Below are 81,223 nucleotides of genomic sequence, written 5' to 3'. Positions count from 1 at the left end.
AAAAATGCAATCGTAGGACAGTCCGGCGGACCAACCGCCGTGATCAATGCAAGCCTTTACGGCGTCATTAAAGAAGGAATGGCTCACGAAGAAATCGGCCGGGTTTACGGCATGATTCATGGCATAGAAGGCTTCATGTCCAGCAATTATATGGATTTAACGGGTGATTTGACGGAAGATGAACTGGAACTTCTGAAATTAACACCTGCCGCCTATTTAGGCTCCTGCCGCTACAAACTTCCCGACGATCTATCTTCTCCTTTTTACCCGGCTCTGTTTGAAAAATTCCGGGCCATGGAGATTGGATATTTCTTTTACATTGGCGGTAATGATTCCATGGATACGGTAAGCAAGCTTTCCCGCTACGCCGCCCATCACGAAAGCAGCATCCGTTTCATTGGAGTTCCCAAAACCATTGACAATGACTTGATTCTTACGGATCATACCCCCGGATACGGCAGTGCTGCAAAATACGTCGCTGATACTGTCCGTGAAATCGTTCTGGACTCTTCTGTCTACCAGCAAAAGTCCGTCACCATCGTGGAACTGATGGGCCGTCATGCAGGCTGGCTCACCGCTGCCAGTGCGCTGGCCAGAAAGTTTGAGGGCGATAATCCCGTGCTTATCTACCTTCCTGAAACAGATTTTGATTTTGAACAATTCGCATTGGATGTAAAGGCTGCCCTTAACAAAAATAATTCTGTTATTATCTGTATTTCAGAAGGACTCTCTGATGCCCGGGGCAAATTCATATGCGAATACGCGGATGAAGTCCGTTTGGACACCTTTGGTCATAAAATGCTGACCGGAAGCGGAAAAATGCTGGAGAACTTTGTGCGCAGCCGCTTCGGCGTAAAGGTCCGTTCCATTGAGCTGAATGTAAACCAGCGCTGCAGCGGCATGCTGGCTTCTGCAACCGACATAGAAGAATCCGTACAGGCAGGTCAGGAAGGGGTAAAGGCCGCTCTGAATGGCATCAGCGGAATGATGATCGCCTTTCACCGCACAGGAAATTCCCCTTATGCCATGGAGTGTATCACTGTTGATGTCAACAAAGTATGCAATCAGGAAAAGCTGTTCCCGCCCGAATGGATCTGCAGCAATGGCACTGATGTAACCGCAGATTTCCTGGAATATGCCCTGCCACTGATCCATGGCGAGCTTCAAAGAAAGATGGAAAGCGGCAGACCTGTGTATCTGTACCGGAAATGATCCTGTTCCGCCAAACCTGCCAAAGCGGCGCAGCCCAGTTTCTTATCTTGCTGTGCCGCTTTTATTTACGCTAAAATCTCTGAACCTCTCTTCCCCCTCAATGCTTCAATCAAATATCCGCATCCGCTAATATCCATCTATTTTACAAATGTTTACTATATTTATTTCTTTTTACGCATTTTTTGACAGCATGCTTCATATATTCATAATAAGGCCTATTTCTATTTTCATAAGCACTTATGGGAGAAAGTGAACAATGAACCAAGAATCTTTTTTAGATCGCATTCCCTGCGGCATACTGAAGCTTAAAATCGATGAAAGCTTTACCATTCTTTATTCCAATCAGGCTATAAAAACACGGTTCCAGGTGCCTGCTTCTCTTAAGGACATGGTATATGGACCAGAATATCCGGGGCTGTCAACAGAAATACGCAGCCATCTGGCAGACCGGGCGGACAGCTTTGAATTGGAATTCAAAGCAAATATGCAAAAAAATTGCATCTGGTGCTCCATACAACTGAATTATATCCCTGAGGAGGAAACATTGTACTGTGCGGTCTCCGATATCACATGTATGAAAAACTGTCAGGAAAACTTACGGATCCGGGAAGAACAATACCGGCTGGCCAGCCAGCATTCCGGCTGCCTTGTAAGCATCTACGACATCCCTTCCAGAACCCTTTCCCCCTCGCCTGAATTTTCCAGAACCTTCCCCTTCCCCTATACTCTGCCGCTCTCCCCCGAATTTCTCATTGAAAACGGCATCGTACACAGGGAAAGCGTTGTCGATTTTCTGAATTTTTACCAGGCCATGGAGCAGGGTGTCCCTGAGGGAAAATGCATCACACGCCTAAAAACAGGCTCAGGAGATTACTGCTGGTTCTCCACTCATTACTCTCTGGTGTGTACTGAAGATCAGAAGCCTCTCAGGGGGATCATATCCTACCAGGATATTACGGACCAGTATGAAAAAGAGCTGGCCTATCAAAGGTGGATGGAGTACATGCGCGAACAGAAAAAAGACTGCATCGGCTATTATGAATATAATTTGAAATTTGACTTGTTTGAAGAAATCATCGGGGAAATGACCCAGACCATGCCGGAATATGCGGTGAATTCCTTTTCCGACATCATGAGCTACATTGCAGAACACCACATTTTTGAAGAAGACCGGGAGATGTATCTAAAATTTTTCAATAAAAACCAATTGCTCTACCACTACTATCGGGGAAACCGCTCCTTACGGCTGGAGCACCGGCGTTTAAGGCCGGACGGCAGCGTCTACTGGGGACTCGGCCTGGTGCAGATTGTTTCCGATCCCTATACCGATACCATCAAGGCCTTTATCCTCATTAAGGATATTGATGAATCCAAGCGGGAGGCTTTGAATCTTCAGGAACTTTCCGAACAGGATTCCCTGACCGGACTGCTAAACAGAGCAACTGCCATACGTGCAATACGCCACACATTAAAAAACAGCCAGGGCCATCATATTCTCATTATGCTGGATATTGACCGATTCAAACAGCTGAATGATAATTACGGTCATCAGTTCGGAGATAAGGCACTCCACCGTGCCGCCTCAAGGCTTAAATCCGCTTTAAGGCGTGATGACATCTTCGGGCGGCTGGGAGGTGACGAATTTATCATATTATTAAAAGACGTGGCTTACAGCATGGATTTATACGCACGTCTGGAAAATTTATGCAGCCTCATAGGCAGTGCTCTGGAACCGGAAGCCCATATCTCCGGCAGCCTGGGAACGGCAGCTTACCCGGAGGATGGAACTGCTTTTGAGGAATTATATGAAAAAGCCGATATTGCACTTTATCAGGCAAAGAAACACGGCCGCAACCAATATGCGGTTTATGAACCTGGTATGAGCATGACGGATTCATGACAGTTATGTAAAAATGTCCTGCAGTGTTATCCGCAGGACATTTCCAATCATCATCATGCAGAAGAAGGGACTTGAACCCTCAAGGTATTGCTACCACACGGACCTGAACCGTGCGCGTCTGCCAATTCCGCCACTTCTGCTTTTTTAATTGTATAAATTGACGAATCAATTCGTACAATTATAATACTATACTTTAGACAAATAATCAAGTACTTTTTTTCTTTTTTTAAACTTTCTTAAAACCTGCCAATTAACATCAGAAGAAAGAGTCTGACTTGTCAGACTCTGGCGCTGACGCGCGGTCACATCAGTGACATCTTCCTCTTAAGCGTCATGTGCATCCTGCAGGTCGCGCTTTTTATTTTCCAGGGGAGTCCGGAGAACTTTCCTGGAAAATAAAAAAATCCCCATCTTCATCGAGGATTCTAAAAAATAATGCGGGAGATGGGACTTGAACCCACACGAGCATACACCCACAAGATCCTTAGTCTTGCCTGTCTGCCAATTCCAGCACTCCCGCAGTCATATGAATTAAAACCATACAGCCATGACTGCTTGTATAGCTTCATGCAGAAGAAGGGACTTGAACCCTCAAGGTATTGCTACCACACGGACCTGAACCGTGCGCGTCTGCCAATTCCGCCACTTCTGCATTTTGTCATTGTCTCTCGCAACGACAATAGCTATTATAGTATACAAGCTCCTATCTGTCAACAACATTTCTCTAAATTTTTCAAATTATTTTTTTGTGTATATTTTTCAAAAAATATTGACAATTTCATCCAAAGGTGCTAAGATAACATTCGTTGTGCGGGAGTGCTGGAATTGGCAGACAGGCAAGACTAAGGATCTTGTAGGTGCAGACCTGTGTGGGTTCAAGTCCCATCTCCCGCACTTTTCTTTTTTTAATTATTTCATTTTACTATTGACATATTTTACTTTTCGGGTATAATAAGTCATGTATTCCTCGATAGCTCAGTCGGTAGAGCAAACGGCTGTTAACCGTTGGGTCGTAGGTTCAAGTCCTACTCGGGGAGTTTTTTGTTGCCTGAAATCATACATGCTTGCAAATGTTTAAAATACCCGGTTTATCATTAAAATTTTTTTTGCACTTTTATCATATTTTCCTGTCTGAAGTCATATTATGAAATGTACATACCTGTCAAGGTGGTACTTTGGCGCCTGTTACGGCACCCACATTCCAGGGCGGAAACCTCCATCTCCTGTAGGTTTTCCGCCCGTTTTGTCTTAATCACATCCGCAGTTATCATCATTACCATTTCATCCGCAATTATTATTCCAATTGCATCTGAAATCATTGCAGCGAAATCCCAAAAAGCAGCTCATATCTTACACCACTTTTATCCAAATATACTTTATTATATGGGGCATATAGACAAGAGGTGAATAAAGCTGTCCTCCCCCTCATAATATGAAATCCACCGCATAAGATTTATCATATACTCTACCATAAAACAGGCAGGGAAGCTAAAATGAAAAAAATACTGGACAATAACTATTATGATTTAATCATCAGCAATACCCTGGCTCCGTCGTATGACACAGGAGATAATATCACCTATTTAAACAGAAGGCACTCTTTGCTCCATGTCCCCATCGTCAGCGACAGTATCAATCCCTGTGATTTAGGCCGGTTTTCATATAACAGTTTTCCTACCTTATATACGCTCACCTCTTCCGTCAGCCTGGAAAAATCCGGTATCAGCACGGCTCAGCGAAATCCTTATTTAGCTTTGTTTGGGCAAGGCGTTCTGGTGGCTGTCATTGACACCGGCATTGATTATCAGCATCCGGCATTTAAGAATCGTGATGGGACATCCCATATTCTTTCCATATGGGATCAGACAGAACAGGGCGGCGAGCCTCCCGGGGATTTTACATTCGGCTCCGAATACAGCAGAGAACAGATCAACGCCGCATTAAACGCAGACTACGCTCCGGCAAAGCTTACCGTTGATATTTCTTCTCCAAACCGGGAATCTGGTATCTGAGGGTTGAAAATCCCGAAAAGGAGCCCTTTTCTTTTCATTCCTGGCTGCCTTCGGGAAACCTTATTTCCAACGAGACCTTTTTCATTCATTCAACTCCGGATACCACTATAACCTCTCCCGGTAATGCCAGACATCAATTAACCGTTACCGCTTACGATCATTTGAACAGCAGCATCCTGGCCGAATCAGGCAGAGGCTACACGCCTTAATCTATAACCAAACTACATAAATATGAGTATTGGCACTCAATATCTCTTTTAACTTAAAAAGGCGGGCCCTGAATATCAAATGCCCGCCTGTAAAGTATCCTATTACCTTTTCTGCATTCCTTAATTACAACCACGATCATCATTACGCCTGCGGCAGCGGGGATTTCTACACCCATCTCTGAAACCAGCCCGGTAAGCTTTTCTTCTTTCCTCTTCGCAGTCATTATTATTGCAATTTCTGCTATTGTTACGATTATTGTTACAATTATTATTTCGATTATTATTGCAGTTATTATTCCAATTGCATCTGCAATTATTACTGCAACCCCAAAAACAACTCATATTCAGCACCTCTTTTTCCGAATTATATTTTATTATATGGGACGGATAGACGAGGGGTGAATAATGGGAATGCCGATGTACACTGCCATTTGGGAAGTCCCGTATTTGAACCGCTCTCTGTCAAGTAAACAGGTAAAAAAACAAAAAGTTAAATATGTAAATTTACAATTGAACCTGCCTTATTTGAGCATCAATATGGGGCTTTATTTTATTTATTAATTTTAAGCATTCTATTCTGTTCGCATACTTATCTCTTAAAATAATTGCTGATAATCCACCATAAGTACTTTCATAAGATATGATTGCATAGCATGATGCAGTCCTGCCGGTCTTAGCGACCAATTGTCCGTTTCTATTTGTTAAATATTGATCTTCATCTAAATCAACTTGATGTTCTGCATTCGTGATTTGATTTAATCTAATTAAAAATTCTTGACCTCCACAAGTAATTGACAAGTGTTCCGGACTTAAATAAACCATGCTATTACAATTTACAGGAGCATTCAATCCCCTAATATGAACGATAGAATAAAATCTAACTATTCCTGCACGCTTATCATTTCTTCTCTGTGTACTTGTAATGATTATCATTCTAATACAAAAAACTGCTGCCACTCCACCAAGAAGAAAAATTATTGCTGTAATAATAATTGTACCAATCATATCTGATTACGCCCTTCCTTTTTATTATTTCATAATTATTATAACCCGATATGGAAATTATTTCTAGCTGTAGATCTGTATGTTATTTTTTTAAGAAAGCTCCATCTGACTTTGGTATTTTTACTCTTCTTACGGAAATTAATAAAATTCCTGCCAAGTTATAAATATGCTTGTATATCGTGAGTATATTATACGTATATTGTTCGTATATTACGAATCAAAATCTACTCATTTTTCCGTATCTGCGGACATCAAAAAACCCCGTAGACACGAGGTTCTCGGGGTTCGAATATACGATTATGCCACTTTGGATTTAGCCAGTTCTGCTAACTTTGCAAAGCCTTCTGCATCATTTACTGCCATATCAGCCAGAACTTTTCTGTTTAAATCAACTCCGGCTAACTTTAAGCCATGCATAAATACGCTGTAGGATATGCCATTGATACGGGCTGCAGCATTGATACGGGCGATCCATAACTGTCTGAACTGTCTCTTTCTTTCTTTTCTGCCTGCATAGGAGCTTGTTAATGCTCTCATGACTGACTGCTTTGCTACTCTATACTGTTTGGAACGAGCGCCTCTGTAGCCTTTAGCCATCTTTAACACTCTGTTATGTTTTTTCTTAGCGTTCATACCGCCTTTAATTCTTGCCATCGGTTTTTCCTCCTTCTTAACTTAAGATCCTATAAATATGGTAAAATCTTCTTCATTACTTTTGCGTTGGTTGCATCCGTAACGATATCTTTTCTAAGATTTCTTTTTCTCTTAGTTGATTTCTTAGTTAAGATGTGAGATTTGTAAGCTTTATTTCTTACAAGCTTTCCTGTTCCTGTAACTTTGAAACGTTTTGCAGCTGCTTTGCTTGTTTTTAATTTAGGCATTGTATTTTCCTCCTTGATAATGTTCTATTAGCGTTTTGCAGTTAAAAACATAACCATGCTTCTTCCTTCCACCTTGGACGGCTTGTCAATGGCTGCGATATCGGCTAACTTCTCAGCGAAATCATCCAGAATATACTTTGACTTTGACATATGCGCCATCTCACGACCTCTGAAACGTAAGGTTACCTTTACTTTATCTCCTTTTTCGAGGAACTTCCTTGCGGCGCTCATCTTTGTATTTAAATCATTTGTGTCAATGTTAGGAGATAAGCGAACTTCCTTCACTTCGATTACCTTCTGTTTCTTTTTAGCTTCTTTTTCTTTTCTCGCCAGTTCATAACGATATTTACCGTAATCGATAATCTTACAAACCGGTGGTTTTGCAGTCGGAGCAATTTTTACCAGGTCGAGTTCTGCTTCCTTTGCAAGCTGCAAAGCATCTCTGGTAGACATAATTCCCAATTTTTCTCCGTTTTCACCAATCAACAGAACTTCCTTATCTCTGATCTGTTCATTAATCATTAAATCGCTAATTGTCGTGCACCTCCATCATATAGTGTGTGTTGGCCGGAATCCACATTGCTGCCCATAGGCATAAAAAAAGTAGATAGACAAACGCTATCCACCACCAAAGTCTCTACACAGTACACCTATGTACCAAAGGCTATGAACCAGGGTCACTTGCTCGTGCCATGGTGAGGCGGATACCTACTTTCCTGTCTGTTGTTTTCACAACTCTGATTATAATACTATATATTTTTCCATCTGTCAACATATTTTTTAGGGCAGCATTATTTATCCGCATTCTCTTGCAACCTGCCGATAACAGCGCTACAATTATATCAGGAAATTATAAAATAAAGATAGGAGACATTTTTATGTGGTTTGTTTTCGCACTTCTTTCCTCCATTTTTGCCGCACTCACCTCCATTTTGGCCAAAATGGGGATTGAAGGAGTTAATTCCAATCTGGCCACTGCTATCCGAACGGTTGTCGTAGTATTAATGGCCTGGCTGATCGTCTTTCTTACAGGCGCTCAAAACGGAATTTCTGAAATCAGCAAAAAGAGCTGGCTTTTTCTTATTCTGTCCGGTATTGCTACCGGCGCCTCCTGGATCTGCTATTATAAAGCGCTGCAAATGGGAGAAGCTTCCAAGGTAGTCCCTGTGGACAAATTGAGCATTGTCCTGACCGTTCTTCTCGCTTTTCTTATCCTCCATGAACAGGTGACCATTAAAAAACTCATAGGAATATTTCTGATCACAGCAGGAACCTTTGTCATGATCTTATAACGATAGCTCCACAATTAAAAAACGCGTCAGGAGATTTTTTCCTGACGCATCTTATACTTACAGCAATTTTATCTGTTTTTAAATGTTGCGCACTCCGTATGTTCTGCTTCTCTGGCGCCGTCTCCTGCAATCCCGATATGTTCTGCCGAACAGTGGCGTTCTTCATTGTAAACACAATTCACTGCTTCGCAATCCACTTCCAGCCGGTTTTCCGGAGTTTTGAACAGGTTATGGAAAGAACCGTCCTTATTCTCGTCAAAGCTTCCGCAGCAGGTCTCATAGCTATCCTTTGCCTGCGGTCCCTCTACAATGATGGCGGCTTTACAGCAGTAATTATCAGAATTATGGAGACAACTTGTAACATTACAGTCTAATTTCGTCATGGCCTGTTTCCTCCTGGCACTCTTTTTAAGATGATCTTTCAGGAGGTAGTATGCGCAAAACGGAAGGAAAATATTCTCACGAATACTCCCTTCCGCATTTCTCTGTCGGATGATATTTATTTTGCTTCTTCCGCCACATTTACTTTTTTGATTTCTTTTGCGCGGATCTCACGGCAGATATCATCAATGAAATCTGCAAGCGCCCGCTGGCCTTCATCGCCGTTAAAACGGCTGCGGACAGATACTACTCCATCCTCTTCTTCCTTCTGGCCCACAACCAGCATATAAGGAAGCTTTGAAAGACGTGCCTCACGGATCTTATAGCCAATCTTTTCCGCACGTTCATCAACCGTTGCCTGAATGCCGTTTTCCTTTAATTGAGCCGCAACTTTTCCGGCATACTCATGGTATTTCTCAGAAATCGGAAGCACGCGTACCTGCTCCGGACATAACCAGGTCGGGAAAGCGCCCTCGTATTTTTCAATCAGCCATGCCAGCGTTCTCTCATAGCAGCCCATGGAGGTTCTGTGAATGATGTAAGGGCGTTTCTTTGTTCCATCCTTATCCACGAAGCTCATGTCAAAACGTTCGGCTAAGAACATATCCAGCTGAATGGTGATCATCGTATCTTCCTTGCCATATACGTTCTTCGCCTGGATATCCAGCTTTGGTCCGTAGAATGCCGCTTCTCCGGCAGCTTCCGTATATTGGATGCCGATGTGATCAAGGATCTTACGCATCATGTCTTCTACTTCATCCCACATTTCCGGTGTTCCCAAATAGTGATCGGCATTGTTGGGATCCCATTTGGACATCCGGTAGGTCACATCCCCTTCCAGGCCAAGCGTAGTCAGACAGTATTTAGCCAGATCCACGCAGCCCTTAAACTCTTCTTCAATCTGGTCCGGGCGAACGATTAAATGGCCCTCAGAAATGGTGAACTGACGCACACGGGTCAAGCCGTGCATCTCGCCGGAATCCTCATTTCGAAACAGCGTAGAAGTCTCGCCGTATCTGCATGGCAGGTCACGATAGGATTTCTGGCTCTGCTTATAAACATAGTACTGGAATGGACAGGTCATTGGGCGGAGGGCAAATACCTCATCATCCTTCTCTTCATCTCCCAGCACAAACATTCCCTCTTTGTAATGATCCCAGTGATCGGAAATGATATAAAGCTCTTTTTTTGCCATGAGAGGAGTTTTCGTTCTCATATATCCGCGCTTCTCTTCCTCATCCTCAATCCATCTCTGCAAGGTCTGGACGATCTTGGCACCCTTTGGCATCAGCAGAGGAAGTCCCTGTCCTATGACATCAACCGTTGCAAAAAGCTCCAAATCACGGCCCAGCTTGTTATGGTCACGGTTCTTGATGTTTGCCAGATATTCCAGATATTCATTTAATTCTTCCTTCTTGGCAAAAGCGGTTCCATAAACCCTGGTCAGCATGGCATTTTTCTCGCTGCCTCTCCAATAAGCACCTGAGGAAGAAATAAGCTTAAATGCCTTGACCGGCTTTGTGCTCATAAGGTGAGGCCCTGCGCAGAGATCCGTAAAATCTCCCTGACGGTAGAAGGAAATCTCCTCTCCTTCCGGAAGGTCCCGGATGAGCTCTACCTTATATGGTTCTCCTTTTTCTTCCATGAACTTAACCGCTTCTTCTCTTGGAAGTGTAAAGCGTTCGATCTTTTCGCCTTCCTTAATGATTTTCTTCATCTCGGCTTCGATTTTATCCAAATCTTCTCTTGAAAAGGAAGGAATATCGAAATCATAGTAAAAGCCATTTTCAATGGATGGCCCGATGGCAAGCTTTGCTTCCGGGTACAGTCTTTTTACAGCCTGTGCCAGGATGTGGCTGGCCGTATGGCGGTAAGCGGAAAGTCCTGCCGGATCACTGACGGTCAGAATGCTTAAATTACAGTCCGTATCTATGACGGTTCTCAAATCTGTGACCTTTCCATTTACTTCGCCTGCACAGGCATTTCTTGCCAGGCCTTCGCTTATATCGGAAGCGATATCAATCACTGAAATTGCATTTTCATACTCTTTGACTGAGCCGTCTTTTAACGTAATCTTCATTTTGCTTCAATCTCCTTTACAAATTATTGTGATATATTCTATTTCTTTGAATAAAAAAAGCCCCTTTCCGTATGTTTCCATACAGAAAGGGACGATTCAACTATATTAATCGCGGTTCCACCCTTGCTTGAGTGAACAAAAAACGTTCAAACCACTTATTCTGATGATAACGGAATCACCGTTCCCCATTAAGGGACGCTCCAAGCTGGTTTTCTCATAACATTCCGGTAAAGCACTTTCACCAAATGTGCCTCTCTCTGAACTTTCCTGATATGATACTGGTCTTGTCAATGCTTTTTCTATATTGCTTTACATTTTTAAATTATAGCATGGTTATACTGTTTGTCAAGTGCCGTGAAAAAAAATCTTATAAGAGAAAGATAAGAGCAGCCGTGATCGCTGCGATGCTGATGACAATGGAAAGGGAATTAATGGCGCTGGCCATCTCGATATCGCCGTTTAAGGCTCCCGTAAAGGCCGGTGCCACCGATGCCACAGGACCCAGGGAAACGATAGCCAGTGTCCGGCGTACCTCCAGCTCAAAGGGAGCCAGAAAGTAAAATCCCACAGCCATGATCAAGGCGATCCCATACCGCGTCCCTAATATTTTAAGAATCCGGTTCATTTTTTCCTTTTCCATACGGAACTCAAAGCCGATCCCAAGCATAAGAAGGGCAAGGAACGCATTGGCTCCTCCTGCCGTATCCGCGAAACTGATTAAAATGGCCGGCAGCTTCCAGTTTAATATGCTCAAAACGGTCATGATGACATAGGTATCAAAGGGGACCGAAGAAAACAGCTTCCGTGCCATTTTCTTTAAGGAGGGCTTTTCTTCCCCTCCGATCACCATACTGGCCAGGGTATAGGTCATTCCGGTACACATAACCGAATTCCCGGCATCAAACAGGCTGGTTGCAGCAAATCCAACCGGACTTAAAAAGCTCTGTACAAAGGGCATGGTAAAGTTTCCGACGTTATACCCGGACATGTTGAGCATTGCAAATGCCTTCGCTTCTCTTGATCCGGAAGCATTCATCAGATAACCGGCTACGATCGTCACAAAGTTGCACAAAAGGCCGACCGCACACATGGCAAGCAGGGAATAATCCATGGTAATCTTGCTGAAATTAGATACAATGGCCGCCGGAAGGGTAATCTTGATTACGATCCTGGAAACCAGATAAAAATCCTTTGCTTGAAAAAAACCTGCCCGTTTAAGCAGGTATCCCATAATTATCATTGCTACAAATGCAACTGCTTTCGTAAGAACCGCTGCCATACCTGACTCCCTTTTTTCTGTCTGTCTTTTCTAAAAAGCTTCCGGCGGCGCTTTTCTCAGCTCCGCCGGATAAATTCATACGGTATTATTTTACTTCTACGCTCCAGCCCTTTGGCCCCTCTGTCCGGCCAAGCTGAATGCCGGTAATGGTATCATAAAATTTCTGAGTCAATTCGCCGATCCTGCCGCCGCCAATGGACATTCTCTCTTCTTCAAAACGAAGTTCCCCAACCGGAGAGACAACAGCCGCCGTTCCGGTACCGAAGCACTCCTCCATGGCTCCGGATGCCGCTGCCGCAACGATTTCGTCTACTGAAATTTTCCGTTCCTCCACCGGAATGCCCCATTCCCTGCACAATGAAATCACAGAATCTCTGGTAACGCCCGGGAGAATGCTGCCGTTTAACGCAGGAGTGATGACCACGCCGTTTATCTTAAAGAAGATGTTCATGGCACCTACTTCTTCAATGTATTTACGGTGAACGCCGTCAAGCCATAACACCTGGGAATAGCCCTCCTCATGAGCCTTTACCTGGGAGGCCAGGGAAGCAACATAATTTCCTCCGGTCTTCGCTTCCCCGATGCCGCCCTTTACGGCTCTCACATATTCATCTTCGATCCAGATTTTAACCGGATCAAGGCCGCTGGCATAATAAGCCCCTACCGGAGATAAAATAATCATGAATTTATAGGTATGGGATGGCCTGACACCCAAAAACGGATCCGTAGCAATAACAAAAGGCCTGATATAAAGGGAGGTTCCCGGTTTTGTCGGAATCCAGTCCTGATCCACGCTTACAACTGTTTTTAATGCCTCTAAAAATAAGTCTTCCGGAATTTCCGGGATGCAAAGCCGGCTGTTGCTCCTGTTGGCACGCTCAATATTCTTATCCGGGCGGAATAGCAGGATCCTGCCATCCTCTGTCTTATATGCCTTTAAGCCCTCGAACATCTCCTGACCGTAATGGAAAACCATGGAAGACGGCTCCAGCTCCAGCTTGTGGTAAGGCACGATTCTTGGGTCGTACCAGCCCTTTCCCTCTTCATAGTCCACCTCAAACATATGATCCGTGAATATGGTTCCAAATGTCAATGGGTTGTCTTTGCCTGGTTTTTCCTTCGGACAAGTTGTTTTCTCAATTCTGATCGTCTGCATTTTACTCTCCCTTTCCCATACCGGCATATCTGTCAGTTTTTATAATTGCTTATCATTATGTTCCAAAAACCGCCGGCTGTCAAGAAATTTTGGCCTGTTTTACTCTACCGATATGGAATTAAAACCATAACTCTGGGTTATATGGCGCGGTAGTTCCATTCTCACTGTTTTCATGGGGTTCACTGTCTGACAGATGACAAGATCTCCGGTCATGGTCAAAAGCATACCGGCATCCTCATAATCCATGCCGATCTTCCCCTTCATGAAATCATACATCTGTCTGGCAGCCGCCCGCCACGCCTCTTCTACATGTTCCCGGGACGCAATGGTGATAAGCTTGTCCTCTGTCTCAATCATGGGATAAGGAACGCAGTTTTTATTCCGAACTACATTGACCCGGATGGTGGCCCGTCCTTCTATTTCCAGACCGCAGTCCTCCACCTCGCCATCGCCCATGACCGCATGAAAATCTCCCATGGACAGGAGTGCTCCTTCCACAAATACAGGCAGATAGAGGGTTGCTCCTTTTTTAATCTGGGTGCAGTCCATATTTCCGCCATGATCCATGGGGGTGATGGTAGATACCCCCTCCCCCGCCGGAGCAACTCCGATGACGCCGATCATTGGCTTTACCGGTATTGGAACCTTTTCATTGTAGAAGGCAAACCCTCCCTTTACCGGCACCCTCTTTAAGACTTTTTTCGGAAATTCCTCCTTTTCGCTCCCGCTGTCCGGCCCAAGCATAACAATGCCTGCCGGCCCCATTTCGATATCCAGAATATCGATCTTTAACATGTCTCCCGGCATCGCATCTTCAATATAGAGAGGACCTGTAGCCGGATTTCCCGGCTTTCTCACCACATTTTCAAACGTTGCATCCTCAGGCAGAAACTGATTGGTGAAGCAGTCATAAGTCTCAAAGGCTACCGTTTCTCCAGCCTTAATCCTGTCACAGGGCCTGTTGTCCCTTGACAGGATATTTGTAATATAATTCCTGGTTATGATTTTCATACTTCTGCACCTCTGGTTTTTTTCTTTTTGCCGCTAAGCTCCGGCCATACGGTAACCAGCATGGTGAGAAAGCAGGCTCCGCCTCCAAGCAGGTTGGATACGGGCTCCGCCATCAGGACTCCGGCTGTTCCGTTTCCGAAAATGCGGGGAAGGATAAGGATTAACGGTATTACGATTACCACCTTCCGGAATATGGAAAAGAACACCGCTCTCCTGGCTTTTCCCAAGGCTACGAACACCGACTGGCCTGCGAACTGCAGCGACATGAAAAAGAAGCCGAAATAATAAATCCGCATGGCCGGAACCCCTGCTTTTAAAAGCTCTGCATCCTGATTGAAAATCCGGATAAAAAACTCCGGAAAACCGTGGACCAGCCCCCACATGACAGTGGTATATATAATGGAAACGGCCGAGGTAAAAACAATCGCCCGTTTTACCCGGCCATATTCCCCTGCCCCGTAGTTAAAACCCATAACCGGCTGAGAGCCGTTTGTAATGCCGCTTACAGGCATGGAAATCACTTCCCTGACCGAATTAATGACGGTCATAATGCCAACATACAAATCGCCTCCATAATTCTGAAGGGAAGCATTATACATAACCTGAACCGAACTGTTGGTGATTGACATGGTGAAGCCTGACATTCCCAGGGCAGTAATATCCTTTGCCCTTTGCTTCGTTAAAGGAAAGCAGGAGGTCCTGAGCTTTAAAATGGTTTTCTTACCGGTCAGGAACTTAACAATCCACAGAGCGGAGAGGAACTGGGACAATATGGTTGCAAATGCCGCCCCTTTCACACCCATGTCAAAAACGAAAATGAATACGGGATCTAATATAATATTGGCAACCGCTCCTAAAAGAACCGTCATCATACCAATGGTACCAAAGCCCTGGGAATTGATAAAACTGTTCATCCCCAGACCGACCATGACAAAGATACTGCCCAGCAGGTAAATGCTGATGTACTGCTCTGCAAAAGGATAGGTCTTATCACTGGCACCGAACAGATACAGCATGGGTTTCTTAAAAATAAGCCCTAAGGCTGTGAGCACCAGGCCGAATATCACCAAAAGGACAAAGGAGTTGCCCATGATCTTTTCGGCTTCCTTCAAATTTCCGCGCCCCCTCTCAATGGAGCATAAGGGCGCACCGCCCATGCCAAATAAATTGGCAAAAGCAATGACTATGGAAATAATGGGAAGACACAGCCCCAGACCTGTTAAGGCCAGTGTGGCGTGCTCCGGTATTCTGCCTATGTAAATCCTGTCTATGATATTATAAAGTACATTGATGAGCTGGGCCAGTGTCATGGGAACGGCCAGCTTCAATATGTTTTCCACTACATTTCCCTTTGAAAAATCATTTTTTGTATCTGCCATATCTTTGCTGCCTCCTTACCTGTCTTATCATAACACCATCTTTCTGATTTTGCATCCAGTTTTTCCCTCATGGACTCCGTCTGCGGCAGTTTTTCCATATAAATCAGGGCATAAAAAATCCTCCGGACCGAGCATCCGAAGGATTTTTTTATGTTTACATGAGTGATTTATAAAGTCTGATGATATCTTCCAGGCTAGCTTCCTTGGGATTCCCCGGAGCGCAGGCATCTGCTGCTGCGGATTCAGCCAGAAACTGAATATCCTCTTCTTTTACAATCTGTTTTAAATCGGCCGGTATGCCAACATCGGAAGAAAGCTTTTTAACGGCATCAACGGCTGCTTTGCGGTATTCTTCCCGGGTCATCTTCTCAGTATGGTCCACGCCCATGGCCTTTGCAATATCGCGGTACTTTTCCCCTGTGGCATCGGCATTGAATTCCATGACCGTGGGAAGCAGAATGGCATTTCCCACGCCGTGAGGTGTATCATAAACAGCGCCCAGCGCATGAGCCATGGAATGCACGATTCCAAGACCGCAGTTAGAAAATCCCATGCCGGTGATATATTGGCCCAAAGCCATTCCTTCGCGGCCTTCGGCTGTATTTTCGACTGCACCTCTTAAACTCCCGGCAATTAATTCAACTGCCTTTAAGTTAAACATATCCGTAATGGTATTTGCACCTTTCGTAATATAGCCTTCGATGGCATGGGTCAACGCATCCATACCGGTAGCAGCAGTCAGGCCTTTTGGCATGCTGGACATCATATCCGGATCTACGATTGCAACCACTGGAATATCGTGAGGATCTACGCAGACAAATTTGCGTTTTTTCTCTACATCGGTGATTACGTAGTTAATGGTAACTTCTGCCGCCGTACCGGCAGTGGTGGGAACGGCGATGATGGGGACGCTCGGTTTTCCGGTAGGCGCAACTCCCTCCAGGCTCCTCACATCTGCAAATTCCGGATTCGTAACGATGATGCCAATGGCCTTGGCGGTATCTATGGAAGAACCTCCGCCTATGGCAATGATATAATCAGCACCGGATTTCTTAAATGCTTCCACTCCGGTCCGGACGTTTTCTATGGTTGGGTTCGGTTTAATATCAGAATAGATCTCGTAATCCATTCCGTTCTCTTCCAGGATCTTTGTCACTTTGGAAGTCACATTGAATTGAATCAAATCGGGATCGGATGCTACAAATGCTTTCTGAAACCCTCTCTTTTTTACCTCGCCTGGAATCTCATTTACCGCACCTGCGCCATGATAAGAGGTTTCATTTAAAACGATTCTGTTTGCCATGGGAATCTCTCCTTTTCTTTTTCTTCTCAGGGAAGACATGTTCTATCTGTTATTATTTTAACGACATGTGCACAAAAAATAAAGTTACAATCTCCGTATTTTGTAACAAATGTTACAACAAACGTAAACTGTAACTTTCATTATGTGCATTTCTGCCGTATTTTAAACCAGTCTTGCCTCTGAAAATACGGCTGCCAGCTTGGGAGGCATGGCTTCCACAAGGCTGACGGCCATCTCCCCCGGCGTCTGCCTCATGCCGGAAAGGACCCATTTCACGGTCATATAAACAGATCCCCGGCAATACATTTCCAAAAGGAACCGGATCTCCTCAGAAAGCGGCTCCTGCCGCTTCCGGATGATCAGCTCCGTGTAGAATCCCATGATCAGTTCAAAATCATGCTCTTTTAAAGAATTATAATCGTCGGAACGGAAAGCCTCTGTAAAAAAGACCTTTTCCTTTTTGATGAATTCAAACTTTTCACTCAGGCTCTGGCATACGGTCTTGTCCACCCCGATCTGGGCAAAGGATTCCAGCACCAGCTTGTCAAAATACCAGTTGATCAAATCATATTTATCCTTAAAATTCCGGTAAAAGGTCTGTCTGGTCATTCCACATCCGTCCACGATGTTCTGTACCGTAATCTTATCTACGGGCTTCGTTTTCATACAGTCTTTTACGGAGTCAGCCAGACGGTATTTTGTTTTTTCGCTTTTGTTTGGATATGCAGCCATGTTCCGCCCCTGTCCTTTCATATTTATAACCTATTTTACCATAAGGCGGTGCTTTTGTGAACATGTCATAGCCAAAGGAATTGTATAAAAACTCTTTTATCAGGTGATTGGAGCAGGATTAAAAATACATAAGTCGTTGTGTAATTTATATTTTTCCGCATAAGTCTGCTTGCGGCCGCTTGCAACATCAATGATTTCCCTAAATAACAGGGTACCGATCTGTTCTATGGTTGCCTCACCGGTTGCAATGGGGCCTGCGTCTACATCAATCAGATCCATCCATTGGGCTTTCATATCACTTCTGGAACATACTTTGATCACCGGGGCGATCGCCAGTCCATACGGAGTTCCCCGGCCGGTCATAAATACCTGCAGGCCGATTCCGCTTGCCAGCTGACATGGGCCGCAGACTATATCACTTGCCGGGGTAGCTGCATAAATAAGCCCTTTTTGGGTCGGTTTCTCAGCCGGGGACAACACTTCCACAATCGGGGAGGTACCGGATTTGGCAATCGAACCCATGGCCTTCTCCACAATATTTGCAAGTCCGCCTTTTTTGTTTCCCGGAGTCGGATTGGCACTCCGGTCCACCTCACCTTCTTTTAAATAGTGATCGTACCACTTCATCTCCTCTGCCAGCTTCTTTCCTACCTCTTCGTTCACGCAGCGCTGAGCCAGTAAGTATACGCCGTCCCGCACTTCTGTAACCTCGGAAAACAGGACCGTCGCACCTCCTTTTACCAGCATATCGGCGGCATAACCGGCAGATGGATTTGCAGTCACACCGGAAAGGGCGTCGCTGCCTCCGCATTGCATGCCGATCAATAAATCCGACAGGGGAAGGGTCTCCCGTTTTCTCTCATTTAAGATTTTCAGCTTTTTTTCGGCCATTTCCATTAAGGAGTCAATCATATCGTCAAAGCCCTTTTTCTCCTGTAGGATGATGACATTTTCTTCCGTGATGTCTGCTGCGTCGCAGAGCATGTCAACGGTAAATTTCTCGCATCCGAGCCCGACTACCATCATCTGTCCTCCGAAGTTTGGATGCTTGGATAAATTGCGCAGTGCGCGGATGGGCACCTTCGCCTCGGGTGCGTTTATGGCAACGCCGCAGCCATACGCATGGTTAATGGGTACGATATCGTCAACGTTAGGATATTTGGAAAGCAGCTCCCGCTTCATTTTTTCAACTGCTACATTTAACACGCCGGTTACACATTGAACCGTGGTGCTGATTCCCAAAAGGTTGCGGGTCCCTGCCGGACCGCCGTTTGGATTTACGTACCCCTCCCAGGTCGTGATGGGAGGTTCCGGCAGATCTGTTACCAGATTGGTGGCAAACTCCATATTGTCAACATCCGGCGGTGCAGGCAGCTCCAGCATATGCTCATTGATCCAGTCACCTTTGGCAATTGGATTTATGGCATAGCCGAGAATTACCCCATAACGGACGATTTCTCCGCCTTCCGGAATGTCACAGAGGGCAATTTTATGGGCCTGCGGAATATTCTGATGCACGGTCACTCCATCCATGACCTCTGTACCAGCCTTTATTTCATTGACTGCGATCGCTACATTATCCTGTTCTTTCATTTTTACATACAATGGTGTATTCATGATTATCATTCACTCCCTATATTCTGACAGGCGTCAATACATTCCCTGCCTCGTCAAATTCCAGTTCCCGGGGTTCGTCCACGGCCTCCAGCCCTTCATATCTGCCGGCCTTTACATCTGCATAATAGGCTTCTGACAGTAAAATGGCATCAATATGAAGACTATTTGAGATCCTGACGATCCGGATACGCTCCGGCTCGATTTTATTACAGGTACGGATGCATATCTGTATGGCCTCCTTATCGGTAGCAACCACGCAGGGGATTCTGGCAGATGCCAGTACTGTGCTTGTAATGCAGTTGGGATACATTTTTTCCACATCCATCTCATCGAATATTTTTTTTGTGATGGCGCTCGCCAGACCGCAGCCCAGCGCATTGCCATGGGAGGCTTCGCTTAAATTCAAAAAGCAGGTTCTCTGCACTTTGATCCCACCCGTTGCATAGGGTGTGGAAAATGTTCCTGTAATATTGGGATCCACTCCGGTACCGCTGTAATTCTTTCCGATTTCATCGACTACCAGCACATCGGTCTCTCCGACAATCAGCTTAGGCATGTTGGAGAATGCGTATTTTAAAAGCTCCGGTTCTCTGGAAAGGATATCCTTTGCCAGTATGGCTTCTATTTTACAGGTTTCATCGTATGCATTTTCTATGCATGGAATCGCAAACAGGATGTTTGCTTTCTCCAGCACGACTTTTGCCATGGAAGGGATGTTCTGTGCAATCACATCCATGCCGTCGCTGTGCACGGCCGATGCACCAACCTGTTTTCCCAGCCCTACCGTCATCATTTTACAGGGTCCGCTTTCGTAAGAACCACGGAATGCGTTGTGGGGTTTTAAGCGGCATGAGATAATGATGCCGTCTGCTTCATAGGCATTCCGGTCCAGAACCACCCTCCTTCCCCGTTCGGAATAGCCAAGCTCTGCCACATCCATGGAAGAACGTATGGGGCAGCCCATGGTTTCCGGAGTGATGTGATAGCTTGCCAGCACTTCCAGCTGGCCTTCGGCCGTTGCACCGCCATGGCTTCCCATGGCAGGAACGATAAAAGGCCTTGCACCTCTGGATTTAACAAAATCCACGATCGCCCTGGTGATGATATCCACATTTCGGATTCCCCGGCTTCCTGCGGTTATGGCAATCCTCATATCCGGCTTAATCAGAGAAGAAAAACAGGGTTTCTCCAGCTCTTTCCTAACAGCCGCCGGAATATCCTCCGGCTTAATTACTTCTCTCGGAAACTGCTGCCTCGCATGAAACATCCTTGGAATCGCGATGTCCTTTAACAACCCTGAAACAGTTCCTCCATTTATGACATTCATTCGAATTCTTTCCTTTCTTTACTATTTCCTTTTGATTGCTTTCATTATATAGGCAAGTTTACTATTTGTAAAATTAATAGATTTTAGATATCTATAAATTTTTGTTAGAATCATTATTGTATTTTTGTAGAAACAGTCTTATACTATATGGGACGTTTTGAAAAGAGAGGTACAAGAGTTGGATACGAAACAGATTGAATATATCTTAAAAATTGCGGAAGAAAATAACATTACACGGGCCGCGGAAAAGCTCTTTATTACTCAGCCTGCTTTAAACCAGCAGCTTCTGCGCCTGGAAAAGGAGCTGGGCACTCAGCTTTTTCACCGGTCCCGCACGGACTGGCGTCCTACCGAAGCCGGAAAGGTCTATCTGGAAAACGCCCGGAAAATGCTGCAGACAAAACAAGAGACCTATCGTATCATTAACGATATGGTCTCCGATAAAAAGGGCCGCCTTTCCGTTGGCTTCACCACAGGAAGGGGAATTGCTATGTTTTCTGCCGTTTATCCGGAATTTCACAGGGAATTTCCGGAAATCATCGTGACTCCCAATGAGCTGAGTGTAAAAAAACAGCAGGCTATGATTGCCCGGGGCGACTTGGATATCGGCTTTCTGACGCTTTGTGACAACCAGCGAACTTCGGATGAATACATTCCTATCGCTACAGAAGAAATCTACCTTGCCATACCGAAAAAGCACCCTCTCAGCGAATTTTCAACTGCAATGGAATCCGGTCCGTTTCCAATACTGGATATTGCCTCCTTTGCCTATGAACCGTTTGTCCTCATGTATAAGGAATCTACCATTCGGCAGCTGGTGGATGGGATCTTTGAGGAGGCGGGATTTGAACCAAATGTTTTGTTCGAGACCGCCAGCACCAGTACCATTTTAACGATGATCCAGGCAAACCTGTGCTGCGGCCTGATTCCTTATTATTATTTACGGAAAGGATACGAAGGAATTGCATGTTTTTCCATACAATCCCATCCGTCCTGGGATGTGGTTGCCACCTACCGGAAAGGCAGTTATCTGACCCATGCGGCCCAGTATTTTATAGAACTTGCCAGGAAATACTGGAAGGCTTAAGCTTCCGCATCAAACTGAAACAGATTTAATCCGATTGCTTCATCTTCCCTGCGCCCGACCGCTCCCGGAATTTCCGTCAGCACCAGTTCTCCCGTAGCGCTGATGACGGCCCGGCCCAAATGTCCGCCGTGGCATTCTCCTGTTTGGGGATTTCCAATTACCATATGAAGATGGAGGTATGGATCCCCTTCCTTTTTTGTGATGCTGCCCATTAAAGAGGCAATCTCATAAAGTCCCTTATATTCCCGGCTGTAATACTGCTTTTTTTCCGTATCAAAGACACCCAGCTGGACCGTTCCTACGGCGCCAAGTCCTGTAACGGAAGCAAGTCCGATCTTTTCATCCCTGCATAGCTTTATCAGACTGGTAAGGATCTCATCTCCCGGATCCAGCCGTACTACAAATGTATGCTCAAATTTTCGATATTCCATATTGAAGTGCCTCCTTTTTTTTAATCTCATTTCCCGGTTACAGCTTGCATTATAAATGAACAGATGCCGATTTCCTATGGGCACAATCCACGAAAGAGAGCAATCTTTTTATACAGAAAATACAATCTTTCAGCCTGTGTAACATTTTCTTTCAATTTCGTTCAGATTCCGACTCCTCCCGGATAAACATCATACAGAAGGCGGCAATCAAAAGTGCACAGGAAAACCAGATGGTCTTTTCTGCGAAATACGGGATCAGAAAGCTTCCCGCACCGGCTCCAATGGCAAATATGGCAATGACTCCATAGTAACGGAGGCATTTTTCCAGACTGCCTCTCTCCTTTGTGTGCCGGTGACGGTACAGCATCTCCGTGGCAGACCTTAAATTCCCGATGCACATGGTGCTGGCAAAAGCGCTTCCCTTCATCTTGCGGAATGCTTCCACCTGCATGGCACAGACAAAGGATACCAGGGCATTTGCCGCCATATTGAAGGACTGCGGAAGAAAACCCACCAATAAAAGCAGCAGAATCTCAATCATCACCACAATCTGTCTCCAATGCAGCAGATTAAGTTCTTTAAAAATTCCGCGTATTATTTCAGATACGTAAATTCCCGATGCAAAAGCCAGAATTGGAAGGATGTAATGAAATGCCCCCTGCCAGTTACCGTCCATTACATTGCTGCTTAAGATAATAATATTACCGGTCTGTGCGTTAGCGAAGACTTTGCCCCGGAAATAATAGGTATATGCATCCTGTAACCCCCCGGAGAGTGTCAGAATGATTCCGGTCGATACCGCTTCTGACATCTGTCCATGTTTTTTTTTCTGAATCATTTGGTATCACCAGCCTTTCAAAGGGTTACTATATCACAATTTCACACTACGTCAAGCGGATATTCGCAATCCGCATCGCTACTTACTTGATTCGGTTAAAACCTGAAATTTAAAAATAGAGAGCAAATTTTCTGTAATAAGGGTGAAATCCAACATATTATTCGTAGATTTTATTTCTTCTTTGCTTTATGCTTATTTATGCACAAGATTCCATTGTACAAAAGGAGAAAAAACATGTCACTCAAAGCAAATCTGTCCGCCAAGGATGAAAAATTCCGCAATTTTGCCTTAAATGACAATATGTGGAAGGTCGTACTCTACGTCGGAACGCCTCTGGCCCTGTACCAGAGCCTGAACCAGCTTTTTAAGATATTCGATTCCATGATGGCAGCCCACATCAGCGCCAGCTCCGTCTCAGCGGTCGCTTATCTTTCCCAGATCAATTTAATGCTTTCCGCTCTGGGAGGAGGTCTTGCCATCGGTTCCAGTTTGAAAATCAGCGAGGCCTACGGTGCCGGTGATTATGAGCTGGTAAAGAAACGGGTAAGCAGCTTATTTGCCATGTGCGGGATCCTGGGAACCGCCATCCTGCTTCTGCTCATACCGGCAGCACCCCAGTTTCTCCGTTTTGCCAGGACTCCGGAAAGCTTTATCGCAGAAGGAACCCAGTATTTCCGTCTGGAGCTCATTGGAATGGTCATCAGCTTTTTTAACAACGTATACATAGCGATTGAACGGGCACGGGGTAACTCCAGGAGAATCCTTCATTTAAATATGGGCGTCATTGCCATCAAGCTGTCCTTAACGGCTCTTTTCGTATATGTACTGGGAGCCGGAATCAACATGATTTCTGCAGCAACCATTGTTTCCCAATCCTTCTTACTGGCCGCTGCCGTGGTGAATTTAAACCAGAAGGATAATGCATTTGGATTCTCGTTCCATAGCATCAGTTTAAAACCAGCCGTCACAAAGCCCATGATTTTTCTATCCATACCGGTGATCATTGAAAAAATAGCTTTTTCTTTCGGCAAGGTTATCATCAACTCCATGAGTACCATTTACAGTGCTCTGACCGTGGGTGCTTTGGGCATATCCAATAACATTGGCGGAATCACCACCATGCCCCAGAACGGATTCCAGGAAGGCGGGTCCGCGATCATCAGCCAGAGCGTAGGAGCCGGCAAACCAAAGCGGGCCTTAAAGGCATTTGGCTGTATTCTGCTCATCAACATCATACTGGGAGCCACGCTTATGTCCTTCTCCCTGTTTTTCTTAGACCAGGTCAGCGCCCTGTTCGCCGGAAATGACGGGGAATTCGGCAGGATGATCGCCTCTATCTACCGTTATGAAGCCTATGGGGCTATTCCCCTGGGCATCAATGCAGCGGTTCTGGCGCTGCTTTACGGGTTTGGCAGAACAAAAATCACGCTGACCATTAACTTTTGCAGGGTTTTTGTGTTCCGGGTGCCTGTGCTGTGGTATTTACAGAATTTCACAGATTTAGGGAGCACCAGCGTGGGGATAGTCATGGCAGTCAGCAACATTGCTACCGGGATTTTCGCCCTTATCATCGGACTTGTGGAAATCCACAGGATATGCAGACAATATGACATCACCTTTTCTTTCATGCAGAAATACCTTGAGACTGTCCAGCATTCCTGATAGCCAATATGAATTTAAGAAGGATATGAGTAAGGAAACCGATGGCATATCATTCCCCTTCTCATATCCTTCTTTATCTTGATTTCTGAATCAAGTTTATTCCCACAATACGATCTTCCCCAAAGCCAGAGACTCCGGCACCCTGATGATTCTCTGGTTGGAGGAGCCCTTAAACCGCAGCTTCAAGTCTTTTTTTTCAATTTCAAACTTTCCGTCTACCAGAACATCCAGACACGCTAAAATCCTCATCGTCTCCGCAAGACTCCCTGCCATATCCCCCATAATATCCTTCTCAAAATCATAACCGGTGTAACACCAGATTGTCTTTTCCGGGAAACGTTCCTTTACCAATTCCACCAGGGGCAGGATTCCCTTCTGGTTTTCCGGGTGCATGGGTTCTCCGCCTAAAAGACTTAAGCCGGCAATGTAGGTATGATCCAGATACTCCAGTATCTTTTTTGTGGTTTCCGGCCTGTATTCCTGCCCATAATGAAAATCCCAGGCCTCCGAATTAAAGCAGCCCTTACAATAATGGGTGCACCCGCTGACAAACAGTGACACGCGGACACCGGGACCGTTGGCAACATCCGTAGGCTTTATGGCAGCATAATTCATGTTACAGCCTCCTACAGGTGAAGAACCCTGGATTTGATCTCTTTTGTCTTTCCGGTGTTCCAGAAATTCTCTCCCAGATAGCCGCAGGTTCTTCTGGTTACATTCATCTTGCTCTTGTCTTTGTTGTGGCACTGAGGACATTCCCATTCCATGTCGTCGTTGATGATGATCTCGCCGTCAAAGCCGCATGCCTGGCAATAGTCCGATTTTGTGTTAAACTCTGCATACTGGATGTTGTCGTAAATGAATTTCACCACTTCCTCCATCGCCTCCAGATTGTTCTTCATATTAGGCACTTCCACATAGGAAATAGCCCCGCCGGAAGATATCTTCTGGAACTGGCTCTCAAAGGTGAACTTGCTGAATGCATCGATATGCTCCCGCACATCTACATGGTAGGAGTTGGTGTAATACCCCTTATCCGTCACATCCGGGATTATTCCGAAACGCTCCCGGTCAATTTTGGCAAAACGGTAGCAAAGGGATTCTGCCGGTGTTCCGTATAAGCCAAAGCCAAGGCCGGTCTGCTCTTTCCACTTATCAACGGCCTCCCGCATACGGTTCATCACGCGAAGGGCGAATTCTTCTCCTTCCGGAGCCGTGTGGCTCATTCCCTTCATAAGCTTTGTGGTCTCATAAAGGCCAATGTATCCCAGTGAAATGGTAGAATAGCCATTGTGGAGCAGCGGATCGATCTTCTCCCCCTTCTTAAGCCTTGCAATGGCTCCGTACTGCCAATGGATGGGGCTCACATCAGAAAGAGTGCCCTCCAGGGATTTATGCCTGCACATAAGTGCCTCATAGCACAGGTTCAGGCGCTCATCCAAAAGCTTCCAGAACGTTTCCTCGTCTCCCTTTGCCAGAATGCCGATCTGGGGCAGGTTAATGCTTACCACGCCCTGATTGAACCTTCCCTCGAATTTATAATTTCCGTTTTCATCCTTCCATGTGGACAGGAAGCTTCGGCAGCCCATACAGCTGAACACATTGCCTTCGTAGTTCTCCCTCATCTTCTTGGCGGAAATGTAATCCGGATACATGCGCTTGGAGGAACATTTTACCGCCAGCTTGGTGATATAATCATATTTCCCGCCCTTTAAGCAGTTATTTTCATCTAACACATAAATCAGCTTCGGAAACGCCGGAGTGACATAAACACCGGCCTCGTTCTTAATTCCCTCAAGCCTTTGACGGAGGATTTCCTCTACGATCATGGCATTTTCATTGATGTACTCATCGTGATCGTCAAGGCATAAAAACAGGGTGACAAACGGAGCCTGCCCATTGGTTGTCATCAGGGTGTTAATCTGATACTGTATGGTCTGGACACCGGATTTCAGTTCATCCCGAAGGCGGATACCGGCCATCTTTTCCACCATCTCGTCCGTTACCATATCTCCGAATTCCTCACGGATCTGTTTATGGAATTTGTCATTGCTTCTTCTTAAATATTTGCCCAGATGGCGGATATCCACGGATTGTCCGCCGTACTGGTTGCTGGCAACGGCTGCGATAATCTGGGTCATGACGGTGCATGCTACCTGAAAGCTTTTCGGGCTCTCAATCATCTTTTCGTTCATCACCGTGCCATTGTCCAGCATATCCCCAATGTTAATCAGACAGCAGTTAAAAATCGGCTGTACGAAGTAATCCGCATCATGGAAATGAATGGCTCCCTGCTCATGGGCAAGGGTGAGCCGCTCCGGAAGCAGCATCCGCTTGGTTAAATCTCTGGACACCTCTCCTGCAATATAATCCCTCTGGGTGGAAGCCAGAATGGTATTCTTATTGGAATTTTCCTCTGCCAGCTCCTTATTCTCGTTCTTGATCAGCTTAAGGATGGACTCATCCGTTGTATTGGCCTTACGGAGCAGCGCCCTCTGGTAGCGGTAAATCATGTACTTCTTGGAAAGGGTGTATTTATTCTTATTCACCAGACTGCTCTCTATCATATCCTGGATGGTCTCCACGTTAATCACGTCGGACCCGTGGCCCTCCACATAATCCAGGATTGCATCAATCATGTCCTCGCCGGCCTGCTCATAGGCTTCCACCTCTGCATTGGCCTTTCGGATAGCCGTAATGATCTTCTCTCTGTTATACTCAACAATTCTGCCGTCACGCTTTTGAACCTTTATCATCCCTGTCACCTTAACCTCTTCTATATTTTGTATCTGTGATTTTATAAACACTACATATAGTGCCTTTTTCATTATACACTACCCAGAGAAAAAGTAAAGGGAATTTTTGCATCTTTTACCGGATAAAATTTGTCCAGGTCTTCTCTTCCTGCGCCGGAAGGCTGATTCCTGCGGCTTTCCCGGCTTCCAGACATTTTAAAAGCCATGCCATATTTTTTCCAAGGGTTCTCATGGTCTGGAGTCCTTCCAAATCCTGTTCCACTTCTTCCGGGGTTCTTCCATGAACCATATTCCAATATCTGGAAGAGACTACAGGCATCTGGGCGATGGTAAAATATTTGTTTAAGGCGTCAAGAGTCGCCGTGGTTCCTGCCCGGCGTGCAGAAGCAACCGCCGCGGCCGGCTTAAAGGCAAAATCCCTTCCCGCATAAAACAGACGGTCTAAAAAGGAGAAAAGCGAGCCATTGGCCGAGGCATAGTAAACCGGTGAACCGACAACCAGCCCATCCACCTGATCCATTTGATCCAATACCGCATTCACCGGATCGCCTTTAAATACACATCTGCCGGTCTGGGCGCACTTTCCGCAAGCGATGCAGCCATGGATCGCCTGGTTTCCGATATGGACGGTCTCAGCCTCAATGCCTTCCCCATCCAATGCTTTTGCCACCTCAAGCAGCGCCCGATTGGTACAGCCCTTCTCATGAGGGCTTCCGTTTAACAGTAATACTTTCATCACTCATCCATCCTTTCTTTCATCCAGGAGCCCGATTAAATCCTCCCGGGTCAGATTGCTTAAGGAAATCGTTCCCTCTGTTATGATCTGCTCCGCCAAATCCTTCTTGGACTCCTGCAGCCTTAAAATATTTTCCTCAATGGTACCTTTTGTGATCAGCTTAAATACGGACACCTGTTTCTCCTGTCCGATTCTGTGAGCCCGGTCCGTGGCTTGATTCTGAGCTGCTACATTCCACCACGGATCATAGTGAATGACCAGATCGGCCGCTGTTAAGTTAAGTCCTGTTCCGCCTGCCTTTAAGGAAATCAGGAACAGGGGGACATCGTCAGCTTTAAAGGAATTCACCATGTGAAGCCGTTCCTCCTTCGGCGTGGATCCGGTCAGCATATAGTAGGGGAATGCTTCCTTTTTGAGCCTTTTCTCGATGATCTCCAGCATGGAGGTGAATTGGGAAAAGAGCAGAATCTTATGTCCTCCTTCCACCCCGTTCCTCACCAGGTCGATACAGGTTTCCAGCTTTGCCGACTCCCCATTATAATTCTCATAGCACAAATGAGGATCGCAGCATATCTGCCGGAGCCTGGTAAGCCCGGCAAGTATCTGGATATTATCTCTTCCCGTCCCGCCTTCCAGACTTTCCAGCTCCTCCTTCAAGCGAAACGCATTGGCCGCATACAGCTCCTTCTGTTCCTTATCAAAAGCGGAATAAATAACAGTTTCCAGCTTATCCGGAAGTTCTTTTAACACATCTTTCTTAAGGCGCCGCAGAATAAAAGGGCCGATCAGGCGGTGAAGGCCTTCTAATACAGACCGCTCCTGATCCCGGACAATGGGAAGCTCATACTCCTTTTTAAACTTCTTGTACGAAAACAAGAATCCCGGCATCAGAAAATCAAAGATACTCCACAGCTCAGACAGGCGGTTTTCGATAGGAGTTCCGGTTAATGCAAACCTGCAGCCTGCGGCAATACCCTTTACTGCCTTAGCACTTTGTGTGGATGCGTTTTTAATATACTGGGCTTCATCAATGATCTGAAAACGGAAAGATTTGTCTTCATAAAGGTCGATATCCCGCTTTAACAGATCATAGGAGGTAATCAGTACATCTTCTTCATCCGTATGCTTTAACAGTGCCTCACGTTCCGATGCCGTACCGGCGACCGTCAGAACCTTAAGATTTGGCGCAAAGGTGTGAAACTCATTTTCCCAGTTATACACAAGAGAAGCAGGGCAGACAATGAGGGAGGTGGTATGTTCCATTTTCCCCGCCTCGTCAAGAAGCAGGGCGATCACCTGAATGGTTTTCCCAAGGCCCATATCATCCGCGAGGATTCCCCCAAAGCCATAGCTGTCAAGAGTCCGCAGCCACCGGTAACCCGTCTTTTGATACCCTCTCAGCACATGGCGGAGAGCTTCCGGGATCTCAAAGTCGCTGTCTTCCACCGACTTCATCCCCCGGACCAACGCCTTATAGAGCCGGTCCCGGTAAAGCGTAATGCCATTCCCCTCCTTCAGGAGGCCATCCAGATAGAGCGCCCTGTATTTCGGAAGGCAAAACGACTTGTTCCGGACATCTGAACGGTCAACGGAAAGACCATCTACAAGCTTTGCAACCGTCATCAGCCCGTTATCATCAAGACTTATAAATTCTCCGTTTTTTAAACGGTAATATTTCTTTTTCTGGCTGTATTCCGCCAAAAGCCTGGCAAGCTCAGCTCCGGACAGCCCGTCGGTATCCACTTGAAGCTCCAGCCAGTTTCCCGCGCTGCGGACTCCTATGGAGACTTTCGGAGGCGGAAGAACCTTCAGCTTTTTAAAGGATTCCGAAAAATATACCTCGCCCAAAGCCATGAATTCGTTCATGCCTTCCGTTAACAGACGATAAACCGCTTCTTCATCGTTGCGTATGGCAGGATACTCGGATTCATATTCCTTATACTTAAAATAACGGGTTATGAGCTGGCTGATGCGGAACTCTCCCGGTACATCCCTGCACACGGTACGGGGCAGCCGCTCATCTTCCACAGGCTGGAAAGAATAATCTCCATAGGACAGGGTGGGCTTTAAAACCAGCCCTTCCGGACCGTCCGAATCAAAATCAAACCTGGCTTTTAATTCGTCGGGTTTAAATATCTCCAAATCCAGTTCCCCGGAATCAATGCTGCAATAAGCCGCTATCCTTTTTAGCACCCGCTCATAGAAAAGAGGCATATCCTTGTCATTGATTTCCGTTTCATAAGCGGTGCCATACCCTTCCATCATCTGCTGCAGGAATACCCCAAGCGTTTCGCTGCAGGACTGGTCACAGCAGTACAGATATTTCATATCCGCCAGGTAAAGGTGGTGTTCCCCTTCAAAGGAAAGAAGATCCCTGTCAATGGATATCAGCACGCCCTCCCGCCCCTGACGTTTTATGGTAACTCTTAGAGCCGGATTGCGGTCCACAATCTCCAGCTGCCGCTTCTGTCCCCTGTAATCCTCCAGTTCCAGGACCGTTCCCTTCATGATCTGAAAAAAACGGTCCCGGCTTGCACGGCTTAAATTCAGGAACCGTAAAACAGGGCGGGTGGAAAAGGAGCTTTTCTGGAACTGCTCATGATGCTCGCAGTAAGCATTCACGATCTCTAAGATATATTCCAGAAGCGGCCTGCTTTCCTTTACAAACACGGAAAGGTTATGATGGAATGCCAGATTTTTTCCGTATTCTACATAGGTACCGTTTTCCACCGCCTTTGCAAAAGCTGCCAGGTCCTTGACCATATAGAGCCGGTCCCTTCCCAGCTTAAATTCCAGCTTCACTTCCCGGCGGCTGACCAGCATGGAAACCGAAAGCCTGATCTTTTCCTCTTCTCCCTCGCTCATGATGCGGGCCACCTCACGGTTGGTGTATTCCCGGATCATGGCTCTGGCCTGCTGGGAAGTGGTGACCGGCCTGCCCTGGTTATCCGCTCCCTGTTCCTTATAGACCTCATACAAAGCTCTGCAGTGAGGGCACATGCCCCGGTAAGAATTCCCCTGAGCACAGGAACAAGAGTAGTCAAAAACCTGACTACCCTTGATATGCAGACTTGCCCGATATTCTATTCCCTGATCCTCCACCAGGGCTCTGACGCCTGATTCACCTTTCCAAAAGGCATTTGTCGTCATATGTGATATTCTCATAACTCCTCACATCCGTTCACCATTTACATTCGTTCCGGTGCCTCAATTCCCAGTACATGAATGCAGCAGTTCAGCACATCCTTGACAAGACTGATCAAACGGATCCAGGATGCCCGCTGTTTTTTATCCTGTTCGGTTATAATCTTTGTATCATGATAGAACCGGTTGAATGCATTGGCCAGCTCATAAATATACTGGCAGATTTTATGTGGCGCAAGCTCAGCAAAGCTCGTCTCCATGATTTCATTGTATCTGGAAAGCTGCAGCATCAGGTCTTTTTCTGCATCGGATGCGGCGGAAAGAATCTGCTCCTTTTCCTGATCTTTGTCTTCAAGGCTCTGGTATTTTGCCAGAATGGACTTGATGCGTACAATGGTATAAAGGATATAAGGGCCGGTATTTCCCTCAAAGGATACAAAACGGTCCATATCGAATACATAATCCTTAGAAGCCTGATTGGACAGATCGCCATACTTTAAGGCCGCCATACCCACGATCCTGGAAGTCGCTCTTGCTTCATCCTCGGAAACGGTCCGGTTCTCCATGATTTTTTCATAGGCTGCCTGGCTGATATCCGAAATCAGGGTTTCCAGACGCATGACTCCGCCTTCCCTTGTCTTAAAGGGCTTTCCGTCTTTTCCGTTCATGGTGCCAAAACAGAGATGGGACATCTTCTTGTCCTGCGGGACAATGCCCGCCTTTTTCGCCACACGGAATACCTGAATGAAGTGCAGTTCCTGGCGTTTATCCGTGATGTAAATATACCAGTCCGGTTTTAAATCCTTTTCCCTCTCAATAATGGTCCCCAGATCAGAGGTAGAGTAAAGTGCAGCGCCATCTGATTTTCTTACAATGCATGGAGGAAGTTCCTTGGAATCACTTTCTTCTGAAATATCCACAACAAGTGCCCCCTGGCTCTCATATGCAAGGCCTTTGTCCTCCAGCTCTTGAATCAGGCCCGGGATATAGGCTTCCGCATCGCTTTCCCCTTTCCACAAATCAAAGGAAATGTTCAGATTTTCATAATTCTTTTTTAAATCAGCGACTGAAACTTTAATGATATGCTGCCAGACCGCCCGGTAAGGCCGGTAGCCGTTCTGGAGCTTTAAGGTAGCCTCGTGAGCCCTTACACTGAATGCCTCATCTGCTTTGGCTTTTGAACTGGCTGCCGGATAGATCTCCTCCAATTCACTGATGGTAAAAGGCGCTTCCTCCGGATACTCCCCTTCATAGGACTCATCAAAATAAGCCAGATCCGGCTTTCTGTCCTTCAGTTCTTCAATGATTAACCCCATCTGAAGGCCCCAGTCTCCCAGATGAACGTCTCCGGTCACCCGATGGCCCAGAAAACGGCCCATTCTTTTGATGCTCTCGCCGATAATTGCAGAACGGAGATGCCCTACATGCAGCGGTTTCGCTACATTGGCTCCGCCGTAATCCACGATGATCGTAATGGGGTTCCCGGTCTTTTCACATCCGCACTGCTCCCCGTCAGCCATGCCGTTCAAATATTCCGCCAGATAATCTGCGCCCAGCTTTAAATTGATAAAGCCCGGCATCACGGCATTTACCGCAGCAAATATATGGCTGCCGGAAAGCTTCTCCACCACTTCCGACGCAATATCAAAGGGTTTCTTTTTATAAGCCTTGGCTGCCGCCATAGCCCCGTTGCACTGATACTCGCAAAGATCCGGGCGGTTGGATAAGGTTACCTTTGCATAGGCTTCGTCGTACCCGCAGACCGCAAATGCTGCTTTCATCTCTGCCGTAATCAAATCAAGAATCTTCTTCATCGGTTCCTGGTCTCCTTTTTCTATTCCAGATATTTCTAAGCTAAATACTAATTATATTACAAGTAATGTTAAAAATCAAATTTTTTATGGTCTCTCCGCCATTCTTTTATTTCTTTCAGGCGCTTATAAGCCCTGTCCTCCTGACCTTCCTCTGTGGGCTTATAATATTCCCTGTCCTTTAGAGAGTCCGGCAGACACTGCATTGCGGCAATCTTATCTTCTGTCCCGTGGGCATACTGATAACCTTCGCCGTAATGAAGCTCCTTCATAAGACCGGTAGGCGCATTCCGGATCACAAGAGGCACCGGCTCCGCCAGGGTATGAAGCGCATCCTCTTTACACATCTCATAAGCACGGTAAGCTGAATTGGATTTGGGAGCCATGGATAAATAAATGACTGTATGAGCCAGATTCACATTGCATTCCGGCATCCCGTTAAAATGACTGGCCTGATAAGCGGACACAGCCACAGTAAGCGCCTGGCTGTCTGCCATTCCGATATCCTCGCTGGCAAACCGGATCAGCCGCCTGGCTACATAAAGAGGATCCTCCCCCGCTTCCAGCATCCGGGCCAGCCAGTAAAGGGCGGCATCCGGATCGCTGTTCCGCATGGATTTGTGAAGAGCCGATATGAGATTATAATGTTCCTCTCCGTTTTTATCATACAACAAAGATTTCCGGCTTAAGCACTGCTCCAGCACCGCTTTTGTTACCGTTGTTTCCTTTGCGCTTATCTCACCGTTTAGAACCGCCATTTCCAGCGTATTAAGAGCAGTTCTGGCATCGCCGTTTGCGAACTGGGCAATGGCCTTTAAACTGTCCTCTTCTATACCGATTTTCTGGTCTCCCAATCCATCCGGGCTTTCCAGGGCATGGTGCAGCAGTTCCACCAAATCCTCCGAAGAGAGGGCCTGAAGGACGAATACCTTGCATCTGGAAAGCAATGCGGCATTAATCTCAAAAGAAGGATTCTCAGTCGTGGCGCCAATGAGGATAATGCTTCCTTTTTCTACATAGGGGAGAAATGCATCCTGCTGCGCTTTGTTAAAACGGTGTATCTCGTCCACAAATACCAGGGTGTTAAGACCCGTGCGGCGGTCTCTCTCCGCCTGTGCCATGACTTCTTTAATTTCCCGGATTCCGCTGGTTACAGCGCTGAAATCAACAAAGGAAGCTTTTGTCCGGCCTGCGATGATCCTGGCCAGAGTCGTCTTCCCCACCCCCGGCGGCCCCCAGAATATCATGGAGCAGATGCGGTCCTGGTCAATCATCTGCTTTAAGACCCGGCCCTCGCCTAAAAGGTGTTTCTGGCCAACGAACTCATTCATATTTTTAGGCCGCAGCCTGCTGGCTAACGGGCCGGCGCCCGCCTGTATCTGGTCAAACATAGACAGCTGTTCCATCATTGCTCCGACTCTCCCTTCTTTTCTTTATAATAGCAAAAAAGACCGGGCAGCCCGGTCCTTTTCCTTCCTGAGTCAAACGGATATTCGCAATCCGCTTCGCTACTTGCTCACAGCGTGCCCCGCTCCATCGGGCATAACCGAATAGCAGCTATCGCTGCTTGTCAGGTGGAGCTTATACTCCACCTGACACAAGCAAGTCCCCACCCACCACTTAATGCTTTTCGTATTTGAAGCGGGGGACTTACTTGATTCGGTTAAACTCTGGACAGGTATTCACCTGTACGTGTATCAATCTTAATCTTATCACCCTGTTCAACGAATAAAGGAACATATACCACTGCACCGGTCTCAACGGTAGCCGGCTTGGTAGCGCCCTGAGCGGTATCACCCTTGAATCCAGGCTCCGTATCTGTGATCACGAGCTCCACAAATAACGGTGGTTCCACGGAATATACCTTGCCGTTGTAAGAGCAAACCTTAACTGATTCATTCTCTTTTACAAACTTTAATGCATCGCCGATCACCTCCGGGCTCAAAGCCATCTGCTCGTAGGTATTCGTATCCATAAAGTTATGAAGATCTCCATCGGCATACAGATACTGCATGTCTACTCTGTCGATTCTTGCCTGTGGGAACTTTTCTGTCGGGCGGAATGTGCGCTCTACAACGCCGCCGTTTACCACATCTTTAATCTTAGTTCTTACGAACGCGGCACCCTTTCCAGGTTTTACATGCTGGAACTCCATAATCTGATATACAGTACCATCGATCTCCAATGTGATACCGTTTCTAAAATCACCCGCTGATATCATAAATGATATTCCTCCTTGAATTTCTCTTCTTAACCTTTTATATTCTATACTATAATAAATGCATTTTCAACAGTTTTTTGCAAATAACTCCTTTTTCTTTGATCCCAAAGGACTACCTGCCTGTCAGAAAGTCCATCGCCAGAGCATAGCCCTTCAGCCCCAGACCAACCACCTGTCCGGTACAAACAGGTGCAGTCACCGACACATGGCGGAATTCCTCCCTTTTATGGACATTGGATATGTGGACTTCAATTTTCGGTATTTCAACGGAGCTCAAAGCATCCCTTAGGGCATAGCTGTAATGGGTAAAAGCCCCGGGATTAATGATGATCCCTTCCGTTCCGTCGTGATAAGCTTCCTGAATCTTATCTATGAGTCCGCCTTCATAATTGCTTTGACAGACCTCCAGCTCATGTCCTTCCCGCTGCGCTTTTTCTTTCAGCATTTCAACCAGAGAGCTGTAATCCTCTGTTCCATAGATTCCTTTTTCACGGATTCCCAAAAAATTCAGATTTGGTCCGTTCAGCACAAGAATTTTCATATCCTTACTCCCGCCTCTCTTTCCGTTCGTGAATCACGGATTTCCTTTGTAATTTCCTGTATATTTCCGAATATGCAGTTTCCATTCCATTATTTCCGGTTAAATCAGCTTGTCCGGATCTTCTCAGCCATATTATACCCTTAAAGCTGCCTTTTACCCGCTTGAAGTTACTCCCGGTTTCCAAGCTTATCACTTTTGTTTTTCTTATCCCTGTGATAAAAATATAACACGACCGCTTCCAGAAACCGCTTAAATACGATTTGGATTTCCTCCTTCGGATGGATCGGCCTTACGAGGATGTTGTGGATTCCCGCCCGCTTGGCTCCAAAAACATCCGTAAAGAGCTGATCCCCCACAAAAACCGTCTGCCCGGCAGCCGTTCCCATTAATTCCATGGCCCTCCGGTAGCCTTTTATTCCGGGCTTATTCCCCTTATAAATATAATGGGAACTGCCAACAGCCCGGGCAAAGGAAGCTACCCTCGGCTCTTTGTTGTTGGAAAGAAGGCAGGTTTCCATACCAAGCTTCCTTAATCGCAAAAACAGTCTCTTTGCCCTTGCATCCGCAGGCGCGCCGTGGGGAACTAAAGTATTGTCTATATCAAAAATCACGCCCCTGATTCCATTATCATGCAATTTCTCAAAGGGTATCTCATACGTGGAAACCACATCTTCATCCGGATAAAATGTCTCAAACATAGATCTCCTACTTCTTTAATAATTTTCCTATTTCTTCCATAAACGTATTCACATCTTTAAATTCCCGGTATACGGAAGCAAAGCGGACATAGGCCACCTCATCCACTTCCTGCAGTTTTTTCATGACAAGCTCTCCGATCACGGTACTTTCCACTTCCCTCTCCTCACGGTTAAAAACCTGAGTTTCTATCTCATCTACCATAGAGTCGATCTGCTGGGATGATACCGGCCGCTTATGGCAGGAATGAAGAATTCCTGATTCTATCTTGGAACGGTCATAAACCTCTCTGGAATTATCTTTTTTAATTACCATGAGTGGCATGGTCTCCAGCTTCTCATAAGTAGTAAAACGCTTTCCGCACTTCTCACACTGTCTGCGGCGTCTGATGGAGCTGTTGTCATCTGCCGGCCTGGAATCAATGACCTTTGTATCTGCTTCGTTGCAAAATGGACATTTCACGCCTCTGATCCTCCTGTCTTACGGACTGTAATTTCATTATGTATATCATAACTTACAATCCGCAGATTCGCAACCCCATCCACTACTATATTCCGCATTTTTCCGTTGCTTTATCCAAATCCACATTCACCAGAATGATATCCGGTCCTACCTGACGTATGTCACAGAAGGGGATCACATATTCCCTCTCTCTGACCAGAAATCCGCAGAAGCACCCGGGTCCGGGCACAATGATTGCCAGAAGGCATCCGGTTTCCATGTCAAAGTCCACATCACCAACGTAGCCAAGGCGCCTGCAGTCGCAGATGTTTATTACTTCTTTTTGCTTGAGATCAATAATACTAAAGTGATATCAGTAAAAATCCATTATTTTATACTAATCAAATGCAAATTTTGGCACTTAACATGTATAATTTTAGCACTTGTATTGATTTTTACATTTTGTAGTACTACTATTATTTTAAAAGTACATGTTTATTTAAGTATTTTATACAGCATTTTGCCTAATTCCGTAAGATATGAAGATGTACAAGCTGCAGGTGTAAAGCACATGCAATGTGCGGAAGTACCCCGCAGCAGATTACAACATTGTGTCTTTGATAAATAGATTCCCATTATATACCATAAGAGGACTTGCTTTAGATACTTTTTTATAATTATTTCAAAAAGTCGCGGAAAGGAGGGAGAGGTATGGATAAAATCAAATAAAAAAGAGTGTACTTCAAGTAATTACTAAAGTAGCAGAGGTCGAGTCAAATGTAATTTATTCCGGCTGGCCACCACCGTGTATGGGATTTATCAACCCAAGAAACTAAAACGTAACACCCAAATGTAGAAAGGAGAAATATGCTATGAAACTTAGAAAAATTTTATGTTTAGCTTTAGTAGGGACTATGATTTTTTCAATGCCTGTATTTGCAGCAGAATGTACAGAAGGTGGAAATGTTATTAATATTGTAAATGAAGATGCAGATTCCATTTTATTTAAAAATTTGACTGGAACTGAAAACGTTGCGGATTGCAGTGACTTTGTATCAGTAGATACTTTAAAGGGAAAGTTTAACATGGAATTTAATGCTGACGAGGCAATGGCATTGGCTTCAAGTGGAGATAAATATGAACCTAATAATTCCATAGCAACAGCAACGGGTGGTCTTATGGGGCAAAAGATTACTGCAACGATCCATGAAGGAGATGTAGATTGGTATAAGCTTGAAATATTAGATACTTCTGAGCCATATTCATTCGTACTTATGAATATTCCCTCTGGCTGCGATTATGATATGGCACTGTTTAACAGTGATTTAACTGGTGCATATTATAATTTTCAGGCTGGAAATACTGCTGAGGAATTTTATATCAATATTAATCAGACAGGTACATACTATTTAGCTGTTCAGCCGAATACAGGTTACAGTGATTATCCATATACTCTTTATTTTGGTCCGGCCTTTAAAAATGGTGACACAGGATGGAGAGATCCGGGATTAAGCTTTAACTTTGGATATGTTCCTCTGGGGAATGACTATGATACTTATGTTCCATCACAGTATTACGACCTGACAAATGATTCAACTATTCCAAATGGTTCTGTAATGACAACCTTAGATATGACAGCAGATGGAAATGGTGCTTACTGGATTGGTTTTTTCAAATATATTAAAGAACCATCAGGTTATGGAATGGAACAAATTGGAAATCTCGATAGGTTTGTTGTCCCTGATATGGCTTATTATGTGAAGCAGAATTGGGAAATATTTGGTAAAATAAGACATAGCAATTACTTTGTTTGGGAACCGAGAATACTTATCGGATATAAATTTATTGTTACACCTCAAACAATGGTATATGTTTAAGGCAATTGAGTTCCTACATGCCCAGAGCAAATGGGAACAAACGGCTGTATGTTTTTTATGGAGAAGCGTCAGGAGTCTTATGAAAACATCATGAGCGAAACGGGGATCCTGTACCGGCTGAATCGCTCCATACAGTTTTCCGGTTAATATATAATTAAACAGCGGCATCTATTACATAATTAATAAGGAGGCGATTGTGTTGAAAAAAAGAAGAATATTTTCAATTTTATTATGTGCAATATTAGTTCTAGTACTATCTATTTCTGCTTCTGCTTCTACTTCTACGCAAAGAACCATATATGAAAAGGCGCAAAATATTAATAGTCGGTCTTTAAATATAACTCCATCCTTTGTATTATATTCAGACTGTCTATCTTATAGTTTTGCTATTCTTTTTGCCACCCCAGCTACTAATGATTATACCAGTACAATAACCTTACAAAAATATGTCAATGGTAGATGGACTACTATAGATTCTAGGACTACTATAGGTTCAACGAGTATAAATTCATCTTTTACAAATTTAGAGCCCAGCGCAACTTATCGTGTTATAGAAACTACAGCTAATCCGCTAAAAGAAACAGCCTATCTCTTACTTTACGAAACAATTTTCTGACATAATGGTAGATGACATCCCCTATGTAAGTAATAAATACATGGGGGATTCATTTAAAAAATCAACTGCCAGCCCTTAAGTATTAATAATCTTTATAAATTTCTCCTCTGTTCCCAGCGTCAATGACAATTACCACCAATCCCCCATTCTTCTTTACATTCTCCAAGACTGTATGTTTTATCCTTTTCCGGATCATGATCGTTTAGATAATTTTGATACATTTTTTCACAGAAAATATCGTCCGCTTCTTCATCTGCTGTTATGCCCTGGATATATGCCAGCACATAGCCCATTTTATACTCCGGGACTTGGTTCAATAGCTCTATCGCTCTTTCTCTATTGCTCATTGTTATTCCCCTCTCTTTCTAATCTCTCCAGGTCATCTATAACCAATTCGGATATATAAGAATTACAACTTTTACCCGTAATTTCTCTAATCCGTTCTTTACTACCTTTGGGTAAGTTTACCGCTATTCTGTCAAATTTATTATTGTAATTCTGTATTGCCTTCTTAGTGTATTCTGGTGTTGCTCCCACATTTTCACCGCCTTATATAAACTTTTATATATTCAAACCAATAAAGAGTCAATATTCAATTATATTACGTCCTTATATATTCAACTTTTATAAGTTGTAATTTAACCATAGTAAGGAACACGAAACAAGTAATAATCGAAAGGTAGCTTGTCCAGCATGTCCGCCATATCAGGCGGTTCCTATCTGGTTATCCATGAGTTGTCTTTCCAATGCTCGAGATACAATTTTCCCAGCATTTTCAAGTATTTCCTTCTTCCTAGTTTCATCGACAAGGTAATCATCATGAATTTCAATTGTACAATTGTCGAACTTGTATTCCTTTACTTTCATATAGCACCTCTTAAAAGATCCTCTAATTGATACTATGTAATACGGTTTGTACTTGTTTCTAATCTTCCCTTTTTAGTTGACACGTTCATTCGCGCGTTTGCACTAACCTTGCTTACGCTATACGCTCAATAACATTATGGTAAGTGAGGGGAAAAGAATAGAAAAAAACGCGTTCTTGGTGCACCCGGTCAATGGGTGTTATTTTTATGCCCTGTTTTACGTACATTTAACAAGGAGATGATATAATTGGCACTAGACCCCAATGGAAAATATTATATGTATTTACGCAAGTCACGTGAAGATGTAGAAGCGGAGGCACATGGAGAAGGTGAAACCCTGGCTAGACATGAGAACCGTTTAAAGGAACTCGCCGAGCACTTGGGAATAAATATTTCCAAAATTTATCGTGAAGTTGTATCTGGCGAAACTATTGCTGCAAGGCCGGAAATGATGCGTTTGCTTACCGATATCGAAAACAACCGGCCAGATGGTATTCTGGTCGTAGAACTGGAACGTTTAGCCCGTGGAGATACCAGGGATCAGGGACTCATTATGGAGACTTTTAAATACGGTAATACAAAAATAATCACTCCTATGAAAACCTTCGATCCCAATAATGAATTTGATGAAGAGTATGCTGAATTCGGCCTCTTCATGAGCCGGCGCGAATATAAAACAATTTGCCGGCGACTGCGAGACGGAAAATATAATACAGCAAAAGAAGGAAAATGGCCATGGGGAAAAGCTCCATATGGATATGAACGTTATAAACTCAAAGATCAAAAAGGCTATAGTCTTAAAATAGTCCCCGAAGAAGCTGAAATAGTTCGTTTGATTTACGCTATGTATACTATAGGAACCCCGGAAACCAATAATAAACCTATTAGCGCTACAGCTATTGGTAAAGCCCTCGATAAACTGCGCATAAAGCCGCGGTTTAGCGAAACATGGGCTCATAACGTAATACGTGACATATTGCTTAATCATACTTATATTGGCGAAATACCGGCTGGTAAACGTAAGATCGTAAAGATTATGGTAAATGGAAATGTCAAAAATTCTACACCAGTCAATAAAGATTGTGATTACTTTCCCGCTTTACATGAACCGATCATCGATAAAGAAATCTTTGATCTGGCGCAAAAAGTTTTTAATTCCCGTTCCAAGGCTCCAATTTGGCTGAATGGCACAATCAAAAATCCTCTTGCCGGGTTACTTAAATGCCGGCAATGCGGATATACAATGATTCGACGTCCTATTAGTGGAAGGATTAAACAAGAGTTATTTCTATGTAAGAAATGTGATATGCCCGGAGCTGCTGCTGAAGATGTGATGGAAAAGCTGCTAATAGCTTTAAAAGAATGGCTTGCCGATTATCGCATATCAATTTCTACCTCTCAACTTACAGTCATAGGAACGGCTGTTACACAAGCCAAGATAAAAGAGACTATATCTTGTATAGATAAATGCCAAAAATGGTTAGACAAGGCATATGAAGCGTTTGAGAAAGGGATTTATGATGCAGATACACTCAAAGATCGGGCAGAAAAGATAAAATATGAATTAAACCTATCACAGAATGCTCTTAACGACTTACTTGAACAGAAAAAAAGCCAGGAAGAATTTAAGACAAGAAGACAATCATTAATTCCAAAGGTAGAATTTTTACTTGATAATTATAACAATTTAACCCCAGAAGAACAAAATATTTTATTGAAGGAGGTTTTGGAAAAAATCGAATACTCTAAAGAAAAACGTGGAACTAAAAAAGAGATCCCCGAATTCCACCTTAAAATATACCCCAAGATTTAGCATGTCAATTACTGATATCATCTTAGTATCTATTCAGAAATGCGCATAGATACACCTCCTATCCTCCTTAGTGTATTCTATGCGCATACAAACCGTGTGACACGTTTCAATCATTGATTTTCCGGATTCCGCATTGTTTCAAACGAACGGTCCTCATATCTGTCATAGGACTTTGGCTCATAACGGGCTTTTAAATCCAGATAAAACTCGGTTAATGTACACTGGACATAAGGCGAAATCCAAAGAAAACCGATGCCGAAAGAGCAATATCCCAGCACAATGATTCCAAAAAAGCTCAAGTAAAGATAGAAAAGACTTCCCTTATAGTCCTTCATCATATCCGCGCTTTTCCGAAAGCTTGCAAAAACCTTCTTATCCGGCGATTCAATAAGAATGAACATGGACTGGGACAGGAACAGCATGGTAAATAAGGCACCGAAAAGCCACAGCAGATACATAAGCACCGTCAGCACGGTCATGACCGGTATGAAGTCAGTAATGATGGAAACAGCAAAAACCACGAAATAAGGAATTCCCCAGACGATCCTAATCAAAATGGTCATAAAATAAAACCCTAAAAACTTATGAGGCTTATTCTGGAACGCATAAAGCAGGTCTGAGACCCGGGCCGGCTGGCCCGTACATAAATTTAAATAAATCCTGCTGATTCCCGGCGTCAAAAGACCGACCAGAGAGAGCATCACCACGTATGCGAAAAAAGCCGCTCCACGGAAGATTATAAATGTTGCTTTTCCATTTCCACTTGTAAAAAAAGAAGCTTTTGCAAGTTCCAGAGAAAATACAGCTCCGAAATAAATCAGCACAATGGTAAACACAACAGCATACACAATAAACATTGTACCAATGCATAAGCCATATCTGCCCTTTAATGTTTGTTTGGCACGCCGTTTCAGTTCCGATGACGGAGTCTTCATCAAAATACACCTCCTGACTGCAGACCTTCAACCATAATGAAAACCCCAAAAGCAATGGCCACCAAAACAACCATCACCAAAGCGACAGATGATGTGATAAGACCTGCCTTTGCATACCCTTCAAACCTGTCCTCTGTCCTTGAAAGCAACGCAAATAAAATTCCCAGGCTTCCGAAAATCAATCCCCCATAGCAACAGCAGGCTGTGACGATCCCAATAATTCCCATGATCAGAGAAGCAAGTGCCATATTGCTCTGGGGAGACTTCTTAGGCTGCTGATAAACGGTATTGTAATTCCAATCCCTTTTTTCCTGTAAGGAACCATGCTCAGACCCTTCCACAGGACTTAAGGAGTCCGGCCGGACCTCGTTATCTAAATCAGTGGAAGGACCGCTGTAATCCTTATGATCATCCTGATCCATTCAGTATCATCTCCCTTTTTTGTCATAATATAGCGATTATACAATATTTTCCACCATCTGTAAAATTAAGATTTTCTGTCATAAATCCTGAAACGCTGAAAAACCGCTGCAAAAGCAACGCAATGTGCTTTAGCAACGGCTTTCCGGCAATCACTGAAAATAAGCCCTTAATCAGAACGAAGGAACTACAGCGCCGTCATAGGTATCTTCGATGAATTTCTTCACCGTGTCACTTGACAGAGCCTGAACCAGAGCCTTTGTTTTCTCGCTGGTCTCTTCCCCGGAGCGTACCGCAACGATATTGCTGTACTTGGTTGCTGCGGCAGACTGTGCATCCTCTACCGCCAGAGCATCGGATACCTTTAAGCCTGCTTCAATAGCATAGTTTCCGTTAATGACCGCAATATCCACGTCGCCTAAGGAACGGGGAAGCTGGGCAGCTTCTACTTCAACAATTTTAAAATTCCTGTCATTCTTTACAATATCATTTTTGGTCGCTTCCAGCTCTACGCCTTCTTTCAATTCGATCAGGCCGTTGTCTGCCAGTAAAAGAAGCGCTCTCGCTTCATTGGAAACGTCATTGGGAACTGCAATCTGTGCCCCGTCGGCAAGCTTGTCAAGAGAATCTGTCTTTCCTGCGTAAATGCCGAATGGTTCATAATGAATGGCTGCCGCACTTACAAGATTGGTTCCTTTTTCTTCATTGAACTGATCCAGATATGGCTTGTGCTGGAAATAGTTCGCATCCAGATCACCAGATTCCAGCGCCAGGTTCGGCTGTACATAATCCGTATATTCTTTGACTACCAGATCATAGCCCTGTTCCTTCAGAATCTCCTTAGCGGCGTTTAAAATTTCCGCATGAGGAGCCGGGGTAGCACCGACAACAATCTTCTCCAATTCGCCTGCTGCTGCCGTTGTTTCCTCCGCTTTTGTCCCCTCGGCCGTCGCAGCCTGTGTTTCCGCTGCTGTTGTCGCAGGTGTTTCTTTGCCTCCTGAGCATGCTGTCAACGCACCTGCCGCAAGCAAAGCTGCCGTAAGTACATAAAGTGATTTTTTCATAATTTTTTCCTCCTTATAATTTTATATGGTAACGCCTTAGGCTGTTACTAGTTGATTCTTTTATCGCTCACTCTGGATAATTTCATGCCGGCTTCCTGAATGATCTGGACAATGATAACAAGGATCGCTACCGTTACAAACATCATCTCCGTCTGATAGCGATAATATCCGTATTTGATCGCAATATCTCCCAGTCCGCCTCCTCCTACAAAGCCCGACATGGCGGAATAAGCCAGTATGGTGGTAACAGAAAGGGCCGCACCTACCAAAAGAGAAGGCTTTGCCTCCGGGAGAAGAACCTTCCATATGATTTGAAAGGTGGAAGCACCCATGGATTTTGCCGCTTCTATCACCCCTGCATCCACTTCCTTAAAGGATGACTCTACGACTCTTGCCACATAGGGTGCGGAAGCAATTACCAGAGGGGGGATCACAGCCTTTGCTCCCAAAGTAGTCCCCACGATTTTCTTCGTAATCGGCATTACCATAATAAGCAAAATGATGAAAGGCACCGAACGAAGCAGGTTAATAATAAGTCCAAGAACCCTTTGGAACCAGGGAACCGGATAGATGCCGTCTTTATCCATGACTATGAGGATAATGCCTAACGGAATTCCGATGAGGTATGCAAAAAAGGATGAGGTAAATGTCATGAACAGGGTTTCCCATATTCCTGTCTTAAGCATTCCCAAGGCCGCTGCATCAAAGGTCATAATCCTTCACCTCCTCATGTGTTATCTTTGCTGTTTTTAAATAATTAAGCACCCGGGTCTGGTCCACTTCATCTTCAGGAAGCTGTATGACCATCTGCCCCATAGCGGTGCCGCTTATGTCTCTTGTCTCCGCATGTATGATATTCACCGGAACCTTACAGGCCAGGATCATGTTGGCAAGCACCGGCTCAAAAGAGGAGCGTCCATCAAAAGAAATCCTCACCCTTCTGGAGTTCCCGAACCGGATAGCCTGTTCTGCCGCATCCCCTAATATAAGCTGGCGGCCAATCCTGGATTTGGGCTCAGAAAATATCTCTGTCACGCTTCCGGCCTCAGCGATATGGCTCTGGTCGATGATCGCTACCCGGTCACAGATAGCTTCAATGACTGCCATCTCATGAGTGATGACTACCACGGTAACGCCCATGGATCTGTTGATTTCCTTAAGAAGTCCAAGAATGGACTTTGTGGTGTTGGGGTCTAAGGCACTTGTAGCCTCATCACAGAGAAGAATCTTGGGATTCGTTGCCAGGGCTCTTGCTATGGCAACTCTCTGCTTCTGTCCTCCCGACAACTGGGATGGATATGCTTTGGCCCGGTCCTTAAGGCCAACCATCTCCAAAAGCTCCATGGCTCTCTTTACCGCTCCCTTCTTTGGAACATTTGCAATTTCCAGAGGGAAGCAGACATTCTGAAGAACGTTCCTCTGGGCCAGTAAGTTAAACTGCTGAAATATCATGCCCATGGATCGTCTGGCCAATCTCTGTTCCCCGGGTCTCATGGAAGAAAGGCTTTTGTTTTCAAAAAGCACATCTCCCGAAGTAGGGATCTCCAAATAATTGATACAACGGACCAAAGTGCTTTTTCCGGCCCCGCTCAAACCGATAATTCCAAATATTTCTCCCTGCTCGATGGACAGGTTAATATCATCTAACGCCTTGATCGGGCCGTTTGCCGTATGGAACTCTTTCCCGAGTCCGACCAGCTGGATAATAGGTTCTGCTGACTGCATATGTCCATTTCCTTTCTTTCAGGTACAAAAAGGCCGCAAGCCCTGCACAGACCTGCGACCTGAAAAACTCCGCATTTCGCTGCCACCAGCGAACTCAATCACAATCCATACAAATGAAGATCCATTATCGGTTATTTACGCGCTCTGATATACGACACATCATCCGACACATGCCGTTCATCCGATTCATATTCATCTGCATGGCTTTCCATTGGTTCATGGCAGCTGCTCCTTCTACTGATTCCTATAGATAAACTAGGAATTACTTATGAGGCGTATTTTACGCTTTGTTCCCGTTTTTGTCAATACTTATTTTATAAATGAAGCTGAAAATCTTTCAATTTAAGAGCAAAGGTCCACGATCACCTGTGCAAATATCTTTGCGCTTACAACCAGTTCCTCAATGACGGCATATTCATCCGCACCGTGCATACGGTTATCGGTCTCCGGCATGGCGGCTCCGAAAGCAACGCCGTTCTTTAATTCGTGAACATAGGTACCGCCGCCCATGGATACGCACGCTCCCTTGCGGCCGGTATAATCCTCATAAGCACGAAGCAGGGTCTTTACAAATTCCGAATTTCCATCCACATGATGAGGCGGTCTCATGGAATCATTGTGTAGGGTGAATCCCTTTTCTGCCATGTTCTTTCTCACAACTTCCAGGACATTCTCTTCCGTTGCGCAAATAGGACACCGGCTGTCAAACGTACCCTCCAGACCGGAATCCGTCACCTTCAATAAGCTGAACGCCAGGGTCAGATCGCCGGAGATCTCATCGCCCATGGCGATTCCCAGAGCCTTTCCGGAGGTATCACCATGAGGAATCAGCTCCAGCAGGCGGCGGATCATGGTCATCTGCTCACACTCTGCCAGAGGAAGTTCTGTCAGGTATACAAGAAGTCCTGTCAGGGCATTATTCCCTTCTCCGGGTATGGAAGCATGGGCACTTTCCCCGATTGCCGTAATGGAGACAGTTCCTTCTCCCCATTCCGGTTCAAAACGGATTCCTGTCTTTTTCTCACATTCCGCCGCAGCCTTAGAAAGAGATTCCTCATCAACGCCGGCAACCACCGCATTGGCCTTACCGGGTACAACATTTACCTTAATGCCTGCATTTATGCTGACCAGCCTTGGAAGCTTGCCGGAGGGAGTCCATTCCGCAGTAAAATGGCCGTTTAAGCCTCCTTTTTCCGTATTCACCACCGGAAATGCCCCGTCAGGGGAAAAGGTCATGGGTGCTTCCTTTTCAATGGCATAATAATGAGCGATATCAGAGCTTCCGCACTCTTCATCGGTTCCCAAAATCAACCGGACATTTTTCTTAAGGGGAATATTCAGCTCTTTTACCGCTCTCATGGCATAAAGAGCTGCAACAGCCGGTCCCTTATCATCGGCTGTACCGCGGCCGAATAATTTATCTCCCTTTACCACAGGCTCAAAAGGCTCCGTTTCCTTCCAGCCTTCCCCGGCCGGAACAACGTCTAAGTGGGCCAGAATATCAAGCTGGTGTTCTTTAACATTTAAATCTGCAGTTCCTACGTAATTATCATAATTGGTAATGGAAAAACCATAGGATTCCGCCATGGACAAAGCTTCATTCAGCGCCTCAAACGCTCCCGGTCCATAGGGCATCCCTTCTCTATAAGGCATCTTCTCGCTGTTGATCCGGCACAGAGTACAGATGTCCTCTATCATTTCCTGCTTATGGGACTCGATATACGCTTCTATCTCTTTCTTATACATAATCCACACCCCTTTTTCTATTTTTATTTCATCATAGCTGCCAGCGTATCATTCACTGCCTTGCCGTCTGCCTTGCCTTTTACCTTCGGCATCAGAACCTTCATGATCCTTCCCTTGTCTGCTGCAGTCGGAGCCTCAATCCCCAGTTCCGCAAGAACAGAAAGGATAACTTCCTTAATCTGCTCCACGCCCATATCCTCCGGAGCAAATTCCTTATATACCGCAATGCGCAGTGCTGCTTCTCCCCGGATATCCTCCCGGTCTGCAGGTGCCAGATCATAAGTCTCCTGGGTCTGTTTGATTTCCTTTTTTACGACCGCATTGGCCTCATCCTCCGTAATCGGGGTATGGTCCTTTTTATCAATTTCAAAGTTCTTAAGTGCTGCAAGAAGCATGGATAAGGCATCTTTCCTCTGCTTGTCTTTTGCCTTCATGGCCTCTACCATCGCCGCTCTTACTTCATCAATCCTGCTCATTGTCTGCTGCCTCCTTATATTTTTCTATTTCACCGTTTCCGGCTCCCTGACGCCTAATTGTGGCCGAACTCAGAAAGCTTCAGTCCCGGATTACGTTCCAATACCATGCCAACGCTCCAGCTGTTGACAAATAAAAGAAGTGGGTTGTCCTTTAAATCTTTGATGCGCTTCATATCGGATGTTCCCTGAATCTTTGTCACATCAATTTCATCTTTATTCTCGATCCAGCGGATATATTCATATGGAAGCTTTTCAAGCTTTACCTCTACATTGTACTCATTTTCCAGACGGTAGGTCAATACCTCAAACTGCAGTTCTCCGACGACTCCGACAATGATTTCTTCCATTCCGGTATTAAATTCCTGGAAAATCTGAATGGCACCTTCCTGGGCAATCTGGTTTACACCTTTGATGAACTGCTTCCTCTTCATCGTATCCATCTGGCGTACTCTTGCGAAATGCTCCGGTGCAAAGGTTGGGATTCCCTCAAATTCGAACTTCTCATTGGATTTGCAGAGCGTATCTCCTATTGAGAAAATACCCGGATCAAACACTCCGATGATATCACCTGCATAAGCCTCCTCCACGATCTTTCTATCCTGGGCCATAAGCTGCTGAGGCTGGGATAGACGAAGCTTTTTACTGCCCTGTACATGGTTCACTTCCATGCCTGCGTCAAATTTACCGGAGACGATCCGCATAAATGCAATGCGGTCCCGGTGGGCCTTATTCATATTGGCCTGAATCTTAAATACAAAAGCGGAAAAACCCTCATCAAAGGGATCAACAACTCCTGTTGTCGTCAGCCTTGGAAGCGGGGATGTTGTCATCTGAAGAAAATGCTGTAAAAATGTCTCGACTCCGAAGTTGGTCAGCGCGGAACCAAAAAATACAGGAGAAAGATCGCCTTTGCTGACCCGTTCCATATCCAGCTCGTCACTGGCGCCGTCAAGCAGTTCGATATCTTCCATAAGCTGACGGTGGTAATCCTCTCCGATCATCCCATCCACCTGGGAATCTCCCAGCCGGACTTCTGTGGATTCCACTTCCTTCTGTCCGTTCATAGCCGCCCGGAATGTGGTTATGGTTTCCTTGAAACGGTCATAAACCCCTTTGAATTCCCTTCCGCAGCCTATGGGCCAGTTGACCGGACAGGTCCGGATCCCAAGGACGTCCTCGATTTCACCCATCAGCTCAAATGGATCTCTCGCTTCACGGTCCATCTTATTAACAAAGGTAAAGATCGGAATATGGCGCATCACGCAGACCTTAAACAGCTTGATGGTCTGGGCCTCCACACCTTTTGAGCCGTCAATGACCATGACTGCCGAATCGGCCGCCATCAGGGTCCGGTAGGTATCCTCCGAGAAATCCTGATGTCCGGGCGTGTCCAGAATGTTGATGCAGAATCCGTCATAGTTAAACTGCAAAACAGAGGAGGTGACGGAAATTCCTCTCTCCTTCTCGATCTCCATCCAGTCAGAAACGGCATGCCTGGCAGTCTTTCTGCCTTTTACGGAGCCCGCTAAGTTGATTGCGCCTCCATAAAGAAGAAACTTCTCTGTTAACGTCGTCTTTCCGGCATCCGGATGGGAAATAATGGCAAATGTTCTTCTCTTTTTAATTTCTTCCGCTATATTCACAAAAATAGTTCCTCCAATTTTACGTCTCAACTTGTCTATTGTAGTATGATTCCTACCATAAGTCAAGATTCACTCTGCCGGATCATTCTGAAGGGAAAAGATTTCATTCAGAAGACGGTCCGCCACTTCTTCCTTGCTCATCTTATCCAACGGCAGTTCCTTTTCCCTGGTTATGATGGTCACCACATTGGTATCCGTTCCAAACCCGGCTCCGGCTACTTTTAAATTATTGGCCACGATCATGTCAATATTCTTTTTTTCAAGCTTGGCCCTTGAGTTTTCCAGCATGTTCTGGGTTTCCATGGAAAAACCGCAGAGAAATTGTCCCTCTCTCCTATGTTCTCCCAGCCATTTTAAGATATCGTCCGTCCGTTCCAGTTCTATAACCATATCTCCGTCTTTTTTCTTTGTTTTTTCCGTTCCCACATGCTTTGGCCTGTAATCCGCCACAGCCGCTGCCTTGATGATGGCATCCTGATTTTCCGATACCGCTGTGACCGCGTCAAACATCTCCCTGGCGCTGTCAACCTCTATGAGCCGCACAAACCTGGGCTTTGGGGTATCGGTCCTGCCGGTCACAAGTGTCACATCAGCTCCCCTTAAGGATGCTGCTTTGGCTACCGCATAGCCCATTTTTCCAGTGGAATAATTGGTGATAAACCGTACCGGATCTATGGCTTCTCTGGTAGGCCCGGCCGTAACCAGGACCTTTTTCCCAATTAAGTCCTTTTCATAGCCTGCTTCTTTTTCAATGTAATCAAATAAGACCTCCGGTTCCGGCATCTTACCGGCTCCGGTATCTCCGCAGGCAAGATACCCCACGGCCGGCTTTATCACTTCCATTCCATAGGATTCACAGATCTTTAAATTATCCTGTACGATGGGGTTTTCATACATGTTGGTATTCATGGCCGGAGCTATGATCTTTTTGCATCTGCAGGCCAGAACCGTGGTGGTCAGCATGTCATCCGCCAGACCGTGAGCCAGCTTTGCAACCACATTGGCGCTTGCCGGTGCGATCATCACAACATCCGCCAGCTTTGCTAGTGACACATGTTCCACGTTAAACTGGAAATTCCGGTCAAAGGTATCGACCAGGCATTTGGTGCCCGTTAATGACTCAAAGGTAATGGGATTGATAAAATTTGTGGCATTCTGCGTCATCAGGACATGTACCTTACAGCCCTTTTTCACCAGCATGCTGGCAAGTCCGGCTATTTTATAGGCCGCGATGCTTCCTGTTACTCCTAAAACGATATTTTTTCCTTTCAGCATAAGCGCCTCCCGTTGTTTTTTGACTTAAAATATGATACTCTACAGTATAGCATAAGAAAAAAAAGTTGGAAAGGAGTTCCCTCTATGATTTTAGCCATTGATTTGGGAAACAGCAATATTGTCATAGGAGGCATCGATCATACCAGAACGTATTTTGTAGAGCGCGTAACCACCAATCACGGAAAAACAGAATTGGAATATGCGGTTAATATAAAAGATATTATGGAAATCCACAGCCTGCCCATCTCTTCCATCGAAGGAGCAATCGTATCTTCCGTCGTTCCTCCTCTCACCGATGTGATTCTCTCTGCTGTTAAAAAAATAATAGGAAAGGTTCCCATGCTGGTCGGTTCTGGGATGAAAACCGGACTGAACATCAAAATGGATAACCCAAAGACCGTTGGCAGCGATTTGATTGTAGATGCAGTCGCTGCCTTAAAGGATTATCCGGCCCCTATTATCGTCATTGATATGGGAACCGCCACCACCATGTCCGTCATTGACCGTGCAGGGAACTACACCGGAGGCATTATTTTTCCGGGCTTAAGAGTATCCCTGGATTCCTTAAGCAGCCGGGCCGCGCAGCTGCCCTATATCGGTTTGAACAAGCCGACGAAAATAATCGGGAAAAATACCATTGACTGCATGAGAAACGGAATCCTTTACGGCAACGCCGCCATGATAGACGGTGTCATCGACCGCATCGAAAAAGAACTGGGAAGTTCTGCAAGCCTGGTGGCAACCGGAGGACTGGCTTCTTCTGTCATTTCGCTTTGCCGTCACACAATTCATTATGACGATGCACTGTTGTTAAAGGGATTGCTGATATTGTATGAAAAAAATAGACAAGATTAAAAACGCCCCAAAAACTGGAAATAAAATTTGATTCAGCCATCGTATAAAAGCCCTCGATTGAGTACATCATTTCCTTATGAGCAATAAAAAATGATGCGGAGGGAAAGATATGTCTGGATACAAAGTAGAGATTTGTGGCGTCAATACTTCCAAACTGCCTCTTCTGAGCAATGAGGAGAAGGAAGTCCTGTTCAAACGGATTCTTGACGGGGATAAGAAAGCCAGAGAAGATTACATCAAGGGAAACTTAAGACTGGTTCTCAGTGTCATACAGCGTTTTTCCGGCAGCAACGAAAACGTGGACGACTTATTTCAGATTGGCTGCATCGGTTTAATCAAAGCCATTGACAATTTTGATATTACGCAGAATGTCCGGTTCTCCACCTATGCGGTGCCCATGATCCTGGGTGAAGTACGGCGCTATCTTCGGGATAACAATTCCATCCGCGTCAGCCGTTCCCTGCGTGATACCGCTTATAAGGCCATTTATGCCAAAGAAAACTTAATGAAAAAAAATTTAAAAGAACCAACCCTTATGGAAATTGCGGAGGAAATCGGGGTCAGCAAGGAAGACATCACCTATGCCCTGGATGCCATACAAAGTCCGGTCAGCCTTTATGAACCGGTTTATTCCGATGGAGGTGATCCTCTTTTTGTCATGGACCAGATCAGCGACAAAAAAAACCTGGAGGAAAACTGGGTGGAGGATATCTCCTTAAACGAGGCAATGAGACGTCTTCCGGAGCGGGAGCGTCATATTATTGATATGCGCTTTTTTGAAGGGAAAACCCAGACCGAGGTGGCGGAAGAAATCCATATCAGTCAGGCACAGGTAAGCCGCCTGGAAAAAAATGCGTTAAAGACCATGAAGAATTACCTTTCTTAGGCATTATTTTCTTAATGAAGGCAAGCGAAAAGCGCCGCCTGAATTTAGAAAATAAGCCGTTCGATGAGCCATCCGGCGAATCGAACTTCCTTATAAGAGCATAAGCCCACCTTTCCAGACAAAAAGGCAGGCTTATCTTACATACCATCAGACCCTTATTCAAACCGTACGATTTCTTTCTTAAGCCTCTTCATAATCTTCTTTTCCAACCTGGATATATAGGACTGGGATATCCCCAGTAAGTCCGCTACTTCCTTCTGGGTCATTTCTTCCCCTTCCTCATCCGTAAGCCCAAACCGAAGCTCCACGATCTTCCGCTCTCTCGGACTTAAACGGCTGATGGCGGTATTGAGCAGATTCCGTTCCACCTCGGTTTCCAAGTCCTTGTAAATGACATCTTCATCCGTTCCAAGAATATCTGATAAAAGGAGCTCATTGCCATCCCAATCCACATTCAAAGGCTCATCAATGGAAACCTCCATCTTTGTTTTATTATTCCGGCGCAGGTACATGAGTATTTCGTTTTCAATGCAGCGGGATGCATAGGTGGCCAGCTTGATATTTTTCTTCGGATTAAAGGTATTGATGGCTTTAATAAGTCCGATGGTCCCTATGGAGATCAAATCCTCAACACCCACACTGGTATTATCGAACTTTTTCGCTATGTAGACCACAAGACGCAGATTGTGCTCGATTAACTCTGATTTTGCCTTTTGATCCTCATCTCCGCCCAGGAGAGCAATGATCTGCGCCTCCTTCTCATTGTCTAAAGGCGGAGGCAGGATATCCGCTCCCCCGATGTAATGGATTTCCCCCTGAGACGGCATCATCAGCGTTTTGAATGTTGGAATTGCCTTAAACTGAAAACGGTTTGGTACTGAAACTTTTATAATCATGTCGATACTCTCTCCTTTACATCAATCATTCACTCTTCATGCAGCAGCATCTGGTATTCTCCGTTTTTGGATAATGCCTTTTTGCAGACAGCTACCAGAGGCTTTTCAATTACTTTCACATCTTCCCCTTGACGTACCTCCATCTCGTCTAAAAAGATTCCGGGCATCATGCCGTCACTTTTCCCAACACTGCCAAAGGGAATGTAGACGACCGCTGTCACACTTTCGCAGAGCTCCCGGACAGCCTCATAGGTCACAACATGGACGGGACGGCGGCTTACCGGTTCATACAGCCGGTTCCCCGTATCAAGCAGAGCCGTCACCTTTTTTTCCTTTCCCCTGTAGTGCATGGTGACCTCATAAAAATTGCTCTTTCCCTTTAATATGCCGGGAATCCGCCACAGAATATAGCGGATTCCGAAGTAAGTGCCCGCTGCAAGAAAAATCAACCGGTAAAAGGGTATGGCTTCCTGACCATTTCCCTTAAGAATCTGTTCTATATAATAACCGGCCTTCGTATGTTGATATAGGGCATCCATTATCCCGGCCACCACCACTGCAGCCAGATAAAGAGCCCCTACTGCTTTCCCTATTTCCTTTGGTCTTTTTACGTCGAAGGCCGTCATTACCATCAGGGTGCTCACCGCCAGATAGGTAATTACCATCTCAAGCCACAAGGGCAAAAATGGAAAGGCGGCAGCAAACACGGCCCACGCCGCCCCCATCATAGCCCCTAAAATCATTCTCCATCTTATAAGACGGTACTTCATCCCCCGCCTTACGATGGATAATACCAGGAAATCCATGGTAAAATTAACTAAGAACAACACGTCTATGTACAGGTTTATTTCCGTTGCTGCTTTCACCTCCCGCCCTGTACGAACATTATAGCCAGTAAGTCTTTCAGAATTTGTCAAAACCATGGGGATGATTCCAATTTTTCATCGTCTTTTTCCATCCGGCTGTGGCATTTACCGACACATTCTTACAGACCGTATGTTCCCCTTTTGTCCACATCCTCTCTCTTCCTGACAAATGGACAAAAGAAAGAAAGTTTCCTGACACCTTCCTGTAACAGGCGCAGCCACAATAAAAAACAGCCGGCCATGGCATATTCTGCCATGTTCGACTGTTTTTCACATTCCATTTTATTTTGTCGATTTTTCATGATGGCTTTTAAGAAAGCTGGGAAAGCCTCTCCTTCACCTGATCCATCATCTGAGCATATTTCTCAAGCTTTGCCTTTTCCTCTTGGATTTTGGCCGCCGGAGCCTTGTTTACGAACTTTTCATTGCTTAACATGCCGTTAACGCGAGCCAGCTCCTTACTTAAACGTTCTTCTTCTTTCCTAAGCCGTTCAACTTCTTTTTCAATATCCACCAGTTCCGCAAACGGCATATAGATAACCGCCTGAGGAATCACCGCTGATACCGCATCGTCTGCTATGCCGCTCTTATCCTTTTGTAAATATACTTCGCCGGCATAACCCAGAGTGGCAAAGAATACCTTGCTGTGTTCGAAGATATCAAGAATCTCCTGATTCTCAGAAACAACATAAACCTTTGCCTTCCTGCTCGGCGGAACGTTCATGGAAGTACGTACGTTCCGGATCCCTCTTACAGCTTCCTTGATGGTCTCAACCGCATGCTCCTCGGTTTCGAAATTCCATGCCTCCCGGTACTCCGGCCAGCTGGAAATCATAATGGACTCCTCTTCTTCCTGAAGATTGCAGAAAATTTCCTCAGTGAGGAACGGCATGTAAGGATGGAGAAGCTTTAAAGAGCTGATCAGCACGGTTTTCAGCGTCCAGACGGCCGCTGCCTTGGTCGTATCCTGATCATCCCACAACCTTGGCTTCACCATTTCAATATACCAGTCACAGAATTCCTCCCAGATAAAGTCATAAACCTTCTGAAGGGCAATTCCCAGTTCATATTTATCCAGATTCTCCGTAACATCCTTTGCAAGGGTGTTCACCTTGGACAGAATCCATTTGTCCGCAATGGTAAGTTCTGAAAGCTCTGCCTTTGCTTCGGGCGCCTTCTCTATATTCATCATAATGAAGCGGGAAGCGTTCCATACTTTATTGGCAAAGTTTCTGCTGGCTTCCACGCGCTCCCAGTAAAAACGCATATCATTGCCAGGTGCGTTTCCGGTGATCAGGGTCATGCGCAGGGCATCGGCTCCGTATTTATCAATGACCTCCAGGGGATCAATGCCGTTACCTAAGGATTTGCTCATTTTACGTCCTTCGGAATCCCGGACCAGCCCATGAATCAGCACCGTATGGAATGGAAGCTCACCCGTCTGCTCGATTCCGGAAAACACCATACGGATCACCCAGAAGAAAATAATATCATAGCCTGTAACAAGTACATCGGTTGGGTAAAAGTATTTTAAATCCTCCGTTTCCTTTGGCCAGCCGAGCGTGGAGAAAGGCCAGAGGGCAGAGGAAAACCAGGTGTCAAGCGTATCTTCATCCTGAACAAAACAGGTTCCTCCGCATTTGGGACATACGGCCGGAGCCTCTTTCGCCACTATGATCTCCCCGCACCGGTCACAGTAGTAAGCCGGAATGCGGTGTCCCCACCATAACTGCCTGGAAACACACCAGTCGCGGATATTCTCCAGCCAATGAAGGTAAATTTTATCAAATCTCTCCGGAACGAATTTAAGCTTCCCTGTCTTTAACGCCTCAACCGCCGGCTTTGCCATCTCTTCCATCCTGACAAACCACTGCTGCTTTACCATGGGTTCTACCGTTGTTTTACAGCGGTCATGGGTCCCTACTGCATGGGTATGGGGAACCACCTTCACCAGAAGGCCCAGCTCCTCAAGATCCTTCACCATGGCCTTTCTGGCCTCATAACGCTCCATGCCATGGTATTTGCTGCCGGGAAGGTTGATGGTCGCATCGTCATTCATGATGTTGATTTCAGGCAGATCATGCCTCTTTCCTACCTCAAAGTCGTTGGGGTCGTGGGCCGGTGTGATCTTCACACAGCCGGTACCGAACTCTTTGTCCACATAGGAATCCGCCACAACCGGTATCTCACGGTCCGTAAGCGGAAGCTTTAACATCTTGCCGATCAGGCCCTGATATCGCTCATCTTCCGGATTGACTGCCACCGCTGTATCCCCAAGGAGAGTTTCCGGTCTGGTCGTGGCAATCTCCACAAACCTGCCTTCTTCTCCTGCAATGGGATAATTGATATGCCAGAAGAAGCCGTTCTGGTCCTCATGCTCTACTTCTGCATCGGAAATGGAAGTCTGGCATACCGGACACCAGTTTATTATACGGGAACCCTTGTAAATATAACCTTTTTCATAGAGCCGGATAAAAACTTCCTGTACAGCCGCGGAACAGCCCTCATCCATGGTAAAGCGCTCTCTGTCCCAGTCGGCAGATGACCCCATCTTATGAAGCTGATTGATGATCCGTCCGCCATACTCTTTTCTCCAGTCCCAGCATTTCTCCAGGAATCCTTCCCTGCCTAAATCCGCCTTGTCGATCCCCTGCTTTTTAAGGCTTTCAATGACCTTAACTTCCGTCGCAATGGCCGCATGGTCTGTTCCCGGCTGCCACAGAGCCTCATAGCCCTGCATCCTCTTATAGCGGATCAAAATATCCTGCATGGTGTTATCCAAAGCATGGCCCATGTGAAGCTGTCCTGTAATATTGGGCGGCGGCATTACAATGGTAAAAGGCTTTTTATCCCTGTTCGGTTCTGCATGGAAATACTTCTTATCCAGCCATTTCTGGTAAAGCTTGTCTTCAATCCCTGCCGGGTTATAGGTTTTTTCTAACTCTTTCATAATCTTCTCCTTTTGCATTCTGTTTGTTGCATAAAAAAAGAAAAGCCCTCTGCATCCCTGGGATGCAAAGGGCGAATCAACGCGGTACCACCTTTTTTCATATGGCAGTTCCTGCCATATATCTCTCAGCCTTTAACGCAGCCGCGCGTGAAAGCTTACTGTATATCCGTCATTTCAGCCTTCCGGTTCCGAAGCTACCTTCCGCACATACTTCCTTAACCGCCTTTCAGCCGGTGGACGGTTTTCTCTTTCAGGGTTGTGAGCGTACTCCTCTTCTTCTCTACCTTTTCCTTATTCCCGCCCATGCTCTTTGGGCATAGAGGTATACCCGCAGGGTGTTTTCTTATACTTTGTAATGATAGTGTTTTTTTATCAATTTGTCAAGACATAATATTCCGGTACTCCTGTTTCCACTTCTGAACAAGCTCTCCGGCTCCATGGATGCGCTTGATCGGGTCCTTTTGAAACAGGTTTTCGAGCTCTTTGAGGCTGTCCGCTCCGACCGCCAGCTCCTCTGCTTTTTCCCTTTCGCTTTTGCATTCCTGTTTTAACTCCTCTGTGATTAAGGACTGAAACCGTTCGTTTACCACCATAGCCGGATTCCACTGGGCAAGATGGCATATTCTTTTTAAAACTTCCCCGTTTTTCACCAGATCAAAGGATTTCTGATATGCCTGATAAGCTTTATCGGTCATAAACAATCTGGCGTAAGAGGCACCAAGATTGTTATAAATTTTAGCAAGAAAGACATCATCCCCGCGATCTGCCTTTGGAAGATCAATGATCCTCTGATATTCCGCCACAGCCTTTCCGTACTGTTTTATGGAAAAGAGGTAATCCGCTTTTGCCTTTAAAAATTCAGCTGCAGGCATTTTCCTGTAAGAAATTAACTTCTGCCGGAACCGGCTGACTTCTGCAGCATGATAGTAATCGCATTCATGAAGAATGATGGCCAGGAGTTCATCCGGCTCCTCACCGCTCTGCTGCCATTTATCCAGCTTGGAAGCAAGAAAAGCCATATCCAGATCGTCACGGATAAATTCAATCAGATTCTGATCCACAAATCCATCCATGACCAGAAGCGGATTGTTATAAATCACATAGCAAAGCTCCTGGGAAGAATACAGGCGTACCCCCAGGCCTTCAAAATAAAAGGGATGATGAACCGGCTCCGGCCGGCAAAGAATCAGACTCATAACATGACCTCTTGTCTTACCACAGCATCCGTGGCCGGGAACAATTCTCCAAAGCCTTTGTCCTTAAGTACCACTGCCATGGTTTTTTCATCCAAAAATCCAACGCTGATTCCCACACGGGTGGTTTTTTCCGGCCGGTCAGGAAATCCCTCCAGGGTGATCTTTACCAGCCGTTTCTGCTTTGGATCCATGGGAGTTACCATAAATTCCACATAATCCTGATTATCAACGATCAGATCCACGCTGCTCCTGGATTCATACCAGTTGTCTCCGGCAGCGGCCACCACCAGCTGGCTCTCCCGTTCTTTATGTATCACCTGCATGGAAATGGTGGAATGAAGCCTTCCTTCGCAGATGCAGGTGAAGGGATAGGATGTCTTTTCCTGAAGGTAATCCATCCCCTTAAAGGCAGCACCTCTGGCAAACAGCTCCGGCTCCATATAGACCTTCCGGCGGGAACAGAGCACCTTCATGGAATCAGCCGCCCAGTCATGCCGTTCAAAGCCTTTTCCGGTGAGGAATACAGAGGAAAACAATTTCTTCTGCAGAAGCCGGTCCGCACAGGAACTTAAGATTTTATCCGCCAGCCTGCCTCCGGATGGCGTATCCAGTATATCCAGGTTAAAGCTCTCCTCTAAGTCCTCATCCTCTGCAACCACGACCATCTTTCTTAAGCCTCTCTGCACCTTGAGTTCATGATAATGAAAGGAGTCCTCGGACAGATCGAATACACATACCTGATTGCTCCAGACTTCTGTCTTCTGACTGAGAACGTAATATACAAAGCTCTCCGTATGACTGACGATGTGAACACGTTCTCTGCGAATCCCCAGATAATCCGCGCAGTACATGAGCGCATCCATCAGCCTTCCATCCACCCTCTGTAAGGTGATCACCAGCTGCTTCACCTCTTCGCAGAAAAACTCTTCCATTGGAAATTTTAATATTTTCTTTAAGAACATTTTTAAAAGTTCAAGGCCTTCGTATTTGGTTCCGCTTAAGGTCGCAGTTCCTTCTTTCCTAACCATTTTTATCAGCTTGTCCACAATGATTCCCTCACCCACAAGGGTATAGGCATAAGCCTCTTCCCCTACATACCAGGCATCTTCATCCTTTTTCCTGCAGATGACCGTAGGAATGCACCATGTTTTTTCCCTGTCATGGCAGCAAATGCGGGTATAGGCATCACATAAATCAAGCCCTATTATCAGTCCGTCCATCGACAGCCCCCTTATCTTACATCAGTGGAAATAACTCTTCCGCAGCAGCATTCTTTTTTAAGTACTCCTGCATCCGTTTTTTGAGCCCGGTTTCATCCTTTAAGCTTAAGGAAAGGCTCATTTCATTTAAACAGGCAAACCTGCTGTCCGAATCCTTCGGGGCTCCCCCGGTGTCGCAGCTTATGCTGCCTTCCTTCTTAAGTACCCATTTTTCATCGATCAGCTCACGGATCCGGTATTCCATGATCTCGCCTTCAAATAATATTTTCTGCTTAACGAAAACTCCCTGATACATGCGCGGAATGTCCTCGCTGTGGAATTCCTCCTCATCCGGGAGAATCCGGATCTGAAGGTCAATTTTGGAATCACGGTCCCCGCAGTATTGTACCATGGCTTTATCCATGATATCTTCCGGCACTGGGGCATACCTGGCAAGAACTTTAAAATAGGGGAACACGAATCCCTCCTCCAGAAGGAAGGCCACCGTATTGCTGCACAGCACCTGCTGGTCTTCATCAAGGGCAGAAAGCTGTGCATAATACTTTGTAATGGCCAGAAGGTAAATAGTAGGAAGACGGCCTTTTAAGGAAGCAGCCTGCACCACTCCTTCCAGATAAGCAAAAACCTTATCCTCCGGTTCCTTATCCTTCATAAAGTATTCTGTACATTTAATGGTAAAATACGCCTTTACGATATTGTCACCGGGCTCCTTACGGCTTCGGTACAGATGAAATACCTTATCCAGCTTTGAACTGCAGCCGGAAAACATCATCTGGGCCGTCAGCCGTTCTTCCAGATCATAAGTCTCCACATGCTCGGAAACTCCCCGCTTAAGCACGCGGTACATCTGGTCCGTCAGCCCGTTAAAATGCTCGCATAGGTAATCCAGGATGACGCTGTCACTTTTCCCTTCTTTGAAAACCCGGTAGGACAGATGCAAAAGAAGGGGGTCTTCATCAAAGAGATTCCGAAGGATCATCTTCGTACACATTTTAAACAGTCTTTCGGCCGGAATCCCCTCACTTCCAAATTCCCGGATCATTTCAAAGGCCTCTTCCATGTAATCGTTATGGATGAGGGTATTGCAGACGCCAATCCGCTCGGATCTGGAAAGGACTTTCTTATCCAGTTTGAGCAGATATCCGGCTCCTTCCCCGCCTTCTTCTCTTTTAAACGTCTCTTTCTGATAAAATTCAATGATTCTGGAAAGCAGGAGCTGTTTGTAAAGCGGACGCAGCTTCGGATCTTCCAGGGTGTTTTCTAAAATTCTGATCTCTTCGATATCAGCGCTTCCCTGGTCCAAAACCTTCTGACAGGCCCGAAGGCGGAGCATGGGATGTTCCGGATACAGTTCAAAGCAGCGTTTTTCCAGTTCCGCCCGGTCCATGACCGGTTCCTTATTATACGGAATATTGGCATACCGGTTTCCGAAGGAATCCTGAAAGAGCAATATGCTGTGTTCAGAAAATAACGGCACATAAGCGACCCCATTTTCAAGAAGGAAGGCATCCTCCTCTGTCATTTCCTCATAACAGACAATGACGTACTTCATCTTTTTGTTGCTGCATTCCACCCGGTAAGACCGGAGAATGGATGGCAGCACCTTTGCCATCGGAAGGTCAATGACATCCTTTAAGATCATGCGTTCATAAATCGCTGCCAGCCGGCTGTTGATCCGCGATTCAAACAGCTGCTCTGTTGCAAACTTCTCAATGGTCCGTTCATAAGCCTGATAGAGAGGGTCCGAAGGTTCCAGATATACCAGAACGTTTTTATAAAGGACGGTCCTGCTATGTAAGTCCAGTTCGTTTCCCCCATAGGAAAAATAAAGGAGCACTTCCTTTGGCAGCAGATAACAGTAATTCTTAGGCAGCGCATACAGATAATATTCATACAGCCTTGTCAGACTGATTCCGGCCTTTATGCCCTTTTCATACCAGGCAAAGGCTTCCGCCATCCGGCATTCCCCTTTGATCAGCAGGGCACAGATTGCCTCCAGCACTTCCTTTTCGGGAAATTCTTTATAAAGCCTTACCAGCATCCGGTAATGAAGGCGGTTAAAATGTTTTGCAGTCAGGGTAAGCTTTGATACGGCAATGGCCAGCTTTCTCTCCACCAGCCCTTTTCCTGCACAGTGGTAAAGAATCTGTATTTCCAGGGGCCCCACCGTTCTTATAAGTTCCGGTGCACGGTTTAATACCCTGCAGCCCCAGACATAGAAAAAAGGGCTTCTAACTCCCATGTCAAACTGCCGCTTCAACAGGGAAAACAAAACAGGCAGATTCTCAAAAAGCTTATGATCCAGCCTTACGAGCAATAAAAAAAGCCAGGAGAGCCGCGGGTCTTCTTCCAGATACTTTTTCATGAGACGGATCAGGGATTCCTTCTGATACTCGTCCGGCTGCACTTTTATGCGCAAATACTGATAATAACAGTAAAGCTCTCTTTTTTCCTGCCGCTCATTCAGGATTTCATCCCTGCACTCATCAAGAAGCAATGCTGCTTTTGAAGGCTTGCCCTCCCCAAGACATATCTCAGCGCGGAACAGCTTAAAAAGACTTTTCTCTCCCTTCATCAGTTCGATCTCGTCCAGAGCTTTTCCCATCTCTCCATAAAGAGTATTGGAATCCTTCTGTCCCGCCTCTTCCTCCAGGCGAAGTCTTAAAAAACGGCCGAAAGCCTCCTTTGTAAAGGCGTCCTCCGCCGATATCCCTCCTCCGGGGTTGCTGACCGCCATAACCGGGATGATAAAACGTTCTTCCATTCCGGTTATAAGAATTCTTCCAAAATTCTCTCCCTGATGCATCCGCACAGGGTGGACCAGAAAGGGCACCCTGCATTCCTCACCATCAAAATCCTGCTCCCCGATGCTTTTTTTCGGCAGCTCTATAAAATCACAGTCCACCGTTACTTCCAGGTTCACATAGCCCCAGCCGCTGCGCTTTAAGATCACGCAGTCCTTCACAGCGTCCTCCAGTTCTCCAAATCTGCGCTCTTCGGTTTCTGCCGATAACTGAACCGGCTTCTTAACCTTTAAAGCGGTCAGAAACTCTTCCAGTTCCTTTCTTCTGTCAGGCCTTCCTTTCAGCCCGTCATAGACTGCCCTTACATGAAGGTCCTTCATAAACGGGGCCGTAACAAAATCGCGGTACTCAAATAAACGAAGAGCCGTGTCCATATCTTTTTTTGCAGTATCTGCAAAATCCTCTGCTGTCTTTAAATCACTAAGCGCTTTTCCCGACGTACTCAGTTCTACACGAAAAGAATAAGGGACTTCTCTCTCGCCGCCATTGGTAACCAGATAAAAAGATCCCTTAATCACATCCCCATCTTCCAGGAAACTGCCGTTTATCTCATAGACCAGATGGTTATATGTACCACCAAACGCTCCGTTCATGAGCCGGACGCGGAAGTTTGAGGAATATGCAAGTCCTTTTATGTGCAGATTATTCTCACTGGTAACGACAAGTTCCCGCCTCGTGGCTCCACCGGAGCGCACCACATCGTCAATTCCGGATGGGGTTACCTTAATCTTTGGAATCTCTGAATCAATGATGCCCTTTGCCAGCCTGTTGATTCGTTCTCTCATAGTACCACCTGTATCTTAATTTCCTTGTCTTATTATCTTATTTGAATTCAATTACTCTATATTCTATCATATTTTCTATTGATTTAAAACCCTAAAATTGGTATGATAAAATAAAAACTGTTGAAAAAAGGACAAACTGATTATGACGACCAATGAGAAAGCTTTACTGCTGCACAAAGAATGGAATGGGAAACTGGAAATCATTTCCAAGGCAAAGGTCAATAGCAGGGAAGATCTGGCACTTGCCTACACCCCCGGCGTAGCGGAACCCTGCAAGGTTATCGCCCAGGATCCGGAGTCTGCCTACCAATACACAATCAAATCCAATACCATAGCCGTGGTTTCCGACGGAAGCGCGGTGCTTGGCCTTGGTAACATCGGCCCGCTGGCAGCTATGCCCGTTATGGAAGGAAAAGCGGTGCTTTTTAAAGAATTCGGAGGGATCAATGCCATCCCGATCTGCCTGGACACTCAGGACACGGAAGAGATCATCAAAACAGTGGTAAATATCGCGCCTGCTTTCGGCGGGATCAATTTAGAGGACATCTCCGCTCCCCGCTGCTTTGAAATCGAAGAACGGTTAAAGAAACTCCTAGACATTCCGGTATTCCATGATGACCAGCACGGTACGGCCATTATAGTTCTTGCAGGCATCATCAACGCCTTAAAGGTGACCGGAAAGAAAAAAGAAGAATGCCGCGTGGTGGTAAACGGTGCAGGCTCCGCCGGAATCGCCATTACAAAGCTTCTTCTGACCTACGGTTTTCCCCATATTACCATGTGTGACCGCGCCGGTATTCTGGCAAAGGGCATGGAAGGCTTAAACTGGATGCAGGAAAAGATGATGGATGTGACCAATCCGGAAGGAAAACAGGGATCTTTGGCCGATGCCATGAAGGGAGCCGATATCTTCGTGGGGGTATCCGCTCCGGGTATCGTTTCCGAAGAAATGGTCGCTTCCATGAATTCCGGCGCCATTCTGTTCGCCATGGCTAACCCCGTTCCGGAAATCATGCCTGATCTTGCGAAAGNGATACGGCAATGGCCAGCTTTCTCTCCACCAGCCCTTTTCCTGCACAGTGGTAAAGAATCTGTATTTCCAGGGGCCCCACCGTTCTTATAAGTTCCGGTGCACGGTTTAATACCCTGCAGCCCCAGACATAGAAAAAAGGGCTTCTAACTCCCATGTCAAACTGCCGCTTCAACAGGGAAAACAAAACAGGCAGATTCTCAAAAAGCTTATGATCCAGCCTTACGAGCAATAAAAAAAGCCAGGAGAGCCGCGGGTCTTCTTCCAGATACTTTTTCATGAGACGGATCAGGGATTCCTTCTGATACTCGTCCGGCTGCACTTTTATGCGCAAATACTGATAATAACAGTAAAGCTCTCTTTTTTCCTGCCGCTCATTCAGGATTTCATCCCTGCACTCATCAAGAAGCAATGCTGCTTTTGAAGGCTTGCCCTCCCCAAGACATATCTCAGCGCGGAACAGCTTAAAAAGACTTTTCTCTCCCTTCATCAGTTCGATCTCGTCCAGAGCTTTTCCCATCTCTCCATAAAGAGTATTGGAATCCTTCTGTCCCGCCTCTTCCTCCAGGCGAAGTCTTAAAAAACGGCCGAAAGCCTCCTTTGTAAAGGCGTCCTCCGCCGATATCCCTCCTCCGGGGTTGCTGACCGCCATAACCGGGATGATAAAACGTTCTTCCATTCCGGTTATAAGAATTCTTCCAAAATTCTCTCCCTGATGCATCCGCACAGGGTGGACCAGAAAGGGCACCCTGCATTCCTCACCATCAAAATCCTGCTCCCCGATGCTTTTTTTCGGCAGCTCTATAAAATCACAGTCCACCGTTACTTCCAGGTTCACATAGCCCCAGCCGCTGCGCTTTAAGATCACGCAGTCCTTCACAGCGTCCTCCAGTTCTCCAAATCTGCGCTCTTCGGTTTCTGCCGATAACTGAACCGGCTTCTTAACCTTTAAAGCGGTCAGAAACTCTTCCAGTTCCTTTCTTCTGTCAGGCCTTCCTTTCAGCCCGTCATAGACTGCCCTTACATGAAGGTCCTTCATAAACGGGGCCGTAACAAAATCGCGGTACTCAAATAAACGAAGAGCCGTGTCCATATCTTTTTTTGCAGTATCTGCAAAATCCTCTGCTGTCTTTAAATCACTAAGCGCTTTTCCCGACGTACTCAGTTCTACACGAAAAGAATAAGGGACTTCTCTCTCGCCGCCATTGGTAACCAGATAAAAAGATCCCTTAATCACATCCCCATCTTCCAGGAAACTGCCGTTTATCTCATAGACCAGATGGTTATATGTACCACCAAACGCTCCGTTCATGAGCCGGACGCGGAAGTTTGAGGAATATGCAAGTCCTTTTATGTGCAGATTATTCTCACTGGTAACGACAAGTTCCCGCCTCGTGGCTCCACCGGAGCGCACCACATCGTCAATTCCGGATGGGGTTACCTTAATCTTTGGAATCTCTGAATCAATGATGCCCTTTGCCAGCCTGTTGATTCGTTCTCTCATAGTACCACCTGTATCTTAATTTCCTTGTCTTATTATCTTATTTGAATTCAATTACTCTATATTCTATCATATTTTCTATTGATTTAAAACCCTAAAATTGGTATGATAAAATAAAAACTGTTGAAAAAAGGACAAACTGATTATGACGACCAATGAGAAAGCTTTACTGCTGCACAAAGAATGGAATGGGAAACTGGAAATCATTTCCAAGGCAAAGGTCAATAGCAGGGAAGATCTGGCACTTGCCTACACCCCCGGCGTAGCGGAACCCTGCAAGGTTATCGCCCAGGATCCGGAGTCTGCCTACCAATACACAATCAAATCCAATACCATAGCCGTGGTTTCCGACGGAAGCGCGGTGCTTGGCCTTGGTAACATCGGCCCGCTGGCAGCTATGCCCGTTATGGAAGGAAAAGCGGTGCTTTTTAAAGAATTCGGAGGGATCAATGCCATCCCGATCTGCCTGGACACTCAGGACACGGAAGAGATCATCAAAACAGTGGTAAATATCGCGCCTGCTTTCGGCGGGATCAATTTAGAGGACATCTCCGCTCCCCGCTGCTTTGAAATCGAAGAACGGTTAAAGAAACTCCTAGACATTCCGGTATTCCATGATGACCAGCACGGTACGGCCATTATAGTTCTTGCAGGCATCATCAACGCCTTAAAGGTGACCGGAAAGAAAAAAGAAGAATGCCGCGTGGTGGTAAACGGTGCAGGCTCCGCCGGAATCGCCATTACAAAGCTTCTTCTGACCTACGGTTTTCCCCATATTACCATGTGTGACCGCGCCGGTATTCTGGCAAAGGGCATGGAAGGCTTAAACTGGATGCAGGAAAAGATGATGGATGTGACCAATCCGGAAGGAAAACAGGGATCTTTGGCCGATGCCATGAAGGGAGCCGATATCTTCGTGGGGGTATCCGCTCCGGGTATCGTTTCCGAAGAAATGGTCGCTTCCATGAATTCCGGCGCCATTCTGTTCGCCATGGCTAACCCCGTTCCGGAAATCATGCCTGATCTTGCGAAAGCGGCGGGTGCCAGAGTGATCGGAACCGGAAGGTCCGATTTTCCAAACCAGGTCAACAATGTTTTAGTGTTCCCCGGCATCTTTAAAGGGGCTTTGGAAGGAAGAGCCTCCGCCATTACAGAAGAGATGAAGCTTACCGCCGCCGCTGCCATCGCCGGTCTTGTGCCGCCTTCCGGGTTAAGCGAAGACAATATCCTGCCGGAGGCATTTGATCCCCGTGTAGCGGAGGTTGTAAGCCGTGCGGTCAGGGACCTGATCCGGCAATAGAAAAATGAAAGACGGGACTTTCCCATCCTTTCACCCATCCCTGAATTTACGGCGCGGCAAGTGCGCCACTTGGAGGTAAATATGCTGTCGGAACCCATGACCCTGTACAAACTGATGATTTTATATATGCTTAAGCAGGTAAATTTTCCACTGACAAGCGCACAATTGTCAAACTTTTTTCTGGAACATGAATATACCACTTATTTCACGCTGAATCAGGCACTGAATGAACTGCTGGAGGCCAGACTTCTCCATGTGGAAACCAATCATAACAGCAGCCGTTACGAGATTACCCGGGAAGGGGAGGAAACCCTTTCTTTTTTCGGTAACAAAATTTCACCGGCCATCATTCATGATATGGATGAATATTTAAAAGAGAATAAGTTCCGGCTCCGCAATGAAGTTGGAGTTACCGCTGATTTCTATAAATCCACCAGCCAGGACTACGTCGTCCACTGTGAGGTACGGGAAGGAAAAAACTGCCTGATAAACCTGGAACTTTCCGTTCCGGACAAGGATCAGGCAGAAATCATGTGCGACCATTGGAAATCAAAAAGCCAGGAAATCTATGCATTTGCCATGAAATCACTGATGAGTGGTTCTTAAGGTTTCAGCTGACAGCAAAAAAGAAGGGAATTTATTATGAATAAAATTCAGGCTAAAAAATCATTGCTTCGGGAAATCAACGAACAATATCAGTTCGAACTGAAGCAGCTAAAGAAAAAAAAGTTCTGTTTAAAGGTAAGGCTGATGTTAACCATTATCCTGCCAATTTTTATTCTCGTACTTTTTATTAAAGTAGCAAAGACCTTTATCCGGATCAAAATACGAAAGCTCTTCACGAAACCGTTTCATGACAACACTTCTGCGGAACCTGCCAAACCAGAACCGGTCAAACCGGTTCCTGTCAAGATAACACCGGTCGATATGGAAATCCTGCATCCGGAACCATTATCCAAAGATCAATGAAAAAAAGCTGATTCAGTCGAATATCCTGAATCAGCTTTTTCTTATCCCTGCATGAACCGGTTTAAGAATTCTTTTGTAGAGTTTTTCTTTGGATTCCCGAATATATCGGCCGGAGCCCCCTCTTCTTCGATGACTCCGCCCGCCATGTAGACCACATGATTGGACACATCTCTGGCAAAAGCCATCTCATGGGTTACAATGATCATGGTAAGGCCCTCTTTGGCCAGGGTTCTCATGACAGCCAATACCTCACCCACCATCTGGGGATCCAGAGCGGATGTAGGCTCGTCAAACAGCAGAATCTCCGGCTCCATAGCCAGAGCTCTGGCTATGGCCACTCTCTGCTTCTGCCCGCCGGAAAGCTGTCTTGGCTTTGCATTGATATAAGGAGCCATGCCTACCTTCTCCAAATACATCATTGCCTTCCTTCTGGCCTCTTCCTTGTCTTTTTTAAGAACTTTTACCTGGCCGACCAGACAGTTTTCCAATACGGTCATGTTATTAAACAAATTAAAGCTCTGGAACACCATGCCTACCTTGGTACGGTAGGACGGAGCATTCATTTTCCGGTCCGTAATATCCACATCATGGTATAAAATCTCACCGGTAGTGGGCGTTTCCAGCAGATTGATGCATCTCAGCAGCGTCGACTTTCCGGATCCGGAAGCGCCGATGATACATGTCACATCGCCTGCATTGACGGAAAAATCAATATCCCGCAGCACCACATTGGTTCCAAAGGTTTTACTTAAATGATGAATTTCTAAAACTTTCCCGCCTGCCATTTATTTCTCCTCCTTCTCTTTCGGATCCGGAAATTTCACCATGCCGCTGGTATAAGCCAGTGTATCCGTGGTGGCCAGATCGTAGCTGTCAGGACCGTCCATCTTCTTCTCCCAGTAACGCAGAATTCTGGAACAGGTGAAGGTCAGGAGAAAATAAATGATCATGGTAATGGTAAATGCCTCAAAATAAGTATAATACGCGCCTGCAACGCCTTTTGTCGCATAGAATAATTCCACCACGCCAATGACGGAAAGCACACAGGTATCCTTAATGTTGATGATCAGATTGTTGCCGATCTGCGGCATAATATTACGCAGTGCCTGCGGCATAATGACCTGAACCATGGTCTGGAAATGGGTCATGCCGATTGCCTTGGCTCCCTCAGTCTGACCCGGATCAACGGAAAGGATTCCGCCCCTTACCGTCTCTGCCATATAAGCCCCGGTATTAATGGATACAATAAAATAAGCAGCAAAAACAATGGACATATTAATCCCAAACAGGGCGGAAGAACCGTAGAATATAAACATGGCCTGGACCATCATCGGCGTTCCGCGGAATACCTCTACATAGATATTTAAGATGAGCTTGACTAATTTCAACAAATAATGCTTAACCGGATTGTCATTTTTCGATGCAGGAATCGTCTGTATGATTCCCACAGCAAAACCGATGATGCATCCGATAAACGTACCTACAATGGCAATCGCCATGGTCTTTCCCGCCCCATTTAAAAAGGACGGACCGTATTTTTGCAGGATAAATACAATTCTACCAAAAAAATCTGATGGCAAAGACATATACAACCTTCTCCCTTTCACAGCTTCACTAAAACAGAACAAGCGGCACGGAAATAAGAACGTCCTTGTCCCGTGCCTGCAAGCCCTGATTCTATTTTCTATATCGGATTACTTTGACAACGGCTGTACGGAAATCGCCTCTTCCATCGTCTTATTAAAGTCATCCTTGCTCATTTTGGAAAGTACTCCATTGATGGCATCCTTTAATTCGGTGTTGCCCTTCTTTAAAGAAATGCCGATGTTGATGTCTTCATCAGAGACTTCAAACGCGCCATCGGTTCCGGTAAAATCAAGCAGTTTGAAATCAGGATATGCAATTAGGGCCGCCTGGCCGGTTGGCTTGTCCGTTACAACCAGGTCACATCTGCCGGAGCTTAAAGCTACCAGCATGGCTGGCGCGGATTCCTGCGCCGGCTGAATGTCTGCGTCCGGAACCTGAGGCAGGCAGTTGTCATACCAGATGGTATTTAACTGAGAAGTACAGGTTGCTCCCGCAAGGTCTGCAACGCTCCCGGCGTTCTCATATTTGCCTCCGGCTTTCACCAGGGCTACAATGGTGGCATAATAATAAGGATCTGTAAAATCCACGGACTGCAGACGCTCTGCGGTAATGGACTGCCCTGCAATGACACAGTCGACCTTTCCGGACTGGACCGCAGGAACAAGGGAATCCCAATCCAGCTTTACGATTTCCAGATCATAGCCCAGCTCATCTGCTATTTTCTTAGCCATCATCACGTCATAGCCATAAGCGAAGTCAGAGCTTCCGGAAATAGGAACGGCTCCGTTTGCATCCGTTGGCTGTGTCCAGTTATACGGTGCATAACTGCATTCCATGGCAACCTTCAGCACCTTTTTCCCGGCCGCTTCCTTACCGGCTGCCGCAGTCGTTTCTGTTGTGGTATTGCCGCTTCCGCAGGCGGTAAGGGCCGCCGCTGCCAGGGTAGCCGCCAAAAGAGCTGACACGATCTTCTTTATTGTCTTTTTCATAACTATTTTCTCCTCTTCTTCCCAGAATGAACTCTATGTAATAAATAGGTTCATTATAAAAAGATTTTTACTCCTTGTCAAGACTATTTACAGTTTCTAAAATCATATCCCATATTTCTTCTCTGCCCTGCTTGGTCTCTGCAGAAAAGGGAATGACGGTCACGTCACTTCCGATCCCAAGCCCGGTCCGAAGGGTCTTTACGGCCTTCTGTACCTGGCTCCTCTTGATTTTATCAAGCTTGGTGGCAATGATCACAGGCTGGTAACCATTGTACACGATCCAGTCGTACATGGTCTTGTCATTTTCGGAAGGCTCATGGCGGATATCAATCAACAGGAACACACATCGAAGCATGGGAGACTTATGAAGGTAATTTTCAATCATCTTCCCCCATTTTGCCTTCACTTCCTGGGATACCTTGGCATAACCGTAGCCCGGAAGATCCACATAGTATAAAGCATCGTTGATGTTATAAAAATTAATGGTCTGAGTTTTCCCCGGCTGGGACGAGATCCTGGCAAAGGATTTGCGGTTCATCAGAGCATTGATCAGAGAGGATTTCCCCACATTAGACTTGCCGGTAAATGCGAACTCCGGCCTGGTATTCTCCGGAAGCTTGCTGGTTATACCGCATACGGTCTCCAATTCCACTGTTTTAATAATCATATGGTTTCCTTTCTATACACGAACGAAAGCTTCTTTTAATACCTCCGGCATACTCTTTACATAGATAATTTCAAGCCCTTTGGTTATTTCTTTGGACAGCTCCCCAATATCCGGGCGGTTCTTATCCGGAACCAGGACTTTCTCCACATGAGCCATACGGGCAGCCAGTATTTTTTCCTTTAAGCCTCCGATCGGAAGCACACGGCCGCGAAGGGTGATTTCTCCGGTCATGGCTACCTTTGCGTTTACCTTACAGTTTGTGACAGCTGAGAGCATAGCCGTTGCCATGGTGATTCCCGCGGACGGGCCATCCTTTGGAACCGCTCCTTCCGGGATGTGAAGATGGATATCATGCTTCTCAAAATAGTCATCCTTTACCTTATACTCCGGGCAGACCGACTTAACATAACTCAAAGCGGTCTGGGCAGATTCCTTCATCACATCCCCCATCTGTCCGGTCATCTGAAGGGTTCCTTTGCCTGGCATGACATTGACTTCGATTTGAAGCGTATTTCCGCCGACACTGGTCCAGGCAAGGCCTCTGACGATCCCCACCTGATCCTCCTCATTCACATCCTCAAAGGTCACTTTTTCCCTGCCCAGATATTTCTCCAGGTTGTTTTCCGTGATCTTGATGGCCCGTTTCCCGTCTTCCAGAAATTCTCTCGCTGCCTTTCGGAAAACAGCCCCGATCCGCCGCTCTAAATTTCTCACTCCGGCTTCCCTGGTATAATGATGGATGATCTTTTCAAGAGCCTTGTCCGATATGGATACCTGCTCCGGCTTAAGCCCATTCTTCTCCCGCTGCTTTCTCACTAAATAATTCTTTGCAATATGAAATTTTTCATTCTCCGTATAGCTGTTAACTTCAATGATTTCCATGCGGTCCAAAAGCGGCCCCGGTATGGTCGTGGTCGTATTGGCCGTTGTAAGGAACAATACGTTGGATAAATCAATGGGAAGCTCCACGTAATGATCCCGGAATTTCACATTCTGTTCACTGTCCAAAACCTCCAGCAGGGCGGAAGAGGTGTCTCCCTTATAATCACTGCTGACCTTGTCGATCTCGTCAAGAAGCATTAAGGGATTGCTGACTCCGGCCTGCCTTATAGCTTCCACGATCCGGCCCGGCATGGCACCTACATAGGTTTTCCGGTGTCCCCTGATCTCAGCTTCATCCCGGATCCCTCCCAGGCTGATCCTCACATATTCCTTGTTTAAAGCTTTTGCTACGGACCGGGCAATGGAGGTCTTTCCGGTTCCCGGAGGTCCTACCAGACATATAATGGGGCTGGATCCTTTTTTTGTGAGCACCCGGACTGCCAGATATTCCAGGATCCGTTCCTTTACCTTCTCAAGTCCATAGTGATCCTCATTAAGTATTTCCTCGGCATGGGTGATGCTGTTGTTATCCTTAGACAGCTTCTTCCAGGGAAGCTCCAAAACCGTCTCCAGATACATGCGGACCACATTGGCTTCCTGGCTTCCTCCCGGCATGGCTTTAAAGCGTTCAATCTCCTTCTGGATCTTATCCTTGGTTTCCTTGTCCGCTTTTAATGCTTTTAACCTCTTGGTGTACTCGTCCGCATCAGAAAGAGGATTATCCTCTCCAAGCTCTTCCCGTATTACCTTTAACTGTTCCCTTAAGATATAATCCTTCTGATTTTTGTCGATCCGGTCCTTTACATGGGACTGCAGTTCCCGTTTTACTTTTGTGACCTCAATCTCTGTCACCAGATGCCTCATTACCAATGCATATCTTTCTTCCAACAGGGTACTTTCCAAAATCTGCTGGCGTACCCGGTAATCCCAGGAAAGCTGGACTGCAATCTGGTCTAACAGCTCTCCTAAATCCGTAAGCACCAGAAGATTGGGAAGCACTTCCTTTCCGATCCTTTGATTCTCTTTCCCGTATTCTTCCAGCTTCTCCTGTATGATCTGTATCATAGCCTGTCCGGTAATATAATCGATGGTATCGTCCTGTTCCAGGATCTTCCCGATTTCCCCGATCAGGACAAGCTCCTCGCTGTCCAGTGCTAAAAGCTCCACACGCTCCAGGCCTTCCACCATGACGCGTATCACGTTATTCGGCAGCTTTACCAGCTGCTTGATGAGAGCCACGGTTCCCACCTGAAACAAATCATCAATTCCAGGGTCAGCCTCCTCAGGATTTCTTTGGGTAACCAGACATACCATCTGATCTCCTACCATTGCTTTCTCCACAGCCGCAACGGATTTCGTGCGGCTGATATCAAAATGTAACATCATTTTGGGAAGAACAGTCATGCCGCGCAGGGCGATAACTGGCATTGTGATTGTCTTATCCACCATTATGTTCTCTCCTTTGCATTCAAAAAGGTGTTCCAGCAGATTTTTTCGCTGTAACACCTTCCCGACTCATGCAGGGACCTATGCGATCTCGCCTGTCTTATCTTTTCTTAGCTTCTGAGCCAGTGATTTTCTGGGAACTGCCGTATCCCGATAGACTAATTCCGGCTCGCCCATCTTATCTACAACCTCTTTGGTAATCTTACAGATTCCAATGCTGTTGTCGGACGGGATCTCGTACATCAGATCCATCATTACGCTTTCCATAATGGAACGTAAGCCTCTGGCGCCAGTCTTTCTTTCTACTGCCAGCTCCGCGATCCGTTCCACAGCTTCTCTGGTCAGTTCAAGTTTTACATCGTCGAGTTCAAACAGCTTCTGATACTGTTTGATCAGGGCATTCTTTGGTTCTGTCATGATCTTAACTAAAGTGTCCCTGTCTAAGAGTTCCAATGACACGGTAATCGGTACACGGCCGATAAACTCCGGAATCAAGCCGAATTTCACCAGATCCTGGGGAAGCGTTTTTTTCAGAAGGTCATCAATATCCGTTTTATTCTTATCTACGATTTCCGCATTAAAACCGATGGAGCCTGCGCTCAAACGGCGTTCAATAATTTTTTCCAGTCCGTCAAAAGCGCCGCCGCAGATGAACAGGATATTGGTGGTATTGATCTGAAGAAGCTCCTGGTGCGGATGCTTTCTTCCCCCTTGAGGAGGAACACTTGCAACCGTGCCTTCCAGAATCTTTAAGAGAGCCTGCTGGACTCCTTCACCGGAAACATCTCTGGTGATGGACACATTTTCCGACTTTTTTGTGATCTTATCGATCTCATCAATATAGATAATTCCATATTCAGCCCGGCTGATATCATAATCAGCGGCCTGAATCAGTTTTAAAAGGATGTTCTCCACATCCTCACCTACATAGCCGGCTTCTGTAAGGGCGGTAGCATCTGCAATGGCAAACGGAACATTCAGCACCTTCGCCAAAGTCTGCGCAAGATAAGTTTTACCGGAACCGGTAGGCCCCAACATCAGAATATTGCTCTTCTGCACATCCACATCCATTTTCTTTCTGGAAGTGATTCTCTTATAGTGGTTATAGACTGCTACGGACAATACTTTTTTTGCATTATCCTGACCGATGACATAATCGTCCAGAAATGACTTGATTTCCTTCGGCTTCATCAGGTTGATATCGCTGAAATCAGGTCCTTCTTCCTCATGGCTGTCGAATTCTTCCTCTAATATCTCCGCGCACAAATCAATGCATTCATCACAGATGTAGACATTATTGGAACCGGCAATCAATTTCTTTACCTGGTCCTGGGTTTTCCCGCAAAAAGAGCATCGGATCTTGTCGTCTGTTCTGACCGGCATATACACACCTCATCCTTTCCTGTTAATCGCCATGCCATTTGGGCATTAGAATTCCAATTCTTAACGGTCATGGCTGTAGAGAATATCGTCAATCAAGCCATATTCTTTTGCTTCTTCCGCATTCATATAATTGTCACGTTCGGTATCGCGTTCGATTACCTCATACGGCTGGCCTGTTTTTGCGGCCAGAATCTCATTTAAACGCTTCTTTATCTTCAGAATGTTCTCAGCTACGATCCTGATTTCAGTCGCCTGGCCTTTTGCTCCGCCGGAAGGCTGATGGATCATGACTTCCGAATTGGGAAGAGCAAACCTCTTCCCCTTTGTTCCGCCGGCTAACAAAAAGGCTCCCATGCTTGCTGCCATGCCCATGCAGACAGTCGAAACATCACATTTGATATAGTTCATGGTATCATAAATCGCCATGCCTGCAGTGACGGACCCGCCCGGGCTGTTAATATAGAGATTGATGTCCTTATTGGGATCCTCTGCCTCTAAAAACAACAGCTGAGCCACAATAATGCTGGCTGACACATCTGACACTTCTTCCCCGAGGAATATGATCCTCTCCTTAAGAAGCCTGGAATAAATATCGTAAGAACGTTCGCCCTTACTGGTTGATTCAATGACATAAGGTACTAAGCTCATCTGTCTTCCTCCTGTCTTTTCTTTCTTACTCAAAACCGAATAGACTCCGGACGAGATGCCAGGAATCTATTCGGGTTAAACTTCTTAAACTAATTTTGCCTCAGCAACCAGAAAATCTACTGCTTCCTGAACCGCCAGATCTTCCTTCATCTGCTCAATGCCGTTCTCCCCAAGGTATTCCTTAACCTGAGAAGCTTCCATCTTGTAAGACTCTGCCATGCCGGCGATCTCTTTTTCTACCGCCTCATCGGAAACGGTGATGTTCTCAGCCTTTGCAACAGCCTCCAGCACCAGTCTGGTCTGGATTCTCTTGATTGCCTGCGGCTTCATCTGTTCCTTTAAAGTTTCAATGGTCATCCCGGTAAACTTCATATACTGGTCAAGGGACAGCCCCTGGCCCTGCATTCTTCTTGCATAGTCATTCACCATGTTGTTCACCTGGCTGTCAATCATCGGCTCAGGAATCTCCATGGCAGCGTTCTCAACAACCTTTTCTACCACATGGTCTTCATTTTCTGTTGCAGCTGCCTTCTCTTTTCTTAATGCAACCTTCTCTTTGATGTCTTTCTTGTATTCTTCTAACGTTTCAAATTCAGAAACCTCGCCTGCAAACTCATCGTTTAACTCCGGAAGCTCTTTTCTCTTGATTTCCTTTACCTTTACTTTAAATACGGCCGGCTTTCCTGCCAGTTCCGTTGCATGATACTCATTGGGGAATGTTACGTTCACCTCACACTCTTCACCGATGTTCTTGCCGATCAGCTGTTCTTCAAATGTATCGATAAAAGAATGGGAACCGATGGCAAGCGGATAATCCTCGCCCTTGCCTCCGTCAAATGTCTTTCCATCTACAAAGCCTTCGAAATCAATGACCGTCTGGTCGCCGTCTTCCACGGTTCTGTCTTCCACAGTGATCAGTCTGGAATTCTGTTCCTGAACTCTCTTTAATTCTGCTTCGATGTCCTCATCCGTAACCTCAGCGGATGCCTTGGTTACTTCAATGCCCTTATACTCACCTAAGGTCACTTCCGGCTTGACGGCAACGGTAGCCGTATAGATCAGAGTCTTCCCTTTTTCAACCTGTACAATGTCAATTTCAGGTCTGGAAACAATATCCAGTCCGCTTTCTCCCACTGCATCTCCATATGTCGCATCAAGAGCTTCGTTAACCGCATCCTCATATAAGATGCCTGCTCCATACATCTTCTCAACCATGGCCTGAGGAGCTTTTCCTTTTCTGAAACCAGGGATATTGAATCTGCCCTTATTCTTATTATAAGCTGCAGTAAGAGCCTTATCAAACTCTTCAGCCGGCACTTCTACCGTTAACTTTGCCATGTTTTTTTCTAATTTTTCTACTTGTAAACTCATTAAAGGGTTCCTCCTTGAAATATATGTGAACCGCCATACCGACAGGGCGTTACACTTCAATTTAGCATTATAACATACTCGTCCTGTAAATTCCAGTATTATTTACGATAAAATCAGGTTTTTCCTGAAAACTCCTGCATCTTCTTTCCGATATAAGGATCCAGCGGACGGATGATCCTTTTCCGGCAATCCCTGCCCTGTTACATAGGAATCTGATCGTACTGAATTGCCTCCTTAATCTGGCGGGCATGGCTCTCATCCGTCAGGAGCCTTAAAAGCTCAATTCCCATATCCAGGGCATAGCCAAGCCCCCTGGCTGTCGTTACATTGCCATCCGTAACGACCCCCTGCCTCGTATACTGTGCTCCCTTTAACTCCGGTTCAAAGCCCGGAAAACAGGTCGCTTTTTTTCCTTCCAGAATGCCAAGACTTCCTAAAATACTTGGTGCCGCACAAATTGCCGCTATTCTTTTATTCTCTGCGTGAGCTTCTTTTAAGGCATTTACCAGCCCTTTATGTAATCCTAAATTTCTGGTCCCCGGCATTCCGCCCGGGAGAAACAGAACATCCGCATCCTTACAGTCCACTTCTGAAAAATCAAAATCCGCCTGAATTTTCACCCGATGTGCGCTTATCACATCTTTTTTTCCGGTTACGGAAACAAGCTTTACATCCTGGCCGCCTCTTATCAAAACATCCACAACAGCCAATAACTCCACTTCCTCTGATCCGTCAGCTAAAAATGCATACACCTTTGCCATTTTAATCGTCTCCTTTTAAATTATGAAATGTGCTGGTCATAGTGATCTTAATATAATCCACCAGATACCTTGTGTCCGCCTCTTCTCCTCCGATCATTTCTATTAAAGTATCGGCGGCAGTCCGGGATTGTCCCTCATGGTCATTTAAAACAGTCCCGGTGATTTTTCCTTCTTTTATATACTCCACCGTTTCCTGAAGCGCATCTACGCCCACCAGGCAGATATCTTTTCCCGGCATACGGCCCGACTCTTCCACAGCTTCCAAAGCGCCGTTTGCCATGGCATCGTTGTTGCAGAAAATGACTTCTATCCGGCTGCCATAGGCGGCAAGAGCCGCTTCTACAAGTTTCTTCCCGTTATCCATATTCCAATCCCCATTTCCGGAAAAAAGTTCTTCTGTCTTCATGCCCCCGTCTTCCAGGGCCTTAATGGAATATTCCGTCCGGTAACGGCTGTCTTCATTGCCTTCTTCCCCCATAAGCATAACATAGGATACCACTCCATCTCCGTTTAAATCCCCCTTTTTTGGAGTTTCCAGGATGATTTCTCCCTGATACGTTCCCGCCTGTCTGGAATCTGTTCCAATACAGGACACTGCCATGTGGTTCTCCTGCCACCGCTTCCGTTCCGCCTCCGGAGGCTCACGGTTAATAAAGACCAGAGGAACCCCTGCCTGGCTGCAGGCATCGGCAAGCCCGCCCGCTGCTAAAACTTCAACAGGATTCACAATGATCCCGTCACACCCCTCCGAAAGAAACTGTCTGACCTGCCGGTTCTGCTCTTCCTGGTCTCCGCCGGCATTGCGCATGATCACTTCCGCATGATAGGTTTCTTCCAGGTATTGTTTTAACTCGGATCGATAGAGTTTCATAAATGTATCATCATAGCGATAGATGCTCACCCCGATTTTTGGCCCTTTTTCCTCGACGCTTTCTTCCGTTCCCGCTTCTGATGCCGAACCTTCGCTGCCTCCTTTTTCCTGACTCAAAGGAGCGCAGCCCTGGATCAGGCATACTGCCCCCAATAGGAAAAAAAGTGTGAAAATCCGTCTATTTAACCGTTTCATATTCTTATTCTCCTGTATTTTACTGTATTTTTCATATTACCACGTTTTCCTGCTTTTTGCCACCATCTTCTATTTTTTGTACCCATGTGGTATACTAACAGCATTTGGCAGTGCAAGACACTGAAACAGGAGGATTTATCCATGGAAATAGAACGTAAATATTTGATATCCCGGCCGCCGGCCTGTTACACTTCCTACCCTCATCACTTCATAGAACAGGGTTATCTCTCAACCGATCCCGTAGTCCGCATCCGCAGGGAGGATGAAGCATTTTACCTCACTTATAAATCAAAGGGCCTTTTGATCCGTGAGGAATACAATCTTCCCCTGACCGCAGATTCCTATGAACACCTGATCCGAAAGGCCGACGGCCACATCCTGACCAAAAAGCGGTATCTGATTCCCGCAGAAGGCTCGGATCATCTGATCATTGAACTGGATATCTTTGAGGGACGGTTTGAAGGCCTTATGTTAGCTGAGGTGGAATTTCCCGACAAAGCTGAGGCGGAAAGCTTCATTCCTCCTTCCTGGTTCGGTGAAGACGTGACATTTTCGGGAGAATATCAGAACAGCAGGCTGAGTCAGCTGCCGTAGCCGTCTTAATAGAGAGCCAAGCCGCAGGAGTCCGAAGAGGTTACTGGCATTATAACACTTTTGACAATATAACAGAAAAAGAATCGAAGCGAAGGCTGAATATTCCATAAGATTTCACTGCCTTCGCTCCGATTCCTATTTTAACCCCGGCAGAATACTGCACGACGTTTTTTTAGAAACTATTTCTTTGCAATATACTTTCTGATATCCAAAGCAATCGCTACCACGATAACGATACCCTGTGCAATATACTGATAGTTGGTATCAACGCCCAGATACTGTAAGCAGGTCTTTAAAATCTCGAATACCAGAACACCGATCAGAACGCCTGATACTTTACCGATACCGCCGTTTACGGAGACACCGCCGATGGTGCATGCCGCTATGGCTTCCAGTTCCCAGCCCATACCCATGTTAACCGAGGAACCGCCGGATTTTGCACCAACCAGGAAACCGCCCAATGCGTAAAGGGCTGCTGCTGTCACGTAGATGATGATTTTCGTTTTATTTGTATTGACGCCGGAAACTTCTGCTGCCTGTTCGTTTCCGCCGATGGCATACATATATTTGCCGTGTGGTGTTTTGTTGTAAACAAACCATATCACAAGGCCGATTGCCAAAGCGATTAAGAACAAGTACGGAACCACCCCGAAAAGCCTGCCCTTTGCTACTTCCGTGTAAGCCGGGCGGTAACCGCCGATTGGTGTCGCATTGGTATAGACCAGGCAGACGCCGTAAACGATCAACTGCATGCCCAAAGTTCCGATGAAGGCAGGAACCTTAAGGTAGGAAATAACCATACCATTGATTAATCCGAAAATTGTGCAGATACCGATACAGATCAACAGTACAACGAATACCCACCAGATTCCGAAATCAGGAAGATTCGGAAAGAATTTGCCGCTGTAACCCGGTTTCTGAAGCAGAGTACCGGCAATACAGGCAGAAAGGCCTACCATACGTCCTGCAGAAAGG

Annotated in this window: 73 protein-coding genes, 5 tRNA genes, 1 pseudogene and 2 other annotated features; of the genes and pseudogenes, 18 read left to right on the top strand and 61 right to left on the bottom strand. The window is 45.8% G+C overall.

Annotated elements, in window-relative coordinates:
* The coding region (locus BQ9856_RS08290) for a 6-phosphofructokinase (protein WP_077610602.1) at positions 1–1,212 on the top strand (1,212 nt) is incomplete at its 5' end.
* A gap of 256 nt (positions 1,213–1,468) precedes the next feature.
* Positions 1,469–3,112: a sensor domain-containing diguanylate cyclase gene (locus BQ9856_RS08285; RefSeq protein WP_077610601.1), complete on the top strand. Its 1,644-nt coding sequence runs from the start codon at positions 1,469–1,471 to the stop codon at positions 3,110–3,112.
* A gap of 56 nt (positions 3,113–3,168) precedes the next feature.
* Here BQ9856_RS08285 and BQ9856_RS08280 read toward each other — a convergent pair.
* The 3 genes from BQ9856_RS08280 to BQ9856_RS08270 all read right to left on the bottom strand — a co-directional run bounded on the left by BQ9856_RS08280 (position 3,169) and on the right by BQ9856_RS08270 (position 3,764).
* A tRNA-Leu gene (locus BQ9856_RS08280) sits at positions 3,169–3,252 on the bottom strand.
* A 296-nt stretch (positions 3,253–3,548) separates the two neighbouring features.
* Positions 3,549–3,632: transfer RNA gene (locus BQ9856_RS08275), tRNA-Leu, on the bottom strand.
* 48 nt (positions 3,633–3,680) lie between these two features.
* Positions 3,681–3,764 (bottom strand) — tRNA-Leu (locus BQ9856_RS08270).
* A 158-nt stretch (positions 3,765–3,922) separates the two neighbouring features.
* On the opposite strand from BQ9856_RS08270, the gene BQ9856_RS08265 reads away from it, so the two are divergent.
* From BQ9856_RS08265 to BQ9856_RS08255, 3 genes are all read left to right on the top strand, one after another.
* Positions 3,923–4,006, top strand: a tRNA-Leu gene (locus BQ9856_RS08265).
* Positions 4,007–4,076: 70 nt separating this feature from the next.
* Positions 4,077–4,149, top strand: a tRNA-Asn gene (locus tag BQ9856_RS08260).
* A 456-nt stretch (positions 4,150–4,605) separates the two neighbouring features.
* Positions 4,606–5,124 carry a S8 family serine peptidase gene (locus tag BQ9856_RS08255; RefSeq protein WP_235839181.1) on the top strand — a complete coding sequence of 173 codons (519 nt, stop codon included), beginning with the start codon at positions 4,606–4,608 and terminating at the stop codon, positions 5,122–5,124.
* Between the two features lie 262 nt (positions 5,125–5,386).
* On the opposite strand, the gene BQ9856_RS24520 is transcribed toward BQ9856_RS08255, so the two are convergent.
* From BQ9856_RS24520 to infC, 5 genes are all read right to left on the bottom strand, one after another.
* Positions 5,387–5,557: a hypothetical protein gene (locus BQ9856_RS24520; RefSeq protein ID WP_159441968.1), complete on the bottom strand. Its 171-nt coding sequence runs from the start codon at positions 5,555–5,557 to the stop codon at positions 5,387–5,389.
* Between the two features lie 280 nt (positions 5,558–5,837).
* Positions 5,838–6,338: a hypothetical protein gene (locus BQ9856_RS08250; protein WP_077610600.1), complete on the bottom strand. Its 501-nt coding sequence runs from the start codon at positions 6,336–6,338 to the stop codon at positions 5,838–5,840.
* 297 nt (positions 6,339–6,635) lie between these two features.
* Positions 6,636–6,992, bottom strand: coding sequence for a 50S ribosomal protein L20 (gene rplT / locus BQ9856_RS08245; protein WP_077610599.1), 357 nt, complete (start codon positions 6,990–6,992; stop codon positions 6,636–6,638).
* 29 nt (positions 6,993–7,021) lie between these two features.
* Entirely contained in the window at positions 7,022–7,219 is a 198-nt protein-coding gene (gene rpmI, locus BQ9856_RS08240) for a 50S ribosomal protein L35 (RefSeq protein WP_024836182.1), read from the bottom strand.
* A 27-nt stretch (positions 7,220–7,246) separates the two neighbouring features.
* Positions 7,247–7,741 (bottom strand): translation initiation factor IF-3, encoded by a 495-nt coding sequence (infC, locus tag BQ9856_RS08235; protein ID WP_077610598.1) that lies wholly within the window; start codon positions 7,739–7,741, stop codon positions 7,247–7,249.
* A 356-nt stretch (positions 7,742–8,097) separates the two neighbouring features.
* Here infC and BQ9856_RS08230 point away from each other — a divergent pair, with 356 nt between their 5' ends.
* The gene (locus tag BQ9856_RS08230) at positions 8,098–8,511 is read left to right on the top strand and encodes an EamA family transporter (protein ID WP_077610597.1); all 414 of its coding nucleotides are present in this window, start codon (positions 8,098–8,100) and stop codon (positions 8,509–8,511) included.
* 68 nt (positions 8,512–8,579) lie between these two features.
* Here the strand turns inward: BQ9856_RS08230 and BQ9856_RS08225 are convergent, their stop codons facing one another.
* The 10 genes from BQ9856_RS08225 to BQ9856_RS08180 form a co-directional block, all read right to left on the bottom strand.
* Positions 8,580–8,894 (bottom strand): DUF1540 domain-containing protein, encoded by a 315-nt coding sequence (locus BQ9856_RS08225; protein ID WP_077610596.1) that lies wholly within the window; start codon positions 8,892–8,894, stop codon positions 8,580–8,582.
* Positions 8,895–9,010: 116 nt separating this feature from the next.
* Positions 9,011–10,972 (bottom strand): threonine--tRNA ligase, encoded by a 1,962-nt coding sequence (thrS, locus tag BQ9856_RS08220; RefSeq protein WP_077610595.1) that lies wholly within the window; start codon positions 10,970–10,972, stop codon positions 9,011–9,013.
* 84 nt (positions 10,973–11,056) lie between these two features.
* Positions 11,057–11,272: a binding site (T-box leader), on the bottom strand.
* A gap of 67 nt (positions 11,273–11,339) precedes the next feature.
* A complete protein-coding gene (locus BQ9856_RS08215; RefSeq protein WP_077610594.1) occupies positions 11,340–12,251 on the bottom strand; it encodes an AEC family transporter in 912 nt (303 codons plus the stop codon).
* A gap of 85 nt (positions 12,252–12,336) precedes the next feature.
* Entirely contained in the window at positions 12,337–13,407 is a 1,071-nt protein-coding gene (locus tag BQ9856_RS08210) for a branched-chain amino acid aminotransferase (RefSeq protein ID WP_077610593.1), read from the bottom strand.
* A gap of 99 nt (positions 13,408–13,506) precedes the next feature.
* Positions 13,507–14,418 (bottom strand): acetamidase/formamidase family protein, encoded by a 912-nt coding sequence (locus BQ9856_RS08205; protein WP_077610592.1) that lies wholly within the window; start codon positions 14,416–14,418, stop codon positions 13,507–13,509.
* Positions 14,415–15,797 (bottom strand): MATE family efflux transporter, encoded by a 1,383-nt coding sequence (locus tag BQ9856_RS08200; RefSeq protein ID WP_077610591.1) that lies wholly within the window; start codon positions 15,795–15,797, stop codon positions 14,415–14,417. Before BQ9856_RS08200 ends, BQ9856_RS08205 begins: the two co-directional genes overlap by 4 nt.
* Before the next feature lie 154 nt (positions 15,798–15,951).
* The gene (gene fucO / locus BQ9856_RS08195) at positions 15,952–17,100 is read right to left on the bottom strand and encodes a lactaldehyde reductase (protein ID WP_077610590.1); all 1,149 of its coding nucleotides are present in this window, start codon (positions 17,098–17,100) and stop codon (positions 15,952–15,954) included.
* Between the two features lie 162 nt (positions 17,101–17,262).
* Positions 17,263–17,832, bottom strand: a complete 570-nt coding sequence (locus tag BQ9856_RS08190; RefSeq protein WP_077610589.1) for a TetR/AcrR family transcriptional regulator C-terminal domain-containing protein — start codon at positions 17,830–17,832, stop codon at positions 17,263–17,265.
* A gap of 99 nt (positions 17,833–17,931) precedes the next feature.
* Positions 17,932–19,449 carry a galactarate dehydratase gene (garD, locus tag BQ9856_RS08185; protein ID WP_077610588.1) on the bottom strand — a complete coding sequence of 506 codons (1,518 nt, stop codon included), beginning with the start codon at positions 19,447–19,449 and terminating at the stop codon, positions 17,932–17,934.
* Positions 19,450–19,465: 16 nt separating this feature from the next.
* Positions 19,466–20,776 (bottom strand): lactate racemase domain-containing protein, encoded by a 1,311-nt coding sequence (locus tag BQ9856_RS08180; RefSeq protein WP_077610587.1) that lies wholly within the window; start codon positions 20,774–20,776, stop codon positions 19,466–19,468.
* Positions 20,777–20,954: 178 nt separating this feature from the next.
* Here BQ9856_RS08180 and BQ9856_RS08175 point away from each other — a divergent pair, with 178 nt between their 5' ends.
* Positions 20,955–21,863 carry a LysR family transcriptional regulator gene (locus BQ9856_RS08175; protein ID WP_077610586.1) on the top strand — a complete coding sequence of 303 codons (909 nt, stop codon included), beginning with the start codon at positions 20,955–20,957 and terminating at the stop codon, positions 21,861–21,863.
* Here the strand turns inward: BQ9856_RS08175 and BQ9856_RS08170 are convergent.
* Positions 21,860–22,294 carry a PPC domain-containing DNA-binding protein gene (locus BQ9856_RS08170; RefSeq protein ID WP_077610585.1) on the bottom strand — a complete coding sequence of 145 codons (435 nt, stop codon included), beginning with the start codon at positions 22,292–22,294 and terminating at the stop codon, positions 21,860–21,862. The two genes, BQ9856_RS08175 and BQ9856_RS08170, sit on opposite strands and share 4 nt — an antisense overlap.
* A 151-nt stretch (positions 22,295–22,445) precedes the next feature.
* Positions 22,446–23,132 carry a YoaK family protein gene (locus BQ9856_RS08165; protein WP_235839180.1) on the bottom strand — a complete coding sequence of 229 codons (687 nt, stop codon included), beginning with the start codon at positions 23,130–23,132 and terminating at the stop codon, positions 22,446–22,448.
* A 234-nt stretch (positions 23,133–23,366) separates the two neighbouring features.
* On the opposite strand from BQ9856_RS08165, the gene BQ9856_RS08160 reads away from it, so the two are divergent.
* On the top strand, positions 23,367–24,794 hold the full coding sequence (locus tag BQ9856_RS08160; RefSeq protein WP_077610584.1) for an MATE family efflux transporter: 1,428 nt from the start codon (positions 23,367–23,369) through the stop codon (positions 24,792–24,794).
* A gap of 96 nt (positions 24,795–24,890) precedes the next feature.
* Here the strand turns inward: BQ9856_RS08160 and nrdG are convergent, their stop codons facing one another.
* From nrdG to BQ9856_RS08100, 11 genes are all read right to left on the bottom strand, one after another.
* Positions 24,891–25,409, bottom strand: coding sequence for an anaerobic ribonucleoside-triphosphate reductase activating protein (gene nrdG / locus BQ9856_RS08155; RefSeq protein ID WP_077610583.1), 519 nt, complete (start codon positions 25,407–25,409; stop codon positions 24,891–24,893).
* 11 nt (positions 25,410–25,420) lie between these two features.
* Positions 25,421–27,547 carry an anaerobic ribonucleoside-triphosphate reductase gene (gene nrdD / locus BQ9856_RS08150; RefSeq protein WP_442855579.1) on the bottom strand — a complete coding sequence of 709 codons (2,127 nt, stop codon included), beginning with the start codon at positions 27,545–27,547 and terminating at the stop codon, positions 25,421–25,423.
* Positions 27,548–27,665: 118 nt separating this feature from the next.
* Entirely contained in the window at positions 27,666–28,286 is a 621-nt protein-coding gene (locus tag BQ9856_RS08145) for a flavodoxin family protein (RefSeq protein WP_077610582.1), read from the bottom strand.
* A gap of 3 nt (positions 28,287–28,289) precedes the next feature.
* On the bottom strand, positions 28,290–31,451 hold the full coding sequence (locus BQ9856_RS08140) for a DEAD/DEAH box helicase (protein WP_077610581.1): 3,162 nt from the start codon (positions 31,449–31,451) through the stop codon (positions 28,290–28,292).
* Positions 31,452–31,474: 23 nt separating this feature from the next.
* Entirely contained in the window at positions 31,475–33,244 is a 1,770-nt protein-coding gene (gene argS, locus BQ9856_RS08135) for an arginine--tRNA ligase (protein WP_077610580.1), read from the bottom strand.
* Positions 33,245–33,312: 68 nt separating this feature from the next.
* On the bottom strand, positions 33,313–34,647 hold the full coding sequence (locus tag BQ9856_RS08130; RefSeq protein WP_077613301.1) for a replication-associated recombination protein A: 1,335 nt from the start codon (positions 34,645–34,647) through the stop codon (positions 33,313–33,315).
* Positions 34,648–34,904: 257 nt separating this feature from the next.
* Positions 34,905–35,462, bottom strand: a complete 558-nt coding sequence (gene efp, locus BQ9856_RS08125; protein WP_077610579.1) for an elongation factor P — start codon at positions 35,460–35,462, stop codon at positions 34,905–34,907.
* A 112-nt stretch (positions 35,463–35,574) separates the two neighbouring features.
* On the bottom strand, positions 35,575–36,003 hold the full coding sequence (gene aroQ, locus BQ9856_RS08120) for a type II 3-dehydroquinate dehydratase (protein WP_077610578.1): 429 nt from the start codon (positions 36,001–36,003) through the stop codon (positions 35,575–35,577).
* A gap of 167 nt (positions 36,004–36,170) precedes the next feature.
* Positions 36,171–36,701: a YqeG family HAD IIIA-type phosphatase gene (locus tag BQ9856_RS08110; RefSeq protein ID WP_077610576.1), complete on the bottom strand. Its 531-nt coding sequence runs from the start codon at positions 36,699–36,701 to the stop codon at positions 36,171–36,173.
* Positions 36,702–36,708: 7 nt separating this feature from the next.
* Complete coding sequence (nrdR, locus tag BQ9856_RS08105; protein WP_077610575.1) at positions 36,709–37,161, bottom strand: transcriptional regulator NrdR; 453 nt, start codon at positions 37,159–37,161, stop codon at positions 36,709–36,711.
* Between the two features lie 85 nt (positions 37,162–37,246).
* Entirely contained in the window at positions 37,247–37,498 is a 252-nt protein-coding gene (locus BQ9856_RS08100) for a PRC-barrel domain-containing protein (RefSeq protein WP_442855578.1), read from the bottom strand.
* 514 nt (positions 37,499–38,012) lie between these two features.
* Between BQ9856_RS08100 and BQ9856_RS08095 the strand changes: the two genes are divergently transcribed.
* Together BQ9856_RS08095 and BQ9856_RS24180 are read left to right on the top strand one after the other, a co-directional pair.
* Positions 38,013–39,017, top strand: coding sequence for a hypothetical protein (locus BQ9856_RS08095; protein WP_077610573.1), 1,005 nt, complete (start codon positions 38,013–38,015; stop codon positions 39,015–39,017).
* Between the two features lie 199 nt (positions 39,018–39,216).
* Entirely contained in the window at positions 39,217–39,633 is a 417-nt protein-coding gene (locus BQ9856_RS24180; protein ID WP_139348673.1) for a hypothetical protein, read from the top strand.
* Positions 39,634–39,752: 119 nt separating this feature from the next.
* On the opposite strand, the gene BQ9856_RS08085 is transcribed toward BQ9856_RS24180, so the two are convergent.
* The 3 genes from BQ9856_RS08085 to BQ9856_RS24800 form a co-directional block, all read right to left on the bottom strand.
* A complete protein-coding gene (locus BQ9856_RS08085; RefSeq protein ID WP_077610572.1) occupies positions 39,753–39,980 on the bottom strand; it encodes a hypothetical protein in 228 nt (75 codons plus the stop codon).
* Positions 39,970–40,170, bottom strand: coding sequence for a hypothetical protein (locus BQ9856_RS08080; RefSeq protein WP_077610571.1), 201 nt, complete (start codon positions 40,168–40,170; stop codon positions 39,970–39,972). Before BQ9856_RS08080 ends, BQ9856_RS08085 begins: the two co-directional genes overlap by 11 nt.
* A 168-nt stretch (positions 40,171–40,338) precedes the next feature.
* On the bottom strand, positions 40,339–40,500 hold the full coding sequence (locus tag BQ9856_RS24800) for a hypothetical protein (protein ID WP_200801278.1): 162 nt from the start codon (positions 40,498–40,500) through the stop codon (positions 40,339–40,341).
* A 246-nt stretch (positions 40,501–40,746) separates the two neighbouring features.
* Here BQ9856_RS24800 and BQ9856_RS08075 point away from each other — a divergent pair, with 246 nt between their 5' ends.
* Positions 40,747–42,312 (top strand): recombinase family protein, encoded by a 1,566-nt coding sequence (locus BQ9856_RS08075; protein ID WP_077610570.1) that lies wholly within the window; start codon positions 40,747–40,749, stop codon positions 42,310–42,312.
* A 110-nt stretch (positions 42,313–42,422) separates the two neighbouring features.
* Here BQ9856_RS08075 and BQ9856_RS08070 read toward each other — a convergent pair whose 3' ends face one another.
* The 9 genes from BQ9856_RS08070 to coaBC form a co-directional block, all read right to left on the bottom strand.
* Positions 42,423–43,247, bottom strand: a complete 825-nt coding sequence (locus BQ9856_RS08070; protein ID WP_077610569.1) for a DUF975 family protein — start codon at positions 43,245–43,247, stop codon at positions 42,423–42,425.
* The gene (locus BQ9856_RS24795) at positions 43,247–43,669 is read right to left on the bottom strand and encodes a DUF4190 domain-containing protein (protein ID WP_077610568.1); all 423 of its coding nucleotides are present in this window, start codon (positions 43,667–43,669) and stop codon (positions 43,247–43,249) included. Before BQ9856_RS24795 ends, BQ9856_RS08070 begins: the two co-directional genes overlap by 1 nt.
* Positions 43,670–43,840: 171 nt before the next feature.
* Complete coding sequence (locus tag BQ9856_RS08060; RefSeq protein WP_077610567.1) at positions 43,841–44,731, bottom strand: MetQ/NlpA family ABC transporter substrate-binding protein; 891 nt, start codon at positions 44,729–44,731, stop codon at positions 43,841–43,843.
* Between the two features lie 47 nt (positions 44,732–44,778).
* Positions 44,779–45,444 (bottom strand): methionine ABC transporter permease, encoded by a 666-nt coding sequence (locus BQ9856_RS08055; RefSeq protein ID WP_077610566.1) that lies wholly within the window; start codon positions 45,442–45,444, stop codon positions 44,779–44,781.
* Positions 45,434–46,456: a methionine ABC transporter ATP-binding protein gene (locus BQ9856_RS08050; RefSeq protein WP_077610565.1), complete on the bottom strand. Its 1,023-nt coding sequence runs from the start codon at positions 46,454–46,456 to the stop codon at positions 45,434–45,436. The genes BQ9856_RS08055 and BQ9856_RS08050 overlap by 11 nt, the downstream gene beginning before the upstream one ends.
* A gap of 342 nt (positions 46,457–46,798) precedes the next feature.
* Complete coding sequence (locus BQ9856_RS08045) at positions 46,799–48,202, bottom strand: Sapep family Mn(2+)-dependent dipeptidase (RefSeq protein WP_077610564.1); 1,404 nt, start codon at positions 48,200–48,202, stop codon at positions 46,799–46,801.
* Positions 48,203–48,225: 23 nt separating this feature from the next.
* Complete coding sequence (locus BQ9856_RS08040) at positions 48,226–48,678, bottom strand: GatB/YqeY domain-containing protein (RefSeq protein WP_077610563.1); 453 nt, start codon at positions 48,676–48,678, stop codon at positions 48,226–48,228.
* Between the two features lie 53 nt (positions 48,679–48,731).
* Positions 48,732–50,321 (bottom strand): peptide chain release factor 3, encoded by a 1,590-nt coding sequence (locus tag BQ9856_RS08035; RefSeq protein WP_077610562.1) that lies wholly within the window; start codon positions 50,319–50,321, stop codon positions 48,732–48,734.
* 69 nt (positions 50,322–50,390) lie between these two features.
* A complete protein-coding gene (gene coaBC / locus BQ9856_RS08030; protein WP_077610561.1) occupies positions 50,391–51,596 on the bottom strand; it encodes a bifunctional phosphopantothenoylcysteine decarboxylase/phosphopantothenate--cysteine ligase CoaBC in 1,206 nt (401 codons plus the stop codon).
* 84 nt (positions 51,597–51,680) lie between these two features.
* On the opposite strand from coaBC, the gene BQ9856_RS08025 reads away from it, so the two are divergent.
* A complete protein-coding gene (locus BQ9856_RS08025) occupies positions 51,681–52,451 on the top strand; it encodes a type III pantothenate kinase (RefSeq protein WP_077610560.1) in 771 nt (256 codons plus the stop codon).
* A gap of 109 nt (positions 52,452–52,560) precedes the next feature.
* A complete protein-coding gene (gene sigG, locus BQ9856_RS08020; RefSeq protein ID WP_077610559.1) occupies positions 52,561–53,337 on the top strand; it encodes an RNA polymerase sporulation sigma factor SigG in 777 nt (258 codons plus the stop codon).
* A gap of 155 nt (positions 53,338–53,492) precedes the next feature.
* Here the strand turns inward: sigG and sigE are convergent, their stop codons facing one another.
* The 6 genes from sigE to BQ9856_RS07985 form a co-directional block, all read right to left on the bottom strand.
* The gene (gene sigE / locus BQ9856_RS08015; protein WP_077610558.1) at positions 53,493–54,233 is read right to left on the bottom strand and encodes an RNA polymerase sporulation sigma factor SigE; all 741 of its coding nucleotides are present in this window, start codon (positions 54,231–54,233) and stop codon (positions 53,493–53,495) included.
* Between the two features lie 29 nt (positions 54,234–54,262).
* Complete coding sequence (locus BQ9856_RS08010; RefSeq protein ID WP_077610557.1) at positions 54,263–55,156, bottom strand: sigma-E processing peptidase SpoIIGA; 894 nt, start codon at positions 55,154–55,156, stop codon at positions 54,263–54,265.
* 253 nt (positions 55,157–55,409) lie between these two features.
* Complete coding sequence (locus tag BQ9856_RS08000; protein WP_077610555.1) at positions 55,410–58,049, bottom strand: valine--tRNA ligase; 2,640 nt, start codon at positions 58,047–58,049, stop codon at positions 55,410–55,412.
* A gap of 64 nt (positions 58,050–58,113) precedes the next feature.
* Positions 58,114–58,339: a binding site (T-box leader), on the bottom strand.
* Between the two features lie 90 nt (positions 58,340–58,429).
* Positions 58,430–59,245 carry a hypothetical protein gene (locus BQ9856_RS07995; protein WP_077610554.1) on the bottom strand — a complete coding sequence of 272 codons (816 nt, stop codon included), beginning with the start codon at positions 59,243–59,245 and terminating at the stop codon, positions 58,430–58,432.
* The gene (locus BQ9856_RS07990; protein WP_077610553.1) at positions 59,242–60,465 is read right to left on the bottom strand and encodes a DUF5716 family protein; all 1,224 of its coding nucleotides are present in this window, start codon (positions 60,463–60,465) and stop codon (positions 59,242–59,244) included. Before BQ9856_RS07990 ends, BQ9856_RS07995 begins: the two co-directional genes overlap by 4 nt.
* A gap of 16 nt (positions 60,466–60,481) precedes the next feature.
* Positions 60,482–64,054, bottom strand: coding sequence for a DUF5717 family protein (locus BQ9856_RS07985; protein ID WP_077610552.1), 3,573 nt, complete (start codon positions 64,052–64,054; stop codon positions 60,482–60,484).
* Between the two features lie 142 nt (positions 64,055–64,196).
* Here BQ9856_RS07985 and BQ9856_RS07980 point away from each other — a divergent pair.
* Positions 64,197–65,084, top strand: a pseudogene (locus BQ9856_RS07980) (NAD(P)-dependent malic enzyme); the annotation flags it as partial.
* Here the strand turns inward: BQ9856_RS07980 and BQ9856_RS07975 are convergent.
* On the bottom strand, positions 65,065–66,588 hold the full coding sequence (locus BQ9856_RS07975) for a DUF5717 family protein (RefSeq protein ID WP_235839179.1): 1,524 nt from the start codon (positions 66,586–66,588) through the stop codon (positions 65,065–65,067). The pseudogene BQ9856_RS07980 and the gene BQ9856_RS07975 overlap by 20 nt on opposite strands.
* A 142-nt stretch (positions 66,589–66,730) precedes the next feature.
* On the opposite strand from BQ9856_RS07975, the gene BQ9856_RS07970 reads away from it, so the two are divergent.
* The 3 genes from BQ9856_RS07970 to BQ9856_RS07960 all read left to right on the top strand — a co-directional run bounded on the left by BQ9856_RS07970 (position 66,731) and on the right by BQ9856_RS07960 (position 68,854).
* A complete protein-coding gene (locus BQ9856_RS07970) occupies positions 66,731–67,885 on the top strand; it encodes an NAD(P)-dependent malic enzyme (RefSeq protein ID WP_077610551.1) in 1,155 nt (384 codons plus the stop codon).
* 81 nt (positions 67,886–67,966) lie between these two features.
* Positions 67,967–68,491: a DUF4364 family protein gene (locus BQ9856_RS07965; RefSeq protein WP_077610550.1), complete on the top strand. Its 525-nt coding sequence runs from the start codon at positions 67,967–67,969 to the stop codon at positions 68,489–68,491.
* Between the two features lie 36 nt (positions 68,492–68,527).
* Positions 68,528–68,854 carry a hypothetical protein gene (locus BQ9856_RS07960; RefSeq protein ID WP_077610549.1) on the top strand — a complete coding sequence of 109 codons (327 nt, stop codon included), beginning with the start codon at positions 68,528–68,530 and terminating at the stop codon, positions 68,852–68,854.
* A 41-nt stretch (positions 68,855–68,895) separates the two neighbouring features.
* Here BQ9856_RS07960 and BQ9856_RS07955 read toward each other — a convergent pair whose 3' ends face one another.
* The 10 genes from BQ9856_RS07955 to BQ9856_RS07910 form a co-directional block, all read right to left on the bottom strand.
* Positions 68,896–69,639, bottom strand: coding sequence for an amino acid ABC transporter ATP-binding protein (locus BQ9856_RS07955; protein WP_077610548.1), 744 nt, complete (start codon positions 69,637–69,639; stop codon positions 68,896–68,898).
* Positions 69,640–70,440: an amino acid ABC transporter permease gene (locus BQ9856_RS07950; protein ID WP_077610547.1), complete on the bottom strand. Its 801-nt coding sequence runs from the start codon at positions 70,438–70,440 to the stop codon at positions 69,640–69,642.
* Between the two features lie 108 nt (positions 70,441–70,548).
* On the bottom strand, positions 70,549–71,430 hold the full coding sequence (locus BQ9856_RS07945; protein ID WP_077610546.1) for a transporter substrate-binding domain-containing protein: 882 nt from the start codon (positions 71,428–71,430) through the stop codon (positions 70,549–70,551).
* Between the two features lie 67 nt (positions 71,431–71,497).
* Positions 71,498–72,097 carry a ribosome biogenesis GTP-binding protein YihA/YsxC gene (yihA, locus tag BQ9856_RS07940; RefSeq protein ID WP_077610545.1) on the bottom strand — a complete coding sequence of 200 codons (600 nt, stop codon included), beginning with the start codon at positions 72,095–72,097 and terminating at the stop codon, positions 71,498–71,500.
* A 12-nt stretch (positions 72,098–72,109) separates the two neighbouring features.
* On the bottom strand, positions 72,110–74,428 hold the full coding sequence (gene lon / locus BQ9856_RS07935; RefSeq protein ID WP_077610544.1) for an endopeptidase La: 2,319 nt from the start codon (positions 74,426–74,428) through the stop codon (positions 72,110–72,112).
* A 78-nt stretch (positions 74,429–74,506) separates the two neighbouring features.
* Positions 74,507–75,808 carry an ATP-dependent Clp protease ATP-binding subunit ClpX gene (gene clpX, locus BQ9856_RS07930; RefSeq protein ID WP_077610543.1) on the bottom strand — a complete coding sequence of 434 codons (1,302 nt, stop codon included), beginning with the start codon at positions 75,806–75,808 and terminating at the stop codon, positions 74,507–74,509.
* Positions 75,809–75,868: 60 nt separating this feature from the next.
* The gene (clpP, locus tag BQ9856_RS07925) at positions 75,869–76,456 is read right to left on the bottom strand and encodes an ATP-dependent Clp endopeptidase proteolytic subunit ClpP (RefSeq protein ID WP_077610542.1); all 588 of its coding nucleotides are present in this window, start codon (positions 76,454–76,456) and stop codon (positions 75,869–75,871) included.
* An 84-nt stretch (positions 76,457–76,540) separates the two neighbouring features.
* A complete protein-coding gene (gene tig, locus BQ9856_RS07920) occupies positions 76,541–77,827 on the bottom strand; it encodes a trigger factor (protein ID WP_077610541.1) in 1,287 nt (428 codons plus the stop codon).
* Positions 77,828–78,027: 200 nt separating this feature from the next.
* On the bottom strand, positions 78,028–78,588 hold the full coding sequence (locus tag BQ9856_RS07915) for a DJ-1 family glyoxalase III (RefSeq protein WP_077610540.1): 561 nt from the start codon (positions 78,586–78,588) through the stop codon (positions 78,028–78,030).
* 1 nt (position 78,589) lies between these two features.
* The gene (locus BQ9856_RS07910; RefSeq protein ID WP_077610539.1) at positions 78,590–79,654 is read right to left on the bottom strand and encodes a galactose ABC transporter substrate-binding protein; all 1,065 of its coding nucleotides are present in this window, start codon (positions 79,652–79,654) and stop codon (positions 78,590–78,592) included.
* A 141-nt stretch (positions 79,655–79,795) separates the two neighbouring features.
* Between BQ9856_RS07910 and BQ9856_RS07905 the strand changes: the two genes are divergently transcribed.
* Entirely contained in the window at positions 79,796–80,248 is a 453-nt protein-coding gene (locus BQ9856_RS07905) for a CYTH domain-containing protein (RefSeq protein WP_077610537.1), read from the top strand.
* Positions 80,249–80,427: 179 nt separating this feature from the next.
* Here the strand turns inward: BQ9856_RS07905 and BQ9856_RS07900 are convergent.
* On the bottom strand, positions 80,428–81,223 hold a 796-nt coding region (locus BQ9856_RS07900), incomplete at its 5' end, for an ABC transporter permease subunit (RefSeq protein WP_077610538.1).

It is taken from the genome of Clostridium sp. Marseille-P2415 (assembly GCF_900155545.1).
Classification (GTDB): domain Bacteria; phylum Bacillota; class Clostridia; order Lachnospirales; family Lachnospiraceae; genus Lacrimispora.
Note: the sequence above shows the minus strand (reverse complement) of the source record. Positions and strands in the feature narration are given on the sequence as shown.

Coding starts and splice junctions, on each gene's coding strand:
- BQ9856_RS08285 (WP_077610601.1), top strand. CDS start 1,469: ATGAACCAAGAATCTTTTTTAGATCGCATTCCCTGCGGCATACTGAAG.
- BQ9856_RS08255 (WP_235839181.1), top strand. CDS start 4,606: ATGAAAAAAATACTGGACAATAACTATTATGATTTAATCATCAGCAAT.
- BQ9856_RS24520 (WP_159441968.1), bottom strand. CDS start 5,557: ATGACTGCGAAGAGGAAAGAAGAAAAGCTTACCGGGCTGGTTTCAGAG.
- BQ9856_RS08250 (WP_077610600.1), bottom strand. CDS start 6,338: ATGATTGGTACAATTATTATTACAGCAATAATTTTTCTTCTTGGTGGA.
- rplT (WP_077610599.1), bottom strand. CDS start 6,992: ATGGCAAGAATTAAAGGCGGTATGAACGCTAAGAAAAAACATAACAGA.
- rpmI (WP_024836182.1), bottom strand. CDS start 7,219: ATGCCTAAATTAAAAACAAGCAAAGCAGCTGCAAAACGTTTCAAAGTT.
- infC (WP_077610598.1), bottom strand. CDS start 7,741: ATGATTAATGAACAGATCAGAGATAAGGAAGTTCTGTTGATTGGTGAA.
- BQ9856_RS08230 (WP_077610597.1), top strand. CDS start 8,098: ATGTGGTTTGTTTTCGCACTTCTTTCCTCCATTTTTGCCGCACTCACC.
- BQ9856_RS08225 (WP_077610596.1), bottom strand. CDS start 8,894: ATGACGAAATTAGACTGTAATGTTACAAGTTGTCTCCATAATTCTGAT.
- thrS (WP_077610595.1), bottom strand. CDS start 10,972: ATGAAGATTACGTTAAAAGACGGCTCAGTCAAAGAGTATGAAAATGCA.
- BQ9856_RS08215 (WP_077610594.1), bottom strand. CDS start 12,251: ATGGCAGCGGTTCTTACGAAAGCAGTTGCATTTGTAGCAATGATAATT.
- BQ9856_RS08210 (WP_077610593.1), bottom strand. CDS start 13,407: ATGCAGACGATCAGAATTGAGAAAACAACTTGTCCGAAGGAAAAACCA.
- BQ9856_RS08205 (WP_077610592.1), bottom strand. CDS start 14,418: ATGAAAATCATAACCAGGAATTATATTACAAATATCCTGTCAAGGGAC.
- BQ9856_RS08200 (WP_077610591.1), bottom strand. CDS start 15,797: ATGGCAGATACAAAAAATGATTTTTCAAAGGGAAATGTAGTGGAAAAC.
- fucO (WP_077610590.1), bottom strand. CDS start 17,100: ATGGCAAACAGAATCGTTTTAAATGAAACCTCTTATCATGGCGCAGGT.
- BQ9856_RS08190 (WP_077610589.1), bottom strand. CDS start 17,832: ATGGCTGCATATCCAAACAAAAGCGAAAAAACAAAATACCGTCTGGCT.
- garD (WP_077610588.1), bottom strand. CDS start 19,449: ATGAATACACCATTGTATGTAAAAATGAAAGAACAGGATAATGTAGCG.
- BQ9856_RS08180 (WP_077610587.1), bottom strand. CDS start 20,776: ATGAATGTCATAAATGGAGGAACTGTTTCAGGGTTGTTAAAGGACATC.
- BQ9856_RS08170 (WP_077610585.1), bottom strand. CDS start 22,294: ATGGAATATCGAAAATTTGAGCATACATTTGTAGTACGGCTGGATCCG.
- BQ9856_RS08165 (WP_235839180.1), bottom strand. CDS start 23,132: ATGATTCAGAAAAAAAAACATGGACAGATGTCAGAAGCGGTATCGACC.
- BQ9856_RS08160 (WP_077610584.1), top strand. CDS start 23,367: ATGTCACTCAAAGCAAATCTGTCCGCCAAGGATGAAAAATTCCGCAAT.
- nrdG (WP_077610583.1), bottom strand. CDS start 25,409: ATGAATTATGCTGCCATAAAGCCTACGGATGTTGCCAACGGTCCCGGT.
- BQ9856_RS08145 (WP_077610582.1), bottom strand. CDS start 28,286: ATGAAAGTATTACTGTTAAACGGAAGCCCTCATGAGAAGGGCTGTACC.
- BQ9856_RS08140 (WP_077610581.1), bottom strand. CDS start 31,451: ATGAGAATATCACATATGACGACAAATGCCTTTTGGAAAGGTGAATCA.
- argS (WP_077610580.1), bottom strand. CDS start 33,244: ATGAAGAAGATTCTTGATTTGATTACGGCAGAGATGAAAGCAGCATTT.
- BQ9856_RS08130 (WP_077613301.1), bottom strand. CDS start 34,647: ATGGAACAGCTGTCTATGTTTGACCAGATACAGGCGGGCGCCGGCCCG.
- efp (WP_077610579.1), bottom strand. CDS start 35,462: ATGATATCAGCGGGTGATTTTAGAAACGGTATCACATTGGAGATCGAT.
- aroQ (WP_077610578.1), bottom strand. CDS start 36,003: ATGAAAATTCTTGTGCTGAACGGACCAAATCTGAATTTTTTGGGAATC.
- BQ9856_RS08110 (WP_077610576.1), bottom strand. CDS start 36,701: ATGTTTGAGACATTTTATCCGGATGAAGATGTGGTTTCCACGTATGAG.
- BQ9856_RS08095 (WP_077610573.1), top strand. CDS start 38,013: ATGAAACTTAGAAAAATTTTATGTTTAGCTTTAGTAGGGACTATGATT.
- BQ9856_RS08085 (WP_077610572.1), bottom strand. CDS start 39,980: ATGAGCAATAGAGAAAGAGCGATAGAGCTATTGAACCAAGTCCCGGAG.
- BQ9856_RS24800 (WP_200801278.1), bottom strand. CDS start 40,500: ATGAAAGTAAAGGAATACAAGTTCGACAATTGTACAATTGAAATTCAT.
- BQ9856_RS08070 (WP_077610569.1), bottom strand. CDS start 43,247: ATGAAGACTCCGTCATCGGAACTGAAACGGCGTGCCAAACAAACATTA.
- BQ9856_RS24795 (WP_077610568.1), bottom strand. CDS start 43,669: ATGGATCAGGATGATCATAAGGATTACAGCGGTCCTTCCACTGATTTA.
- BQ9856_RS08060 (WP_077610567.1), bottom strand. CDS start 44,731: ATGAAAAAATCACTTTATGTACTTACGGCAGCTTTGCTTGCGGCAGGT.
- BQ9856_RS08055 (WP_077610566.1), bottom strand. CDS start 45,444: ATGACCTTTGATGCAGCGGCCTTGGGAATGCTTAAGACAGGAATATGG.
- BQ9856_RS08050 (WP_077610565.1), bottom strand. CDS start 46,456: ATGCAGTCAGCAGAACCTATTATCCAGCTGGTCGGACTCGGGAAAGAG.
- BQ9856_RS08045 (WP_077610564.1), bottom strand. CDS start 48,202: ATGTATAAGAAAGAGATAGAAGCGTATATCGAGTCCCATAAGCAGGAA.
- BQ9856_RS08040 (WP_077610563.1), bottom strand. CDS start 48,678: ATGAGCAGGATTGATGAAGTAAGAGCGGCGATGGTAGAGGCCATGAAG.
- coaBC (WP_077610561.1), bottom strand. CDS start 51,596: ATGCTGAAAGGAAAAAATATCGTTTTAGGAGTAACAGGAAGCATCGCG.
- BQ9856_RS08025 (WP_077610560.1), top strand. CDS start 51,681: ATGATTTTAGCCATTGATTTGGGAAACAGCAATATTGTCATAGGAGGC.
- sigG (WP_077610559.1), top strand. CDS start 52,561: ATGTCTGGATACAAAGTAGAGATTTGTGGCGTCAATACTTCCAAACTG.
- sigE (WP_077610558.1), bottom strand. CDS start 54,233: ATGATTATAAAAGTTTCAGTACCAAACCGTTTTCAGTTTAAGGCAATT.
- BQ9856_RS08010 (WP_077610557.1), bottom strand. CDS start 55,156: ATGGTTTTGACAAATTCTGAAAGACTTACTGGCTATAATGTTCGTACA.
- BQ9856_RS08000 (WP_077610555.1), bottom strand. CDS start 58,049: ATGAAAGAGTTAGAAAAAACCTATAACCCGGCAGGGATTGAAGACAAG.
- BQ9856_RS07995 (WP_077610554.1), bottom strand. CDS start 59,245: ATGAGTCTGATTCTTTGCCGGCCGGAGCCGGTTCATCATCCCTTTTAT.
- BQ9856_RS07990 (WP_077610553.1), bottom strand. CDS start 60,465: ATGGACGGACTGATAATAGGGCTTGATTTATGTGATGCCTATACCCGC.
- BQ9856_RS07985 (WP_077610552.1), bottom strand. CDS start 64,054: ATGAGAGAACGAATCAACAGGCTGGCAAAGGGCATCATTGATTCAGAG.
- BQ9856_RS07970 (WP_077610551.1), top strand. CDS start 66,731: ATGACGACCAATGAGAAAGCTTTACTGCTGCACAAAGAATGGAATGGG.
- BQ9856_RS07965 (WP_077610550.1), top strand. CDS start 67,967: ATGCTGTCGGAACCCATGACCCTGTACAAACTGATGATTTTATATATG.
- BQ9856_RS07960 (WP_077610549.1), top strand. CDS start 68,528: ATGAATAAAATTCAGGCTAAAAAATCATTGCTTCGGGAAATCAACGAA.
- BQ9856_RS07955 (WP_077610548.1), bottom strand. CDS start 69,639: ATGGCAGGCGGGAAAGTTTTAGAAATTCATCATTTAAGTAAAACCTTT.
- BQ9856_RS07950 (WP_077610547.1), bottom strand. CDS start 70,440: ATGTCTTTGCCATCAGATTTTTTTGGTAGAATTGTATTTATCCTGCAA.
- BQ9856_RS07945 (WP_077610546.1), bottom strand. CDS start 71,430: ATGAAAAAGACAATAAAGAAGATCGTGTCAGCTCTTTTGGCGGCTACC.
- yihA (WP_077610545.1), bottom strand. CDS start 72,097: ATGATTATTAAAACAGTGGAATTGGAGACCGTATGCGGTATAACCAGC.
- lon (WP_077610544.1), bottom strand. CDS start 74,428: ATGGTGGATAAGACAATCACAATGCCAGTTATCGCCCTGCGCGGCATG.
- clpX (WP_077610543.1), bottom strand. CDS start 75,808: ATGCCGGTCAGAACAGACGACAAGATCCGATGCTCTTTTTGCGGGAAA.
- clpP (WP_077610542.1), bottom strand. CDS start 76,456: ATGAGCTTAGTACCTTATGTCATTGAATCAACCAGTAAGGGCGAACGT.
- tig (WP_077610541.1), bottom strand. CDS start 77,827: ATGAGTTTACAAGTAGAAAAATTAGAAAAAAACATGGCAAAGTTAACG.
- BQ9856_RS07915 (WP_077610540.1), bottom strand. CDS start 78,588: ATGGCAAAGGTGTATGCATTTTTAGCTGACGGATCAGAGGAAGTGGAG.
- BQ9856_RS07910 (WP_077610539.1), bottom strand. CDS start 79,654: ATGAAACGGTTAAATAGACGGATTTTCACACTTTTTTTCCTATTGGGG.
- BQ9856_RS07905 (WP_077610537.1), top strand. CDS start 79,796: ATGGAAATAGAACGTAAATATTTGATATCCCGGCCGCCGGCCTGTTAC.